This is a genomic window from Gilliamella sp. B2911, from assembly GCF_026536965.1.
In the GTDB taxonomy this organism is placed as follows: domain Bacteria; phylum Pseudomonadota; class Gammaproteobacteria; order Enterobacterales; family Orbaceae; genus Gilliamella; species Gilliamella apicola_E.
The window spans coordinates 57,672-173,014 of record NZ_JAFNNA010000001.1 but is presented as its reverse complement, the minus strand read 5'-3'; the positions used below and the strand labels follow the sequence as shown (position 1 = coordinate 173,014).

Sequence of the window (115,343 nt, the reverse complement as noted above, 5' to 3'; positions counted from 1 at the left end):
ATAATGATGCTTTGTTATACCTATAATCTGATAATCTTCATGTCCTTTCCCAGCTATTAGAATAACATCATCAGGTTTGGCTTGAGCTAGGGTCTTTGTGATAGCTTCAACTCTATCAGTAATAACTTGTGTATTTTTAACGTCAGTTAGCCCTTCTTGTATATCATGAATAATTTTTATTTCATCTTCAGTACGAGGATTATCATTAGTTAATACAATTTTATCGGCAAACTGTTCAGCAACTTCCCCCATTAATGGTCTTTTACCTGTATCTCTATCGCCTCCACAGCCAAAAATCACCCATAATTTACCTTTGCAATGAATGCGGCTTGCTTGTAATGCTTTTTGTAGAGCGTCAGGTGTATGGGCATAATCAATGATTACCGTTGGGCTATTTTTCACGTGTATCACTTCCATGCGACCACATATTGGCTTAAGGTACGATGCCATATTGACTACTGCAAAAAATGGATAATCAAGTGTTAGTAATGTTGCGATTGCTAATAGTAAATTTGATACATTAAATTCACCTAGTAATCGGCTATGAATAATGGCATTACCCCAGCTTGATTCCATGTGAATTTCGGCACCTTTATCATGATATTCAATCATTGACACACCAACAAAAGGGTTGTCCATCATCTTCAAGCGTCGCAAGGACTTAGGTTGGCATGATACTGCAGTCGCTTTTGATAATTTATCAATCCAACGTCGTCCATAAGCATCATCATAATTAATAATGGGTTTTCCTGAACTAGCTACCTGCTTTTCTTTTTCATCAGAACTAAATAGCGACCATTTTGCCTTAGCATATCTATTCATCGTTTTATGATAGTCAAGATGATCTCGGCTTAGATTAATAAATACTGTCGCTGCACAATGTAATTCTTTTACCCGATTCATCGATAACCCATGGGAAGAAATTTCCATTGCCACAACTTGAACACGTTTTGCTACAAAATCAGCTAGATAAGACTGAACTTCTACAGCAGATAAAGTTGTGTTTGGCGAGGGTTCGAGATGATTGTAAACACCATTACCAATCGTGCCTAACAATGCGGATTTTTTATTTAATAAAGTTGCACATTGTGCAATCAACTGCGTAATTGTCGTTTTACCGTTTGTCCCCGTTACTCCAATTACAGATAAATGTTTAGAAGGTGAATGATAAAAATCAGCTGCAATTTTTGATAATTTTTGAGAAAGTTGAAACACACTTATTTGTGGAATAACTTTCTCGTCTTTTTGATTTAGGTAATCAATTTTCAAATCATTTGATTTTCTGTTTGTTTCAGTTAGAACAAGAACAGCACCTGATGAAATTGCTTGAGGAATAAAATCTTTACCATTAACGGTATACCCTTTAATAGCTACAAACACATCTCCTTTTTGCACTTTCCGACTATCAATTACTAATTGATTAAGCGGGAAATCATCTACTGGTAGTTGATTCCCACCTAATAAGTTATATAAAGTTTTAAATGTGCTTGTTGCCATTATTTATTACCTATTAATATACAATCATTTGACCATCAACTTGACGATCTGGTTTTACATTCATTGTTCTAAGAACTCCCCCCATAATACGGCTAAAAACAGGGGCTGAAACAGAACCACCATAATATTGCCCAGCTTTTGGATTATCGATAACAACAACCAGTGAATATTTAGGTCCTGTTGCTGGTGCAATACCAGCGGTATAAGCTAAATATTGATTAACATATCGTCCACCAGATAGTTTTTTAGCTGTACCCGTTTTAACACCTACACTATATCCAGGGACAGAAGCTTTGGTACCACCGCCAGTCACAGCAACCGCTTCCATTAATTGCACTACTGTTTTAGCTGTTTTTTCAGCTACAACACGTTTACCTTCTACTGGCTCGTTAATTTTTAATATTGAAACAGGTCGATAAACACCATAGCTACCGATAGTTGCATAAGCCCTAGCTAGCTGTAGTGGGGTAACACTTAATCCATAACCAAAAGAAAACGTCGCTCTTTCTATATCAGCCCATTTTCTTGTTCTATCAGCAGCAATTGAACCACTCACTTCTCCACCTAAACCGAGTTCAGTTGGTTGTCCTAACCCAAAACGGCTATAAAACTCAACAAGGTCACCTGATTGCATTTGTAAAGCTAACTTACTCACACCGACGTTACTTGATTTTTCAAGGATACCAGCCAAATTTAGGGCTTTTTGATAAGACACATCTTTGATTTCATAACGATTTACCAAAAAAGGTCTAGTATCAATAACCGTGTTTAAATCAGCTATTTTTTTCTCTAATGCAGCCATAACAACTAAAGGTTTAACTGTTGAACCTGGCTCAAATGCATCTGTTATCGCTCGATTTCGTAATAAACTATAATCAATTGAAGATCGATTATTCGGGTTATAGGATGGACTGGTTGCCATGGCCAATATTTCACCCGTGTGAACATCAATTAAAACAGCTGTGCCACTATCAGCTTTGTTAAATTCCACAGCTTGACTAAGTTCACTGTAAACGAGCGATTGTAAACGTTCATCAATACTTAATGTCAAATCAGAAGCAACTTCACTTTCAGTCCTTTCTAATTCTTCTATAACTCTACCAACACGATCTCGCCTAACAACACGTTGTCCTGATTCACCAATCAGCCATTTATTAAAGCTTTTTTCAATTCCTTCTGAACCTTTTTCCGTTCCATTTTCATCAATGTCAGTTAAACCGATTAATTGTGCTATATTTTCAGCTGCTGGATAATAACGTTTAGATGTTTTGGCAAACGAAATACCAGGTAATTTTAATTGTTTTAAATAATCCGATATTGTTGGTGTAATTTGTTTAGACAAATAAACAAAACGCATCGATGGATTACTCAATTTTTGCTCTAGTGTCGACATTGGAATATTCAATGTCTTTGCTAATCCTTGCCAACGGATATCATTAGGATCAACTCCGCCTTTTTGTACAACAATTTTCGGATCAGCCCAAACATCATACATAGGTACACTAACAGCCAATGCTCTGCCATTACGATCCGTAATCATTGCTCGAGGTGCGCTCATTTCTTGATGACGAATTGAGCGTTTATTGGCTTCAGCAATTAACTTATCAGGTTCTATTATTTGTAAAATTGCCAATCGGACAAGTAAACCAATAATTGCTAAAATAATAAAACCATAAACAATATAAAATCGAGTGAGGGTAAAAATTTGTTTTTTACTATTTAATTTATTCCCTTTATTCGACTTTGTAGTATGTTTTACATTATCTCTTTTATTAGCAAACTTCATTATTTACTCTTTATCACAATAACGGTTTCATTTTGCGGTGTCACATATGACATACCCAATTGATTTTTAGCTTTATCTTCAACACGTTTTGGATCAGCAAGTACATTTTCCTCAATAACTAAATTACGCCATTCACTTTCTAAAACATCTTGTTCGAGTAATAATTGTTCACGTTCAAATAATTGTTTACGGACTTGCTGGGTTATAACTAATACAGCTCCAGCAGAAATAATAATAAACACCAATAACAATAATGAAATTTTTTGATGGCCGAGCAAATCACTAAGGATTAATCCAAATAAACTTTTGCTGGGTCTTTTTTGATTGTGTATATCTACACTTGTTCTTTGATAAATTTCATTGTTACTATTCATTTTTCCTTTCTGCTATCCTTAATATCGCGCTTCGAGAACGCGGGTTACCATATATTTCATTATTGCTTGGCTTAATTTTGCCAAGTGATTTTAATTTAGCATCACCATATTGTTTAATTTGTTGTTCTGTTAATGGTAAGCCAGCTGGTAAATTAGGACCTTTACTCTGTTTATTTATAAATTGTTTAACAATTCTATCTTCTAATGAATGAAAACTAATAACTGCAAGTCTTCCTTGAGCAGCAAGCACTGACAAACTGCTATTTAAGGCTTGCTCAACTTCTTCCAATTCACTATTTATATAAATGCGAATAGCTTGGAACGAGCGTGTTGCTGGGTGTTTATTTTTGTCTTTTTTCGGTGTTGCTTTTTCAATTAGATTTGCTAATTCTAATGTACGAGTAATTGGTGAAACTTTATTCTGTTCCACAATTGCACGTGCAATCCTTTTGGCAAACTTTTCTTCCCCAAAAGTTTTTAAAACCCATGCGATATCATTTTCATCACTATTTAGTAACCACTCACTTGCAGTTACACCTTTGCGGTTATTCATCCGCATATCAAGTGGTCCATCTCGCATAAAAGAAAATCCTCTTTCAGGATCATCTAATTGTGGAGATGAAACCCCCAGATCTAATAAAAAGCCATCAATATTACCTAACAACCCTAAATCATTGATATATTGATGTACATTCGAAAACTCTCCTCGAATAAAAGTAAACCTAGGATCGGTTATATTAAGTGCGGCTTGTTCAGCATGCTCATCTCGGTCAATTGCAATTAGTTTCCCTTGTTCGCCCAATTGTTCAAGAATTAACCTAGAATGACCACCACGCCCAAAAGTACCATCAATATAAATACCGTTTTTTTTTATATTTAATGCAGCCACAGCTTCATTTAACAAAACAGTTTTATGTTGATAATCCATCTTTATTTACTCTTATTAAATTGTTAGACTTTTTAAATTTTCTGATAAGTTTTCAACATCTGTTGATAATGTGGCAATGTCATCACTAATTTGTTGATACCAAATTGCTTCATCCCATATCTCAAATTTATTAGATTGGCCAACAAACATGGTATGTTTTTCTAGTTTTGCATAAGTACGTAAAGTTGGTGGAAGTAAAATACGTCCTGCATTATCTAAATTACATTCCGTTGCATAACCTAATAATAGTCTTTTAATTCTTCGTTCTGCTTCAACAACTGTTGATAATGTTGATAGCTGTAATTCAATTTTTTGCCATTCAGTCATTGAATAAAGTGTCAAACAGGGGTGATATAAACCAATGGTACAAACTAAACCATCAGGCAAAAATTCACGATAACGAGTAGGGATTGCTATTCGCCCTTTGCTATCTAAATTGACTGAAATTGCACCACTAAACATGAAAGCACCGTAATTGTTAATTTTTATTGTTTTTAAATTATTAAAAAATCAATATGTTAATTAAAAACCTATTTTTTACCACTTAACCCCACTTTTTACCACAAAAGTTACAAAAATAATAGATATTTAATCAATTAATTTCTAACAATTTAAGAAATTAATAAGATAATAAGTGAGCACTAACAAATTAAGTGAAGTGCTTAGAAATGGTAAGACGAAATTATTAACAGTGTTTATTAATATCCGAAACAAACTAATAAATAAAAAAGCCACAAATAATCAATTTATTAATAATTAAAAATAGCTCTATAGGTGTTTTAATATAAGACCAGAAATGAAAGCTTTGCCAGTAAAACTGGCAAAGTTGATTGTTCAGTTAAGATGCTGTCCAAAAACCAATTACATTGACTTTGTTTTGTTGCAGTATTGCTCGAATTGGCATTTGATTAATATCATCTCCCTTTTCTGCTTGTTGTAATACCTGCATTTTGCTTTCTCCAACTAAATGCAGATAGATATTTTGACTATCTAAAATAGTTGGTAATGTTAAAGTAATACGGTCTAATGGAGCCGTCAATGGAGTCATTCCAACAACTTTGCGACCTGATTTCATATCCAAACCAGCCCGCAAATTTGCCGCACCCGGGAAAAGTGAGGCAGTATGACCATCTTCTCCCATTCCTAAGATTAAAACATCTAAAGGCATAGGAATTTTATTTAAAATTTTGTCTGTAATTTCTGCACCATCAAATGGATTATCACAACTATTTTTTAAACCTACAAAATTGGCCAATTTAGCTTTATTTTGTAATAAGTAAGTTAACACTAATTTTTCATTACTAGCGTCATCGGTATCATCTACCCATCTATCATCTACTAATGTAATAAAAACATTGTGCCAATCTAAATCTTGTTGGCTTAATAGTTTAAATAATGGAATAGGTGTTTTACCACCTGATACAGCAATAGAAGCATGTCCCTTTTTATCAATAGCTTGTTTCAAATCTTTGACAATATAAGCAGCTAAATCTTCAATTAATAATTGACTATTTGGATATTTTTTTAATGTAAACATATTGTTAAATTCCTCTATTCAAACTCATGCCATGAATGACCATCTTTAGTTATCAAAGCAACCGAAGCGACAGGCCCCCAAGTACCAGCAGGATAAGTTTTAGGTGGTTCATTATCTAATTTCCAGGCACTAATAATTGAATCAACCCATTTCCAAGCTGCCTCTACTTCATCTCGATGAACAAATAATGCTTGTCTTCCTCGCATCACTTCAAGTAACAACCGCTCATAAGCATCAGCACTTTGTTGATGAAAAGTTTCACTAAAACTTAAATCTAACTTAGTCGTTTGTAAATTATGTGTACTGTCTAATCCTGGCACCTTATTTAAAATCTCAATATCCATACCTTCATCTGGCTGTAGACGAATTGTTAGTTTATTCTGCGGTAGTTCAGAATAAGACTCACTAAATAAATTAAGGGGTAAAGATTTAAAATAAACTACTACTTCAGAACACTTGCTTGGTAAACGTTTGCCGGTTCGTAAATAAAAAGGCACACCCGCCCAACGCCAATTATCAATATCAACTCGAATAGCAACAAATGTTTCCGTATTACTTTGTTTGTTTGCACCATCTTCTTCTAAATAACCAGGAACATTGATACCATTAACAAACCCTGCAGTATATTGTCCTCTAACAACTTTTTCACGGATATTTGCTTTATTAATTGGACGTAATGCATTAAGTACAGCAATCTTTTCTCTACGCAAGCTATTATCTTCAAGATTTGCAGGTGGAGACATGGCAATCATCGTCAGAATTTGTAATAAATGGTTTTGCACCATATCACGCATTTGACCCGCTTTATCAAAATAACCCCAGCGACCTTCAATTCCTACTTGTTCTGCAACAGTGATTTCAACATGATCAATAGAATTTCTATCCCAAAGCGAAGCAAATACAGGATTAGCGAAACGAAGTGCGAGTAAATTTAAAACTGACTCTTTTCCTAAGTAATGGTCGATACGATAAACTTGTGATTCACTGAAAAATTTTGCAACTGAATCATTAATTTCCTTTGATGATTGCAGATCAAAACCTAGTGGTTTTTCCATTACAATTCTATTTTGAGCCTGATTTAAACCTGCTTCAGCTAACCCTTGGCAAATCGTACCAAAGGCATTGGGATGCATCGCAAAATAGAAAATAGCAGGATGTGACTTTTCAAGCTTATCTTTTAATAAATTAAAACCGGCAATGTCATTAACATCTAACTTATGAAAGTTAAGGCGTTGGCTAAAACGTTGCCAAATACTTTCATCTAGTGGTTCAGTCATAAATGTGGTTAACGCATCTTTTGCAACCTCAGTGTAAGCGGCTTGATCCCAATCAGCTCGACCTACACCTAAAATTTTTGTCTGCTTTGGCAACTTTCCATATTTTTCTAATTGATATAGAGACGGTAAGAGTTTGCGCCTTGTTAAATCCCCTTTAGCGCCAAAAATTACCAAATCGCAAGCTGGGATATCAGACATGAGTTTCTCCTAAAATGGTGTAATCTACAATTTATTTTATTATGTTTAATACCAATATACATCAAGTTAATAGAATAAATTATAACAATAGGTATTTGTCGTTTTAAGACTATAGTAAAAAATAAAAGGTCACCATTTAGGTGACCTTTTATTTAAAGATATTGTTGAATGATTTTTCAACAAACATATGATTATGCGCGTACAAAATCCATGTGAACTAATTTTGGTTTAAATGGATGACGTTGTACTGCTTGCACTTTAGCTTTAACTGCTTTACCGTCAATTTCAATAGTTAGTACTTCAGAATAAAACTCTGGTTTTTCTTGCATATTGAAAATTTGATTGTGATCTAACACAATAGAAATTGCAGGTTCTGTTCCACCATAAACAATTGCTGGGAACTGACCAGCGTGACGCAGGCGGCGGCTCGCACCCTTACCATGCTCTTTTCTAACTTCTGCTTTAAATTTAAACATATTGATTTCTCTTGTTTATTCTAAATAAAAAACCAATTACAGGCGACCCAGTAGTTGGCTATAAAATTGATGCTCTAAAAAGCGCTAAGGATTATAAAGTGTTATGATTGTAAACGCAATCAAATAATCAGTTTAATAAAGATATAGTCTTATATTGATTGCGTTTGCAATATCAAAATCTAATGATTAAATAACTTCAATCTTAAATCCATATGTTGATTTCTGTATTGGCGATAATTTTAACGCCTTATTAATACGACACGTTTCAACACATACCATAGATTGATATTCTTCATCAGCAAAATCCGCCATTGCTTTAGCTTTATCTATCCAAGGATTCCAAGTAACAACATCAGTTGCATTAACATTAGTTAATTTAATTGTTCGTTTACCATCGGTAATAAGGATTGAGTCATCCGCATGGGTATAAATGCGATCAACCTCTTGATTAAAGGTAAGTTGCCCTGAAATTGATGGTTTATTTTCAACTGCTAAGCGTTCTTGATAAGAATCGCCTAAACCTTTAACAGTGACATCATTAATATTATTAACTTCAAAATAAGTATGTAATGCACTTGTTGCTTCGAAATCCCCAGTGCAAGATAAATTCACTTCACACGTTTGTCCAACATGAATGGTTAACCAAGCTTGGAAAGGTTTTGTGAAAAACTGTTCTGTTTGCTGATTATTAGTTAATGATAAAGTTAAATTCACTCCATTATTATCTTCTTTGCAAGAATCTAATTTCCATTCAACCAGACGCGCAAAACCATGCATAGGATCACCCAATTTACCAAACCATGGCCAACAAATTGGTACTCCCCCTCTAATTGCAACTTCCTTTTTAAAGTTAGCTTTTTGACTTAACCAAATAACCGGTGTCGGTTCTGTTGAAGGTTGCCAAAATAAAAGATGAGCACCTTGTAACGATACTGCTGCTGAACACGTTTTATGTTTAATCACTATGACAGGCAATTCACCAAATGTACATTGATTAACTGATGCACTCACTGATGTACTTGATAAATCACTATCTAAAATCTGCTTAATAATACTCATATTTACTCCTAACTATCTAATTTGCTTGGCGAACATCGTCTTTAGTCATTAATTGTACGCGCATTATTCGAATTATAAAAACGGAATAAAAGCTTTTTTTACTAAATTGGAGTAATATAGCCAGCTATTTATTATCAGTTGCTGACACTTTTTTAAAAATTTGAGGAAAGGTATATGGTTCAATATAAAATCCCGTTGAGTTTATATATACATATGCCATGGTGTGTACAAAAGTGTCCATATTGTGATTTTAATTCACATAACATGAAGAAAACGCCCGATTATTCAGCATATATAAATCATTTAATTAATGATTTAAAACAAGACGTCATGCTTTCAAATGATCGTTCTATTGACTCTATTTTTATTGGTGGAGGTACACCCAGTCTTTTCTCCGCGGAGTTAATTAATAAATTATTAATGAGTATAAATAAAATTATACCAATTAATCACGACGCAGAAATAACAATTGAAGCCAATCCTAATTCAGTTGATGTAGAAAGATTTAAGGGATATCAACAAGCTGGAATTAATCGAATATCAATTGGTGTACAAAGCTTTCAAGCAGATAAGCTTGCAAAATTAGGACGAGTTCATAATCCGCAAGAAGCAATAGATGCTGGAAAATTAGCACAAAATTTAAAGTTAAAAAGCTTTAATATAGATTTAATGCATGGCTTACCTAATCAAACAGTATGTGATGCATTGAGTGATCTAAAACAGGCAATAGAAATTGCACCGCCACATTTATCTTGGTATCAACTTACAATAGAACCTAACACTTTATTTGGTTCTAAACCGCCTGTTTTACCTGATGATGATATGTTATGGGATATTTATCAACAAGGCCATCAATTATTAACTAAGCATGGTTACCTACAATATGAAACATCTGCTTATGCAAAGGCCAATTATCAATGCCAACATAATTTAAATTATTGGCGGTTTGGTGATTATATCGGTGTTGGTTGTGGTGCTCATGGAAAATTAACCCAAAATGATGGCACAATTATTCGCACCGTAAAAACAAAACATCCTAAAGGATATTTAGAAGGACGCTATTTGGAACAATCTTATACTGTCCCTAAAGATGAGTTAGCATTTGAATTTTTTATGAATAGATTTAGATTATTTGAAGCCACACCTAAATCCGAATTTGAACAACGAACTTTTTTACCTTTACACTCTATTGATAAGCAGATATCGACTGCTGTTGAAAAAAAATATTTGATTGATAACAACCAATGCTGGCAAATCACAGAGCATGGGAAATTATTTTTAAATTCATTACTTGAAATATTCTTATAACGAAATCAGTTAAAAGATTTACTATTTATTAACAAAACAAATACTAACAATTTAACTAAACCTACGCATATCTTAACTAAAATACATCTGAAAAGAGTGCATAATATGTACAACAATGCATTTATTTCATTGTTTTCCTATTCCTTATGTTTTCCCAATAACATTGTTATTGGGATTTTTTTAGGGTTTGAAATAAGATTAATTATTTATATTTTCCGATAAGAATTTTTCAATCGCGATAAGGGATGATGTTCCTTCCATTGGTCCTTTATAAGATGAAGACAATGCATAACAAGCATTTGCATACATTAAAGCCTGTTCAGCACTAAATCCTGACAGTAGTAAACTCACAAAAGTTGCATCAAAGCAGTAATCAGCACCCGAATGGTCAATCGCATCAATACTAAAACCCTTAGAATAAATTGTATTAATATTATTTTTATCATCGCAACAATAATAATTCGCACCATCACTGCCTTTCTTCACCACGAGATGTTTGATACCCTTCTCCAATAAAGCTTTAATCGTTTCTTCATCACTTTCATTATTTTCAGAAAAATACCTAACTTGTGTTTCATTAATCAACATGATATCGGTAAATTCTAATATATAACTAAAAGACTGTTCTATCTCACGAATCTCAGACATTTCTTTATGGAAATTAGGATCAAAAGAAACAGTTCCACCATGGCTTTTAATAAAATTTATTACTTTGCACATTGCATCAATGGCTCGAAATGAATAAAGTGATGATCCCATAATATGTAAATGATTGCAGTCTTTTAATAAAGCTTCATTCACATGATCAAATGAAATTAAGCCACAGGCACTATTTAAAACGTTATAAATTAAACTTCGCTCTTTTGGACCAATTTGCGTTGAAAATGCGCTAGCTGTTTTTACTTTATTGTGAGAAGTGATCCCATTAACATTAACCCCATCTTGTTTAAGTCGGTTAATGCACATTTTTCCAAAAGGATCTTTTCCTACACAACTTAAAAAGATAACTGGAAAACCTAATTTGGCAACTTGATTTGCAAAGATAGCCGGAGCTCCACTAGGGTATGGTCCAATATATTCATTTGTATAATCAAACCGTTGATTGAATTCCTTAGCAACAAATTCAACAAACAATTCGCCCATTGTACAAATTTTAACATCCATGTTAATTAGGCCTCCAATGCATTATGGTAAGTCACAGAATATTTACTTGTTGTATGTTGTTTAAAATTAGAATTAAGCAATAGTTGATGATATTCATTAACAGCGGAGCGGGATAAAATAATAACATCCATGTTTTTTAATTTACCAATAGTATGATTATCATTACTGCTGATTCTTGGTGGTAAAATACCGATAGAATGATCTGAACTTTTTAATATCTGTTGATAAAGTTCTTGATGTTCAATATCTTGAATAGCTAAATAATTATTAGTATTAATAGCTGCGAATTCGAATATAAAATGTGATATTGGGAATTGCGTTAATATAGATGATGAAAAGTTAGGATGCTGTAGTACATTACCATTTATTAAAAAACCACCAACAAGAATCACTTCTGCATCTGAGAATTCTCTAACCAGTTTCGCGTTATTAATATCATTTAAAATAACTGTTAATGATTTTTTATTATGCAGAAAAGGAATCAATTTTCGAATCAAATGACCATGACTTAAAAAAATTGTATCACCATCTTCAATATAATTTAGACAAGTTTTTACTAAATTAACATCACTATTATCAGTATTAAGATATGATGCCAAACGACTTGGATACACACTATTTGAATTGCTAATAAAATCTTCAGGCGAAATATAGATTGCTCGCCCAAAAAAACGTTTTAAATACCCTTGATGTTCTAAATATGTTAAATCCTGACGAATAGTTACATGAGAAACTTGTAGCATGTCAGATAACTCATCAACTTTTATTTCTCCATTTTTGCGCACAATCGCAGCAATTTCCAATCGCCGCTTTAATTGTGCCGAAGATACTTTAGCCATTTCACATCCTATGTTAAAAGATAAATACCTAACTCAAAAACAGATAAAATTTATCATACAAGTTGTAAACGATAAACCCTAGAAAGAAACTGAACCGATTAAGTAGTGTAAAAATATACTCAGTTTGTACTTTATTTTTAAATTACAGAGATATAGTTAATCGTTAAAATAGAATATTAACAACTCAAAAATTGTTAAATAGCACAATATATTTAAATAAAAGTTATCAAAAAACCCCGTTCCTCAACATTATTTTCAGATCATCACCCACCATTTCAACAGATTCAAATCGGAACTGAGGTGCTAACGAAAGTTTTTGTAAGTGAGGTAATACAAACATATCTTGTGCATTATGACCAAGCAATTTAGGTGCATAATAGATGATTAACTCATCCACGAGATTTTGCTCAATTAGCGCACCGGCTAAATGAGATCCAGCTTCGACCCATACAGAATTTATTTGCTGCTTGGCTAATATGGATAATAATTCTAATAAGTCGACTTGATGACTGTTTGATGATTCAATGATAAGTTTTGTATTTGGTGATGATATTAGAACATTTTGCTTTCTAACCAACCAAGTTTCACCAGGCTGATTAAAGATATTTTCATCACCCGTCATTTGATTTTTGCTATCGATTATCACTCGTATAGGTTGACGAATTTCGGTAGAAGGGTAAATTTCTTTAATTGAATCAGGTAATTCATTATATCTAACCGTTAAACTCGCATTATCTTCCTGAACTGTTTTTCTGGTACTTAAGATACAACTTGCCTGAGCTCTATATTGCTGAACATCTTGTCTTGCCGCAACGGAGGTTATCCATTTACTTTCGCCTGATGCCATAGCTATTTTACCATCTAAAGAAACTGCCATTTTTAGTTGTACAAATGGCAAACCTGTTCGCATCCGTTTTAAAAAGCCTTTATTAATGGCTTCGGCTTGATCAGCTAACACGCCAACACAAACTTCAATGCCTGCATCAGTTAATCTCTTTATACCTTGTCCTGCGACATTGGGATTAGGATCCTGCATAGCAATAACAACTCGTTTAATTCCCGATTTAACCAGTGCATCTGCGCAAGGAGGCGTTCTTCCATAATGGCTGCAAGGCTCTAGCGTTACATAAGCCGTAGCATCTTTAGCTTCATCACCAGCCATTTTTAGTGCATAGACTTCTGCATGTGGTAAACCAGCTTTCATATGAAAACCTTTACCAATGATGTGATCATTTTTAACAATGATACAACCGACATTAGGATTAGGGGTAGTAGTGAAGCGACCAAGTTTAGCAAGCTCAATAGCTTGCTGCATATAAAATTGATCTTTATTCATAGTCATAATGAGGATTACTTTTGTTGTAACTTAGCAATTTCATTACTGAATTGTTCAATATCATCAAAGCTAAAATAGACAGATGCGAAACGAATATAGGCAACTTTATCGAGATTTTTAAGCTCTTCAATAACAAAATTACCAATTAATTTGGCCGGTACTTCCCTTTCTCCTGTTGCTCTCAGTTTCGATTTAATTCGAGTAATTGCATCTTCAATTGCATCAAAACTAACAGGGCGTTTTTCTAGTGCTCGTTTTATACCATTGCGGAGTTTATCTTCATTGAAAGGTTCGCGAACTTTATTGCTTTTAATAACATTAGGCATAATTAATTCAGCCACTTCAAATGTCGTAAAACGTTCATTACATTCGACACATTGTCGACGACGACGAACCTGAAACCCTTCACCAACTAAACGAGAATCAATAACTTTTGTATCATCTGCATTACAAAACGGACAGTGCATAAATATATCCTGATAACGTTTTAACTTACATTACAATAGCCGAAATTAGCCATTTAAACAAGTTATCAACAAAGTAATATAAACTAGCTCTATTAATTAACTTGTAATTCAAAAAAGCTAAAAACCGTCACCAATCTGGTGACGGGAATTGAATTTACCATGTCAATGAGATTAAGAAATCACGTAATTTATTAAAATCATCAGGCATATGGTGAGAAAGTAAAGGCATATCAGCTCGTTCAGCCAGAGGTTGTGGTAGTGAGATTGATCGGCCAAGGATATCCTCAACTACTTCTTTAAACTTAGCTGGATGAGCTGTACCCAAAAATAAACCATACTCCCCTTCTTGCAACTGGTCTCGTAATGCACGATAAGCAATAGCACCATGAGGCTCGGATAAATATCCTATTTTATCTAATTCCTTGACCGTTTCTACGGAAACTGCATCAGAAACAGCAGCATGCCCTAATGATTTCAGTACCCAACCTTCTCGTTTATAAATTTCTTCGATTCTTGGCCAGTTGTTTGGCTGACTAACATCCATAGCATTTGATAATGTTGCCACAGTTTTATGGGGTTCCCATTTTCCTGTTTCTAAATAACGTGGAACCGTATCATTAGCATTAGTAGCAGCAATAAAGCGTTTAATTGGTAACCCCATCGTTTTTGCTAATAAACCAGCAGTTAAATCACCAAAATTACCACTTGGTACTGAAATAACTAATTGTTCGCGTTGTTTTGGCGTAAGCTGTGCATAAGCCTCAAAATAATAGCAAATTTGAGCTAAAAGCCGACTGATATTAATCGAGTTAGCTGAGTTTAAACCAATTGTAGTTTTTAGCTCTTCATCATCAAACGCTTTTTTAACTAAAGCTTGGCAGGCATCAAAATCACTTTGAATAGCAATTGTGTGAATGTTATCGCCTAAAGTACAAAATAGTTTTTCTTGTAACGGACTAATTTTTCCTTCCGGATATAAAATCACTACACGAATATTGGGTAAGTGATAAAACGCATGGGCAACAGCAGCACCAGTATCACCAGAGGTTGCTGTTAAGATAGTAATCTTTTTATCTGCTGCCACCTGGACTAAAGCCTGAGCCATAAAGCGTCCACCAAAGTCTTTGAATGCTAATGTTGGGCCATGATAAAGTTCTAATGTTCCAATATCATCCTCTACTGATTTAACTGGAGCTGGAAATTGGAATGCGTTTTGCACTAATCGATGCATATCATTATCGCTAATTTCATTGCCAATAAACGCCGATAAGATTTTGGCACTACGTGTGATAAAGTCCATTTTTAAAAGTGCTTCTATTTCTGCAGATGAAAATTTTGGCAATTGTTCTGGAAAAAATAGACCTTGTTCTTTCCCTAAACCTTGTTGTACCGCCTGCGCGAAACTAACTTGCTCTGAATGATCTTTTAAGTTATACAGTTTCATAATGTGTTCCAATTCTTTTATGCTTTAATTGTTTTCTTATTGATTTAATATTATTGTTTTGTTTAATAACTTAAATCTCTCTTGCACCTTGTGGATCTATTTTACAAATATGAGTAAAACCTTCTTCATTTTGTAGATAAGAACTTTTTAACAACGACTCAATCTGCTGTGCAGTTTCAAGGTTGTCTGCCACCACAAACATCGTCGGCCCTGAGCCTGATATACCCGATGCTAGTGCACCAAGTTGTTTGACCTTTCTTTGTGTTTCATCGAAATTAGGTAGCAATTGTTTACGATAAGGTTCTGCAATATTATCAATTAACATTGCTGCTGCAAGTTTTGGTTGTTTAGTATAACAAGCATGTAAAAAACCACCTACGTAACGACCGTGCGCGACACAATCGGCTTTTTGATATTGAGCTGGTAATATTGCTCGAGCTTCAGCTGTAGAAACTTTAATACCAGGATAAGCCATCACCCAATACCAATTTTCAAAATGAGGTATTGACTCACTTATAATGCCCATTTCGTCGAGAATAAGTTGCATTCCACCTAAATAGCAAGGAGCAACATTATCATAATGCACACTACCAGAAATGCAGCCTTCAAGTTCGCCCATCATGGAGAGCAATTCAAATTTATTAAATGGTTCATTAAAAAACTTATTTAACGCAACAAAAGCACCAACAACAGAGCAAGCGCTTGAACCTAATCCAGAACCAATAGGCATGTTTTTTTCAAGCGTCATTTTTATCGGTAATGTTTTCCCCATGGCTTTACAAAAACGCTGCCAACATTGATAAACAATATTTAATTTGGGATCCTTTGGTAAATTTTTAACAAATTGACCTTGACTGGTAAAGCTAAACTCAGTTGCAGACTCGATAGTAATACAGTCGCCCAACATCGCACCACTAATTGGATTGATTGCTGCACCTAAAATATCAAAGCCAACACTAATATTTGCCATTGATGCAGGTGCATACACAGTTAATGATTTTTGACTCATTTAGCCTCCAATTTTTCCAGATGTGGTTCGTAAAATATCGGCAAACACACCCGCAGCTGTAACGTCATTACCAGCACCATAACCACGTAATACTAATGGAATTGGTTGATAGTACCTAGTATAAAATGCTAAAGCATTTTCACCATTTTTAACTTTATAAAGTGGATCATCATTATCAACAGATTCTATCTTAACGCTACATTGGTTTCCATCAATACTACCAACATAACGTAACACTTTTCCTTCTTTAGCTGCCTTTTCTGATTTTTCTTTAAATTGAGCGTCTAATTGTGGTAGTTTTGCCATAAATTCATCGATACTACCTTTAGAATATTCAGCTGGTAATACTGACTCCACTTTAATTTGATCAAGTTCTAGTTGTAATCCCGCCTCCCGAGCTAAAATTAATAACTTTCTTGCGACATCTGTTCCTGATAAGTCATCTCTAGGATCAGGCTCGGTAAAACCTTTTTCTTTCGCTAATTTAGTTGCTTCTGACAATGACATACCTTCGTCTAACTTACCAAAAATGAAAGACAATGATCCAGATAAAATCCCTGAAAACTTGATTAATTCATCACCCGCGTTCAGTAGATTTTGTAAATTTTCTATCACAGGTAAACCTGCACCAACGTTAGTATCATATTGAAATTTTCGCTTACTATTAGCTGCTTCTTGCCGTAAACGATGGTAATAAGCCATCGAACTTGTATTGGCTTTCTTATTTGGCGTTACAACATGAAAACCATTAGCTAAAAAATCAACATATTTATCTGATACATCACTACTTGAAGTACAATCGACTAAAATTGGATTGAGGAGACGGTTATTTTTAGCAAAATCAATAATGCTATTTAGAGTATAATTGGTCTCGCTTTGTTTTATTTGATCGCGCCAATTTGTTAAATCAATACCATCCCGATTAAGTACAGCGTGTTTGGAATTAAATAAACCACAAACACGTAAATCGATTTGTTTGTTTTTAAGCCATTTTTGTTGCCGACCAATTTGATCAACCAATGCACCACCAACACCACCAACACCAATAACAAACACATCTAACATTTTGTCAGTACCAAATAGCATTTGATGCGTCACACGTACACCCATTACGGCAACATCATTATCAACTACGACCGAGATTGAGCGTTCCGAAGAGCCTTGAGCAATGGCTACGATATTAATATTGGCACGGGCTAATGCAGTAAAGAAATTAGCCGATAAACCACGTAAAGTACGCATACCATCACCAACAACTGAGATAATTGCTAATTTTTCGATAACTTCAATTGGTTCAAGTAAGCCATCCTTTAACTCTAAGTAAAATTCTTCACTTAGTGCCTCTTCAGCTCGGTAGAGTTCAGTTTGAGGCACACAAAAACTAATACTATATTCAGATGATGATTGCGTAATAAGTACCACAGAAATACCAGCATAAGACATAGCGGAAAAAACACGCGCTGACATACCTACCATGCCTTTTAATCCTGGACCTGATACATTAATCATAGCCATGTTATTTAAATTAGTGATACCTTTTACTGGTGTTGAGCTATCAACAACATTAGCGCCGATTAACGTGCCTGCTGCATCTGGATTATTAGTATTTTTAATTAAACATGGAATTTGAAATTGAGCGATAGGTAAAATTGTTCTTGGATGAAGCACTTTTGCACCAAAATACGATAGTTCCATAGCTTCTTGATAAGACATCGTTTTTAGTAATTTAGCATCAGGGACAATTCGAGGATCACAAGTATAAACTCCGTCAACATCAGTCCAAATTTCGCAACTGTTGGCACGTAAACACGCTGCTAATACTGAAGCTGAATAATCAGAGCCATTACGTCCAAGAACAACTAATTCTCCTTTTTCATTACCAGCGGTAAACCCTGGCATCAAAATTATATTTTCTGGAGGTATATGCATTTCACTGATTCGATGCGATGACTCGACAATATCAACTGTAGACTCTAGATAGTCCCCCTCAGCAATCAGCATTGCCACAGGGTTAATAACTGTTACAGCATGACCTTTCGCTTTAAGCAATTCTTGCATAATTGCAATCGAAAGTTTTTCACCTCTACAAATGATACTTGCATTAATACTATCCGGACATTGACCTAATAGCCGAATACCTTCTAATAGTTGTTTAACGTTATTTAACTCACCTAGAGCAAACTTTTTCATTTCTTCATAGGCAAAATTAGGTACCGCTTTCGAAATACCTTCTAGTAAGTCTGCAAAGATTTTTTCAGCATCGTAGATATTAGTTTGGATATCTTGTTTTGCAATGGTTTTTTCAACCATTGCCACTAGATGATTAGTAATTTTAGCTGGTGCAGATAAAACCGTTGCCGTTTGTTCTTGTTTAGCATTATTTTCAATAATCTCTGCTACACGCAAAAAACGTTCTGCGTTGGCAACAGATGTTCCTCCAAATTTTAAAACTTTCATATCACACCTTACTTATTTTTCTAACTTATGCCAATGATAATTCAAAATGCAATTTTTAAAAAATACTGATAAAACTAATATTTTGAATTCTTTTTACTTTAATTTCTATTTAAGAACTTTTTTATTTCACAAAGTAAAAAACCCGCCTTTTGGGGCGGGTTTTTCGATATTTTTAAGGAAAAATCAACCCGCCCTATATTTCATAATAGTGCCGGTGGTACCAATAATGCCTGAAATCATCATTACCATTTTCATTAATTTTCCTTAACTAAACCCTAAACAAAACAGCCCGACATTTTCATGTCAGGCTGTAAATAATTAAAATACCTTTTTGCTGTTTTCGTATTCATTCACTACCTTATTTAAGGCTTGATAGATACTTTCGGCATTTTGTTTTTGTAATGCCTCATCAAGTATGTTGAGATACGATAACATTAATTTTTGATTGTCTTCAGCAAATTGTGGTGAAACTTCCTGATCTTCATATAACATCACATAAGTGCGAGCAAATCCAAAGATTAAAAAGTAAACCGATGCGTTATTCGGATCTTCTTGGATTAATGACCTCATAGCCTTACGTAGTTTTACATACGAATCGGTACCAGGTAAGCTTGTCGCAAATGTTTTTGTTACTTCTGAAAATGTCATTGCTAAAACCTCAATCAAAATCACAAATAAGAAGAATAGCAATCCATTAACATAAGTGCAAGTCTATTTTGTTTTTCAATTCACTTTTTTGTTATTTTTTTAAAACCTCGGTATCATATAATGGTAATTTAATTTCACCTTAAACTTCTTTGCAAACTGATAACCCTGCCGAAGCTTGTGCGACCGGCATAATTTCAATTGAATTCACATTAAAATGATTTGGTGTATTAACTAACCATGAGACGGTATTGGAAATATCTTCTGGTGTAATAAAATCCACATCTTTATAAACCGCAGCAGCTTTTTCGTCATTACCATGGAATCGGACATTGGAAAACTCTGTTCCTCCACATAATCCGGGTTCGATATTTGTTACTCTGATTTTTTTACCCAATAAATCTGTTCTTAAATTAGCACTAAACTGCTTAACAAATGCTTTTGTTGCACCGTAAACATTTCCACCTTTATACGGATATGTACCGGCAACTGATCCAAGATTAATAATATAACCATAGTTACGCTCTACCATGCCAGGTAATATTTGATATGTTAAATGCACTAATCCAATAACATTGGTTTCAATCATTGTTTCCCAATCATTGTAATCAGCTTCATATGCGGGTGCTAAACCTAAAGCTAATCCTGCATTGTTAATTAATATATCGATAGGCTGAAACTCTTTAGGCAGCTGTAACAAAATTGTTTCAACAGAGTCTTTTTTTGTCACATCAAGAGTTAGCGGTAAAAAATTATCACCTAATTCTTGTGCAAGTTTTTGTAATTTATCAAGTCGTCTGGCTGCACCAATTACTTTATAACCATCAGTAATAAGTTTTCGGCAAATTGCTTTACCAAAGCCAGAAGAAGCACCAGTAACTAAAGCAATATTCATATCCAATCTCCTTCATAATAATTACAAGTGTATAACGATATTGAATTAAAAGAAAAATAGGTGCCAAAATAGATACAACTTGTTTGAAAATATAATTATCTAAATTTTAGATAAAAATATATAAAAAAACCCGCTACAAGGCGGGTTCATATCGTATGTTTCATTTAGATAGTTCTTCGGATGGCTCATCATCTTTCAAAGGAACAATCAATGTATCGATATGGGTATTATTAATTAGCTGGCGTGCTGAAGACATTAATTTACTCCAAAAATCTTGGTGATGACCACAAACAACTAGATCTGCCCCATATTCGTGGATAGCTTCAATTAATACTTGTCCAAATTCACCATTACCAGAAAGAGTATGTGCAATTGGATAACCTGCATCATCAGCTAATTTATTTAATGCAATATGGGCATCTTCAGTGATACGATCTTTCATATCATTCATATTAATATCAACTAGGCCTGTATAAAGGTCAGAGTAATTGATGCCCACATGAATGAGTGATATTTGAGCATTATATGGTCTAGCCATTGAGACTGCTTTTTCAACAAGAACTTCACTTTCAGGTGATAAATCCACTGCGACTAAAATGTGTTTATAAGCCATAATATTCACTCCTTCCTATTTTGACACTCTAATTAAATTAAGATTTTATACTTCCTTTTTACTACTAAATTAATTTTTGAGCAAGCCAAAAAAGTGACCCAGATAACAAAATTGAAATAGGTAAAGTAAGAACCCAGGTTAATGCAATATTTTTAATCGTTTTACTTTGCACTCCTCCACCATCGACAATCATCGTACCGGCAACAGATGAAGAAAGGACTTGTGTTGTCGATACAGGCATTCCTGTATAGCTTGCTATACCAATTGATAACGCTGTAGTAATTTGAGCTGAAACCCCTTGTGCATAAGTCATTCCCTTTTTACCAATCTTTTCACCAATAGTAATAGCTACTCGCCGCCAACCAATCATTGTGCCAACTGCAAGTGCTGAAGCTACTCCTATAATTATCCAAATTGGTGCATATTCAATTGTTTTTAATAAATCATTATTTAATGATTTTAGGTACTGTTTATCTTCTGCTGATACATTTGGTTGTTTAGCAACATGAGATACCGTATCAGATAAACATAATAAAATACGTCTAGTTTGAGAACGTTGATCTACATTAAGCGAACCATAATCGTTAATTTTATTGAACAAATTGTTAGCAATACTTAATGTAGTGAAGGATCGAGAATAATCACAATGATATTTATTTAAATCATTTTCAGGAGTTGCAGTATCAACTGCTGACTGTTTACCAATTACTGTATTGAGATCATCATTATGAGTGATAAAGTACTCTTCAATATTATGAATCGCATTTCTGGTATTGGTAATTTCATAGGTTGATGCCCCCATGTTAACAATAAAACCAGCGGGTGCAATGCCCATCAATACTAACATCAATAAACCAATACCTTTTTGCCCATCATTTGCGCCATGCGAGAAACTTACACCAGCGGCTGAAATAATAAGCATAATACGAATCCAAAATGGCGGTTTCTTTTTACCATATAGCTTTTCACGCTGTTCTGGTGTCATAAAAATTCGTTCTCTTTTTTTACTACGTTTTTTACCTTGACCTTTACGGGTCCAATATTTTCGTAATAAAAAAATCATTAATCCAGCGATAACAAGACCAACAATTGGTGAAATGATTAATGATAGAAAGATTTGTATCATTTTTGGAATATTAAGTGCATCAATGATTGATGTATCCATAATAAATGCATTGGCCAATGCAACACCAATAATTGCACCAATTAAAGTATGAGAACTAGAAGCAGGAATACCTACATACCAAGTACCCAAATTCCAAATGATAGCAGCAAATAAAATTGAAAAGACCATTGCAAGTCCATGAGAAGAACTTACATTAAGTAATAAATCAGTAGGTAAAAGGTGAACGATTGCATAAGCAACACTAAGCCCGCCAAGTAATACCCCAAAAAAGTTAAACATACCAGCCATAAAAACAGCGAGCTGTTCTTTTAATGCTCTAGTATATATTACTGTCGCAACAGCATTTGCGGTATCATGAAATCCATTAATCGCCTCATAAAAAAGAACAAAAAATAGCGCTAAAACTAGTAATATAATCGTAGAAAATTCTAAATCAGCAAATAGATGAAACATAATATATCTTTCTGTTGTTAATAGCGCTTCTATTATCCTTGAGAATAACCCAATGAGCAAAACAATTTTTATATTTTTCTTTTCGCGTAATGAGAAGCTAAAACAGCGCAGATCATTAATTGTACTTGATGGAAAATCATTAGCGGTAAAATTATTATGCCTGTTATAGACATAGGAAAAATTACACTAGCCATTGGAATACCACTCGCTAAACTTTTTTTAGAGCCACAAAATACAATAGTAATTTCATCCTCTTTGTTAAAACCCAAGAATCTCGAGCTATAAGTCGTAATTAATAACACAATAGTTAATAAGATGATTGAATACACAATGATTTCTAAAAGAGATAAAAAGCTGACTTTCGACCAAATACCATTAACCACTGCATCACTAAAAGCCACATAAACAACTAATAATATTGATATACGATCGGTCTTAGAAATTACACCTTTATATTTATCAACCCATTTACCAATAAAACGTCTTGATAAATGACCGACAATAAATGGCACCATCAGTTTAAGCATAATAGATTCAATGGCATCTAATATATTCATTGAAGCAGCAGCTTGAGTATGAATTAATAATCCAACTAATACCGGTGTGATAAAGACACCTAATAGGGTCGATGCAGAAGCACTACAGATTGCAGCAGCAACATTGCCTTTTGCAATTGATGTAAAGGCAATGGCTGACTGAACGGTAGCTGGTAGGACACAAAGATATACAAAGCCTAAATAAAGATCTTCTGATAAAAAAGTTGGAACCAGTACCTGCATCATCACCCCTAAAATAGGGAATACTACAAAGGTAGTAGTAAATATCAACAGATGCAATCGCCAATTTTTTATACCAACAATTATCGCATCAAACGACAGTTTTGCACCATGCATAAAAAACAATAGACCAATAGCAAAAGTTGTAAGATTTTCAAATAACACTTTTGCTTGTCCTTTACATGGAAAAATACTTGCTGTAGTCACAACGCAAATCAAAGTCAGCAAGAATGGATCAATTTTAAATCGTTGAAGTATATTCATGATATTAGCTTGATAAGTTAAAAAAATCGCCACATAAGTGGCGATTTAGCTAAAGTTATAATTTATTCCAAGAAACTTCTAAGAACATCAGATCGGCTAGGATGACGTAATTTACGTAATGCTTTAGCCTCAATTTGACGGATACGTTCACGCGTTACATCAAATTGTTTACCTACTTCTTCAAGAGTATGGTCTGTATTCATATCAATACCAAATCGCATACGTAAGACTTTTGCTTCACGTGGTGTTAGACCAGATAAAATATCACGTGTTGCACTACGTAAACTTTCCGATGTAGCTGCATCTAGTGGTTGCTCAAGTGCAGTATCCTCAATAAAATCACCTAAGTGTGAATCTTCATCATCACCGACTGGTGTTTCCATTGAAATTGGTTCTTTTGCAATTTTTAGTACTTTACGAATTTTTTCTTCAGGCATTTGCATGCGGTCAGATAACTCTTCTGGTGTTGGTTCACGCCCAATTTCCTGAAGCATTTGACGAGAAATGCGATTTAGTTTATTAATTGTCTCAATCATATGCACAGGGATACGAATTGTTCTTGCTTGGTCAGCAATTGAACGAGTGATAGCTTGTCTAATCCACCACGTTGCATAGGTTGAGAATTTATACCCTCGGCGATATTCAAACTTATCAACCGCTTTCATCAATCCAATATTACCTTCTTGAATAAGGTCCAGGAACTGTAAACCACGATTAGTATACTTTTTAGCAATAGAGATAACTAAACGTAAGTTTGCTTCAACCATCTCTTTCTTGGCTCGACGAGCTTTAGCTTCTCCAATAGACATTCTTCTATTAATATCTTTGATTTGTTCGATAGAAAGATTAGTTTCTGTTTCAATTTGCTGTAAAGCTTTAATTTGCTCTTCAATTGATGATTCAAATTCTTTTAATTTAGCAGCAAATGCACCTTTACCTGTACTCGCTTTTTTATACCAGTCCATGCTATTTTCATTGCCAGTAAAATGAGTCATAAACTGTTTTTTCGGCATTTTACATTGTTCAACACAAATTCGCATAATAATACGCTCATGAGATCTTACTCGATCCATCATGCTTCTCATATTATTAACAAGAATATCAAACTGCTTGCCAACTAATCGGAATTGTTTGAAAACTTCAGATAGATTTTCAATTTCTTGTTGTGCTTTTTTATGAGCACGTCCATATTTTTTAATTGCAGCAGAAGTTTTATCATGTTGCTCTTGTAATTCAGCAAATTTCGCTTTTGCTACTTCTGGATCGATAGAGACATCATCATCAGCTGAAGAATCGCTTTCTTCTTCACTTTCATCATCACTATCGTCAATATCAATCTCTTCTTCACCGTCTTCCAATTCTTCAGGAAGTTCTTCTTCTGACTCTTCAGCATTCGGATCGACAAAACCAGTAATAAGGTCGGACAAGCGAACTTCGCCGCTTTCGATTAAATTATATTGTTCTAAGAGATAAGTAATGGCTTCTGGATATTCAGATACTGAGGTTTGAACTTGGTTAATCCCATCTTCAATACGTTTTGCGATATCAATTTCGCCTTCACGGGTTAATAGTTCAACCGCACCCATTTCACGCATATACATACGTACTGGGTCAGTAGTTCGACCTATTTCTGATTCTACATTAGATAAAACTAATGCTGTTGCTGCTTCAACTGCCTCTTCATCTGGAACATTATCTGAAAGTAATAATTCATCTGAGTCTGGAGCTTCTTCAAGTACTTGAATCCCCATATCATTGATCATTTGGATAATATCTTCAATCTGATCTGAATCAATGATTTCTTCAGGCAAGTGATCATTGACGTCAGCATAGGTCAGGTATCCCAGCTCCTTACCCCGTATAATTAGGAGTTTTAACTGTGATTGAGAATTTTGCTCCATAAAGTATCACCATTTAGTTATTCGGTCATGTGTATTATATGTGCAGAATAAAAAGTATTTTTCTACACATACCCTATATATTTAGTCTTTTTTTGATAAAACAAGTATTAGTGTCGCTAATTCTTTTTTCTCTGCGGTACTTAATCCGGAGACTCTCTCTTTTGCGATCAGTTCATCTTGCCTTTGGGCGAGTATATTATCATATAACTCTTTTAAAGTATTAGAAAAAATTGATTCTATTTCATCATCTTGGTAATGGTACTCCCAGGTTGCTAAACGACTTAGCTGTTTATAATATGGTCGATTAATACATTCAGTTAATATTTGTGCTGTAGTTATATTTGGATATTGTTGGCATAATTCAAGTAGTTCAATAAATATATCAATTCCCGCTAAGTTAACTTGCCTCATAACGTTAATATCAGATACCATCTTAGCTAGATTTGGATATTGAAGTAACAAACCAATTAAAATCCGCATAGTGGTCAATTTCATTTTTGGCACAGGTGCTGAATCAATAGTTCTATTTTCGCTTATATTATTATTCGCGATTAATTGTTCAATTTGGGATAGATCCAATAGACCCAAATAACGCCCTAATTTTTGAAGTAAATTAAGTCTAAATACTTTTGCTTTTACCTGTTCAAGTAAAGGAATAGCAAGTGAACTCAATTTAGCTTTACCTTCAGCTGATTTTAAATCGACCTGTTTTAATAACTCATCGAACAAAAATTCAGATAAGTTAGGCGCCTTTTTTATGTAATCTTCAAAGCCATCTTTTCCGACTTTACGCACGTAACTATCTGGATCTTCATCTTGTGGTAAAAAAGCAAAAGTTATATCTTTACCATCAATCAAACAAGGTAGTAATACATTAAGCGCTCGCCATGCAGCATTTCGCCCGGCTTTATCACCATCGTAACAAAATATTACGGAATCTGTTGCTCTAAATAGAAGCTTAATATGCTCTTCTGATGTTGCTGTTCCTAAAGCAGCTACAGCGTAATCAATACCGTACTGTGCAAGAGAAACAACATCCATATAACCTTCAACAATTATTAATTGCTTTAAATTACGATTAGTTTCTTGAGCTTCATAAAGTCCATATAATTGAAAACCTTTATGAAAAATAGGAGTTTCAGGTGAATTTAGATATTTCGCCGACTCATTGAAGATAGTCCTTCCACCAAAAGCGATAACATTACCTTGTCTATCGCGAATCGGGAACATGATACGCCCACGAAAGCGATCATATCGATTACCTATATCGTTATTGACAGACATCCCTGCCTTGTCATATAGCACCACTTCATTTTCAGTCTTAACTATATTTTGAAAAGTTAGTTGTTTTGAATTAGGTGCATAACCGATTTTATACCTAGCTATAATCTCTGCGTTTAATCCACGTTGTTCAAGATACTTTTGAGCATCTACCGAAGTCGATAATGCTAATTGCTGCTGGTAGAAATCAGTTATTTTAGACATCAATGAATAAAGATCTCGACGAACATTACGAGATTCAATTTGCTTTGATGCATCAGCTTGATTATTTTCGTTATCCGTGTATGGAACACGGATTCCTTGCATACTAGCTATCTCTTCAATTGCCTCAGGAAAAGACAATCGCTCATATTGCATCAAAAAATTTACTGCAGATCCAGTAGCGCCACATCCAAAACAATAGTAAATCTGCTTTTTTTCGCTTAATGAGAAAGAAGCGGTTTTCTCATCATGAAAAGGACAACAACCAAAATAGTTATTTCCTTTTTTTTTCATTTTAACGCGCTTACCTATCACATCAAGGATATTTGTGCGGGCAAGCAAATCTAAAATAAAATCGCGAGGAATAAGACCTTTCATGATAAAATTCAACCATTTATGGCATTACACAAAGACAACAAGCCGTAGTAAAAGTACGGCTTGTTAAAATTTTTATATTAAAAAAATAAATAAATTAAATTTTCAGTATAAATATTAATATAGACGAGTGCGACGAGCGTTTTCTCTTTCTAATTTCTTAGCGTGGCGTTTAACAGCAGCTGCTTTTGCGCGTTTACGAATAGTTGTTGGTTTTTCGTAAAATTCACGGTTACGAACTTCAGCTAAAACTCCTGCTTTTTCGCAAGAACGTTTAAAACGACGTAATGCTACATCGAAAGGTTCATTTTCACGTACTTTAATTACTGGCATGTGCCTCTCACCTCAAATTTGGTTAATATCACAAGGGACTAAAAATTAGTGCGCAATTTTACCTCTAAATCATATAAGTTGTAAAGTAAAATATCGTATAATTACGACATAACAAATTATTTGCTAATCTTACTTTTGAGTCAGATAATAAGACCGTTTAATCAAAAATATAGGTATTTATATGTCATCAGTCTTTACCGGTCAATATCCCCAAAGACGATTACGTCGTAATCGTGCTCATGATTTTAGTCGTCGCCTAGTTGCAGAAAATCGTTTAACAGTTGATGATTTGATTTATCCAGTATTTATCGTTGAAGGGAAAAATATTATTCAATCTGTATCATCAATGCCCAATGTTAAAAGAATGAGCGTTGATGTATTAGTGAAAGAGGCAGAGCAAGTTGCCAAATTAGGCATTCCTATATTGTCTTTGTTTCCTGCTATTGAGCCTTCTCAAAAATCACTGTTAGCTGAAGAAGCTTATAACGAAAATGGATTAGTTCCTAAAGCAATTAGGGCACTAAAAAAAGAGTTACCAGAACTCGGAATTTTAAGTGATGTTGCACTCGATCCTTATACCACTCATGGCCAAGACGGTATTATTGATGATAGTGGTTATGTTTTAAATGATACATCTGTTAGTACTTTGGTTAAACAAGCATTAGTTCAAGCTCAAGCAGGTTCTGATATTATTGCACCCAGTGACATGATGGATGGTCGAATTGGCGCAATTCGTAATGGGCTAGAATCACATGATTTTATTAATACGCAAATAATGGCTTATTCAGCAAAATATGCCTCTAGCTTTTATGGACCATTTCGTGATGCTGTAGGTTCAGCAAAAAACATTAAAGGTGGTAATAAAAAAACCTATCAACTTGATCCGGCCAACGCTAATGAAGCATTACAAGAAATTTACCAAGATTTAAGTGAAGGTGCTGACATGGTAATGGTTAAGCCTGGGTTGCCTTACCTAGATATTGTTCGTAAAGTAAAAGACACTTTTGCGGTACCAACCTTTGCCTATCAAGTATCTGGAGAATATGCAATGTTGATGGCCGCAATTGGAAACGGTTGGTTAGATGAAAAATCTGTCATCATGGAATCATTACTCTGTTTTAAACGCGCAGGTGCAGATGGGGTTTTAACCTATTTTGCCAAACAAATAGCTCAATGGCTCAATAACCCAGAGCATTGATGGTTTTATCTGATTCATATCAATCGGCAACTTATCGCAGATTGATATGATCAATATTTAAATTTTCTTACCTCATCATTTTTTTCGAAGTAATCTGTTAATTTAAAAATAAAAATTCTGACGAAAACTATATCTTTGACCTCCAATTTGCTAATATTTGTAAAGCTTATCTATAAGAAACGAATACAAATGAAATTCAAATTTATGCTCTAAACAGACTAAGATTGCAATAAAATACTGAAGTTGATTAAGCTTTTTTATTAGATATAAATAAAACTCTAACTCTAACATTAAGAGACTAATATTATGAAAAATTATATCTATCTATTCTTTTTGACTATTTTTTTATTAACGGGATGTGATAATCAAAAAAAGGCAGAAACAAATGCCGCCTCTAGTACAAGCAAAAATCAAGAGGCCCAAACTGAGAATAATGCTGTAAACAAAAATATAAATAATGAATTTAAATCCCAATCATCAATATTGGTAAGTAATAGTTATCTTTTTCATACCGAACCAGAACTCCTACCTCATAAAAAACTGATCAAACACCAAAAAATCCAAGGACCGACAGAAAAAACGATCAATTATAATGCTCAAGGTTATGTACAGAATTATGATCTTGAAGGTTTATATGGCGAAATAAACTATGATACAGCCAAATATATTTATGGCATGAAAGATGTTAGGAATAATTACGATGTTTCTTTTGACGATTCAAAAAATATTATTGGTATGAAAGATGATAATGGTGACATTGTTGCCATTAATGAATTTGATGAACAAGGTCATTTAGTTGAAACAACCTTATCCAACTTTGCCGATAATAATATTGTTTTTAATAGTAAAATTATTTATAACGGCGATCTGGTTGAACAAGTTTTATATAATGCTTATATAAAATCAGATGAACGAACTAAACTGCCCGTGTTAGTGAGAGAAAAAGATATAGTTTATAACACTAATAATCAGCTCGAAAAAACAATTACTAGAACATATAAATTATCAGCAAAAGGTAATGTAATCATTAATGATAAAAATGAACAAGAGTTAGAATCAACTGAGACTTGTACCTATTTCGCTTATAACGAAAATAATGACTGGACTAAAGCTGTTTGTGAAACAGTAGGAGAAGGTTCAAGTAAAATTGATTTAACCAGAACCATTGAATATTTATAAATTGTTAATTAAGTGAATATGATGAATTTTACTCACCAAACTCATCATATTCACGACAAAGTATAATTGTATCTTCAATCAAACGTCTTGCTATCGTGCCATATTCGGGTATTTTAGGTAATTGAGAATAATGATACCAATTTGCCTCGACTAACTCATTTTTATCGATAGTAATTTCACCACTCTCATAATCAGCTAAATAGGCCATCATCATGGAGTTAGGAAACGGCCAAGGTTGTGAACCAATATAACGAATATTTTTAATTTTTATTTTTGACTCTTCGTACACTTCTCGGGCAACCGTCATTTCCATTGTTTCACCAATCTCTGTAAAACCAGCTAAAACGGTATATAAATTTTCTTGATTATGCCTAACATGCTTTGCCAATAAAATTTTATTTTTATCTCGAATAGCAACGATAATTGAAGGGGAAATTTGTGGGTAATAACGTTGGTGACAATTACTGCATAAACAACACCACTCTGTTTTACTAATATGCATCTCATGACCACAATAACCACAATATTTATGAGAACGATAAAACTCAGACAATTGTACCGCCCTGCCAGCCATATTAAATAATGATTGATCAGCATTATTAAGTAAGGGGCGAATCGTTGACATAGAGTTTTTCATTTCTTGGCAAATCAACCAAGCGGTTTGCCCATTCCACTCACCAATTGGTTGAGCTAGTTTGTTGGTGAAACCTAATTCACTAGCAATACCATGAGGAACTTCGCCATTTGGCAACCATAATCGCCCATTTTGACTAACAAACCAATAACCTTTTTCGTTACCAATTAAATTAAATTGTTGTTGTATATTCATCACATCAATACCAAAAAATAACTATTAAAAAGGAGGATCTTAATCCTCCTTTTTGGCAATACTATTTCTTTTTCTTTTCGTGTAGACCTTTTTTCTCAAGCTCCCAGTAAATTATACGTTGCTGAGCAATCGTAAATAAATTACTTACAATATAGTATAAAACTAAACCTGATGGGAACCATAAGAAGAATACCGTAAAGATTAATGGCATATAAGTCATTAATTTTTGTTGTAAAGGATCGGTAACCGGTGTTGGTGACATCTTCTGAATTAAGAACATAGTTGCACCCATTAACAATGGGAAAACATAATATGGATCTTGTGCAGATAAGTCATGGATCCAAAGAGCGAATGGAGCATGACGTAGCTCAACCGTATTACCTAACATGTAAAATAATGACAAGAAGATAGGCATTTGAATCAATAATGGTAAACAACCACCAAGAGGATTAACTTTCTCTTGTTTATAAAGTGCCATTGTTTCCATACTCATTTTTTGTCTATCATCACCATAACGCTCTTTTAATGCTTGTAAACGAGGTTGCAATAACTTCATTTTAGCCATTGAACGATATTGTGCTCGTGTTAATGGGAATAAAATACCACGCACAATAAAAGTGATCACAATGATCGAAAAGCCCCAGTTTCCAATAAAACTATGGATAAATTTCAATAAGTAAAAGAGTGGTTGAGATAAGAACCATAACCAACCATAGTCAACGATTAAATCAAGATGATTAGCTGTTTCTTTTAATTCACTTTGAATTTCAGGACCTAACCATAATTTGGCATTAATTAATTTCGTTTCACCTGGTTGAATAACTGTTGTTTCACCTTTAAAACCAATTGTTGCTTGTGAATTGTTAGCTGTTGCACGTGAATAGAATAAATTATTTTGTTCCTGCGTAGGAATCCAAGCTGAAGCAAAATAGTGTTGCAACATAGCAATCCAGCCAGTTTCAGTTTTGACTTCTAACGCATCATCTTTGATATCACTGAAACTATATTTACTATAATTAGTGTTGGCACTGGAATAAGCTGTACCGCGAAATGCGCTTAGTCCTAATCCGCCACCGCCTTCAGTAACGGCATCTTTAGGGAGTTCAATAGTCTGCTTCAACTGACCATACATTGATACTTCTAACGGACTTTGGGTTTGATTGTTCACGTCATACTGTACATCAACAGCATAATTACCACGATGTAAGATGTAATATTTAGTATAAGTTACACCATTAACTTGATAGGTAAATGGAACCTTCAACTCATCTTGACCATCAGCTAAAACATATTCAGATTGATCAGTTTGATATAATGGTCTTTTTGAGCCTTGAGTTGCATTGTCTGGGCCATCTTTACCTGTTAACCCACTTTCAGCAATGTAAATAAAATCAGGTTTAGAAGTAAGTAGTTGGAAAGGTGTACCTGAATGAAGAGACTGCTCATATTTCAACAATTGAGCAGATTGCACATCGCCACCATAGGTATTAACCGTTAATGACAATACATCAGATTTTATTGTGATAGTTTTACCTTGCACTGAATCCGCTGTTGAACTATCTTCACCTATTTGTTGTGTCAATTGGTTAGCAACTGGGGGTTTTGGTGCATGATCATCTACCCACGCTTTCCAAATCAGGAAAGAAACGAAAAGTAAAGCAATGACTAATATATTACGTTGAGATCCCATTAGTGTTTTTCTCTATTGGTTTTAGTTTTCTTAGGAGGAACAAAATCTTCACCTCCTTCATGTAAAGGGTGACATTTTAATACACGTTTGACCGTTAGCCAACCACCTTTTATCAATCCGAATCGCCTTAATGCGATTATGGCATACTGTGAACAGCTGGGAGTAAAGCGACATTTAGGACCAAATAACGGACTAATGATACGTTGATATAAACTAATAATAAAAATAAAAACATTAATAATCAAAGCTTTAACCGCATAAACATGCTGTTTGATAATCAATATTAATTTACTTAGTTTTTTTTGATGATTTGCTGACATAGTTTATCTAATGTCTCAACTAATTGTTGATTATTCAATTGTATAACAGGCTGTTTAGCCATCAAAATAAAATCGATATTAGGAAACTGATGTTGGTGGTGACGAAAATATTCTTTGACTAACCGTTTAATACGATTACGCTCATGGGCTCTTTTAACCTGTTTTTTAGCTATAGCAAAGCCTAATCTGGGATGACTTAGATTATTTTTACGTGTAACTAGAGTCAGGAAAGGCGAACCTGCACGAATAGATTCTTGAAATACATGATTAAAATCAAAGGGAGTTAACAAGCGTAACTCCCGAGGAAAAGTGAGTTTAGTCACTCAACTTTAAATTAGCTAGCAACAGTTAAACGAACACGGCCTTTAGCGCGACGGCGAGCAAGAACTTGACGACCGTTTTTAGTAGCCATACGAGCACGGAAACCGTGAGTTCTATTGCGTTTTAATACTGATGGTTGAAATGTGCGTTTCATGACGATTTATATCCAAATCTAATTTATCAACAAGTTGTAGAGTATAAACTCCACAGCATTAATTAAAGAGGTCCGAATTATAGAGTCTATTTTATTTTTCGTCAACGGGATTTTGAAACATAAATTGTAAGGACCTTTTCAAATTTCATTAATCACTAATAGCTAAAACTCGCTTACTTGCTTCACCACCAACTTCACGCGCTAATTTTGGAACTAAATAACCTGATAGTTTTTTAGTCAATTGCCGCATGATTTTTTTGGCCTCATCATCATCGACTAAAAAATGAGCCGCACCTTGTACTTTATCTAATAAATGGATGTAATAAGGTAAAATACCAATTGAAAATAACTTATTACTTAACTTCGCTAGCACATCAGCATCATCATTAATATTTTTTAATAAAACACTCTGATTTAGTACTGTTACCTCACTTTTCTTTAAATCTTTGATGGCATGAGCTACATTATTATCAATTTCATTCGGATGATTAATATGGGTAACTAACACAACTTGTAAACGTGTTTTTGCAAATAATCGACACAGCTCAGAAGTAATACGATTAGGTATCACCACCGCTAAACGACTATGAATACGTAAACGCTTAATATGACGAAATTTCTCTAATTCAGCTATTAAAAAAGCTATTTCATGATCTTTTGCCATTAAAGGATCGCCCCCCGAAAGAATAATTTCATCAAGTTCGGTATGCTGTGCAATATACTCTAATGCGATACTAATATTCTTTTTGTTACTTTGATTATCATGATAAGGAAAATGTCGCCTAAAACAATAACGGCAATTAATCGCACAAGCAGTTTTAGTCATTAATAATGCGCGATTATGATATTTATGTAGTAATCCTGGAATATTGTTATGTTGCTCATCAAGAGGATCTTTAGTAAAACCCTGTACGTTTATTAATTCCTGTTCATCACAAAGTACTTGAAGCAGTAAAGGATCTTGAGGATCACCTTTTTTCATTCGATTTATAAAAGCCATAGGCACACGAAGTGGAAATTGTTTTCTTGCCTGTAACATGGGTAAAGAAATTTCCTCAGAATCTAAATCCAGACAATGATAAAGCTTTTTGATATCTGTCACTACATTAGCGAGATCAAAAATCCACTCATCTTTATTTGGTTGTTCAACATTTTGCTGTATAATATGGCTCATTTTTGTAATTCAGAATGATAGTTGGAGCTTTTATGGCATCTTATAGTACTAATGAGTTTAAAGCTGGTCTTAAAATAATGCAAGATGGCGAGCCGTGTGTAATTGTTGAAAATGAATTTTACAAGCCAGGTAAAGGACAAGCAATTAACCGTGTAAAAATTAAAAAATTACTTTCTGGTAAAACTGTTGATAAAACATTTAAATCAGGAGAATCTGTTGAAGCGGCTGATGTCGTTGATATGAACTTAACTTATCTTTATACCGATGGTGAGTTTTGGCATTTTATGAATAATGATACATTTGAACAACTTTCTGCTGATGCAAAAGCTGTAGGTGACAATGCTAAATGGTTAGTCGATCAAGCGGAATGTATTTTAACCTTATGGAATGGTCAACCAATTGCTGTTACTCCACCAAACTTTGTTGAATTAGAAGTTATTGAAACTGATCCAGGATTAAAAGGTGATACAGCGGGAACGGGTGGTAAACCAGCTACATTATCAACTGGTGCAGTTGTACGTGTTCCTTTATTTGTGCAAATTGGTGAAGTACTTAAAGTTGATACACGTTCAGGTGAATACGTTTCTCGCGTTAAATAGTAATTCATCAAAATAATTATTTAAATAATGAGGTCGATATGACCTCTTTTTTTTAAGTAAAGAAATTTAAGTTAAATTTTTGAGTTGAGGAACGGGGTTTTTGAGTTAAACATCTGCAAAAATTTTTCATTTATTTGGTAATTAAAAATCAAAATTTAAATTTATTTAGCCCCGATATAATTAAGCTGTCGCCATGACTCATAAACAACTACTGCAACTGAATTAGACAGATTCATACTTCGGCTATTAGCAACCATTGGAATCCGAATTTTTCTATCTTGCGGCAATGCATCAAGAATTTTTGCTGGTAAACCTCTCGTTTCTGGGCCAAACATCAAAAAGTCAGCTGATTTATAATTTACTTCACTGTGTGGTTTTTGACCTTTTGTCGTTAAGGCATAAACTTGAGAAGCTAAATCAAGTTGGTTCTCATCTAAAAAGCACTCAATATTTTTATAACGTTTTACATCAACAAATTCTTGATAATCTAATCCTGCTCGTCTCAATTTTTTATCATCCCAATAAAATCCCATTGGCTCAATAATATGTAAATTAAAACCAGTGTTAGCACACAAACGAATGATATTACCAGTATTAGCAGGAATTTCAGGTTCAAATAAAACAATATTTAAAGATGCATCTGACACAATTATTTCTCTTAGCTGTTAATATTTTTGAAGAGGTAATACTATCACAATTCTAAGTCCACCTAAGTGGCTTTTCTCTGCTTTAACAGTGCCATTATCTCGAGTAATAGCGTTAGAAACAATGGCTAAACCTAAACCTGTGCCACCTGACTCACGATCACGAGCTTCATTAGTACGATAAAACGGCCTGAATATTTGCTCTAACTCACTATCAGCAACACCTGGCCCATCATCATCAATAGTGATAATTGCAGTTTGTTGTTGAATAACAAAATTAACATCAATTCGCTGATTTGAATAACGAAATGCATTCCTTACTACATTTTCAAGCGCGCTACATAACGCCGTTGGATAACACAAAATTGTATTATTAGTTGGGGGAGTAAGAATTGAAAATTGTTTTGAAATTTGATTAGCTTCAAAAGTCGCATTATCTAAAACATTTTTAAATAATTCGTCTAACTGTTTATATTCACGAACTTCGTTATTATCATGCTGATTCCTTGCTAATGACAATAAATCACCAATCATTGAATCAAGCTTTATCGCTTCATCACTTATTCGTAAAACTTCGTTACTTTCACCTTGTTTACGACGTAGCAGTGAAGTTGCTAATTGCAATCGAGTTAATGGTGTCCGCAATTCGTGAGAAATATCAGAAAACAATTGTTGCTGTAACTCTTGCATCCTTTTCAACTCTCTAAGCATGCGGTTAAAACTTGCCCCCACTGCTTTATATTCATACGATCCAACTTTTTCGAGTTCAGGCCACTGTTGTAGATTACCTTTAGCTACTTGCTCAGCAGCCAACCGCAATCCACGTGCTGGCCTAGCAATACTCCAAGATAGCCACAACAAGAATGGCGTACTTGCCAACATGGTTAATGTCAAAAGCAAGAAAGGATGATCAAATATTAAATTAACAAATTGAGACTGAATATCCGATGCAGGTTGTAATAAAAATAATTGATAGTCTTCATTAGCATAATGAAGCAAGAAAGGACCAATAATTTCTTGGTTATCATAGATTTTCTTAGCTGGATCATCAACATCGTGGGATTTTTCACTAAAACTTTTTACTAAATCAATATTATTAGTATCTGTTGTGATAATTTGTTGATTGGGTGTAACAATAAATAATAGTTGCCCAGCCTTTTGATGATTATCCATTACAACAATGAATCTCATCCACCAACGGAAACTATCTTTAGGTATCTTGGTTAAATCTTTTTCGATTTCTTTAGCCAGTAGATTGCCACTTTCTTTATCTTTATTGGCTAAATAGGTTAAATTTCGGGAGTCTAGCTTTGGCAAGGCCATTACCAGAATAAGAAAGAAAGCAATAGTAAGTAAGAATATTGTGAAAATTCTAATTGTTAGGCGATCAAAGATCCACATATACTCTTACCATATGAAGAAATAGCTAGTTTTGTAATACATCATCATTTTGATCTACAACAAACAGATACCCTTTTGAACGTAATGTTTTAATCCATGGTAAACCATCGCTACGAGGAGGAAGTTTTTTACGCAAATTAGAAACATGAACATCAATTGAACGAGCTAAAGGTAAAAATTCTTTACCTAATACGTTTTCGCTTAAATCATCCCTTGAGATGATTTTCCCAGCATTTTCAAGAAGTTGCAATAATATTTGGAATTCAGTACCCGTTAATTCAATATATTTATCATCAAATGAAACAGATTGCTGTTTTCGATTAACGGTAAGTTTATCAATGGTATATTGAACTGACTTCTCACCAGAAGTTACAGCCATATTATCCCAACGTTTCCTACGTAATAATGCGTTGATACGAGCAATAAGCTCCCGATCATTAAACGGCTTTAAGATATAATCATCAGCACCAAGCTCAAGCCCAATAATTTTATCAAATTCGTTATCTTTAGCTGTTAAGAAAATTACTGGAACGGTATATTTATTTCTCAGTTGAGATAATACACTTAGCCCATTCATTTCTGGCATCATAATATCAAGTAATATTAGGTCAATGCTACTATCAAATTTATCTAAAGCCTGAACACCATTATTAGCTATTACGACTTCAAATCCTTCTAATTCTAATAATTCACATAACATTGAGGCAATTTCTGGATCATCATCAACTACGAGCAATTTGTTCATTACTACCCTCATTAATTAAGAAATTTATAACTTTTATATTGGTTTTTGATTATTGTAAATTTATTTTATATTTTTAAAAATATTATATAGATAAAATGAAAGAATGTCGTAAATAATTGTTAAGATTTATAGTTTAAACACTTTTATATTACTAAATCCTTGTTCAATAAGATAAAGTGCTTGTAATTTACTCATAATACCTTTAGCACAATACAATAAATATTGTTTTGATTGATCTAGATCGCCAAATTGCGTCGCCAATTTATAAAAAGGGATGAGCTTAATATCGACATTTTCAATTTCTAATGGGTTATCCTCTTGTTCCTCAGGTGAACGAATATCAATTATAATTTGATTCTCTTCTAATGTTGAAACCATATCGACTTGTGTAATTGTGTTGTCAGTCTGTTTAGCAATTTCACGAATATCAATATTTTCGGCTTCTTCAACTGCTTTATCCAATATAGAGAAATCAAAATGTTGTTCTTCCTCTTCTATTTTCTCTTTCACCGCTTTTACAGTAGGATTTTTTGATATCACACCACAAAATTCTGGCATTGTCTTAGCGATATCTTCAGTACCGATTTGACGAGCAAGATTAATTATAGTTTCTTTATCATACGTTATTAATGGACGTAAAACTAAAGTATCACTCACATTATCGATCAAACGTAAATTAGTTAAAGTTTGGCTTGATACTTGCCCCAATGCCTCGCCAGTAATCAACGCTTCAACATTATAACGTCGAGCAACCATTGAAGCAGCACGAATCATCATCCGTTTTAAAATAACGCCCATTTGCCCATCGTCAATTTTCTCAAGAATCTCACCTACTACATTCGAAAAATCAATGGCGATAAAACGAACTTTATGAGAAGAACCAAATCTCTTCCACAAATAATGAGCCATTTGTTTAACGCCAATTTCATGAGTTTTTCCACCTAAATTAAAGAAGCAATAGTGGACTCGGCAACCTCGTCTAATAAACATATAGCTCGACACACCAGAATCAAATCCGCCAGAAATAAGAGAAATAACATCTTCTTGAGTTCCTGTCGGAAAACCACCAATTCCTGCATGGCGCTCTTTAACTAATAATAGCTTATCTTTATCTATCTCAAGATTAACTGTTACATCCGGACGGGTTAATTTTACTTTAGCTGTCGAAACATGTTGATTTAGCCCACCACCAACATAACGCTCTACATCAATTGAAGTAAACTCATGCTTACCACGACGTTTTACTCTGACACAAAATGTTTTATTCTCAATTAAAGGGGCAAAATGATTAAACGCTTTTTCATATATATCATGCAGATCGACAAAACTAAGCTCCTCAACTACTAATATATGGTGAATACCAGGAATTCGAGTTAATAGTTCTAAGATTTGACTTTCACTATTTACAACTTTAGGGCGAACTTCAATAAAATCCCAATGACGAATAACTGCAACATCATCAATTGAATGTTTTAAAATATTACGGATGTTGCTCGTTAATATTTTAATAAAACGTAAACGAACAGATTCACTTTTGATCGTGATTTCAGGAAAAAGTTTAACTATAAATTTCATACAACAGAATTTGCGAGACTAAAAATGGCGACATTATACTTATTTTTCCCTAAAAACGTACAATTGATTATGATAAATACAGAAAATAACAAAATATACTTGCTTGTTGCTCACTCTTTCGCTAATATTTCGCATCAATAAATTCTGTTCTATAACATAAAATTGACAGGTTGAAATGTACGAACTATTAATTATAGGTTATTTAATTATCGCACTTGCGATAATCGTTTTAGTGTTAATACAGCGCGGAAAAGGTGCTGACATGGGCTCATCTTTTGGTGCGGGTGCATCTGCGACTCTATTTGGCTCATCAGGTAGTGGAAACTTCCTTACACGTACAACGACAATATTAGGTGTATTATTCTTTGCATTAAGTATTATTTTGTCTAATATTGGTAGCTCAAAAACAACTAATATCAGCGATGATTTCAAAAATGTTGGCGATAATACAACTACACAGCAAAGTACAGAAGACTCGAACAGTAATAGGCAAGTAATTCCAACTACTGATCCAGTTATACAGCCACAGAGTATTAATCCGACTTCAGATATTCCAGAATAAAAACGGCGCCGTGGTGGTGAAATTGGTAGACACGCTATCTTGAGGGGGTAGTGCTCTAAGGGCATGCGGGTTCAAGTCCCGCCCACGGCACCAAATCAATAATCAATAACATTCTTTAAAACTCTTTAAAGCACATCAAAACCTGAATAAACAAGGCTCAAAGCCTGTTTTACTATTCTGCAAGTATCAGTAAGTTACATTTATAACCACTTTTTAATTATATGTTTATTTATGTAAATCTTGTATAACTAAAAATTTTATAACGACAGAAAAACCGTCAAAAAAATAGTAATAAATAAAATAATTAGAAATACCCTTTGACTGAAATTGAAAGTCTACATATTGATAAGGTTTGATAGAAAATGAAAATTTCATTAATGCAAAGTTTAACATCTAGTTGATATTGAAGAATAATTCTCATATTATTATTCAAAAACAAAGGAATGTTATGAAAAATTTTATTCTTATAAGCATGGTTAGTCTAATTCTATTCGGTTGTGGTGAGAGTGATAATAAAGTTCTCAAAGAATATCTTGTGGGCGATTGGCAATGCACTGCGATATATGGTATAGGGCTAAATGTATCCCCAGAAGAAGAGCTTAAACATACCACTGAGCCTGAAGATTTTACAATGAAATTTAGAATATTAGATGATAAGTTTTACGAAATTAAAAATGATGGAACAAAACAAACTATCGATGTCAACGGCTTTAACAGTACAGTAAATGAAATATGTTATGAATCAAATTGCACTCTGAAACAATCTTTAGAAATCAAGGATAACGACTCATTTAACATCATAATAACGAAACGCATAAAAAAACTCAATAATCACACAGATACTATTGATTTTAGATCTAAAATCGAATCAGTTTGTAATAGAATAAAATAAGTATCAGGAATAACACTTTAATTTGCTTATAGATACTTTAATATTTATTAGTAACAAATTTTGAGCAACTATTATTAATAGATAGGATACATACATTAGTGAAAAATTTGGCCATTGGCTAATTATGCTGCATATGTTATTGTTCTGAAGTATTCATGAGGTTTAAAAGAGCCGCCACCCATTCACCAATTCAATATTCAGCAGGATTCTTTAAAATCCTGTAAAGCACATCAAAAAGAGTATAAATAGTTTGTAGCCTATTTTGTTATTTTAAACGAGGCAAATACCAATCATACTTTTTGATTAGATTGAACGCTACCATATATCGCCGACATAAAGTCGGCGAATTAGTTTGTTAAATTAAATTATGCAAAGCCTTTTAAACCAACCACATGAACATGTTCTTGGTTATTAATGACTTTACGTACTAATTTATACGTTGTGCCTTTTTCCGGACTGATATTTTCTGGCGCTGCAATAATAAGTTGCATTTCCAATCTTTCGCAAAGTTCAAAGAGCGTTGCAATTGATTTAGCATCAAGTCGGGCTGCTTCATCTAGGAATAATAAACGACAAGGTGATATGTCTTTATTACGCAAGCGTTTAGATTCTTCTTCCCAACTTTGAATCACCATCAATAGGATCGACATACCTGTACCGATTGCTTCACCTGTTGATAATGCACCACTTTCAGCACGTAACCAGCCATCAGCGCCACGATTAACTTCAACATCCATTTCCAGATAGTTTCGATAATCAAGCAATTCTTCACCTATATTTTGCGCAGTTCGCTGCCCCATATCAATATGAGGATTCAAGCGTTGATAAAGTTTAGCTAATGCTTCTGAGAAAGTAATACGATTATTACTAAACAGATCTTGATGCTCGTTTTGATCATCAGCTAATGCTGCTAATAACGAAGAGTGAGCTTCCCGGATACTAACATTAAGACGTACACCATTTACCTGACCAAATGCCACCGCTTGCAGACCTTGATTAAGCATACGAATACGGTTTTGCTCTCGTTGAATAGTTTTACGAATAATATTAGCCACACTTTTTGAGCTAATTGCCAATTGCTGTTCACGTGAGGTAAGTTCTTCAGTTAATCGTGATAACTCAATTTCCATTTGCTCAATAGCTTCAATTGGGTCATCCGTTTTAACAATATCTTGACGAATTCGTTCACGAAGATGTTTATAAACCGCAATATAAAATTGTATTTTACGCTCTGGTCGTTTTGGATCTTCGGATAATCTTAATACATCACGTAAATGTTCATTATCATTTACTGCTAGACGCAATGAACCGAGTGCCTTATCTGACATAGAGCGCAATTCATCAGCACTTAGATAAGCTAATTCTCGACGATGTAACCTTCGTTCAACGCTATTTTCTTTAACTAATCGTAAAACTAAACACCACCCTGCTTTCGCTTCCACAACTTGTTCACGTAATTGTTTATAATCACGTAGTGTTTGTGCTAAACGTTTTTGCATTTGTGTCATTTCGCTTTCGCACATAATAAGTTGTTTTTCAAGCGATGAGCATTGTTGGCGATTACTGTTAAGTTTTTGATGAATTTCATCACGACGAATACGTGCTCGTTCTTCGGTTGCTGCATCCGCTTTAACACCTATTTGTTCAACCTCTTTATGCAACTCATAGAGCATGTCACGTTTAGTTTCAAATGCACTTTTTAAAGAAGCAAGAGTTTGATTATATTGATTGTATTTATCTTGGTACTGTTGCATCTGGCTACGTGCTTCAGTACGCTGTGCTTCAACCACCTCAAGTCGAGAACGTAGTTTTTCATTCAAATCACTATTTTCATTTAGCATTCCAGCCGAATCTTCATAGCTAAAATGCGCACGGCGTTGCATGACTTCGGTTAAGGCAAAAACTTGTTGACGAATAGTTTGTTGCTGAGCTTTGATAGTATTATATTGCTCACGTAGTGATTCATTCTGTTCAGGATCACTTTGTAACACAGCAATAATTGGTTCTAATTCCGAAACAGTATGACGATGACGACTCACATATTGCGCAGCTTCTTGCGCTTCAGCCACTTGTTCACGTAAATCATCAACTCGATCGGCTAAATCATCATCAGCCAATAAATGCATCTGAGCAACTAATCGATTAACTGTAGCTAGCTGCTCTTTACAAATTGCCACTTGCTGTTGGTTTTCTTTATCAATGCTTTCTTGTGCTAATAATTGGCGTTCAATTTCATTGCGTCGTGTTGTTAGTTTTTGTACTTCGGCTTCTGGATCGATATCAAAAGCTACAGATAAATATTCACCAATAAACTGCCCAACATTTTGCTCAATACGTTGCAATTTTTGAAGGTCAAACGAAATTGTTGCATAAAGTTCATGTAGCTCATCACGTTCAGCTGATAATTTCTCAAGATGTATTTCACGTGCAGCTCGACCAAACAAAGGAACTTTAGGAAAACTTGAGAAACGCCATTGACGATCACCTGTTTTAACAAGAACCGATTTATTCATCTCTTCACAATCAAATACGCTATCATCAAATGATGATGGATCACCTTCGATAAAATAGATATCTTCTGGATAATCTTCTTCACTGCTAGTAAGGCTTTCGAGTTGTGCTTTGACTAATGATAAATCCGGTACCACAATGGCTTGCCTTGACGGACCATACAATGCTGAAAAATAAGGTGCATCATCAATTGTTACATCTTCATAAATTTCAGAAAGTAAAACACCATTGAATCGTTCAGCTAAAACAGATAAACGTCCGTCATCAACACCACTTGGTTGATTAAGTTGTTCTATTTGCGTATCAAGTTGATTTCGTTTGAAGTTTATTTGATCACGCTGAGTAACTAAAGCTCGTTCCTGTTCAAGCAGTTGTTGCATATGCTGAGTAACTGATTGACTATTAGTAAAAGTTTGTTGTGTTTGTTCTTGCAATGCAATAAGTGCATCTTGAGCTTTTAACCATAATGGGGCTTTTTGACGATAGTCACTTATTTTTGTTTGTATTTGCTCAAATTCTTGCCTAAATTCAATTCGTTTTTCACTTGATTCGTTAGCAAGCTCGGCATTTTGATCCAATTGAACTTCAAGTTCTTGTTTAAATTCATCAAGTTCATCATAATTGATTTGACGACCAAAACGCTTACAGAATTGAGTTAGTAATGATTCAGCTTCTTTTTGTTCAAAAAAGCGTTGTTCTAATTCATCTAATTGTAGCTGTAAATGTTCTGCTTGCTCAGCTTGATAACATTGTGAAGGCCATTGTTTTAATGCTTCTCTAGCAGCACTCCATGCTTCATTTCGTACTACATCGCCAACCAATTTAACAACTAGTTGATACGCTCTATCAAATTGACTTATTGCAGCATCAGAAACACTAACTCTCTGTTCCAATTCTAATAATTTTTCAGTAACTTCTTTTTGTTTTTCTTGAAAAACTTCATAGTGATTTTCAACATTGCTTATACCTAATTTAGGCAATTGGCATAGTTGTTGGGCATTTTTCAGTGCTTGAATTGCTTGCTGATATTGAATAGCTCGAGTTTGTTGTACATCCAAAGCTTGTTGATAATCTGCCAATTGAGTTTTAATCTCATCAACTTCTTGTTCTGTCTGTTCAACTTGATCTCGGTAAGTTTGATACTGTTCATTTGCTTCAAATACAACTTCATTTTGCTCTTCAAGTTTTATATTAAGATCATCTAAATCTGCTTGATAGCGGTCAATTTTTTCTTGTTGACGCAAAGCAGTTTGTGCAAGATTAAGATGATCATTTGCTGCCTGAAGGTCGGTCTCTAAATCGCCTTGAGCATCTTGATATTCTTTAAGCTCTTTTGCCATCTCAACTTGTCGATACTGATTACTGATAAGCAGATCTTGCGTTTTGAACATATCTCGACGTAGTCCTAAAACGGACTCGATATGAACTCTACGCTCATTAGCATGACGCATATAATCAGCAGCCACATAATTTGTAGATTCAGTAATGAGATGTTTGAATAAATCACGATCTGATTGTGTAACTCGAATAGCTTCAAGTGTCATCCGATTTTCACGAAGTGCTGCTTCCATATCTTGGAATGCTTTTCTAACACCACTATTTTCTGGTAATAAATAATCACGTAATGATCGGGTGATAGCACTAGAAATCCCACCATAAAGAGAAGCTTCAATTAAACGATAATATTTACTTCGATCAGATGAAGAACGTAACCTTTTAGGTAAAATACCAAAATCAAACATGACTGAATGATAATCAGTAATGGAATTAAATTGCTTAAAGATAACCCCTTCCATTGATTCAATCTTATCTTTTAATTCTGGTAAAGATAAAATTCTAGCCTGTTTTTCATTTAAGCGCTCTGTTACTAATTCTGTTGGAGTAATATTGACAGGCAAACCTTGTATTAAAAAAGGTTTAATATCAACTTTTTTATCACGACCAGCAACCTGCTGCAAACGCACACCACAGATAATCCGTTGATTACGAGAATTAATTACATCCAGCATCGAGTAACACACGCCTGGCTTTAATTTACCATGTAAACCTTTATCTCTAGAACCCGAAGTTGCTCCAGCTTCAGTTGTATTTCTAAAATGTAATAAGGTTAAATCTGGGATTAATGCAGTGACAAATGCTGCCATAGTGGTTGATTTACCAGCACCATTACCACCAGAAAGTGTGGTGACAAGCTGATCAAGCTCAAACGTTCGAGCAAAAAAACCGTTCCAATTAATTAAGGTTAATGAGTGAAATTTACCGTGTCCCATTATCATTATTCAATCTCCTCATTAACATCTTCATCATCACTATTATCATCATCTAATATAAGTGATGATTCAATTTTAATCGCTTCACCATCGCGAATCAGGCGTAATTGTGCTTCTTGAGCATCATCACTGCTACGCACATCAGCTCCGAATCGGAATATAGATTCATTAATACGAAAACGGCTACTATCATTACCTACAATAAAGAAGATCATACCAAGCCGACGTAATCGATTTAATGCAGTTTTTACTTTATCAAATAATTTTTGGCGATCTAAATCCGAGCCTGTAGAACGCTGATTGACTAGTTTCAATAATTTACTTTCATCCGCTAATGAAACAAGCTCATCAAAAAGTTCTTGTAAGGTAAAAATGCCTTCATGTGCTAATCGCTCTGGACTTAAATAGAGATAACAAAGCACTTTACCGACTAACATATCAAGTTCAGATAATACTGAACGTGGAATCAGAGTAGTTGAACGAGGACGAAGATAGAAAAATCCTTCCGGTGCGCGAATAAGCTCAACATTATAACGCTGATAAAACTGTTCAAGCTCAAGTTGGAAATCCATTAAAAAAGCATGATTATCAAGCTCATCGATACCAATATGACGACCTGACCTTAATAGACTGTCAAGTTCCGGAAATATTGGATTGGCAATAGCTTGAGCTAATTTTACCGGCATAAACTTATCTATCGACGCTTGAGAGCTTGCTGCAATACGCCCCATAACCTCATCAAGATGATGGGAAGTTTGTTCTATTTCTAAATCATTAATATCTGTTGATGACATGTGCTTGTACCTTAGCTCCATAATCGTTAATAGGTTTCCATTCGGCTGGGATACCGAGTAAATCGCCTTCGGCAACACCTAATCGAATAGCCTGATCAATAAACAATCTTGCAATATCAAAATGTTGTTCACGTGGGAACTGTGCTAAATAGCTATGAATTGCATTACTCATATCAAGTGGTTTATTTTCTTGTTTAAAGATCAATAAATTTTGTTCTATATGCGAAATAATATGTTCTTGAATTTCTTCAATCATTTCAAACTCAAGCTCGGATGGTAATTCACCCGTCACTTCTGCTTCATGCAGTGCTAATTCTTCATCACGCATATCAAGTAAACGCTCAGCATTAGCAAAAGTGAGTGACCATGGTAAATCAAAATAGCTTTGAATCGATTTACGTAATCGCTGAGAAAAAACTCGATTCTTATCTAAATCGATTGCAGTACGAATAAATTTATGAACGTGTCTATCATAACCAATCCATAGGTCTATTGCTTTTTGCCCCCAGCCAATAATTCGGTCTAGTTTTCCTTGCAAATCCATAACAACATTGTTAATTTTATCAAGATCTGGATTATCTAATGTGGCATCTTGTATCAGAAGCAAACTGGCTTGTAGCTTATCACCTGCAGCTGCCAACGTATCTTGCAGCTCACGCAATGTTTGTGATGTTTCGGTAAGTAAACCTTCACAACTACTGATGGCTGCTTGCCAATCTTGGCTTAACAATGCTGAAATATTTTGTTTAACTTCAGCTTGTTGTTCATCCATTACTCTCTGAGTGATATCAATACTGTCAAAAATTTCTGCAACAGAATATTTCAATGGAGCAAAAACATTTCGATGCCAATGTAAATCATCGCCACCTTCAAGAGCCGCATCTGCTGCACGCTTTAATTCTTGTGCAACAATAGAAAGCTGAATAGATAAGCGTAAAGTCGAAAATTCTCGTTGGCGTATATAGTAATCAGAAATGCCGATTCCTAGTGGAGTCAAACGATAAATAGAATAACCATCGGTCATTTCGCTAGCAAAGCGAGTAATTAAACGTTGGCGCACTAGATCATTAATGGCATTGTTAGCTCGAACAGTAATAGTATCTTCACTTTGCTCAAAGATCTGAGAGACATGTCTGAATCCGTCAATTAATTCAGATTCAGTCATTTCGCCATCAAAGCGCTCACTGTTTAATACAGCAATTGCTAATAAAAAGGCTAATCGCTCAACAGGTAGAGCAATCGAAAAATCATTCTTTTTTGCCCAAGAGACCAGTTCTGGCACTGATTGGGAAAAATCCATCATAGTGATTCCTTAATTAAAGATGCATAACATCGCGACATCTTAAAATAATATGAGAAACACAATATATTGTGTTATGGACAAAATTTTATCGATTATATAACAAATTGTAGTAGTTAAAAATAGCTAAGTTTAGGATTTATTATTAGATGTGATAACCAATATTTAATTTTCTTAAATAAACTTGTTACCAAGACAAAAAAGACCATTTTATTAGCCAATTAACTTTATATTTAAATTGACTTATATAAATATAAAAATGATAATAATTATCGTTTTCATTTAAAATATTGAGGTTTCTATGCGTAAAGTATTATTATCAGTTTTATTGGGGACTTTAATGGGTTTAATTTCACAATCCGTGACAGCTCATGGTATATGGATTACTGATCGAGTCGATCAAAAGCAGATTATTTTAGGTGAAGGACCTTTAGATAATGGCTATCAACCTGAAATGGTGAAAAAAGTTAAAGCTTATAATAGTGATTGGTCGGTACTACCCGTTTCAAAAACAGCACATAATAACTTTGTGACTATCGAACCTGCAAAAAATACAGCTGTAGTAACAGTTGATTTTGATTATGGTTATTGGACCAAAAATTCGGATGGTAAATACGTTAATTTGCCAATGAATCAAGTTAAAGGTGCAGATAAGGGCACTCATGCCATAAAATATAGTGTCAACTATTTATCATCCGTTAACAAACCCCAAATAATAGAAGATATTCCACTACAAATTGTTCCTTCTATTGACCCAACAAAATTAAAACGAGGCGACAATTTACCTATAACCGTTTTCAAAGATGGTAAACCACTAACCAATACACCTGTCATCATCGATGTTGTAAATAATTTAGACAAAACAGTGAAAACTGATGATAAAGGCCAGGCTACTATTATTGTACCAAATCAAGGTTTAAACGTTATAGGTGTTGAAATTGGTTTCCCGCTTAAAGATAGTCAATTAGCTACCCAAGACAAATTTTTTACTACATTAGTTTTTACATTAATTCCTGAAGAAGATTAATTTATATATAAAAAACGGGATCATTATCCCGTTTTTTATAATTATCTTTTTAAACTTCAGCACTAATCGGACGAGGTATAAGAAAACTACAAAATAGAGCTAACACCGTAATGATTAAACCTAACAGCATACCATTAAAGTAACCATCAATTGTGTTTCCATTTATCATCTGAATTGCTGGCAATAAAGCAAAACTCAAACCAGCACCTAAATTAAATGCCCCTGCATTCATACCAGGTAAAAATCCTGGATTATCAGTAGGAGATAAGACGATACCTAATCCATTTAAAATGATATTAGCCATTCCAGCATAAAAAATACCTAAAACAATCACGCCAACCGATAAAATAGGTAAAGAATGAATGCCATAAAACATAATAACCAAAATACCAATAATACAACCCACTAAACCTAATTTGAGCACTTTATTATAGCCCATTATTGGTGCCAATCTTCCTGAAAATGGCCCAACAAACCAACCAATTAAAGCATAAGGCGTGAGAAAAATTAATGATGCCCAATCTGCGTCTAACCCAAAACCTATTTCATGATTTTGGGCAATTGACATCACTAAACCATTAACGATGGCAAAAATCCCAGTCATGGTTAATGTGGTTGTTAATAACAACGCCCAGGTGGCACGCTTTTTCAAATGATTGATTGTGACTAAAGGTTGCTTACTTCTTTTTTCTACATTCCAAAATAAAATAAAACATAAAAAAGCCAATAAACTTAAACCACTAACAATCAGCCAATTAGCATTGCCAAGTTTACCGGCTTCATTAAGTGCAAGTAATAACGCAGCTATTGTTAAAACAATTAACAAAACGCCTAACCAATCCATCTTGGTACCTTTAGAGGGCTGAGATTCTGACGCAAAACGATGAACAAAAAAAGTCGAAATTGCTGCAACAATAGCTATAATCCAAAATACAGACCTGAAGCCAAAATGCGTAGCAAGTAAACCTCCCGCAATAGCATCAACACCAGCAATACCACCATTTACTGCTGTTATGATACCCATTAACATACCATATTGCTTAACGTCTTTTACTTCAAAACTTAACATTAACAAACATAATGGAACCACTGGCCCTGATACACCTTGAATAATGCGAGCAACATACAAAACTTCAATATTCGGCGCAATAGCAGCAATGACTGTACCTAAAGTCATTATAATCAACATGGCTGTTAATACTTTTTTTCGCCCTTTTATATCACTTAATCGGGGCAAGAATAGTGAAAATAGTGCAGCTGCTGTAAAAAAAGAAGTTTGAGATAGTCCGACAGCTGCATCATTAGTTCCTAATTCTTTCGCTATAGTAACTAACACTGGGCTTAACATACTTGCATTAAGTTGGAAAGCAACACATGCAGCAAGCAAAGCAACCATTAAAGCCAAGATATTATTTTTTTTCTGGCTTAGATCTGCCATATATTTACCTCATTAAATGTTTAAATTGATCGGCATTTGAATATCATTAATAACTATACTCAAATGAGATGATTCTTTATTTGTATCTATTTGATATATAATTAAATATCAATAATTTTATTTTCTCACGTATAAAACCAATAAAAGGTTATTATCAGAGATAGTGCTGTCGTTGATGTTTTCAGCTGACTATGAAATATTAATTAAAGTTCAAATTAACCTTGTTGAATTATCAGATAATTGCAAAACTTAGTCTGATAACTCACTCACCAATTGAAATATCTAATTAATATTTAACCATAGGTAGAAAAAACAATTTTTTTTGGCAAACAGAGGTGTTCTTAATGGCGATTAAGATAGTTCACTTTTAAAACAAACTATTCACACTGATTACAAGAGAAATATTCTAATTTCAATTCTCAGATTTAAAATCCACTTATTATTAAATTTAATATTAAGATTTCGATAATAAAAAATAAATTACCTACTCGCACTGTCGCTAATTTGTGCTAAAATCGGGAGACATGAATAATCTTTTTTAACATAAGGATGTAACGTAATGCATATCGGTATACCAAAAGAACGGTTAGCCAATGAAGCTAGGGTTGCAGCAACACCTCAAACTGTTGGACAACTATTAAAACTTGGATTTACAGTTTCAGTAGAACAAGGTGCTGGACACGCTGCTCATTTTGAAGACCAAGCTTTTATTGATGCTGGGGCCACTATTCAAAACACAAAGGATATTTGGCAAAATGATCTTATTTTAAAATTTCACGCGCCAACTGATGATGAAATCGCTCTGATGAAAGAGGGATTAACACTCATTAGTTATATTTATCCAGCTCAACATAAAGAGCTTTTAGAAAAACTTGCCACTAAAAATATTACTGTAATGGCAATGGATTGTGTGCCTCGTATTTCACGAGCTCAATCACTAGATGCATTAAGTTCTATGTCTAACATTGCAGGTTATCGCTCTGTTATTGAAGCTGCGAACCAATTTGGTCGATTTTTTACCGGTCAAGTCACTGCTGCAGGTAAAGTACCACCAGCAAAAGTATTGGTAATCGGTGCTGGTGTTGCTGGTCTTGCAGCAATTGGTGCAGCAGTTAGTTTAGGTGCTATTGTTCGTGCATTTGATACACGTCCAGAAGTTGCTGAACAAATCAATAGTATGGGTGCTGACTTTTTAGAATTAGATTTCGAAGAGGAAGCTGGTTCTGGAGATGGCTACGCAAAACAAATGTCTGCAGCCTTTATTGAAGCTGAAATGGCTTTATTTGCTGAACAAGCAAAAGATGTTGATATTATTATCACTACAGCATTAATTCCAGGTAAACCTGCGCCAAAACTTATCTCTAAAGAGATGGTTGAGTCAATGAAACCAGGTAGTGTTATTGTTGATTTAGCAGCCTTAACTGGTGGCAACTGCGAATTAACCAAACCGGGTGAAGTATTCGAAACAGATAATAATGTTAAAATAGTTGGTTACACAGATTTAGCTAACCGAATGCCGGCACAAGCATCACAACTATATGGAACTAACATTGTTAACTTATTAAAATTACTCGCCAAAGAAAAAGATGGTAACATCGACATTAATTTTGACGATGTTGTGATTCGTGGCGTAACTGTCGTTAAAGATAAAGAAATAACATGGCCAGCTCCACCAATTCAAGTTTCTGCACAACCACAGAAAAAAGCGGTTGAACCTATCGCCAAACCAGAACCAACACCAATGCAACCTGCAAAAAAATTTGGCATTTTAGCTTTATTGATTATTGCTTATTTCTGGTTAGCTAATGTGGTTCCTGAAACCTTTTTAGGACACTTCACTGTATTTGCTTTGTCTTGTGTAGTAGGGTATTACGTAGTATGGAATGTAACTCATTCATTACATACACCATTAATGTCAGTTACTAATGCTATCTCTGGTATCATATTAGTAGGTGCAATACTGCAAGTCGGTGATGATAATGGCTTAACTACGGCAATTGCCTTTGTTGCTATTTTAATTGCTAGTATCAATATTTTTGGTGGATTTTTTGTTACACAAAGAATGCTAAAAATGTTTCAACGTGGCAAGTAAAGGAGATTATTGATAATGTTTAGTCATGGAATAATTCAAGCAGCCTATGTTCTTGCTGCATTACTTTTTATATTTAGTTTACGAGGACTATCAAATCAAGAATCAGCCAAATCTGGAAACATTTATGGCATGGTTGGTATGGTAATTGCACTTATTGCTGCTATTGCAAGTATTAAAGGCGGACTACACTGGATCATTATTGCTATGGTCATTGGTGCAGCTATTGGTCTTTATCTTGCTAAAAAAGTAGAAATGACACAAATGCCAGAGCTTGTTGCACTACTCCACAGTTTCGTTGGTATGGCCGCAGTTCTCGTTGGTTTCAATAGCTTCTTAGATTCTAATATTATGGTTTTCACTGGCAGTGAACTTACTGTACATTTAGTAGAAATTTTTATTGGTATCTTTATTGGTGCAGTTACTTTTTCTGGCTCAGTCGTTGCATTTGGAAAACTAAATGGACGCATTAGCTCTAAACCACTTTCTATTCCTTATAAACACTACTGGAACTTAGCGGCAATCGTTGTTTCAGTAATTTTGATGTTTACTTTTATTGGTGTGAAAAGTGGCGCAGGCGCACTTGTTAGTCTACTTGTTATGACTATCATCGCATTAGTATTTGGCTTCCATCTTGTGGCATCAATTGGTGGTGCAGACATGCCAGTAGTTATTTCAATGCTTAACTCATATTCTGGATGGGCAGCAGCTGCAGCAGGATTTATGTTAGGTAATGATTTACTTATTGTAACCGGTGCTTTAGTTGGTTCTTCAGGGGCAATTCTTTCTTACATCATGTGTAAAGCAATGAATCGCTCATTCATCAGCGTCATTGCCGGTGGTTTTGGTAGCGATGGTAGCGCATCAAGCTCTTCAGAAGAAGAACAAGGTGAATACCGTGAAATGCAGCCAGCAGAAGTTGCTCAAACATTAAAAGAAGCACGTTCAGTTATTATCGTACCAGGTTATGGTATGGCGGTTGCTCAAGCACAAGGTGCTGTAAGCAATATTACTGAAAAGCTTCGTGGTATGGGTATAGAAGTCCGTTTTGGTATTCACCCAGTTGCAGGGCGTTTACCTGGTCATATGAATGTATTATTAGCCGAAGCAAAAGTACCTTACGATATTGTATTAGAAATGGATGAAATCAATGATGACTTCCCTGATACAGATGTTGTTTGGGTAATCGGTGCAAATGATACAGTTAACCCGGCAGCGGAAGAAGATCCAAACAGCCCTATCGCAGGTATGCCTGTTCTTGAAGTTTGGAAAGCAAAAACGGTTATTATATCCAAACGCTCAATGAATACCGGATATGCAGGCGTTCAAAATCCACTATTCTTTAAAGAAAATAGTTATATGCTATTTGGTGATGCCAAAGATAGTGTTGAAAAAGTTTTACAAAATCTTTAATGACGATTAGTCTTTAGTAGATACAAAATATTACTGCGGCTTTAGCCGCAGTATTTTTATAAGATGTTAAGGGTTTAAATTTTTTTGATCTAAAAAAGTAGTAATTTGATTAATTATTTCATCATGAATTTCGGTTCTGGTTCGTTCCCCGCCATCTTTACAAATGATACTTTCGCCTTTAGCTCCTTGCTCTAATATTTCTATCGCCTGTGGTTTACAAACTTGTATAAAACTAAAATGCATCGCATCTGGTATAACAGTATAAGTAGATAATGATTTTAAAAGAAACCGTCTTAAATAGCCTGATTCAAGTTCTACATTCATATCACCAACATCAACACCAGCTCCAATAATCAAAGAGGGAATATTAATATTTTTCAGACTTTCGGGAGTAAAACCTCTGACTAACCCTGCATCTAAAGAGATAAATGATTTTATTCTTGAATCTAACATACTTTGAGTTAATTTTGGGTTATCAAGACCTAGTTCATTTACTAATTGGCAAGCTTTCAATTGTGAATTTTCAGTACAATCTTCTTTAAATAGATCAATATCAAATCTTGCACCAGCAAGCACTATTACGGTCCAACCGCCAAGGGAATGCCCAATGGCTGATATTTTATTCATATCAATATGGTTAGCTAATAGCTTATCTTCTTTTAAAATATCAATAGTTTTACTTAGGTCTTCAGGACGTAGCCATAATTTTCTTGATTGATTAATATCTTTATTAAAAAAAGTTGTTCCTGGATGATTTGGCGCAGCAATAATATATCCCTTACCTGCAAGTTCATAGGCAAGCCAACTTAAATTTTGCCAGCTACCACCGTAACCATGAGAAACAACGATTAACGGAAGTTTCCTTGAATCATTGATAGGTATTGCGTTAGGGACAACTTCAGAACCATAAAAAACTACATTATCGCCTATAAATACTGTTTTCTGTTGATTAGTAGTTGGATACCATATTGCAATGTTAAGAGGTCTACCATCTTCTTCTCCATAATGGATTTCCCTAAATCCAACATTTGAATCTGCATAACCAAAAAATGAAATTGAATATATGAAAAAAAACAGATAGTACACTTTAGCCATTAACTTATTCCCTATATAACTGCATCATATAAATAATATTAATCAATAAGATAGGTTTTGATAATAGTGAGTTAAAATAACGATTTCAACTTACAATAATTATTCATTATTATTTTTGATTTTTTCTTTATGATAAAGGTAATAAGCGCCACGAGAAACCATACGAAGTTGAAATATAAGATCTTCAATTAGTTCTTGGCGTTGTACTATGTCGAAATCAATTGCTTCCGCGCCAGCATTAAATGCGATAGTCACCATTGCTTCGGCTTGAGCTTCATTATAATGATGTGGCATTTGGTTGGCATTGTCTAAATAATCAACAAGCTCCACAATAAAGTGCTGAATTTCGCGTGCAATTGCCGATCTGAATGCTGAAGAAGTCCCGGCTTTTTCTCTGAGCAACAATAAAAATACTTTAGGGTTTTTATCAATAAATTCAATAAAGGTGGTTACCGAAGTTCGAAGAACACTCCCCCCCTTTTCAATACGTTTTCGAGCTTGGCGCAATAATTGACGAAGAGTTAAACCGCTCTCATCAACCATCGCTAAACCTAACTCATCCATATCACGAAAATGGCGATAAAATGATGTAGCAGCTATACCTGCCTCACGGGAAACTTCGCGCAGACTTAAACTTGCAAAACCTTGTTCCGCGTTGAGTTGATGAAACGCAGCATCAATTAAACTTCGACGAGTTCTCTCCTTTTGCTGCGCTCTAACTCCACAGGTTTTAACATTTTTCATTTTTTAAATTCTGCGCTATAAGAAATATAAATTATTTCTGGCCTAACAGTCGTTCTTTTTCAGCAAAGACTTTTGGCATATGGTCACGAATAGTTTTAGCGATAGTTTCATAACGAGAACGTAATGGAGAACCAGGTCGATAAATTAAAGCGATGCTTCGTGTTGGGACAGGATCAGTACATGGAATATAGCAAATATTATCACGAGTACGTTCATTTGGAGCAGCTAACTCTGGAAATAAAGTAATTCCACGTCCTGCTGATATCATACTACGCAATGTTTCTAAACTCGTCGCTTTAAATTGTTTATCTTCATCAATTCCTACCTGAAAACAATACCCCATAGCATGTTCGCGTAGACAATGACCATCCTCCAACATTAAAAATTTCTTCCCTTTCAGACTAGAAAGCTTAACTGTCTGTTTACTAGCTAATTCATCATTTGCAGGAACGGCTAAAAACATAGGTTCATTGAATAAAGGTAGTTCAATAAATTGTGCGGTTTCTTTTACTTGAGCGATAATAGCACAATCCAATTTTCCACTTTCAAGTTGAGCAACAATATTGGCAGTTTGCGCTTCATGTAAATAAAGTTCTAGTTGAGGAAAGGATTCATGTAATACGGTAATCACATGTGGTAATAAATATGGAGCGATAGTCGGAATTAATCCAATATGCATAGGACCCGCCATCTCTTCCCCTTGACGACTAGCCATCTCTTTTAAAATCTGTATATTACGTAAAATTTCTTTAGCTTGCTCAACAAGCATCATGCCAGTTTGAGTAAATAATACTTTACGACTAGTACGTTCAAGTAACATTACGCCTAGTTCGTCTTCAAGTTTTCTGATTTGACCACTTAGTGTTGGTTGACTAACATTACAAGCATCAGCTGCTTTACGAAAATGCCGGAATTCAGCTAATGATACAAAATATTCCAAATCTCGAATATTCATAGAGTCCCCAATAAGTTATCAGTTAATATTTTTATACTCTTAATTGTAAACCAAATTAATAATTATTTTTATCAAAAATCTTTTTTTAAAAGAGTATAAGTTTAATTAAATCAATTAGTCATTAATAAAATAAATAAGATAATCTATTTTGAATTAATTTTTATAAAGTTAAAAAATAATCTAACTAATTGTACTATATAAATTACTATTGTTGATAATTATGTTCAAAAAATCAAATAAAATATTTAATTAATATAAAGAAATTTCCTTTATTTTACTCGGTATAACTATTTCAAGAAAAATGGAAAGTTAGATTTAATTGCGATATAATCGCGCGCTATATTTCAGTATAGACCATTATTAATTCGAGGTGCGCTATTTTTAAACAAGTTTCTCGCTTTTATCGTAAAATGTTCCATCACAAAGAGCGACAAGAGTCGCATTATATTTCCATCTCACGTAATGAGCATAATATTTCTCGTAAGAATATAAGCGAAAATGCGTTGAAAGTACTTTATCGATTGAATAAACAAGGATATGAAGCCTATCTCGTAGGTGGTTGTATTCGCGACCTTCTATTAGGTAAAAAACCTAAAGATTTCGATATTGCGACAAATGCTACACCAGAACAAATTCAAAAGATTTTTCGAAATTGCCGCTTGATAGGTAAACGCTTTCGTTTAGCTCATATTATGTTTGGAAAAGAGATAATTGAGGTTGCAACGTTCCGAGGTGATCATGATGTTCAGAGTGAACAAAAGAACATATCAAAACGATCACAAGCAGGTATGTTATTACGAGATAATGTCTATGGAACGATAGAGCAAGATGCCGTTCGTCGTGATTTCACAATGAATGCGCTTTATTATAGCGTCAAAGATTATACAATTCGTGATTATTGTGGTGGACTAAAAGATTTACAAAATGGCATTATTCGATTAATTGGTGATCCACAAACAAGATATCGTGAAGATCCAGTCAGAATGTTAAGGACAATCCGTTTTGCAGCAAAACTTAACATGAAAATTGACCCAGCTACTGCTGAACCAATAAAAAAACTGGCTCCATTATTAAATAATATTCCTTCAGCCCGTCTTTTTGATGAATCGTTGAAATTACTACAATCAGGATATGGTTACGATACTTATATATTATTAAAGCAGTATCATTTATTTAAACAATTGTTTCCAGTGGTTGAACGTTTATTTACACATGACCATGAAGGAAATATGGAAAAAATGATTGCTCAAGTGTTAAAAAATACTGATTACCGTATAGCAAATGAGCAACGCATTAACCCTGCTTTTTTATATGCAGCATTTTTTTGGTATCCAATTATAGAACAAACTCAATTAAACTGCATTGAGAGCGGTTTGCAATATTACGATTCTTTTTCTATGGCAATTAATGATGTACTAAATGAGCAATGCCGTATTATCGCTATACCAAGACGTTTTACAGCGGTTATGGGTGATATGTGGCGATTACAATTAAGAATGAAAAAACGAGAAGGAAAGCGTGCATTTGTCATTTTAGAGCATCAGAAGTTCCGAGCAGCTTATGATTTATTAGAAATGCGAGCTTCAATCGAAAAAGGTGAGCTTTTAGATTTAGCTAAGTGGTGGGATGAATTTCAACAAGTATCGGCTGAAAAGAAAATAGCCATGGTAAGACAACTTGGTAAAACGAATAAACGACGGACTAAACGTTAATTTTCATTCGCACTTTTATAAATAACCGCTATAATGTTTCAATTAAAATAATCATAATCATATTCTAATCATTAATGAAAAAATTATCGCTTTCTCGTATTGCTATAGCTGTAACATTTTCTTTGTACAATTATAGCAGTTATGCAATAGATTTACCCCAAAATGACACTACTAATCCGCAGTGTCTTGTTGGTGTACCTAAATTTGAGCGACCAATTGTTAATGGAGATATAAATACATTACCTATTAATGCAGAGGCAGATGAGTTTGAAGGACTTTATCCTAATTTAGCTATTTACAAAGGTCGTGTTTATGTAGAGCAAGGCAATCGTACAGTTTTAGCTGATAAAGTGACGATTGACTCAAAAGATGCAAATAATCGGATGGTTACACTCGATGGTGATATCACTTATCAAGATAATATGATACAAACCAAAGGTAACCACGCATCGATGAATCTAAACAACAATGATGCCAATATGAATCCAAGTGAGTATCAATTAGTTAATAGACTTGGACGAGGTGAAGCCGATGAGATCAAACTTGATAAGAATCGCTATGTAATTCTTAAAAATGGTAGTTTTACCTCCTGTCCTGTAGGAGATAGTGCTTGGAATATTACAGGTTCAACAATTATTCACGATAATGAAGAACAGTTGTTAGAAGTTTGGAATGCGGTATTTAGAATAGAGAAAGTACCTGTTCTTTACTCACCTTATTTACAATTGCCTACAGGCAATAAAAGACGATCAGGGTTGTTAATTCCTAGTTTTGGTTACGATAGTATTGATGGTATCGATTTTTCATTACCGTATTATTGGAACATTGCTCCAAATTATGATGCGACTATAACACCGCGAATACTACAACACCGTGGTGTACAGTTACAAACTGAGTTTCGCTACTTAAATCAATTAGGATTAGGGACTTTCGCTTTTGACTGGTTACAGCATGATAATCAATACAGTGACGATAGAAAAAAATCAACAAATGGCAACAGATACGATAACAATCGTAATCGATGGTTATTCTATTGGAAAAACGACGAATTAATTAACTACAATTGGCGTTTTATAGCTGATACTACACGAGTCAGTGACAATCAATATTTAACAGATCTCAGTTCTAAATATGCGTCTCAAACAGCTGGATATCTGACTCAGTTTTATAAATTAGCATACAATGATGAAAATTGGGATGTTGCTTTAGGTTACAAACACTTCCAACCATTCCACTATGATATTCTTTACCAAACTCAGCCTCAATTAGATATCAACTATTATAACTACGAGCTGGGACCATTAAAATTTAAGACTTTTTCACAACTTTCTCATTTTATAAATTCAACAGATAATGAACCCGAAGCTTGGCGAGTCCATATAGAACCAACTATCAATTATACAGTTACAAATTCTTGGGCAAATTTATCTGCAGAAACTGGTTTTATGGCAACTCATTACAACCAGAAAAACATATTTAAATATAATAATAATCTTGAACACATAAAAGAAGGGATAAAGTTAGATCGCACTGTAAATCGTTTTATACCGAAATTTAGTATTGATGGTAAAGTAATTTTTGAAAGAGACTTTGATCTAATCGATGGGTATAGCCAAACACTCGAACCTAGAGTGAAATATACTTATAACCCTTATCGTAACCAATCAAATATTGGAAATTACGATTCCACACTCTTACAAGCTGATTATATTGGTTTATTTAGAGATCAAACATATAGTGGTTTAGACCGTATTGCATCAACAAATAAACTTTCAACGGGTGTAACTACACGTTTTTATGATAGTAACAAAGTTGAAAAATTTAATATGTCCTTAGGGCAAATTACCTATTTTACAAAATCTAAAACCGGTGATCACAATAATGAATTAGATAAAAATTCTGATACGGGTAGTGTCACTTGGGCAACAGATAATTTCTGGCGAATTAGTGACGATATTATTTTCCGAAGCGGGATTCAATACGACACCCGTATCGATACTATTTCGCTAGCCAATACAACGTTTGAATATCGACCATCGGGTGACAAATTAATTCAATTATCTTATCGTTATGCCAATCGTAACTATATTGACACTGTAGATGACAGGTATAAGTATTCCGCATATAAAGGTTACAAACAAGATCTTTCTCAAGCCGGCATTATGGTTAGTTGGCCACTATCTGAAAAAGTGAGTGCTGTGGGATCTTATTATTATGATATTAAGCAAAAACAGATTTCAGACAGTTTTATTGGGGTAAATTATAGCGATTGCTGTTGGGGAGTAACCGTACAATATGGACGCAAATTAACCGACTGGGATAACACAGAACATATAAGTAAATACAAAAACAAACTGTCAATTAACTTTGAACTTAAAGGTTTAGGAAGTAATCGTGACACGCAAGCCAAAATGTTAAACTTTGGTAAATTACCTTATACAACAACATTTGAATAAACATACTAATAAATTTATTGTGGTAAATTTAATACCGCAACAACATAATGAGTTGAGTAAATATGAAATTATTAAAACTTTTTATTGCATTAAACTTGAGTGTTAATTTAGTACTCTTTACACCTTTTTCAGCAAATGCTGCTCCAAAAGTGGTTGAACAGGTTGCAGCTGTTGTGAATAACAACGTCATTTTAGAAAGTGATGTTAGTGACATGCTCAAAACGATTAAAGCGAGCGCCGATCCTAAATCTTTACCTAATGATAAAATACTTAGAAAACAAATTATTGATCGCCTTGTTGTTGAAAAATTAATTTTACAAAGAGCGGCAAAAGCAAAAATTACTATTAGTGATGATGAAGTTACCGCCGCAATCGATAGAATAGCAGCTGAAAATGGTATGACAATAGATCAACTAAGAAGCAGATTATCAACTATGGGCATGAGCTATAGCACTTATCGTGATCGTATTCATACTGATATGCTAATAGAACAAGCACGCCTGCATGAAGTTCGACCTAGAATCAAAGTCTCTAACAGAGAAGTAGAACATTTAACCAAAACAATAGCTAACCAACCAACTAACAATATTGATGTTAAAATTAGTCATATTCTAATTACTATTCCAGAAAAAGCGTCTAAACAACAAGTTGATAGTGCTACCAATAAAGCGATGGACATCATCAATCGAGCAAAAAAAGGGGAAAATTTTGCTAAATTAGCCGCGTCATACTCAAATGATGATCTTGCTTTAAAAGGTGGATCAATGGGCTGGAAAAAGTTAAATGAGTTACCTACTATTTTTGAGGAACGACTAATTCGAGCGCCAAAAGGAAGTATTATAGGACCAATTCGCTCTGGAGTTGGGATTCACATATTAAAAGTTGACGATAACCGTTCTGAAACACCACAAAAAATTACACTTCAAGAAGTTAATGCTCGTCATATTTTAATTAAAACCAACGTATTAGTTACCGATCAGGTGGCTAAACAAAAATTAATTAACATTCGCAAAGCCATTACCAGCGGAGCAACAACTTTTGCTGCAGCAGCAAAAGCTAACTCAGAAGACACAGGTTCAAAAGATAGTGGTGGTAATTTAGGATGGAATAGGCCAGAAGTTTATGATGAAGGTTTCAGGACTGCATTATCACAATTGAAAAAGGGTGAAATCAGTCAACCAATAAAATCATCTTATGGTTGGCATATAATCCAACTAATTGATACCAGACAAACTGACGGTACAAACTTAGTTAAAAAAGATCAAGCTTATCGGATGATTTTCAATAGAAAATTTGCTGAAGAAGCACAAGTTTGGATTCAAGAGTTAAAAGGTGATGCATATATCAAAATTACAGGTGAAGGTAAGAATGAATAATCGTGTTCATCAAGGTCATTTTGCCCGTAAACGATTTGGTCAAAACTTTCTACATGATAATTATATTATTGAAAGTATTGTGGCAGCCATACAACCTAAGAAAGAAGAAGCACTAGTTGAAATAGGACCAGGGCTTGCCGCATTGACAGTACCTGTAAGTAAATTGGTAGATCATTTAACTGTTATTGAGATTGATAGAGATTTAGCTAGCCGATTAGTTGAAAATCCTTTTTTACAAAATAAAATCAGTGTGATTGAACAAGACGCACTAAATTTTGATTTCAACAAATTGTCCGATACATTAGGTCAACCTCTGAGAGTTTTTGGTAATTTACCTTATAATATTTCAACACCATTGATGTTTCACTTATTCGAATATGCACCAATCATTACTGATATGCATTTTATGCTGCAAAAAGAGGTTGTTACTCGTTTAGTTGCTGCACCTAACAGCAAAAGTTATGGTCGATTGAGTGTTATGGCACAATACTACTGCCAAATCATCCCTGTTTTAGAAGTACCACCTACAGCTTTTAAACCAGCACCTAAAGTTGATTCAGCTGTAGTTAAACTAATACCTTACAAAGAAAAGCCCTATTTAGTTAATGATATTAAAGTACTATCACGTATTACTACCGAAGCTTTTAACCAAAGACGTAAAACAATTCGTAATAGCTTAAGTAATTTATTTAACAGTGAGCAAATAGCTGAATTAGGTATTGACCCGAATTTACGTGCGGAAAATTTGACAGTACAACAATATTGTCTATTAGCAAACGCTTGGAAATAACCTTATGGCAAATCTAATAATTGGTGATATTCACGGCTGTTATGATGAGTTTATGCGACTATTAGAGAAAGCTGATATTTCATCATCAGATACCTTATGGCTTACTGGAGATTTAGTTGCTAGAGGACCAAAATCACTTGAAGTTCTTAGATTTGTAAAACAAAACAGCGAACAAATAAGATTAGTTTTAGGTAACCACGACTTACATTTACTCTCAATTTACGCCAATGTAACACCATCAAAAAAGAAGGATAATCTTGACGAACTTATCCACGCTGATGATTTCGATGAACTAATGAATTGGTTGCGTAAACAACCATTAATTCAAATAGATGAAAAATTAAAACTTATTATGACTCATGCCGGAATATCTCCACAATGGGATCTTGAAACATTGAAAAAATGTGCTAATGATCTTCATCAGGTTTTAAGTAGTGACTCATATCCCCTCTTTCTTGACAAAATGTATGGTAACTTTCCTGATGAATGGTCATATGAATTACAAGGGTTAGATCGATTACGCTTTATTGCGAATGCTTTAACAAGAATGCGTTACTGTTACGAAGATGGACGGCTTGATTTTTATTGTAAAGATCAACCAGATGAGGCCCCATCGAAACTTAAACCATGGTTTTCATTACCAAGTAAAATTCCGTCAGAATATAGTATTGCTTTTGGTCATTGGGCAGCATTGAATGGAAAAGGAACACCTGAAAATATTTACGCACTCGATACAGGGTGCTGTTGGGGTGGCAAATTAACATGTTTACGATTTGAAGATAAAAAATATTTCAAAAAGAAAAACATGAAAAATTAAAAATAAAAGAATAATTAAAGGGTTATTTTATTATGTCTGTACTAACTGTTATAAAATCAATTTGGAAAGGTATCAATTTAATTAGAGAAATATTTCTTAACCTAATTTTCTTAATCATAATCCTATTGATCTTGAGTGGTATTGCATTATTTAAAGAATCACAAAAGCAAGACATCATTCCTCAATATGGCACATTAGTTATAAATCTTGAAGGCGTTATTGTCGACAATTCACTTTATAGTGATGAATTGTATGAAATACAAAATAAATTATATGGTAAAAGAGTAAATCTATCACGTGAAAATAGTTTATTCGATTTAGTGCAAAAAATATCACAAGCTACATCAGATCCTAATATAAATAGCATAGTCCTAAAATTGGATAACTTTGTCGGAGCAGACTTGAGTTCTTTGCAATATATTGGTAAATATTTAAACAGATTCAAAGAGGCAAATAAGCCTATTTACGCTATTGGTTCAAGCTTCAATCAAAGCCAATATTATTTGGCGAGTTATGCTAATAAAATCTATTTAACCCCATTAGGTGCAGTTAATGTTTTTGGATTATCCGCCAATAATTTGTACTACAAAACATTATTAGACAACTTAAAGATTAATACTCATGTTTTCCGTGTAGGAACTTATAAATCAGCTATTGAGCCATTTATCAGAGATAATATGTCAGAAGAAGCAAGAAGTAACACTTCTCGTTGGTTAAATTTAATGTGGAATAACTACCTTAATGACATTTCTGCAGAACGCAAAAAAGCACCTACACAACTAGTTCCTTCAGCCGATAAAATGTTATCAGAACTAAAATCTGTTAATGGTAATATGGCCCAATACGCTTTAGCAAACGGTTTAATTGATGCGATAAGTGATGAATTTGATTTTGAACTTGAACATAAAATAAAACAAAAAGTCAGTATCTATGATTATAGACTTAAGGAAAATGCTGAAGAATCAAACAAAGAACCAAAAATAGCTGTCATTTTTGTGAATGGAACTATTACTAACGGCGCAAATAGCAGTAATGTAGCTGGTAGCCAAGATATTGTTAAACAATTAAGAGATATTCGTAATAAATTACAAAGTAATAACATACAGGCTGTCGTACTCAGAGTAAATAGTCCAGGAGGAAGTGTCGAAGCTTCAGAAGCAATTCGCAGTGAACTAGAAACTTTACGTCGTTACCAAATCCCGGTTGTTGTTTCTATGGGCGGAATGGCTGCTTCCGGAGGATACTGGATATCAACAGCTTCTGATTATATTGTCGCTAGTCCGAATACGATTACAGGTTCAATAGGTATTTTTGGCATTGTACCAACTTTTGAAAATTCACTTTCTCATATTGGTGTTTATAACGATGGGGTTTCAACCTCACCATTGGCAAATAACAGCTTAACTCAAAATTTATCCGATGAAATGAATCAATTTATTCAAATGAATATTGATAATGGTTACTTTAATTTCATCTCTTTAGTAGCAAAAGCTCGTAATATGACCTCAGAACAAGTAGATCATATAGCTCAAGGGCAAGTTTGGCTCGGCTCCGAAGGAAGTAAAAATGGCTTAGTGGATAAATTAGGGGATTTTGACGATGCGGTTGATATGGCTGCAACATTAGCCAATATTTCTAATTATAAAATAGATTGGCAAAAGCCTGAAGGCAGTTGGTTCAATGCACTTTACTCAGATATGTTTGCTATGATGCCAAAATCAACAGCAGAGGTATTTTTTGAGCATATCCCAGAAGTAAAACAAATTAAGCAACAAGTTTCACTATGGGATAAGTTCCAAGATTCACAAAACCGTTATATTTACTGTCTAAACTGTGCTGATGTTCGATAATAAAAATCCACCTTACGGTGGATTTTTTTATTTTTGTGTCTGGAAAAAATAACGCATATCATTCATTGCCGCTTGGATTGTTTTATAATCAGGTGTTTTATCGACCTGATTATTATGACAATCAAAATAGTGGCTTATACCAAGACGATTAACAAAATAGATGTTGTCTCTAGTCCGAACGGCATAAGAACTATAATTTGACATTAATAGCCAATCTCGATCGATTATTGGGCTAAATAAATCATAACCTGTCGAATAATCTGAAATATCATTTTCCACATGCAAATAATGTCGCATTATTGTTGGAACGACATCTTCATGGCTGGTAAATTTATTTATATTATCTGTGATATATTTAAGATCTTTTGCTCCAACTATGATAAAAGGTACTTTAGTTTGAGCATCAGTATAGTTACCATTATGCCCCCAAAAACCCAGATTATTGTCATTCATTTCTTGTGAATGATCACCTGTTATAAAGATTAACGTATTATCTAGCGAGCCTGATCGTTCAAGTTCATCATAGACCTTTTTAAGCAAATAATCATCATAGTAGACACTTTGTTTATAACGATTAAAAATGGGAACAGGATCTGTATCATTGCTTAATGTCATATAATTCAGCTCGCCAATTGGATTGAATTTAACTTCAAAATAATTGGGAAAATCATAAGCATGTGGTGCATCAAAAAATAAAAATGAAAAACTTGGTTTAGATGTATCTCTACTCTTATACCAGTTTAGCCAATCATCAGTTAACTGTTTATCTCGACTCGATGCAGATCCATCTTTACTACTAATTCTTAAGTTTTTAATGGTTAAAAATGCCGTACGATCGAATTCTGGCGCAGTAACTTTGGCTGAAGTAAATATACCTATATTATAATTTTCTTTTTGCAATGTTGTTATGAATAACGAGGGAATTCTATTTCTTAAAAAAGCATCCCAATACGTGCCGGGGATACCATAAAAAAGTCCAAAAATACCAGTTCGAGTTGCATTCCCTGTTGAGTAATGATTATTAAAAATTATTCCATTATTCTGTTTCACAAAATGGTAAGTATTGGGTGAAATTTCTTGACTAAAAGTATCATAACGCCAAGAATCTAAGACAATAAACATAATATTGGGTGTTGTAGTATTATGAGGGTTAATCATCAGCTCATTTTTAGGATAATAGATAGTTGCGTGCTCCTTTTCTATAAGTGTCTTACGTTGCCCTGATTTATCAAACAATCCCATTATCTTTTTCGAGGTAAATGGACGATATAATGGAATATATTCTTTAACAATCATGATCGGGGAATAGGCATAATAAAACGCAACCATATGGATTAAATGACTAATAAAAAAACAACCGAAAAGAAATACTGTCGATACGATTAATATTCTTGAACGTTTTTGGCTAAATTTTTTATCTAACAAATAAAGAATTAAATATTCTGCTCCAAAAGATACTAATATTAACAAAAACATCAAAACATAAGTGATCGTTGAAAAATCGACAACTTGCCCCGAGAAAACCATTGATAGCACAGATTCATTGATATGAAATCGATACTGCTGAAAAACAATAGTATCAACATACAGCACAATCTGTAACAAACTAAATAAAGCAGCTAAACAAATATTACTTAACGTTCTCTTCACCCAAATAAACGGAAAACATAAAATAAAAAGTAATAAATAAACAGAGAAAAAATGGCCTAACACGGCAAATAGAGAAAAAAAGCTTCCATCCCAACTAAACGATGAACCAGGCACCCAAAAATATCGGATAGTAATGATAGACGAAATAAAAATATTTATTAATACGAACGAATAGAGTTTTTTCATATAGCTCCACGAGCAATAGGATTAAAAATTTTTAATAATAGCGATTTTTCTACTTAAAATTAGTACTTTCCTCAAAATTTTTAACAAAAAAAGATAAATATGAAGAGATTAATATAAGCTTAACAAAAAAGGCTCTTTTTTGAGCCTCTGAAGACATTTTGATGATGAAATCTATTATAGACTAAATAAATATTAATACCATTTCTTCAATGCATTTATATCCGATTGCTTGGCTTCTACCCAATTTTCGCCACTAGAAGTCTGTTCCTTCTTCCAAAATGGAGCCTCATTTTTTAGTACATCCATAATAAACTCCGCAGAAGCAAAAGCATCACTGCGGTGTGCTGCACTAACACCAACAAAAACAATACTTTCATTTGCATAAATTTGACCGACACGATGGACTATTGCAACACGATTAATCGACCATCTATCTCTGGCTTGATTAATAATATTGCACAGCACCTTTTCAGTCATTTCTGCATAATGCTCTAACGTTAAACTTATAACTTGGTTTTCAAAACTACGCACCTTACCCATAAAAGTCACTACAGCACCATCTATAGGCGATTGATAAAGCCAAGTTATTAATGAATTCACATCAATGGGAGATTGGTTAACTTGAATAATGTTCACGCTGTTAACCACCTGTAACTGGAGGGAAAAAAGCAATTTCATCACCCTTTTTAATGACATAGTCATAGTCAACTAAAGTCTGATTAACTGCACATAATACTGTTTTTTCTTTTAAAGCTAATACCCACTTATCACCACGCAAACTAAGGTGATCTAAAAGTTGATTTATTGACATTTGCTCTACCGATAATTCAAGTTTTTCAACCCCAATTGATTCTCTAATTTGTGCAAAAAAAATAATTTTGTTCATAGTATCACTGCTCTGCCGCATTAAATTCGCCCGATTTACCACCAATTTTATTCAGTAACCGAACTTGATTAATAACCATATCTTTTTGATTAGCTTTACACATATCATATATCGTTAATGCAGCAACTGAAGCAGCAACTAAGGCCTCCATTTCGACACCTGTTTGGCCCCTTAGCCGACAAATTGTTTCAATCCTAATGCTGTGATTTTCAAATACAGGTTCGATATTGACTTCAATTTTACTTAGAAGTAGTGGATGACAAAGTGGAATCAAATCCCATGTTCGTTTAGCCGCTTGAATACCAGCAATTCTTGCAGTTGCAAAAACATCACCTTTATGATGTTTCCCTTCAATAATTAGGTTAAATGTTTCAGCATTCATTAATACTATTGACTCGGCTCGAGCTTCTCGTAAAGTTAACTTTTTTTCAGAAACATCAACCATATGTGCATCACCATGTTGATTAATGTGTGAAAATGATGCTGACATTTTTAACTACCTTTAAATATTATGCTTTAACTTGCCGTTCAAGATAACAAATTTTGTTTATGGATACTACTATCATATAAATAAAGTTTTTAGATAGTTAACTCAAAAATAATTAATTTCTCTATGTAACTTTTGCGAGTTAAATAAAATCTGCGTACAATATCAATTTTTAATAATAGTGATTGTTAATGCTGATTGCCCATGTAGCCTTACCGGTACCCCTTTATCGACTGTTTGATTACAAACTAACAGTACCTGCTGAAATTGGTGCGCGGGTTAGAGTGCCTTTTGGTAAAAGGGAAATGATTGGAATAATCATTAAAATTGATCAGCAATCGACCTTTGATAGCGAAAATTTAAAATCAATTACCGCAATTATTGATACCAAAAACCCCTTTCCTCAACCAATTTGGCAGTTATTGAATTGGGCAACAAGTTATTATCACTTTCCAATTGGCGAAGTCATATTTCATGCCATGCCAGTTCTATTAAGGCAAGGTCGTCAAGCTATCAAGGATGATATAAAACAGTGGCAATTAACACCTCTAGGGCAACAAATTGATTTAAGCTTATTATCACGTGCACCAAAACAAAAGTTATTATTATCTTCACTTAGAAACAACTGTTTAAATGAAGACGAATTTAGTTCAAATTTATATCAAGAATTACAAAAAAAACAGCTTATAGAATTAGTTTATCAACAACCTGACAATATTTGCTGGCAATACTCGACCAACCCAACATCGATCCAATTAAATGATGAACAATCTAATGCCATAAAGACTATTAATAAACAGAATAAACAATTTGGTGTATTTTTGCTTGATGGTATAACTGGTTCAGGAAAGACTGAAGTTTATTTAAATATAATTGCAGATGTGTTATCACAAGGTAAGCAAGCATTAATTTTAGTTCCTGAAATTGGTTTAACACCTCAAACAATAAAGCGTTTTAAACAGCGCTTTAATGCCCCGATTGATATTTTACATTCAGGCTTAACAGACAAGGAACGTTTAGATGTTTGGTTAAGAAGTAAAGAGGGTGAAAATGCCATTGTCGTAGGTACTCGTTCTTCGCTTTTTACTCCCTTTAAAGATTTAGGTATCATTATTATCGACGAAGAGCATGATAGTTCTTACAAACAACAGGAAGGATGGCGTTATAATGCTAGAGATCTAGCTATTATCCGAGCTAGAATTGAAAATATACCTATAGTTTTAGGTTCCGCAACGCCTTCTCTTGAATCGATTAATAATGCACAAACTCATAAGTACCAGCATCTCAAACTTACTCAAAGAGCGGGTAATGCCCAATTAGCCAAACAATCTATTTTAGATATTCGCGGCATGGCTTTAGCTTCAGGTTTATCTCAACCACTTATAGAAAAAATAAAAACGCATTTAAATAACAATAACCAAGTGATGTTATTTCTTAACCGTAGAGGGTTCGCACCATTAATAATTTGCCATGATTGTGGTTGGATAGCGGAATGCCCACGTTGTGATCGCCCTTATACTTATCATAAAAAGCAGCATAAACTGATTTGTCATTATTGTGATACGCCAAGGGAAGTGCCAAAACAGTGCCCTAAGTGTGGTTCGACCCAGTTACTACCAATTGGATTTGGAACGGAGCAACTTGAAAAACAACTTAATATTTTGTTCCCAAATATAAAAGTTACTCGTATTGATCGCGACACGATAACTAAAAAAGAAGCATTGAATACCTATTTGAATGATATTCATAAAGGCGGAGCCCATATTTTAGTCGGTACACAAATTTTGGCTAAAGGTCATCACTTTCCTGATGTAACGTTAGTTGGCATAATTGATGTTGATGGCGCCTTATTTTCAAGTGATTTCAGAGCAACGGAAAGATTTGCTCAGATTTATACTCAAGTATCAGGCCGAGCTGGTCGTGAAACAAAAGCTGGCGAAGTGATTCTACAAACCTATCATCCAGAGCACCCTTTATTAAATACTTTATTAAATGAAGGTTATCAGGCATTTGCAAAACAAACATTAATTGAACGTCAACAAACTTTACTGCCACCATTTAGCTATCAGGTGTTAATTCGTGCTGCTGACCGTAATAATTTACAGGCACCAAAATTTTTACAGCGTATCCATGATTGGTTAAAGTCCAATTATGACCATAATTTATGGCAACTTGGTCCAATGCCTGCTAGTCAACCTAAAAAAGCGGGTTATAATCGTTGGCAATTATTGTTACAACATACGAACAGACAATTATTACAACAAATATTAGATAATCTTATAACTGAACAGTGGAGTGAAGCATCAAACGTAAGATGGAGTATTGACGTTGATCCAATTGATAATTAAAAATATCTTCCAACAGATAGATTATCTCTTGGAAGATAGGATATTTATAAAGAGATTTTTCCTATATTTTTATCCAGCGTTGCTTGACCAATACCAGAAACTTCCTTTAATTGTTCTATAGAAACAAAAGGACCAAATTTTTCTCGATACTCAATAATTTTCTTAGCTTTACTCATCCCAATACCAGTTAATACTTTACTTAGCTCTTCAGCTGTTGCCGTATTAATATTGACTTGTACAATTTGCTCATCTTTTATAGTGACATCTGCTTTCGAATCAGCAAAACTAACTGTTGAAAAAAGTAAAGATGAAAATAAAAGGCATAATAGTGTAAAAATTTTCATGTAAATTAACTCCAATATAATTATGCAACTAAATTTGCTTCATAACTATCTCATGGAATTAATTTGCTAAATTTTAATATTCATAAAAATGCGAAAAGCCACCAAAGTGGCTTCTCTTTTTTTGATTTATCACCAAAATTTTTCGATCTTTATCACAAATTTGCATCAGGCATGATTTCAATCTTCGCTTTAGAACGAATATCATTTGCAAGATAATGAAAAGTGTTAGACATAGATAATGGTAATAATTCTGGTGAAATATCTTGATACTCCTTAGGCGTATCAACGTCAATTAAGGTGAAAATATAAGCAGTATTATTTTCTAAATATTCCACATTAAACTCATCAGATTTAACACCTGAAATTGGTGGTTCTAAACTAAAAACCATATCAACTACTTTTTTGTCTAAATCTTTCGAATCTCTGTGCAAAACATATTTCTTACTAAAGCTTACTTTATCTGAATTTCCAGTAGTATTTAACTCATTTAAAAGGCTTTCAACATTAGCTTTAAAACGACTCTCGGAGATATTTTTAGATAGTTTTTTATTAATTTCATCTTTAACCTCATCAAACGGAGCTATCCCCTCTGGGTGATAGTCAGTAACTTGAATAATAAAATCATAGCTACCATGAGATCTTTCAACTGGAATTAAGTCTGATAATTTAAGAGTCGGTTGCCCATTAGCGATCATTTCTTCGCTAAAGACTAAATCACTAATTTCAGGATGAATCATGATTGTAGACATATCTTTATAAGTTGTCCAATCAGTTGTTTGAACTTCAAGACCCGTTTTTTCAGATAACTCTTCAATTGATTTAGGTGATTGAGATAAGGCATTTTTCATTTTATCTTCAACAGCATTAAATCCATTTTGTAATTTTTGTTTAGTTAAATTCTCGTAAATTAAAATTGAAGCATAATCAAAATCCATAGCCTTTGGTGGTAACTCAGCATCAAGTTTAATTATGATAAAGCCATCATCAGTCGGAATTGGATTTGAAATTTGATTAACTTTTTTCAAGTTTGCTTTTTTAAAGAACTCAGGCAGAGAATCATCATCAGCAAACCAACCTAAAGAACCATTCTTACCATAAGCTGAAATATTATTATTATTTTGATTTAGACTTTCAGCTATATTTTGAAAATTTGCGCCTGAAGATAACTCTTTAACGATCTTGTCTGCTTGCGCTTTGTCTGTAACAAAAATAGCACTAAACTCTTTTTTTGCTGGGTAGGTATATTTTTTTAAATTTTGTTCATATTCTTTTTTTACATCATCATCAGTAACCTTAATGGTTTTAGCGATGTCATCTTTTGAATTATAAATAAATTTTAATTTTACTCGCTCTTTCCTCATAAAATCATTTTTATGCTCTTCATAATATTTTTTCTCATCTTCTTCGGTAATATTAATGTCTTTCATATCATCTATTGAAGAATCAATCTTAGTAGCATAGATAGTTCTTGTCTGATCTTTTAACAAGGAAATTTCAGATTCAGAAGGTAAAACAAAGCTAGTTGTGACTAATGCACCAATAACTTGTTCTTGTTGTAACGATGTTTTTAATGAGCTTGCATAACTTTCTGGAGTAAAACCATTTTCAGCAAGTAAATTTAAATAATTTTGATTATCAAATTTTCCATTTATAAAGAAAACTTTCTGATTTTTAATAAAATCTTTTACGCGCTCGTTACTGATTGCTGCATGAATATTTTTTGAAAATTGATAAGCTAAATAATTATCTATTTGCTCAGATAACACTTTTCTTCGGATTACTTTGGTAAGCGAAGCATCACCACCTGTAATTTTACTTAATTCATACTTTACTTGAGACTCAAATTGAGTTCGACTGATCCCTTCTCCGTCGACTTTAGCAACGTACAATTGCTCATCATTTGCACCACTGCCACCACCAAAGCCTAAAAATCCAACACCAGTAAAAATAAAACATAAAATAATAATAGCAAAGATTATTTTAACAACAAGACTGTTTGCAGCTGTTCTTATTTTTTCCATCATAGCTTGTCATTCTCCATATACCTGAATTTTAATTTCGCAAGTATATCATATTTGCCAAAATTGGCTATTATCTAATTAAAGGTCGAAAAAAAAGCCAACATAAGGTTGGCTTTTTGATTGGTTTATTTTAGTTCAATCGAGTTGAAATATTTGCTGTATTTTTAATTTTTTTAACAGATTTTTTAACTGGCGACTTTATTTGAACTTTTTCCTTAACCGGCTCAATACCAAATGGATTATTTTGCAATGCAATCGTCAATACATCATCTATCCATTTAACAGGTTTTATATCAATTTCAGCTTTAACATTTGCTGGAATTTCTTCGAGATCTTTAACATTATCAATAGGAATTATAGCTGTTTTTATGCCACCTCGGTGAGCAGCCAATAATTTCTCTTTTAATCCACCAATTGGTAATACTTCACCTCGTAGAGTAATTTCACCAGTCATGGCAACATCAGCACGAACAGGGTTACCCGTTAAAGTAGATACTAATGACGTACACATTGCAATACCTGCACTCGGACCATCTTTAGGTGTAGCACCATCAGGAACATGCACATGTATATCACGCTTTTCATAGAAATCGCTATTAATACCCAATTTTTCAGCGCGCGAACGAACAACCGTAAGTGCCGTTTGAATAGATTCTTGCATAACGTCACCAAGTGAGCCGGTATAAGTTAATTTTCCTTTACCAACAACACTCATTGATTCAATGGTTAGCAAATCACCACCGACTTCTGTCCATGCCAAACCATTCACTTGACCGATCCGGTTTTCACTTTCGGATTTACCATAATCAAAACGCTGTACACCCAAGTAATCTTTTAAGTTAGTTTGAGTTACACTTACTTTACGCAAACGCTTGTTTAAAGCCAATTGTTTAACAACTTTACGGCAAATTTTAGCAATTTCTCTTTCTAAGCTTCGGACCCCTGCTTCACGAGTGTAATAGCGAATAATGCCAATTACAGCTGAATCATCAATATCAATTTCATTTGCTTTTAGGCCATTATTAGCAATCTGTTTAGCGATTAAATGTTGTTTAGCAATGTTCAATTTTTCATCTTCGGTATAACCAGATAGCCGAATAACTTCCATTCTATCAAGTAGTGGTGCTGGAATATTCATTGAATTAGCTGTCGCAACAAACATGACATCAGATAGATCATAATCCACTTCTAAATAATGGTCATTAAATGCATTATTTTGTTCAGGATCCAGAACTTCTAGTAATGCCGATGCAGGATCACCACGCATATCAGAAGCCATCTTGTCAATTTCATCTAATAAAAATAGCGGGTTTTTTACACCAACCTTTACCATACGCTGAATTAATTTACCTGGCATTGAACCAATGTAGGTTCTTCGGTGTCCACGTATTTCCGCTTCATCGCGCACACCACCTAAAGCCATACGAACATATTGTCTACCCGTAGCTTTAGCAATGGATTGACCTAATGATGTTTTACCAACGCCTGGAGGCCCGACTAAGCATAAAATTGGACCTTTAACTTTATTTACTCGACTTTGTACAGCCAAATACTCTAAAATTCGGTCTTTTACACGATCCAGCCCATAATGATCTTTATCTAAAACTTTTTGTGCAGCATTAATATCTTTTTTTACTTTACTGCGTTTATTCCAAGGAACTTGTAACATCCAATCAATATATCCGCGAACAACAGTTGCTTCGGCAGACATAGCAGGCATCATCTTAAGCTTATTAAGCTCAGATAGTGTTTTTTCCTTTGCCTCTTTTGGCATTTTTGCTTTAGTAATTTTTGAGTTTAACTCTTCAAATTCATCAGGTTTATTATCTATATCACCTAACTCTTTATGAATTGCTTTAATCTGTTCATTTAGATAATATTCCTTTTGCGCTTTTTCCATTTGTTGTTTGACGCGTTGACGGATATTTTTTTCAACTTGCAACAAGTCAATTTCTGATTCCATTAATGAAATAAGCAACTCGAAACGTTTTTCTAAATCAGCAGTAACTAAAATCTCTTGTTTTTGTTCAACTTTTATATATAAGGTAGCAGCTATGGAATCTGCTAATTGAGATGATTCTTTAATTAAATGAATTGAATCAACAACCTCTTGAGTGACTTTTTTATTAAGTTTCGCATAATCATCAAAATTTGATAATAAGACTCTTATCATCGCTTGACTAATATTATCAGCTTTCTTAGCTTCTTTTAGCGGTTTAATATTTGCAATTAAAAAATCATCATCTTTTCGTTCAATAATATCAACAATTTTAGCTCGCGCGACACCCTCAACCAGAACTTTAACTGTACCGTCAGGTAATTGAAGTAATTGTAAAACATTGGCTATAGTACCGACTTCATACAAGTCCTCTACATCAGGTTCATCTTGTGAAGGATATTTTTGTGTTACAAGAAAAACTTGTTTATCCATCTCCATTGCACTTTCCAAACAACGGATTGATTTATTACGACCAACGAAGAGAGGAATTACCATATGTGGAAATACAACAACATCACGCAATGGTAAAATAGGCATAATCATTTGTTTAGTTTGTTTTGTCTTCATTTTATTCTCTCGGTAGTACAAACTTATCTGTCTTATATTGGGGTGATTTTAAGATATTCAAGCTTATCCTGTTTTAAATACGTAGTACAATAAATGTACATACGTATTTCACTTTTTACATAAATGCTGCTTACCAGTTTGAATAGGATAATTGCTTATCTATTATGCAGATAGTTCTGTATCTTCACGAAAAATCAATTTAGGTGATTGCAAATGATTTACCGTATCTTTCTCAACAAGTACTTTTTTTACGTTTTGCATTGATGGTAAGTCATACATTGTATCTAACAGTATATTTTCGACAATTGAACGTAATCCTCGAGCACCTGTTTTACGTTTCATCGCATTAATTGCAATGGCATCTAAAGCTTCTTTAGTAAATTCCAGTTCTACACCATCCAACTCTAATAAAGCATTAAATTGTTTGGTTAAAGCATTTTTAGGTTCGGTTAATATATTAACTAAAGCATCTTTATCAAGTTCTGATAACGTTCCAATAACAGGTAATCGACCAATAAATTCAGGTATAAGACCAAATTTAACCAAATCTTCTGCCTCTATCTGAGCTAATAACTCAGATTCTGTCGCTTTATTCTTAGTGCTTTTTACATCAGCACCAAAACCAATACCTGTGTTGGTAGAGACTCGATTTTCAATAACTTTATCTAATCCACTAAATGCGCCCCCACAAATAAAGAGGATTTTAGAAGTATCAACTTGTAAAAACTCTTGTTGTGGATGCTTACGTCCGCCTTTAGGAGGAACAGATGCAACAGTACCTTCAATAATTTTTAATAAAGCTTGCTGAACACCTTCACCAGAAACATCTCGAGTAATAGATGGATTATCTGATTTTCTAGAAATTTTATCAATTTCATCAACATAAATAATCCCACGTTGCGCTTTTTCTACATCATAATCACAACTTTGTAATAATTTCTGAATAATATTTTCTACATCTTCACCAACATATCCAGCCTCAGTCAATGTAGTTGCATCAGCCATGGCAAAAGGGACATCAAGAAAACGTGCTAATGTTTCAGCTAATAATGTTTTACCACTACCCGTAGGACCAATTAATAAAATATTGCTTTTACCTAACTCAACATCACTACGGTTAGAATAGCTACGTAAACGTTTATAATGATTATAAACAGCAACTGATAATACTTTTTTAGCCCGTTCCTGACCAATAACATATTCATCAAGATGAGCTCGTATTTCGTGCGGTGTCGGTAATGGTTTACTAATAAATTCTTCATGTGAAAGAAAACTTTTTGTTTCTTCTTTTAGAATATCATTACATAGTCCAATACATTCATTACAAATATAAATAGATGATGGCCCAGCAATTAGCTTACGGACTTCATGTTCACTTTTGCCACAAAAAGTACAATAGAGTAATTTTTCTGAGTTTTCTTTATCCACTTTCTTTACCTATTTATTATTAAGATCGTTTACTGTATATGGCGTCAACTAATCCATATTCAACTGCTTTCTCGGCTGACATAAAGTTATCACGATCTGTATCTTTTTCAATTACACTAATATCCTGACCAGTATGCATTGATAAAATATTATTTAATCGGCTTTTAACCTGTAATATTTCTTGAGCATGAATTTGAATATCTGACGCTTGTCCTTGAAAACCACCTAATGGTTGGTGGATCATGACGCGTGCATTAGGCAGGCAAAAACGTTTACCTTTAGTACCAGCAGTTAAAAGTAATGAGCCCATTGAACATGCTTGTCCAAGACAAATAGTACTCACATCTGGTTTAATAAATTGCATCGTGTCATAAATAGCCATACCAGCAGTCACTACGCCACCAGGGGAATTGATATATAAATGGATATCTTTTTCAGGATTCTCAGCTTCAAGAAAAAGCATCTGAGCAATAATCAAATTTGCCATATTGTCTTCAACTTGCCCAGTTAAAAATATAATTCTTTCTTTTAATAATCGTGAGTAAATATCATAAGCTCTCTCGCCACGAGAACTTTGCTCAACAACCATTGGAATCACACTCATGTATGGTTCTAAAGGCATTTTCATCTCCTAATTAAACAAAATAGCCCAAACAATTGATCCTTATTTGGGCTTATAATGAATTTTAATTAAATAAAGTGACAAGCTGCTTAAGCAACTTGTTGATTCATTAATTCTGAGAATGAATAAGTCTTATCTGTCACTTTTGCGCTAGCTAATAATAAATCAACTACTTGATCTTCTAGTGCAACAGAACGGATATTATCCATTGCTTTCTTATCTTTACGATAATAATCAACCACTTCTTTAGGATCTTCATAAGCAGTTGCAATTTCATCAATTAAAGATTGTACTTTTGCTTCGTCAGCCTTTAACTTGTTACTTTCAATGATTTCGCTAAATAATAATCCAACTAACACACGGCGTTTAGCTTCTGCTTCGAATAACTCTTTAGGTAGATCCATTGATTGTTTAACATTACCACCAAAACGAGTTAAGGCTTGTTGACGTAAGACATCAATTTCGCGATCAATTAAAGCAGATGGAACTTCAATATCATTATTTTTTACTAAACCATCAATGACTTGTGTTTTGATTTTATTGCGAATTGTTGCATTAAGTTCACGTTGCATATTTTTACGGACTTCTGCTCGTAAACTTTCAACTGTGCCATCTGCAATACCAAATCTTTTCACTACTTCTTCAGTTAGTTCAGGTAACTCAAGTTCTTCAACTTTTTTAAGTGAAGCTGAAAATACTGCTGGTTTACCTTTTAAATTCTCAGCATGATAATCTTCTGGGAATGTCACATTAATATCAAATTCATCTCCAGCTTTGTGACCGATGATTGCATCTTCAAAACCAGGGATCATTCGACCTTGTCCTAATACAAGTGCAAAATCATCAGCTTTACCGCCTTCAAATTCAGCACCATCAACTTTACCTAAAAAGTCAAGCGTGACACGATTTTGTTCTTTTGCTGTCTTTTTAACAACTTTCCAAGTACCTTGTTGTTTACGTAAGGTTTCAATCATTGTTTCCACATCAGCATCAACAACTTCAGCTACTGGTTTTTCAACTTCGATTTTATCTAAATCTTTGATTTTAATTTCCGGATAAACTTCAAATTCAACAGTGAAAGTATAATCTTCACCATTTTTATATTCTGTTGGAATATATGTTGGCGCACCAGCTGGATTTAATTTTTCTTGGATAATAGCATCGATAAAATTACGTTGCATCAAATCACTTAAAGCGTCTTGTAAAATAGAAGCACCATAGCGTTGTTCAACAATTTTTAAAGGTACTTTTCCTTTACGGAAACCATCAATACGGACTTTTTTTGCTGTATTGATAAGTTCTTTATCAACTGCTTTGGTAATATCTTCTGATTTAATTGTAATTGATAAACGACGGCCTAAACCTTCTGTTGTTTCTACCGAAACTTGCATCTTTATACCTCGGAATTATTGAATATATTTGCTCATAATTATAAATTGATTAATTGAGCTAATTAAATTTATAAAATAGGGAAGCATTATACCGACCGTAATCGTCTACGTCGAGACATTTAATAGCTTCTTCTCAAGTGCTTTCAAACGTTTATTCATTTCATCAATATGTAAAACTAATGAAGCTGTTTTACGCCATACTTTATTTTGTTGTAATGGAATACCCGATGAATATACACCCGGCTCAGTAATTGGTCTCATAACCATACCCATTCCAGTCACAGTTACTTGATCACAAATTTCCATATGGCCGTTAATAACACTCGCACCACCAATTAGGCAATGGCGTCCAATCTTTAAACTACCCGCCATAATAACACCACCAGCGACAGCAGTATGATCACCAATAATATCGTTGTGCGCAATTTGACATTGATTATCAATAATGACGCCATTACCGATGACAGTATCATCTAAAGCACCACGATCGATTGTTGTTGATGAGCCGATTTCAACGTTATTACCAATTACTACTCGACCAAGCTGAGGAATTTTTATCCATTTACCTTTGTCATTTGCATAACCAAATCCATCTGCACCTATTACTGTTCCTGATTGGATCAAACAGTTTTCACCAATAATACAGTTATGGTATATAGATACATTAGACCATATTTTTGTGCCTGCACCGATTTGAGTATCTTTCCCAATAAAACAGCCAGCACCAATACAACAGTTATCACCTAGATTTACACCACTTTCTATAACAGCATTTGGACCAATTGATACATTTTGTCCAAGCTTAGCAGTAGGATCAATCACCGCTGATTGTGCGATACCTTTAGCTGGTAACGGTGTCGTATCTAAAAGTTGTGCTAATTTTGCATAAGTAAGATAAGGATCTTTAACAATCAAAGCAGCCCCATTCCAATATTTAAGGCTATCTTCTGTCATAACAACTGCTGAAGCGTTACAAGTTAATAAATTGTTTTGGAATTTTTTATCCGACAAAAAAGTGATTTGACCTTTTGTGGCACTTTTCATTGATGCTACACCGGTGATAGTTAATTCACCATCACCATATAATGTAGCATCAAGCTTGTCAGCTAATTGCTCTAAACGAAAAGCAAACATTATTTTTTAACCTTCTCCAAAACTTTGTCAGTAATATCAACAGCGTCAGAGGCATATAAAACCGTATCTGCTCTTAAAATAAGATCATATTTTTCTTCAGCAACAATGGTTTTGACTGCTTCTTGAATTTTGGTTAGTAATTTACCAGCTTCTTTTGTTTCGCTATCACGATATTCATTTGCGAAAGCTGTGGCTTTATTCTGAAAATCTGCAATAGTTTTATTTAATTTAGTTTTTTCTGAAGATGACAAAGTTAGCCCTTCTTTCTTTAAACGTGCAGCTGCTGCATCAGCAAGCTTTTCTTCTTTTTCTAATGCTTTAGCTCTCGCTTCAAATTTTTGGTTCAATTCTTTACCGATTGCTTCTCGTTCTGGCATACGATCCATTACAGATTTAATATCGATAACACCAATTTTAGTTTCAGCGTTTGCAAAGCCTGTAAAAAGTAGAGCAATACTGATGCCAACAACAGATATAATTTTTTTCACTTTATTCACCTATGTGTATTTTAGTTATTAACAACATGGCATTACCATGTTGAACCTATATTAAATTGGAATTGCTGAGCTGAATCACCATGATATTTCTTTAACGGCTGTGCATAAGAAAATACCAATGGTCCTAATGGCGACATCCATTGAACAGCAAGACCAGCAGACATTCTAATATCAGATGGGGAACTATAATCAGGAATATTTTTGCCTTTTAGATCCCATTCACTATCCCAAACCGTTCCTGCATCAAAAAATACTGATGTTCTAATACTATCTGTATATTTTTCACTTGCAAATGGTGTTGGAACTATTAGCTCCGTACTTCCGAATGCTAACGCATTACCACCTATTGCATCTTTAGAACTAGTACATTGAGCTGTATCACCTAAGGTTCTACATCCGGTTTTATTAAAATATACCGCTTTAGGGCCGACAGTATTTGCTTTAAAGCCACGCAATACAGTTGAGCCACCTGCATAGAAATTCTCATAGAACGGTAATTCTTTTCCACCTAATCCAGCACCATAACCTAATCGGCCACGAGCTAAGAATACCCATTTATGATCGGTATCAATTGGATAATAATAAGAAGCATCACTAACCATTTTATAGAATCTATTGTCAAATACTGGCACTGTCGCTTTTAAATTAGCGGTTAGTTTTAACCCATCTGTTGGGAAATAGCCGCGATTTAACGTGTTATATGTCCAATAGGCATTCAATAACAAATCATTGGTGTCATATGAATAAGACTTATCTTTATCTTTCATATTTTCACCCATAGACTCAAAATAGCGCCACATATTATACTGTGGTTGCATATCAGTTAATTTATGATTAGCGTATTCTGTACCAAAACGGACAAAGTTATTTTCACTAATCGGGAAGCCTAAGTCTAAATTAGCCCCCCAAGTTTTACTTGAATACTCAGATTCATCATCATCACTATCAGTTTTATAAGTATTGTAGTAAACGCTACCACCTAAACTGACACCATCAACAGTAAAATAAGGATTAACAATCGAAACAGATGCAGTTTTATCACTGCTGGTTGTATTAATATCAAATGAAACGCTATTACCCGTTCCTAACCAGTTATCTTGAGAAATTCCGGCATTAAAACTTAAACCACTGTCTGAGCCGATACCCACGCCAAATTTAATACTACCGGTATTACGTTCAGCTACTTTATAAATAATATCAACTTGATCATCAATGCCAGGAACTCGTTCAGTATTCGCTTCAACACTTTCAAAGAAACCTAATCGATTTAAACGTTCTTTACCAAGTTCAACCAAACCATTACTTAACCATGAGCCTTCCATTTGACGAAGTTCACGACGAACCACACTCTCACTTGTAATGGTATTGCCGACAATTTTAATATTGCGTACGTAAAAACGTTGCCCTACATCAACTAATACTACTAATTTAACAGTATGTGATGAGTCATCCATTTCAGGCTGAATAGCTACTTGAGGATAAGCATAGCCAAAATTAGCCAGCAATCGCTTAATATTATCCTCAATATCAGTTATTTTTTTACCATTATAAAGTTCACCTACAGTAAGCTTTTCTTTGGCTAGTTTTTGTATTGCCTCTTCATGTCCTGCAAAGTTACCTTTAAAATCAAAATCGGCTAACTTATATTGCTCACCTTCATGAATATTAATAGTGACATAAATCCCTTTTTTATCTGGCGTTAAGCTAACTTGTGTAGACTCAATATTAAATCGAGCATAACCTCGATTTAAATAAAAGCTTTGCAACTCATCTAAGTCCGATGCCAATTTTTGCTTTTGATATTTACGATCACCAAGCATATTCCACCAAGGCACTTCATCACGTAATGAAAAACGTGAAATAAGCTCTTCAGATGAAAAAGCTTTTGCACCCACGATATTGATTTGATCTATTAAAGCAGATTTACCTTCAGCAATAACTAATTTTAAATCAACACGATTTCGAGATAATGGTGTTACGACGGCTTTGATTTGAGCATTATATTTACCAACACTATAGTAAAAATCTTCTAGACCTTTCTCAATTCCCGAAAGCATTGTACGATCTAATGCATCGCCTTCACGAATACCGGTACTATCTAAATTCTTTTTCAACATGTCATCTTTGACAGATTTATTTCCGGAAAAGGTAATACTTGCTATAGTTGGGCGTTCTTGGACATGAATAATTAATCTGTCGCCATCACGAGAAACAGTAATATCATCGAAATTACCGCTGGCGTAAAGTGATTTAATAATGCGGCCTAAATCAGATTCATTCACATAGTCACCGACTTGAACAGGCATTTCAAGCATTGCAGCACCGATTGTGACTCGCTGCAAACCTTCAAACTTGATATCCTTAACCACAAAATCATCAACACAAAATGCATTGGAACTATATACTGCTGTGGTACTAAACAGCAAAGATGCTATAAGTAATTTATTTATTTTCATCGTATATATTTATAACCTCATCCCATTACAATCGTAAAATATCATTAAATAGTGCAATTCCCATTATTACCATTAATAAAACAAATCCGATACGAAAAAAACGCTCTTGTGCTTTATTTGATAAGGCATTTCCTTTTATTTTCTCAAAAAATAAAAAAAGCAACTGCCCGCCATCTAACATAGGTAATGGAACAAGATTGATAACTCCTAAACTTATACTAATAAAGGCTAGAAAATATAAGTAAGGGGTAAATCCATAACTTGCTGTTTGCCCTGCGCTTTTTGCTATTGTAATTGGTCCTGATAAATGTTTTAGACCAATCACTCCTGTTACTAATTGATAAAGAGAACGAACCGTTAACTTAGTCGTTAACATTGTTTGTTTCATCGCTTTATCGAATCCATTAAAAAAATCATATTTTTTAATTACTGCATCAGATGTCGGATAGAAACCTGCAACACCTTCCCCATTTCTATTTCTTTTTGGCTCAAGTGTAAGATCGACGTCTTTATTGTTCCTACTTACCTTCAGTTTTATAATTCCAGCTTTTTTTATAGTATCAGTAAAATCATTCCAATTTTGATAAAGGTGCTCATTATAACTGATTATTTTATCACCTACTTTTAAACCAGCTTGAGCTGCTGCTGAATCGGGTACAATTTTACTCACAATTGGATAAATTTCCAATTGTTTAGGTATAAATCCAAATGCTGCGATTGCAGATTCCTTTTCAATATCAAAAGACCAATTACTAATATTAACATCCCGACTAACTTCTTGTTGCTCAATATCAGTACGATAGGTAACATTAATATTGCTTTTACCTAAAGCAGAAATCAATGCTGCATTTACATCATTCCAAGTGTCTATTTTAGCATTATCAATCATTCTTAACTCTGCATCTGCTGGCATATTTATAGATGCAGCTGGTGTTGAAGGTATAATACTTTTTATTTTAACAGGATAATCAACCACACCCGTCAAAAAAATAACCCAATAAATAATTAATGCTAAAACAAAATTAGCAAATGGCCCTGCAAAAATAATTGCAGCCCGTTGCAAAATACTTTTTTTATCAAAAGCGCGTTTTTCTAAATTGGGGGATAATTCACTCGTTTTGCTATCGAGCATTCTAACATATCCGCCAAGTGGAATCATAGCGATAACTAATTCAGTTCCGTTTGAAAATCTATGCGACCATATTTTTTTTCCAAACCCGATTGAAAAACACTCTACATGCACTTTACATAGCCGAGCAACAAAAAAATGCCCAAACTCATGAACTGTAACTAATATACTGATAGTAATAATAAATAACAACAGTGACCAAAGCAAAATCAGTAACCCTTTAGAATAAATGCAAAGATAATACAGTAAATACAGGAACTGCCGACGTTAAACTATCAATACGATCTAAAATACCACCATGTCCTGGGATAAGATTTCCACTATCTTTAATTCCTGCTTCACGCTTAAACATGCTTTCAGTCAGGTCACCTAATACCGAAGCCAAAATAGCCAATAGGGAGCTAAATAAAAATTGAGTAAAATTAATATTAAAATAACCAGTTAAGTAAGCGATCACACAAACTAAAGTTGCTAAACTGACACCACCGATAAAACCTTCTACCGTCTTTCCTGGTGAGACTTTGACAGCTAATTTCCGTTTACCAATCGCTCTTCCAGCAAAATAAGCACCTGTATCGGTTGCCCATACTAACACAAATACATAGAGCAACCAAATAGCCCCAGTATAACTATTAACACTGTAATTAATAGTTCGTAATTCAAGCATTCCTATAAAAAAAGGGACTAAGGTAAAAAAAGCAAACAACAGCTTAATTAATGATGATTTAGACCAGTATTTTGCTGAGTTAGGATAACCTACAACTAATAACAAAGCGGTTAACCACCAAATAACTGATAAGCAAATTATTAAAGCAAATAACTGACTTTTTAGTGTTGACTCAATGGGGATGAAGTAAAGCAAAACTATTGAAAAAACAATAAAAAACAAAAGAACTGTTTTCTCGGTTCTTTTTGCTAAAAAATTACGCCATTCCCATGCTGCTAATGCACAAACAGCGATGATTAAATAAGAAAATATCGATAAAGGTGCAAAAAATAGTGCAATAATAACAAGGGGAATAAGTACGATGGCAGTTAAAATACGCTGGATTAGCATGAAAGGTCCTCATTTAGAACGCCACCAAAACGCCGTTCTCTAGTGTTAAAAATATTTATCGCTTCATCAAATGATGCCTGATTGAAATCAGGCCACAATGTGTCAGTAAAATACAATTCTGCGTATGCACATTGCCATAATAAAAAATTACTAATTCGGTATTCGCCACCGGTGCGAATAACTAAATCAACTTCAGGTAAATCATTCATACAAATAATCGAGCCAAAATATTCCTCATTGATATCCTGTGGCGTTATTTTACCATCTAAAGCTTGTGAAGCTATTTTTTTAGCTGATTCAACAATATCCCAACGACCCCCATAATTAGCTGCAATATTCAAGGTAAGGCCAGTATTATCTTTGGTTAAAAGCTGAGCATTAATAATAAGGTTTTGAAGATTTTGATTAAATTTTGATATATCACCAATGATATTTAATCGAACATTATTTTTATTTAAATTTTTAATTTCGCGATTTAACGCATAAATAAACAGTGAAATTAAAGCAGTAACTTCATTAGCTGGACGTTTCCAATTTTCACTACTAAAAGCATATAACGTAAGCACTTTTACATCTAATTTTGCTGCATATGTGACAATTTTACGCACCGCTTTTAAACCAGCTCGATGGCCTTTAGCGCGTAATTGATTTCTTTGCTTAGCCCATCGACCATTACCATCCATAATAATCGCCACATGGTTGGGAATATATTGTGTCATGTATAATCTCGTTATATATCTATCATATTAATGATAATTTCGATAAATCAACGGGTGCCATAAACAACTATCGTCTTACCATGTGCTGAAATTAGGTGTTGATCTTCAAGCATTTTTAAAATTCTTCCAACGGTTTCACGTGAACAGCCGACAATTTGCCCAATCTCTTGGCGGGTTATTTTTATTTGCATACCATCTGGGTGAGTCATCGCATCAGGCTGTTTAGTTAAGTTTAATAGTGTTTGTGCAATTCGTCCCGCGACATCCAAGAAAGCTAGATTACTGACTTTTTCTGATGTAACTTGTAACCGGCTTGCCATTTGACTAGCTAATCGCATTAATATATCTGGGTTAACTTGCACTAGCTGTTTAAATTTTTTATAGGATATTTCGGCCACTTCACAACTTGTTTTCGCTTTAACCCAAGCACTACGTTCTGTACCTTCTTCAAAAAGACCTAATTCACCTAAGAATTGATTTTGGTTTAAATACGACAAAATCATTTCATTACCTTCATCATCTTTAATCAATACCGCTACAGATCCTTTTAAAATATAATAGAGAGTTTCGGCTTTTTCACCTTGATGAATAAGGGTACTTTTAGCTGGATATTTATGAATATGGCAATGAGATAAAAACCATTCCAATGTTGTATCTGATTGCTGTTTACCAATCATTATTCCTTCCTCTCTATTCAAATTACTACAGTAACACTATAACAAAGTTACAGAATAAATCATATACTCACTAAAATGATTTTAATCATTATTTAATAAATTTAATATCTACTGTTTCATGTAATTCAGACCAAAAAATTGCAGCTGAACCATTAATTAAATGAAGTTTTACATCATTCACTTTATCTTCAAGTGATTTTTCTTGCTCACCATAATCAGTCCCTTCACGTAAAACAAAGTATTCTATTAGATTGTTTAGAGTAGTTGAATCAAGAGATTGCCAAGGAATTATCATAATTATATTAGCTGAGTTAACTTACATTAATTTATTTTAACAAGTTAATTATAAGAAGTGCATACGGAATATTAAATAAAAAAACCACTCAGTTGAGTGGTTTTAATTAGTTTCATTAAATAATGATTAGTTTGCATTAACTGTAAGATTGAAGCCTTGAATACCTGCATTATAGCCTGTGCCACTATTTAAGCTACGGTACACTACATTATGTTTTCCACCAGCAGGGTCACCTAACACAATCACGCCATAACCTTCTGTATCTCTAGGGGCTGCAGTTAGAGTCTCACTTGCTACAGCAGGTTGAGATCCATTTGCAGCACTATTAGTACCCTCTAGACTCCATGTAAATGTGTAAGATGCTGATTGGTTTGTATCTCCTCCAGTAGCGAAGTTAGGCGTTGTGCTAGTACTCGTTGGACTTGCTTTCAACCATACAACAGCCGCTAGTTTATCACCATATTTTGGTATTTCAGTAGAAGAACTATCAGCAAGGTTGTCCGTAAAATCTACACTACCTGAAGAAGTATATTTAAATATACCTAACGTTGTAGCACCAGGATATTCAATAGGACCCTCAGGGATATCTGGATCTTTATCACCAGGACCGTGTTGAACTGTACCTGGATCTGTAGGATTAGAACCATGACCTGGAGTAGTAGTAGCATCCCAAATATCACTTACCCATAACCATTCATTTTCTCTTGGAGCACCATAAGGAGTAATTTCTTCAAGTTTGAAACCGACTTTTGTAGCACCGGCCATAGAAGGAGTAATTTTGAAATAAAGATGACCTGCTTCATCAGAGTTATCAGCTTTTGGATCAAGATCTCTAATTTCAGTCCAAGCAGCAGTACTGCCAGTTTTAATCCAAACTGTAAGTGTATCTAGTACTGCATGGTTCTCAGTTTTATCTATATCTCCATCTTCATCTTTTAAGTCATAAAAGATATGAATGTAATCACCAACTTTAGCTTTTACACCATTACCAAGAGATGTTGTACCTGCTGTAGTATCTGAAATACGAACAGTCAAAGATCTTTCAGCTGGGGCGCTAGTATGTGCACCTTTTGACCAAATTATTGGTTTACTACCTTCTATCGAATTTTGAGTTGTTGCTGAATTTAATGCATAAGCACTGCTAGCAGCATAACCTGCTAAAAACAAACTTAATGCAATTTTTTTAATTGCTAATTTTTTCATGTTTAACTTCCTATTTTCTCTAATAAATTAACATGTTATATTTATATAAATACACCGTTTTTATTGGTGTTGCCTTTTAAATCACCTTCGATAATTCGAAGATGATTAAAAACTTTTTTAATTAACTGAAACTTGTAATTTAAATCCTTGATCTCCAGCACATGCTACTGGTGATGCTGTTACCTGATTTAGATCTAAATATGTAGGAGCTCCAGCCACAGCAGGAATACTTGTACCTGTTGTTGCATAACTAGTCATATTAGTTCTAATAGTGTAAGGTGCATTTGGTCCCATACTTACATTAAACCAAGGGCCATTAGGACTATCAACATAACTTGGTAATGTTGTCATTGCACTTCCAGGACACGCCGGGCTATTTGAACCAACAAGTGACCAGATAACAAATGGGTTGGTAATTTCTACAGCTTCAGTATCATCGACATAAGCTTTTACGGTATATTCAGTACCTACATACCATCCAGTAATACCTGGTTCAAAATCAAGTACGTTTCCATTTTGTCTAGCAACTAAAGTGCCATCACTACGATATACTTTAATGTAGCCCGCTCTACCACCACCAAAATTAACCGTAGCTTTGTTGAAAGACTGACCATAACCATCTAATTTGATAGAAAAATCAACTGCTCCATCAAAGTTTGACGCAACGTCGATGGTATAAGTATCACCAATAGCTGTTGTGCCTGCTGCGGTAGAAGCATTTGCTGAAATGCTGTCACCCATTTTGACTTTTTCAAAAGATTTAACAATGACACAACGTTCTGAGGTAGGGCAACTTCTTACCGTACCAGAAGTACCATCAATCAAAGTGACTTTTGTACCATTACTGGTTGCTGTCCATAAATCAACTACTGAGGATTTGAATGTATTGCCTACTTTAGACATCAATGATTGGTCACTAAAACCATCATAACCATCCCCAAAGCTTCCACTTCCAGTAGGTGTTCCAGGGGTAACCAAACTAGCTAATAGCGTTACTGAAGTTGTACCATCAGCTGTATTTTGCACAGAAGTTGCTGGATCTCCTGAGCTATCAACCGCCCAAACACCTATTTTACGAATACTTAAATTAGGAAGAACTTCAAACGAAACTGAATTAGATGTTGCTGATTTTCCTTTGCTATCAGTAACCGTTACTGCTAGGCTATAAACGCCATTTGTACTAATTGGCAATCTGTTCCCATTTCGATCTACATAACTAGGTGCAACAATCTTCCAATTCTTAACATCAGCAGGAGGTGTTAACCATGAAGAGCTAGTACATACTCCCGCAGCAGAACACAAGAAACCACCACCATTATCAATATCTTGCATATTGCCTGACCAAGCTAAGCTTGATATACCTTTGGCGTTATGAACACCTATAACTAGATCATGAGTAGTACCTTCGAGTAATTGAAGAGAATCTAACCCTAAATCAACAGTCATTTTCTTTTCTTTATATTCAAGAACGATATAGTTATTACGATCAACTAAATCATATCGACTGCCTTTTAAAGAACGAGCCGCTTGAACCATATCCGGATCTAGCTGATCTTTTAACGGTGTACCAATACGATAATTCATGGTTAATTCAGCAGATGTGACTTTTTTACTATCCTGTCCGCGCTTATGTTGAGCTTTAACGGTAAATAAAGGAACCGGGGTATAATCCAATCCGACTGTGATCGCTCTTGGATCTTTTTGTAAATTATCCTTACCAAATAAAGCAACCTTATCACCATAGTATTGTTCATACATAAGTGATCCGCCTAAATGAGGATATTGAGGTAAATAGCCCTGAAAGCGAATATCAAAACCTCTAGCAGCTCGTTCTAAATAGTCATCAAAGTCTCTTGAATCTTTCCAATCAGACAGTGGATGATAATAGTTAGCTGCGAACTTCATATAATCAGTCCAAGCTTCAGCACCTAGGCCTAAACGATTGTGTGAACGTTGGAAATCATGATCAAGAAAGGCGTTATATCCTAATAACCATGTATTATCAGCAACATCCCAACGTTGACCAATACCAAAGTTACCAATATGACGATTATGTTCATATTCTTGGAATGATAACTGACTAAAAATCAATGTGCTGTCAGTATCAATCAATGGGCTAAATAATTTAACATTGATATTATTGAATTCACCCTTATCGCCTAAATCGAACTGTAATTGAGCAGTACCAAAACGCCCTAAAAAATTTTGAGCAGCGCTACGAAGAGGATCGACTACTTGTGAATGAATACCATTGCGAACATAGTTTTCAGCATAATCTTTACCTTTGTTTTTCAAATGGCCAGAGATACCGCCATTATCTGCTGAAGTAATATTTTTCCAATCTTGAGTTGCAAGAGTTTGCAAGGTGGTAGCTACTTGGCTTGATAGTGCATCTTTGTCTTTTTTTACATCGTAACTATCATCAGAGCCTAGCGAAGGTAAATTTGAGTATTTATCTTTTTTATTATTATTATTTATTGCAGGTAATAAAGGAGAATTTTCAGGTAAAACTAGTCGTTCATCGACTTCAACCATATCTTTTTTATCGAAACGACCTGCATTCATAGCTCGTAATTCAGAAATTGAAATATTGCTTAATAATGCAATTTGGTACAAACTGCGTTTTTGATTATTAATCATTTCTCGAGCTTTAGTACCATTTTTTAATTCAATGATTTTATTGCTATCAACCTCATTCGACGATAGCTGAGTATCAATAGCATAAGCATAATTCCAACTTAACGTAGCTATTACAAATGCTGAGATAACTCTTAATCTAAGATTCTTTCTCACCGTAGTCATTCCTTATATCTCACTAACTTTACAAATGCATCGTATTTATTTACGTTGTAAGTAAAGTTTTTATTATTTAATGTGTTGTTTTTAATATGCGATTTTAAAACTAAATAATATTCGCCTAAAAACTAAAACTTCTTTACAAAACAGCTAAGTTCAGGAGGATTTTATTACATAAATGTAATTTATAAAACTATTTTGTAACTTTTTTTGACATCTTTTTGTAAAGACGTTTTTTTGATATATTAATCAACAAGTTAATTAATTATATTTTTGTTTAAAACTTACTATTTTTATTAATTAATCAATTTTATATTACTTTTTAGTAATAGAAATCAAACAACAATATGTCAATTGTAAAGAAGAAAGGCTAATTTTGGGGATGAAAATAAGCTTGAACTGTTCACTTCAAGCTTATTTATGACTTTAGGTTATATTTTAGAAAATTAAATGACTAGTATTGACCTTCATTATAAATTTCAAGATTTTCAGATTCTGGCGTGATTGATTTGTTTTCAGCTCTGTGATGCTCTAGCGTATCAAAATAATTATCATCAATTCCTTCAGTAACATATTTTCCATCAAAAACAGAACATTCTAGATGATGAATATTAGGATTTTGCTCTTTAATACAATCAATTAAATCCGAAAGATCTTGAAATATTAATTTATCTGCTCCAATTTCTTTGGCAATTTGACCAACAGAGCGGTTATAAGCTATAAGTTCACTAGCAACTGGCATATCAATACCATAAACATTAGGATGTCTAATTTCAGGCGCTGCCGAAGCGAGATAAACTTTTTTAGCACCAACTGAACGCACCATCTCAAGTATTTTTTCCGATGTCGTTCCTCGAACAATAGAATCATCAACTAGAAGAACATTCTTACCTTCAAATTCAATACGATTAGCATTTAGCTTTCTTCTTACTGAAAGTTTTCGTTCCGCTTGACCTGGCATGATAAAAGTACGTCCAACATAGCGGTTTTTAACAAATCCTTGTCGATAGGGTTTATTCAGAATTCTGGCAATTTCAAGCGCGGCATCACATGATGTTTCAGGAATAGGAATTACTACATCAATATCAATGTCTTTCCATTCTCTAGCAATTTTTTGACCTAGTTTCTGTCCCATTAATATACGGGATTGATATACTGAAACACCATTCATCAATGAGTCTGGGCGGGCAAAATAAACATATTCAAAAATACATGGATAATATTGAGGATTATTTGCACATTGTTTGGAATGAAGTTGTCCATCTTGAGTAATATAGATAGCTTCACCTGGTTCAACATCACGCATAAATTCAAAATCGAGAATATCTAAAGCAACACTTTCCGATGCAACCATATATTCTGTCTTTTGATTATCAAGCACTTTTCTACCTATCACCAAAGGACGAATACCATATGGGTCACGAAATGCGACTAATCCATGTCCAATAATCATTGCAACACATGCATAAGCACCTTTAATGATTTGATGTACCCGATTGATAGCGGTGAAAATATTTTCTGCAGTTAATGGATAGGTAGGGAATTTATCAAGTTCGCTAGCAAAAATATTAAGTAATACTTCTGAATCAGAACTTGTATTAATGTGGCGTCTTGCTAATTCAAATACTTTATTTCTTAATTGGTCAGTATTAGTTAAATTACCATTGTGTGCAAGTGCAATACCATAAGGTGAATTGACATAAAATGGTTGCGCTTCTGAAGGACTTGAGCTGCCCGCAGTGGGATAGCGAATATGCCCTATTCCTAAATTACCTTGTAAACGCAACATATGATGTTCTTGAAATACATCTTTAACTAAACCATTTGCTTTACGTAAGCGAAAACGATTTTGCTCGTCGATAGTTACAATCCCCGCAGCATCTTGTCCTCGATGCTGCAAAACAGTTAAAGCGTCATAAATAGATTGATTAACTGTACTGCATCCTACAATACCAACAACACCACACATACAATGATTACCTCAAAGTTATTGAACTAAAAATGAAGACGACTGCTGTATAAAATCAAAAAACCAACGAATAATAAAATGAAAATGCGGAATTAGCTGCGATTGCTCCCATTCAGGAGATTGGGATAACGGTGTGAAAGTATCGACAAAAAAGAGCACTGCCGCCACAACTAAAATACCCCTTAATACACCAAAACAAATACCTAATACGCGATCTGTACCTGATAGTCCTGTTTTTTGAACCAATTGCCCAATAATATAAGAAACAATGGCACACACAATTAGTGTAGCAATAAATAAAATAGCGATAGCTACAGCAATACGAATTACATCACTATCAAAATAAGTTAAGTAACTAGTGATATGCATGTAAAAACGACTTGCTATAAAAAAAGCCAGAACCCAACTTATTAGGGATAACGCTTCTTTAACAAAACCTCTAATAATACTAATTAGTGCAGATAAAATAATCACACCAATAATCGTATAATCAACCCAATTCATCATAATAACTCACAATTTTATATTAATATTTTTATTTAATGTTTGTACTCATTAAAGAGTAAAATAATTTTTAATTTGTAACAATAACACCTTTTAATTTTGTTAAATTGTTTAGGTTACTAAGCAACTGCTCTGCTTGCTCTTTTTTTGCATAAGGACCGACCTGTAATTTTATTAATTGATTAGGTCCTGGATTACTTGGAATGATTCTAACGTCATAATTGTTAAGCCTTAATAATGCCACTAATTCCTCAATTTTTTTCTTATTTTTCAATGCGCCAAGTTGAATCATGTAGGGCTTATCTGTTTGTTCAGAAATAGATGAAGCATCGCTATTATCATTATCAGGTGATGCTAAAGGGCTAGTATATTGATCAGAATCAGGTGTATAAGATTGTTCAAATCCTGAACCACCATTAATAGTTGACTCATTTTGTGATGTAATCACTTGATTTTGTTCATTTACTACTTCTGGTTGTAAAATAGGAATTGTAGGCGTATGTAAATTAGATTTATCTGTAATGATATTAGGTGCAATTATAGCAATAGTTAGCAATAATGTAGCAAAACCAACTAGTTGATTCCTAATTTTATTTGAAGTAGTTTTCTCTTGATTAGTATCCATGATTACATTTGCCTAATTTATCTAAAACGGCAGATACAGTATAAAATGAACCACAGACGACAATAATATCATCTTCTTTTGAATCTTGCATGGCCTTTTGATATGCATTATCAACTGATTCAAACGTAGTTATATTTTCTACTTTATTATCTTGCAAATACTGCTTTAATACCTCAGCATTACATCCACGCTCACCGTAAAGTGAAGCACAATACCATTGATCAGCATTTAATAAAGATAGAGTGCTTTTAATATCTTTATCTTTCAACATACCAATGACAAACCTAATCTTACCAATAGTAGGTTGTTTCTTTACCAATAACTTAATTTGGTTAGCTAAATAGTTAGCAGCATGAGGATTATGTGCAACATCAACAATTACAATTGGTGATGTCTGTATTATTTGAAATCTTCCAACTAAATTTGTTTTTTCAAGACCCTCGATTATTTGATTCTGGTCAATTGAAAGCGAAGAATAAGTTAGTGCAGCTATTGCAGTAGCAGCATTAGCTAAAGGCACATTGGGAATAGGCAATTGATCATACTGTTTTAACGGTGAAATGAATTGCCATAATGAATCATCAATTTGTTGATATGACCAATCTTTATTGACTACATAAATAGGACAATTCACCGTTTTAGAAACATCTATAATAGATGATGGTATCTCTGGCTCACCAACAATAGCAATACTATTGGGTTTAAAAATACCTGCTTTTTCTCTACCAATACTTTCTCGAGTATTGCCTAAATATTCTACATGGTCGATACCGATTGTAGTAATAATTGCTATATCAGCATCGATAATATTGGTGGCATCAAGTCTTCCACCTAAGCCTACTTCTAGAATAACTACATCCAATTGAGCCTGTTTAAATTGATATAATGCAGCTAACGTTGCATATTCAAAATAAGTTAAGGAAATATTTCCTCTCGCTTTTTCAATTTCAACAAATGCATCAACTGTGTCTTGTTCTTTTGACTCTTGATTATCTATTCTAACCCTTTCAGTAAAACGCACTAAATGGGGAGAGCTGTAAACTCCAACACGCTTATTTGCAGCAAGTAATATCATCTCAAGCGTGCGGCAAGTCGTTCCTTTGCCATTAGTCCCTGCCACCGTAAAAATATAAGGGGCTGGCTGCAAAAGATCTAGACGCTCTGCAACTGTTCTAACACGCTCAAGTCCTAAATCAATGGTCGTTGGATGTAATTGTTCCAAATAAGAAAGCCATGTTTCAAGATTAGACATGGCATCAGGAATTTCAGGTCGCATGATTAATTAAATAGTCTCATCATTAACGATAGAATCAAAAGGAACTGGGAGTTTCATTAATTTAGCTAACAGACCTGCAATTTTAGGGCGCATATCACGACGATCAATAATCATATCAATTGCACCTTTTTCTAATAAGAACTCGCTACGTTGGAATCCTTCTGGCAGTGTTTCACGCACTGTTTGTTGAATTACTCGAGGCCCCGCAAAACCAATTAACGCTTTAGGTTCAGCAATATTAATATCACCTAGCATCGCTAGACTAGCAGATACACCACCCATTGTTGGATCGGTCATCACAGAAATATAGGGTAAACCTTCATCTTGCATTTTTGCTAAGATGGCACTCGTTTTTGCCATTTGCATTAATGAAAATAATGCTTCTTGCATTCGAGCGCCACCACTGGTAGAAAAACAGATTAATGGGCACTTATCTTCAATTGCCTTTTCTGCGGCTCGAGTAAATAAAGCACCAACCACAGACGACATTGAACCACCAATAAAAGCAAATTCAAAGCAGGCAACAACGACTGGAATGCCCAGTAATGTGCCTTTCATTACTACCATCGCCTCTTTTTCATGCGTTTCTTTTTGAGCGGCAGTTAAACGATCTTTATATTTTTTGGTATCTTTAAACCTCAAAATATCTTTAGGAGCAAGTTCTGAACCAATCTCTACATCAGAACCTTCATCTAAAAAACGATATAAGCGAACTCGGGCAGGAATATGCATGTGATGATCGCATTTTGGGCAAACTTCTAAATTACGATCAAGTTCAGCTTGATAGATAACCTGCTCACAATTACTACATTTGGTCCAAACACCACCTGGAATATTTGCCTTTTTATGATCTGACGATATATTATTTTTACTCAGAATTTTTTCAATCCAGCTCATTATGATTCTCTCATTTGGTACTCTTTTCAATTAACAACACATTGTATAATACTTTGCAATAATTCTTAATAGTTGTTTTTATTTTTATCGCAATTAGAAGGAAAATCGATAAATTTATCGACAATTTTATAAAAATATTATTATTTCATACTTCAAAAAATTTGATTTAAAACAAAACTCAGCAAGCTTGATTGATATTTAAATTTAACATTTTTCAATAAAAGTATATTTAGTATGACCTTAAAAAATTATTGGTATATAATTAACTCAGAATCGTTTTCCATTTTTTAGAAATAAGGGGTTATAGATGGACAAGGAAAAATCAGCCGCACCATCATTTCAAGATGTACTTGAATATATTCGTTTATCACGTCGTTTAAATAAATTAAAACGTGAAATTTCAGATAACGAGAAAAAAATTCGTGATAACCAAAAACGTGTGCTATTACTTGAAAATTTAAGTGATTACATTAAACCTGATATGACTTACGAAGAACTTCAAGCTATTATTGCTAATATGAAGAGTGATTATGATGATCGTGTTGATGATTATATAATCAAGAATGCTGAAATTTCTAAAGAAAGACGTGAAATCAGCAAAAAAATGCGTAGTTACCGTTCTAATTAATGTTTTTATGAATAACAACGCCCTTTTTCTCAATAGGGCGTTATTACTTTATTTTTAATCAATTAACCGCCAGCAAATTTGACTTTAAAACCTTTATCTTCTAATAATGATTTTAATAGTTCACGTTTGTCGCCTTGAATTTCAATTTTCCCGTCTTTAACTGAACCACCGCAACCACAACGCTTTTTCAGCTCAGCTGCTAATTGCATCAACTGAGAATCCTCTAAATCGAATCCCTCAATAACACAAACTCCTTTACCTTTACGCCCTGATGTCTGGCGTGAAATACGGATAAAACCATCGCCTTTGATACGAGGTTTAGCAGCCTGCTTTGGCGTAATTCGACCATGTTCAGTTGAATAAACAATAGCGTTATCAGACATAATTATTAACTCTTTGATAAATCTAGTGTTGTTAAAATAGCATGTAATGCTTTGGTTGGGTCTTCCGCTTGAGTAATAGGACGCCCAATAACTAAATAATCTGAACCAGCAGCTTGTGCGCGTTGAGGTGTCATAATACGGCGTTGATCATCAGGTGTTGATCCTGCTGGACGAATTCCTGGAGTAACTAATTTAAAATCACTTCCTAGTCTAGTTCTAAAACTTTGTACTTCTTTAGCAGAACATACAACTCCATCGAGTCCGCAATTCTTTGCCAGTAATGCCAGCTTTGTTGCTTGCTCTAATGGTGAAACGTTAATACCTATTTCTTTAAGATCAGAAGACTCCATACTCGTTAATACAGTCACTGCAATTAACATTGGTGCATCCTTACCGTATGAATAAAGCGCATCTTTTGCAGCTTCCATCATACGAGCGCCACCACTAGCGTGAACATTTGTCATCCAAACACCTAAATCGGCAGCTGCAGCTACTGCTTTAGCAACAGTGTTAGGAATATCATGGAATTTAAGATCCAAAAAGATATCAAATCCTTTTTGTTTTATTTGCCTAATAAAGTCAGGACCTGCATGAGTAAATAATTCTTTGCCTATTTTAAGACGACAATCTTTTGGATCAACTTGGTCTATAAAGTCCCATGCTGACTTAGTATCTGAAAAATCAACAGCAACAATGATTGGAGATGACATAACTTATTTGTTCCTTTTTAATTATATATTCTATCTTTTCTTCTTAATAAACTCATTAAAACCAGTATAGAAAATTTTAGCACTTTCTTTGTAGCCTTGTAAGGTTTGATGTACTAAATCTGGTCGAGTCAGTCCACGTTTTTGCCAAACTTTAACTGAACCAGCTCCCCCCATAGCTGCTTGCCAATTCCAATATAGTGTCCTTTCAGATTTAGCTACTTGCTTTTGAATACTCATAATTGCTAAAAATGATTTAGGGATACTATTTTCATTTACCATTGTATCTGGAGGTGTCATCAATAAAATGGCTGCATTAGGTAATGCTCTACGAATTTGGCGAATATTATTCACTAAGTTTTTGCGGTAATCATTAACATCTAAAGTTTCATCAAAACTTTCATTTGTTCCGTATTCAAGAATAACTAAATCACTTTTTGAAGCAGATAATTCTTTCAACCAACTTGAACCCCATTTTTGCCATATGCTCTGTTTAGCGCCATTAGTTGCAATTGAAGATACAATAACCCCTGATTTTTTTGAGCGATTTAACCAAATTCCTCCAATTTCAACATCGCGGTTTCCTTTAATCGTAAAAGGGTTTTTAGTCACAAATGACACCGTTTGCCAAACACTACTTTTGGGTAAATAACTTATATTTATTTTTTTACCGTCAGCATCATAAATACTCAATAAATTAGGGGTATTCTTCAATGCTCTGAAGGTTAATTTTACTTGCCAATTTTTGTTATCTAAACTTTTTGGTATTATTTGTATAGTGGCTGAATCGTTAGTCGCTTTTGCAATAAATCCACCCATTGGAAAATCTACGTCACTTACTGTACGGCTACTTATTACACGCCAATCTTTTACTTTCCAACCAACTGCTGTATGATTTTGACCTTTAATGGCAACAGGTGTAATCCAACCAATTCCGGCATCACCGTATTTTTGTTGCATTAATGTTCGAAATTCACCAGTAAAAAAATCTGCTGCTGAATGCGAATCTCCAAATTGTGTAATATTAACGACTTGGTTACCATTTCTATTTCTAGCTAAGGAATTTAAACGTTGAGCAAATTGCTTTGCATTTGGGTCACCAAAGTCAACAACAGTCGATTGTGCACCAGTTTTACTTTCTGCTACACTGCATCCTACTGAAACAGTGATAGTCACTATAGTAATAATATACTTTAAAAGTTTAATCACTATCGTCATCCTCAAATTGTTTAAAAATGATTTTATCCATAATTGCTTTAGCTAAAATTTTTTGGCCTATAGGTGTAAAATGGATTCCATCATCAACTCTAACTTTTATTTTATCTTTATTCGATTCAATAAAACTATTAAATGTTTCATAAGTACAACCTAATAATTGATTGGTTGTTAAAAAGTGTTGTTGTCTCTTTTCTACTTCAGACTGATACAGCGTATTTAAATAAACCATCCCTAAATTTAGTTGCGGTTTGCGCATACAAGGAGCAGCAAGCCAAAGCACTTGAACATTATGTTCACTAGCACTATTTAAAATTGTGGCGATACGTAAACGGTATTGTTCTTCCCACAACTCGGATTTAAATTTAACGTATTTAGCATAACCTTTTACAGGAAAGTCCCAAGGATCATTAGGTCCTAAAAAAACAACAAGTAACTTGATAGAAGGATCGGCAATTAAAATATCATTGATTGTTTTTGGCCAATTGAAAGCCTTTGGATAAGCGAGCCCAGTACTTTGTTTGCTTAGATTCACACTTTCTATTTTATATTGTTTAAATAACATTTTTTTAACATATGGTGCAACGCCTTGCATCAAAGAGTCGCCAACAAACAATACTTTGTCATTTTGAGTTAATACAATCGGTAAGGGCTCATGAATTAATGGAATATTTTGAATTTTAGGTGCTTCATCTTTAGCTTCGGTATCTATCTGTTCAGTTACTGGCGTTCCATCAAACCTAGTTTTGCTTAATTTAGTATTTTCTTGCTTAATTGATATTGGTTGAACATGAATTTTTTGCCTTTTTTTATCTTTTTTAATATTAACCATTTCGGATGGTGAAATAACTAACACATTTTTTACTGGTTGGTTTAAATGTGACTCATCATCAATGGAGCTAATGACATTATTTTGATCAATAACTACATCTTTCGAATATTCTTCTACTCGACCATCAGAATCGTCTAGATCCATTTTTTGGGTCATACTTCCTGAATTAAATAGATCATGATGATACGTTTGTTGCCAATAAATTAACACCGATTTGTGATAAATTGCTATTAATGCTATTGCGGTAATCAATAGCATAATAAAAACATATTTAGGTGAAAGTGATTCTTTTTGAGTTATTGCAGCTTCTGATACTTTAGTCTTAGCATTATGCTTTCTTGATTGCTCATGTAAGCCATTTTCGAACAAATCAATTTGTTGTCTATTTTTTGATAATGTTTTTTTATATTTCATTTTTATTGTTCTTCATAATCAAAAATTAGCATAAATAAAATTTGGCACTCCAGATGGTGCAAAATAGATAGTTAGCCATAATATAAATATAAAAATGATAGGCAAATAAATCCTATTTATTTTGCTAAGTTGTAAAGCGCACCAATCAGGAATATTTTTAAATAATGGGTATAACAAAAATATGACACATATACTTAGAAATACCTCAATATAATGTGACTCAATTAAAAAGTTATGGCCTAGAGCCGTTAAATAATCTAATGCGTCAGGTAAGCTTGCACAATAAAAAAATAACCAAGTAAAACAGATATAATGCCAAGTAATTAATCTAGCAATAATTGGGGAACGTTGAGTAATCCAACCTCTTCCCATATAACAATCTAATATATTAAGAACAATAATCCCCAAACCATGACATCCCCCCCAAATAACAAAATTAATCCCAGCTCCATGCCATAAACCTGACAATAACATAGCTGACATAACATTAATTTGAGTGCGAATAAAACCACGACGATTGCCACCAAGAGGGATATAAATATAATCACGGATCCAATGAGATAAACTAATATGCCAACGTTCCCAAAATTCGCGGACATTACAGGCTAAATAAGGAAAGTTAAAGTTGATAGGAAGTCGAAAACCTAATAATAAAGCAATACCTGTAACAAGGTCGGTATAACCAGAAAAATTCAGGTAAATTTGTATAGCATAACCGTATAAGCCTACCAATAAATCAAGAGTACTGTATTCTAATGGATTTGAAAAAATCGGAGTTATCCAGTTTTCGTTAATTAATCCACCTAAACAATAAACTTTTATCACGGCCAGAATAATTAACGTAAATGCCCGAAAGGGTTCTAAAATCTCTCTAGGTTGACTCACCACAATTTGTGGAATAAATGTTTTTGCTCGATTAATTGGACCCGCAATTATACAAGGAAAAAAGGATAAAAATAAGGCAAAATCCGAGAATTTAGCAACAGGTAATTCTTTCTTTTTTATCGAAACTAAATAGCTTACCGAGTGGAACGTATAAAAGGAGATGCCTATTGGAATAAAAATGGTTATTGCTGGCAATAAAATAGATAAATTTAGATAGTTAAGCAATGATTGTAATTCATATCGAAAAAAATCAAAATATTTGAACAATGCTAAATTGATTATTGCGGCACTTAATCCTAGAACCAGCCATCTTTTTGCGTGTTTTTTAGACGTTGCAATCATTATTGAAAAGAAATATATCACGCTAGTGTAGCTAAAAAGGATAACAGCAAATTGAACACTATAACTAGCAACAATAAGGTAACTTGAAATCAAAAGTAAATTATTTTGGAATTTTGGTAATAATCTAAAAGACCAATATAAAGCAAAGAGAACTACAAAAATTAGACCAAATTCAATTGATAAATAACTCACTGCAATCCTTTCATATGTAAATCTACTATTGACCTAAAATTTTATTATTCTATAAAGTCTATTTCTGATACCCAATTAATTGTGATTGAGCAAGAACATTATAAACAATCAACTCCCTATTTAACCCATTTATCGATAACAAGTTTTTTGCCTTTAACCACAGTTGATAAAGCGAAATAATTTCATCATTACTTTTTGTGGCAAGTAGCCTAACTAACGGAACCTGATCACGATTCACAATATATCGACCAACTTTCTGTTTAGCTTTTAACGCATCACCTAGCAATGCACAAAACCAAGTGATACGCTCAAAAAAGTCCTCATGATTAAATGTCTTTGCTAATTGCCAAAAATTGTTTTGTGGCAAGACATTTAACAAGTTTTCACAAAATAATTTTCGTTGTTGCCAATTTTCGGGTTGCAACAGAAGAGCTGCATTTAGTGGCGCATTTTCACTCAATAACAGAGCAGTGGCAAGCTCATTATCACTGTATAAATCATTATGTATCTTTTTTAACCAATTAATAGATTCTTCTATTTTTGGTATTTTTAAAAAATAACAAAAACAACGGCTATGAATTGTAGGTAAAAATTGACTATTATGGTTATCACTTAAAATAAAATAGGTATTTTCTGGAGGTTCTTCTAACGTTTTAAGCAACGCATTTGCAGCGGCTTCTGTCATAAAAGCAGCATGTCTAATCCAGATGACCTTATTACCTCCCTGTTGGGATTTTTCATAGATTTTTGTAGAAATATTCCGTATTTGATCAATACCAATCGATTGTTTTCCCTGTTCATTTGTTATTTGGTAATAATCAGGATGATGTTGAGATAAAAATAACTGACAACTATGACATTTACCGCATGGTTCCAACTGTTTTGAAGATTGACAGAGTAATCGATTAGCTATTAAGTTGATTAATTCTTCTTCACCACTACCTTGAATATAATTGATTAACAAAGCATGATGAGCACGATGATTAACAATCGTTTCTGCTAACTGTTCAAAAGGTAATTTAAGCCATGGATATTCGTTGAAAATCATAAAATCGAAACCTAATTTGTTAACCATGAATTTAATGTTGTTTCAATTTGAGCTGTCACTTCTGTAATTGATTTTGATGCATCAATAGTAATGATAGTGTTATCATTTTCAGCTAACTCTAAATAACGCTGACGAATTCGCTCAAAAAAAGGCAGTGATTGTTGTTCAATACGATCAAGTTGCCCTCGAGATCTTGCCCTCATCAATCCAAGTTCTGGAGAAATATCTAAATACAACGTTAAGTCTGGTTTAAAATTACCTAAAACCTGAGAGTGTAGTGTTTCGATAAAAACTCTGTCTAACTCTCGTCCGCCACCTTGATAAGCTTGAGTAGATAAATCATGTCGATCACCAATGACCCATTTCCCCATTTTCAGTGCAGGCTTAATCACGTTATCGACTAATTGAATACGCGCAGCATATAACATAAGTAATTCAGCTTTATCAGTTAATGGCTCATTATCTAAACCATTTTTAATAATATTACGCAATGCTTCAGCAATCGGTGTACCACCCGGTTCACGAGTAAATTGCAGATCGCAAATATGATGTTGATTCAAAACACGCGCAACAGTATTTATGGCAGTCGTTTTACCGGCGCCTTCCAAACCTTCGATGACAATAAATTTGCCTGTCATACTTATTTCCTAAACTAATTAAGCTGATGAACGAGTAAACATTGCGCTATTGTACGCTATTTTTACCAATTATTTTAGTTCGTATCGTAAATACCTTGTTAATACTTATCAAATATGAGTACTTTTTAATATACCGACATAGTAAAACTATCCTGTTTAATTATTAGCGATTCGTCTATAAGATCAAAATAAAAATAGTTTGAAGTTGTTCATTAATAGGAAAATCATTGAGTATATGAACTTTGTATTTATTACCTTCTAGAAAAGAGATATCGATTGATATTTTTCACTCACTTATCATTTGTTTAGTAAACAATTCATAGTATTATGAATTAGTATTTAACACTGTGTTGCTAGAGAAAATAAAGTTTTTAGATTATAAAATCATTAGGCGGATTTCCAACCATACCTGAACAAGAATATAAAACAAAATTAATCTGGAATGCCAAAGAATGAAAAAAATACTCCTACTATTAGTCGCATTTATGTCAATAGTAACATTAACCAGTTGCAACAAAACACCTTTAGAAAAGGTTTTAAAAGATGTAAAAAACAATCATCCTAAAACCATAACCTTATCTGATTATACCAATTTTAAATGGGATGAAGTTTGGATAATCAGTGGCAGTATTAGTGGACGGTATATCATATTAATGCGAGAACATAATATTGATGTCAAAAAAGTAGAAAAACCTAAAAGGAAATATGGAAAATATCAAGAGCTTTCTAAGACTGTAGTGTATGTATATAATAAAAAAGTTGTCTATTACGAATTTCCTCCGGATAACAGGGACAGGGAGTTTTCTCTTTTAGGTTTTGTAGAACCATATGCACTTTTAGATTTTAACTTAGAAAGAGGACAGATAATGGTTGTTTCCAGTAATAATTCTGAGTTTGAAGTAAAAGGCAAAACATTAATTCCCATTAAGCCAGTTAAGATCTATGACAACATGGATAAAAAATTGAAATGATCCCTAATGCATAAACAATTCTAGATATTCTGAAAAGTTCAAATCCCACGATTTTTATATATTGAGTTTTTATGATATAGATAATGGTTATACCTGTGTATACAAGGAACTCGCCGTGCATACGACATCTACCATTTGTCATTGTGGTTTATCCCTGTGTATACAGGGAACTCGGAAGAGCAAAAAGCTGAACCGACGCCGGAAGCGGTTTATCCCTGTGTATACAGGGAACTCCGCGATTGTCAGTAATTTGCATTGACATCAGTCGGTTTATCCCTGTGTATACAGGGAACTCGTAAAAATGCGATAGCAGTTTTACAGCTATCACGGTTTATCCCTGTGTATACAGGGAACTCTCACTTAGGGTGTCTTTGTGTTCTTCATACTGCGGTTTATCCCTGTGTATACAGGGAACTCCATGGGGTAAATTAATCCTGCTGCGAGTTTAACGGTTTATCCCTGTGTATACAGGGAACTCCCCAAATGAGCTAACTGCTCGGCGGATGGCCTCGGTTTATCCCTGTGTATACAGGGAACTCTTATGTAATATTAATGACGATGATGTTATTTACGGTTTATCCCTGTGTATACAGGGAACTCGTGAATTTGGCTTTATATCGGCAGTATTAATATCGGTTTATCCCTGTGTATACAGGGAACTCAATTTGCGACAGAATTACCATTTGACATGATCCGGTTTATCCCTGTGTATACAGGGAACTCTTGTAAGTGCTTCTTAAAGTTTTAATTTTGCTCGGTTTATCCCTGTGTATACAGGGAACTCGTTCTTTACCTTCTCGATTTTCGAACTAATTTCGGTTTATCCCTGTGTATACAGGGAACTCCGGTAAAATTATCGACAAGCGGATCGCCCAAGCGGTTTATCCCTGTGTATACAGGGAACTCCACCACCCGAACCCCAAGGGTTTCCCCCTCCACGGTTTATCCCTGTGTATACAGGGAACTCTCCTGTGTTCCATGCATCAAGAAGATCCAATGCGGTTTATCCCTGTGTATACAGGGAACTCTCTAAACATAGCTATTTGTTTTATTTAAACTTATAGCAACCATAAAATTCCACCAGATTTTTTAAATTTTTAAAGAGCGTTAACTTATTGATTTTCTACAGGTAAAAAAGAGACCAACCTAATTCCATCGAGTTCTACCGGCACTCTTCTATTGGTACCATAAGTTTGGAAGTCAAATCCTGATTCAGTATTGGTTGCCCAAGCAAGTACAACATTACCTTCTTCAGCGAGTTCAATGATTTGTTGCCAAATCATCTCTCTTATTGGTCTGGAAATATCGCCTATGTAAACACCGGCTCTGATTTCTAATAACCATATAGCTAAGCGTCCTCTTAATCTAGGTGGTACATTTTCTGTAACGACAACACTCATACTCATGATTAATGGCTCCTAAAGCCACTATCGGCAAGTGATTGTGGTTCTGGTATCGCAGGTGGTGGTACATCATCTGGAGGTGGTGGAGGCTCAATCTCTCCAGCGGATAATACCTCTTCAATAAGTGGAATTAATGTCGCTAATGTTTTTTGACTTCTAAAAATTTCACGACAAGCAATACGCACTTCACGGTCGGGATCAGCTCTATTTTGGGCAGCAATTTCAAACGCTTTCGGAACTACCGTATCAAATTTTATAATATCAGCAATATCATAAACAAAAGATAGCGGTTTTCCACTATGCACAAAACCGATAGCAGGAGCATAACCAGCTGCCAAAACTGCTGCTTCAGTAATACCATAGAGACAAGAAGTGGCAGCACTGATACATTGATTGACAGTATCTCCTTTTTGCCAATCTTTAGGATCATATTTACGTCCATGCCACTTAACACGATACTTTTTAGCTAATAATGCATAAGTTGCACGTACACGAGCACCTTCAACTCCTCGTAGTTGTTCAACAGAACGTCGACTAGGAGCCGGTTCACCAAATCGTAGTTCAAACATCTTTTTAACAACTTTTAAACGAAGTTCATCATCCAGGGCTAATTTGGCTTGATAAAGTAGTTTATCCGATCGAGCACCGCCTGGTTGACCTGACGAATACATTCTGACACCAGCCTCACCCACCCATACTAACAGAGTTCCCACGGTAGCAGCTAATCTAACCGCAGCATGCGATACTCGTGTACCAGGTTCAAGCATAATACAAGCGATAGAGCCAACTGGAATGTGGGTTCTAATGCCTGTTTTATCTATTAATACAAAAGCACCATCTAAAACATCAATTTGTCCATATTGGAGAAAGATCATTGATGTTCTATTTTTTAAAGGAATAGGATTCAGTGGAACATACACCATATCAAATATCCTATTGGAAGTGTTTAATTAAAAATAGTCCACAGCCAAATCCTTTGCTTTTACCAATACCTTGATAAAGTGTAGCTAAAAATAGTTTTGGATCAGTAACAGTCAAAACCCCCTCGAAATCAACACTACTATAACTAATCGGTTTAAGTTCTGACTTTTTATTAAGCAGATGTTGGTTGTAACTGATAACATTACAGCAAACTGCCGAATGCTCATTTTGTTTTAATGAGAATCCACGTTTTTCACTTTGCTTAATCAACCAATCTATAGCTGCTTGATATTGCTGAGCTTTGATCTCATTAGATGATAAACCCTTCTGTTTAGCCAGATATTTAGCATTCATCATCACATCACAACGTTTCCCTTGTTTCATTACAACAGGATTGGCACGTAATAAAAAACTTAACTTCATACCTGTTGTTAATTGCGGCGCATAAAGTTTTGTGTCAATTTTAAATAACTCATGATTAGCCAGTGGTGCAAATTCAGATAAAAGATAAAACTGAGTTTTTTTAGCATTAAGATCTTCATGAAATAAAAAAGAACGTTTATTTTCATCAGGAAACAGCTGCCATAACCATTGATGTATTGCATACTCACCTGCATAAAGTCTTTTTTGTTGCATCACATAAGGAAGCCGTTCAAGTTTTAGCTCCACTTTTGAAAAAAACATCTATTCGCTCCTTTTTAAATGTCCTGCATATTGATGGCGATTGATAAATTGCCAACGCTTCCTGTTAATGGGCTGATCTTGTCGAAGTTGTATTTTAATCACGTCAAAATACGCATCTTGATCAGGATGATCCCAGTAATATTCGTTAGCATCACTATCAATTAAATCTTTAAGGATAGAATCACACTGGTGATATTTACGATAATGGTCATTAGCGAAGATAAAAGCATCACTAAGTTCACCATCATAAATTACCGGCGCTAATGGCAATGACAATGGCGAGTTTTTCCTGCCCACATACAGAGGAAATACAGGCGTTAATAATGCCTGCTGTATCTGTTTTACAGAATAAGGAGCTCCATTCGTTTCTGTAATAACAATTTGATAATAAACGTCATTGTAATATTCACGCTTAGTAAGTAAAGTTTCAAGATCCTGAGGATTACGACGTATTTCATCAAAACGAGTGTAAAATACTTCTTTTTTATTCGCTTTTGGCATCTGAACGGTATGAAAATCAGAAAACCAACTACTCTTAGAAATAAAAGGGCGAACTGCAACATGATAATGTTGATTGAAAACTTCAATATGATCATCATCTCGCTGAATACCTAGTGCAGCAGCTAAAAAACCCAATAAAGCTGAACGGGAAGGAATAATATTACTATGACGAATTTCCCCAACAGCTGGTTCTCCCCACGATGTTAGCGGTGCATAGATCTGAAAAATAAGGTGTTTTTTCATCTTGACCGCTCCTTATTTTTGCGCAACAAACTCTAATGCAGTTGCAAGTTTTCCTTCTCCAGTTTCAATATTAAGTTTGTAGCGATTATCGGCACATTGACCATAAACTTGATCAAACTTATCCAATTGTTGTTCTAATCGAGTAATGGCATCATTCACCATATCTTGACTACGGATTGGATTAAAATAAGCAACAGCTAGTGAACGTGGTTGCTGAGTACCTTTTTCTATTAATAAATAAGAGGTATAAGCTCGTGATGCAAAGCTATTCTGCATGCCTGATGGTGCTACTTTGGCAGCAGATTCAGTTAATGCTTTTAGTGTCTTTTCAACCAATGCTTCATCACCATTTAAATTATCAAGGAGTAAATCACGGCTAATACAGATATAAGTATAAAACAGCGCAGAGGCAAATCCACGTTCGCCTAAATGGGCTGAACCAGCATCTTGCTCTTTATTGTTTAAATCATCAACAGCAGTAAAAAAATCATCTTCGATTGTGACTGAACTAACCCCTAAAGCATGAGAAACTTGACATGCAGCATCAACATTAAATGCAGGACTATCCGCTAACATTCGACCAAACAGTGCTATATCAACACTACTATTTTGTTTACGTAACAGTTTAACTTCGTCATCTGTTGGAACCCTTTTTTCGCTAATTAACAGCTTAACCAACGAGGCTATTGCTTGTTGCTCATCGTTACTAATATGGACTAACTGTTCAATATCTATGTTAGCAAGCGGATCTTTTGGTGCTTTTTCATTTTTAACTTTGCCAAATTGTCCTGCAATTTTAATAGCGCTTTCTTTGGCTATTTTTTCAGAAACTCCCTGTTCAACCATCGGTACATAAATCCAATCTCTTGCAAACCGACGAGAACGAACACCTATATGATCGTTCAAAGATTGATAAAAACAATCTGATGTACGCCATGCTCTTTTTAAACTCTGAGATGAAATACGTAGACGATCGCTGTTACCCATCACAGCGGTTTTTGGACGCCCAAGATCATCTCGATTCAAATTAGAAGGGGCATAAGCCGTTAATAAATGTAATTGAATAAATGTGCTCATATTAATTATTCCTTAGATATTTTTTTAGTTGAGTTATAATCCATTGCCCAACGAACAGAAAGACGTTTAAATGGATCAGAATTAAAAGATAAATTTTGTTGACGTTCATGCCACTCTTCTACCCATAAAAATATACCATCAGCCAGAGAAAAAATATTCACACCATTTTCTCCACGCATTTTTACGGCACGAATTAAAAGACGACAAAACTCTTCATTCGTTTCACTAGCTAAAAGCTGTTCAAAGCGTAATCGGGATAGAAAGTTACGCTCTCCCCCTTTAACTTTTTCACTTAGTTGTGTAGCAAAAGGCGCATTGCCATTATTGGCACTGGCAAATGAGGCAACCCACGTAAAACAAGCTAATGCTTGCAGATGGATCGGATTATTACTGGATAAAGTACTATTTTTATCAAATAGAGCATCCTTTAAAATAACATAACCTTCTTGTAAAATTATCTCATGAAGCAACGTTGTACGACGCAGCTCTGCACGTAATTGCCGACCGTTATAAGTACCTCCATTAAATCCACATAGTCGTTGTTGCAGCATCGAAAACCAATCATCAATAATTTTTTTGTGGTTTTCTTTAAGTATAATCGACTTTTTTATAAAACTTTCCGACATCTTGTTCTCCCTTTTTCAAGCAAGGTTATTTGCTATTTTTTATTTTCTTAAAATATGTAAGTTTATTAAAATCAGAAAGCAACTTTTCTCTAGCATTAATCTGAATACAGACTTCTTGATTCGTTTTATTATCCTTGATGTATTTAAACGGCTGATTAGGATCATCAAAAGCAGCTTTATCATAAATTAGGGTAATATAATTTAATAATGTCTTAGTCCAATCAGCTAATAATGGTTGCCGACCACTAGGATTATCTTTTTGTGATATTAGTTGTTTTACAAATTGGTAAAATGGCAGCTCTGTCTCTTTCCAAAAGGCCATATCTATTGCCGTTGACTGCTTATTGATTGCCGTCATCGCTTTACGCAAAATCGGTAAGGTATCTTTGCTAAGAGCTAAAGCTTGTGCAATTATCTCTTTTAAATCACTGTTAGGATCCGCCAAATCGCGGTAGACAGGAAATGTGTGTTCATACCAACAACGAGCTTTCATATTTTCAAAATCGTAACCAAAACACCATAAATGATAGTGTTGTTTATCTTTAAAGTTTCGATCAAGATGAGTTGTAACAACTCTAGCCGACTGTGTATCATCATTGGCGCTTACCATACCCAACCAATCTCGATAAATTAATCCACCTGGTTGCCCTTTAATGGCAAGTTGCTCGCCTGTTTTTTTATCTGTGCGATATGGCGTTAGCGGATGTTGCCAATGTTGATATTGGATGCCATAATTTTTGGTTTGATATTGGGTAATTAGTTGTTTTGAATCTTCACCACAAATGTCACATTGCCCCTGCTCAGTTTGGTGAAAATCTAACTCAATTCGCCTAGGCATTCCCCAAAAAGCTTGGCAGTAATTAGCTTGCTCAGGAAATAGACTTAAATTTTTTGGTGGTTCACTGGTCTTCGTTGGGGCTAACCAAGGAAAGACTAATGCATCAAACTGCTGTGGTTTTTCTTCTTCATCTAAAGGAATTACATTCAACCACAATTTTTTCCATAATGGAGTCTGTATATTCAGTTGAGGCATGATTAAAGTCGTGATAGGTCCTCCACCACGCAGGCTCACCCGATGTCCTTGACCACCCGAAGGGGCATTAGTTTGTAACGTAAACAGCGCCATAACAGCACAGTGTGGGCATATAGCCTTGACGAAATCTCGTTTAATAAAGTGATCGGTATTTCGTTTTAATGCATTCTCGCCTGGGGCTTCAACTAATAAACCCGATATAGGTACTTTATTCCCATCTAACGCTGCAAAGTCTTGCATAAAAGAGGGTTTAGTAGCACCAAATTGCATGGCGGATCTGACTTGTTCAAACGCTTCGATTAGTTGCTGTGATGAAAAACCATTATTCCAATATTCTCGCCATTCAGAATTATCTTCTGGCGATAGAGTAGTTTGTAATAAACCAATAAGAAACTGGTAAGCCGCACCTTGAAAATCGGGTCTAAAATAAGCTAAATCTGAAATTGTTTCATCAACCAATTGACTAGGTTGAATTTTACTAAGATGACCATCGAAATGAACAACGGGTATCCATTTTTCGTCTAATAAAGATAAGATAGACAAATTTTACTCCTTTATTTCCTATATAGGCGATATCATAAATCGATACCGCTTATCGTTTTTTTAATGGTAAAAAATTAATAAATCACAGAATAATGGATTTGTTAATTTCAAAAGTGAATATAAAACTATATTCACCATTTTCATCTATTTTCTTTCTAAATTTAAAAATCCAAGATATTCTCTTAAATCGAACGTTAATAGGTAATCTAAAGATTTTATGTAAAATTGATGTAAATGTTTTCAATGAAATAACCTCATAGCTGAATTAATGATTGAAAATATCAGCAATGCATGTATACTCAAGGAACGCTAATCCATGGAGGTTACATGCAATGCTGGACTTGGGCTAGTTTGTAACCAACCATGATCAATTTAACACAATAAAAAAACATTGCAACAAAAATAAAAGGCGGATGATAATAATATTTCTTAGATTACTGTCTAAGTATTTTTATGATATAATATTGATTGTTCCTTATATTAATAGGGTTAAACCAGCGGAAGATAAAAATTATAATCTGTTCCCCACCATCGTGGGGATTTTCACATCAAGAGTATTTAACCAGATAATTACAAATTTTGCGATGAATTAATAATAAAAATTTGATTTACAAGAAATTTTCTAATAAATCTAATCTAAACTGCTTTTATTATTTGTTAATTTAACTTTTTACATAGATATATGTTAAAAAATTAAAATCTCGCACATTATGAGTAACTTCAAAATAATAAATCCATTATTATTCAATTTTTATTAAATTAGCGACATCAAGTTGGTTTGCTAATATAATTGCTAGCTAAAAGCCAATATAGAAAAGATAAAAATTTAATAGTAGATAGATAAATTTAATATTGAGAGAGTTATGAATCCCCCAAATAACACTAAATATCCACTAAATAATCATAAAAATCTAATAGATAATCCTCATCAACTTGACAATGGACTAGTAAAATCAAAGATGTTTTTGATTCTTTCGGTCATTAGTAAAATTACCCCTTTTTCCATGATTTGGGTAAGTATAATATTGATGTATGGGGTTATTTGTATGTACACAAACGCAATGGGGCAAGACGAGTTTTATCGTTTTATCTTTTTCTTGCAAAAGCCTTTAGTTGTTGTCATCAATTCTATTGCTTTATTACTTGCTTTATTTCATTCAATTAATTGGTTTAGATTAATACCGAAAGTTATTTTTAAGCAAGATTCGCATAAAAAGGGTAAAGTATATTTACTTATTATTGGCTTTTGGTGTGTAACACTTTTACTTTCATATTACTTACTATTATTGATTATTAAATAAGTGGTGTTTGATTAATGAAAAAACAAGAAAATCAACCAATACGCTCTGATTCAACAGTGGCAAAAGGACTATTTGCTTTAGGTGGACTTTGGGCTGCTATTTTTGCTCCCGTGGTATTGGGTATCATTGCATTTATTATCCCTTTTGGTGATGCAATAACGCGTTCATCAATTCTTAAATTAGCCAACACTGAATTAGGCAAACTATTTTTATGCTTAATGATTTCGCTACCAATTTGGTGTGGATTACAACAGATTCTAACTTTGCTGCATCATTTCAACATACATCCCAAACGAGAAAAGCTACTAACTTTCTGTTTAGCATTCGCATGGACTGCTCATGCAATTTATATTTTATTTGTCAGAGTCTAAAGCTACTTTGATATTAATTTATTGGCGCTATCGATTACTTTTGATAACGCCATTTAAATTGGATTAATAATAGGTAATTTGTCGAACAATATTAGTCTGTTTGTTTTTTCTATTTTGTTTAGACTGACTTGCACTAAGCCAATCATTTTTTTCATTAAAAGTTAAGAAATCGGTTATATAATTTGTTGTATCTTTACCCACCATTGAATAAGCTGAATGAATGGCAATTAATCGGTTAATTTCATCAAATTGGTAAGAAAAATTACTTTCATTTTGGGTTTTATTGCTATATTGCGCTGACACTTTTGCTAATTGATGGTTTTGGTAAGTAAATGAATATACCGAGGCACCTTTTTGAACAGTTCCAACTACATCTCCATTAGCATTCAACTCTTTTAGCTGCCATTGAACATTTTTATTAACTAAACAATTGTTATTATCAAACTGATAATTGTCATTCTCAATAAATGTAAAATCAGGAGCCTTCTTTATTTGTTCCGACGCAATAATACGGCCTTTTTCATCTGTTTTGAATTGAATCGTACTGTTAGTTTTATCTTCAATATCTTGAATAACATTTTGCCAACCAAATTCTGTTTTTTGTAGATGCTCAGAATAAAGTTTTTCATTTTTATCAGAATAAAGGTCGTAATGACTTTCAGTAATTAAGCCATTGGAATCATAATTTAAACTATGTTTCGCAATTGAACGGATCGCACCTGTATCTGATGTGATTGTTGAAGTTCTAACTTCTTGTTTTATACCTTTAGCTTTAGAATCAATAAAATCTAATATTTTGAAGATATAATTATTTGCCTCAACTTTATTTTGCTCAACATCATCAGAACACGTTAATGCCATGACATTTATTGAGACAAATGATAAACATGAAGCAGTTAAAAATCGGAATACTCGTTTTTGCATAATTAACCTGTTTAATCTTTTTTACTAAATTAAATTTTTAATTATGGCCTATACCTAAGCCGTATAAATTTATTTTTTGCGCATTAACAATGCATCTTCCCAATTGACCTTTTTTTCTTCTTCACCATCATGCTTTTCAACCTTTTCTATATTTTCTTCTGTTTCAGCTTTCTGCGTTTTTTCCAGAATATCAGCATGAATTAGGGTTTTAGTCGCTTTTCTAGGTGGTTTATCTAAAAATGAAAGCAAATCTTTTGTATAGTCAGTTTCAGGCGTATAGAAGATTTGTTCACGAGAGCCTTGTTCAATAATTTTTCCCTCTTTCATCACAACAATTTGGTGACAGAAAGAATAAACTA

General features: G+C 34.1%; 102 protein-coding genes, 1 tRNA gene and 1 CRISPR repeat array (2 of these 104 cut by a window edge). Of the genes, 21 read left to right on the top strand and 82 right to left on the bottom strand.

Going from position 1 to position 115,343, the window contains the following annotated elements; translation table 11 throughout:
* From murE to J3U27_RS00725, 9 genes are all read right to left on the bottom strand, one after another.
* A protein-coding gene (murE, locus tag J3U27_RS00765; RefSeq protein WP_220225122.1) for a UDP-N-acetylmuramoyl-L-alanyl-D-glutamate--2,6-diaminopimelate ligase crosses the window boundary here: on the bottom strand, positions 1 to 1,497 show its 5' portion. Its footprint begins 51 nt before the window's first position; the window shows 1,497 of its 1,548 coding nt (coding positions 1–1,497); it begins with the start codon at positions 1,495 to 1,497; the stop codon falls past the left edge of the window.
* 13 nt (positions 1,498 to 1,510) lie between these two features.
* Entirely contained in the window at positions 1,511 to 3,283 is a 1,773-nt protein-coding gene (gene ftsI, locus J3U27_RS00760) for a peptidoglycan glycosyltransferase FtsI (RefSeq protein ID WP_081299465.1), read from the bottom strand.
* Positions 3,283 to 3,657: a cell division protein FtsL gene (gene ftsL, locus J3U27_RS00755; RefSeq protein ID WP_065562329.1), complete on the bottom strand. Its 375-nt coding sequence runs from the start codon at positions 3,655 to 3,657 to the stop codon at positions 3,283 to 3,285. Before ftsL ends, ftsI begins: the two co-directional genes overlap by 1 nt.
* Positions 3,650 to 4,591: a 16S rRNA (cytosine(1402)-N(4))-methyltransferase RsmH gene (rsmH, locus tag J3U27_RS00750; RefSeq protein WP_416380523.1), complete on the bottom strand. Its 942-nt coding sequence runs from the start codon at positions 4,589 to 4,591 to the stop codon at positions 3,650 to 3,652. The genes ftsL and rsmH overlap by 8 nt, the downstream gene beginning before the upstream one ends.
* Before the next feature lie 9 nt (positions 4,592 to 4,600).
* Complete coding sequence (gene mraZ, locus J3U27_RS00745; RefSeq protein ID WP_065562331.1) at positions 4,601 to 5,047, bottom strand: division/cell wall cluster transcriptional repressor MraZ; 447 nt, start codon at positions 5,045 to 5,047, stop codon at positions 4,601 to 4,603.
* 376 nt (positions 5,048 to 5,423) lie between these two features.
* Complete coding sequence (gene pgl / locus J3U27_RS00740) at positions 5,424 to 6,122, bottom strand: 6-phosphogluconolactonase (protein ID WP_065734809.1); 699 nt, start codon at positions 6,120 to 6,122, stop codon at positions 5,424 to 5,426.
* A gap of 14 nt (positions 6,123 to 6,136) precedes the next feature.
* Positions 6,137 to 7,597 (bottom strand): glucose-6-phosphate dehydrogenase, encoded by a 1,461-nt coding sequence (gene zwf / locus J3U27_RS00735; protein WP_065562333.1) that lies wholly within the window; start codon positions 7,595 to 7,597, stop codon positions 6,137 to 6,139.
* 191 nt (positions 7,598 to 7,788) lie between these two features.
* Positions 7,789 to 8,073, bottom strand: a complete 285-nt coding sequence (gene rplY, locus J3U27_RS00730) for a 50S ribosomal protein L25 (RefSeq protein WP_065562334.1) — start codon at positions 8,071 to 8,073, stop codon at positions 7,789 to 7,791.
* A 186-nt stretch (positions 8,074 to 8,259) separates the two neighbouring features.
* Positions 8,260 to 9,132 carry a D-hexose-6-phosphate mutarotase gene (locus J3U27_RS00725; RefSeq protein ID WP_267376560.1) on the bottom strand — a complete coding sequence of 291 codons (873 nt, stop codon included), beginning with the start codon at positions 9,130 to 9,132 and terminating at the stop codon, positions 8,260 to 8,262.
* Positions 9,133 to 9,306: 174 nt separating this feature from the next.
* On the opposite strand from J3U27_RS00725, the gene hemW reads away from it, so the two are divergent.
* Positions 9,307 to 10,440 (top strand): radical SAM family heme chaperone HemW, encoded by a 1,134-nt coding sequence (hemW, locus tag J3U27_RS00720; protein WP_267376558.1) that lies wholly within the window; start codon positions 9,307 to 9,309, stop codon positions 10,438 to 10,440.
* A 198-nt stretch (positions 10,441 to 10,638) separates the two neighbouring features.
* Here hemW and J3U27_RS00715 read toward each other — a convergent pair whose 3' ends face one another.
* From J3U27_RS00715 to rpsU, 15 genes are all read right to left on the bottom strand, one after another.
* Positions 10,639 to 11,604 carry a sugar kinase gene (locus J3U27_RS00715; RefSeq protein WP_065734806.1) on the bottom strand — a complete coding sequence of 322 codons (966 nt, stop codon included), beginning with the start codon at positions 11,602 to 11,604 and terminating at the stop codon, positions 10,639 to 10,641.
* A 5-nt stretch (positions 11,605 to 11,609) separates the two neighbouring features.
* Positions 11,610 to 12,443, bottom strand: coding sequence for a DeoR/GlpR family DNA-binding transcription regulator (locus J3U27_RS00710; protein ID WP_267376556.1), 834 nt, complete (start codon positions 12,441 to 12,443; stop codon positions 11,610 to 11,612).
* Between the two features lie 226 nt (positions 12,444 to 12,669).
* Entirely contained in the window at positions 12,670 to 13,779 is a 1,110-nt protein-coding gene (gene ribD, locus J3U27_RS00705; RefSeq protein ID WP_065734832.1) for a bifunctional diaminohydroxyphosphoribosylaminopyrimidine deaminase/5-amino-6-(5-phosphoribosylamino)uracil reductase RibD, read from the bottom strand.
* Positions 13,780 to 13,793: 14 nt separating this feature from the next.
* Positions 13,794 to 14,246: a transcriptional regulator NrdR gene (gene nrdR, locus J3U27_RS00700; RefSeq protein WP_034882816.1), complete on the bottom strand. Its 453-nt coding sequence runs from the start codon at positions 14,244 to 14,246 to the stop codon at positions 13,794 to 13,796.
* A gap of 154 nt (positions 14,247 to 14,400) precedes the next feature.
* The gene (thrC, locus tag J3U27_RS00695) at positions 14,401 to 15,690 is read right to left on the bottom strand and encodes a threonine synthase (RefSeq protein WP_267376554.1); all 1,290 of its coding nucleotides are present in this window, start codon (positions 15,688 to 15,690) and stop codon (positions 14,401 to 14,403) included.
* 70 nt (positions 15,691 to 15,760) lie between these two features.
* On the bottom strand, positions 15,761 to 16,699 hold the full coding sequence (gene thrB / locus J3U27_RS00690) for a homoserine kinase (RefSeq protein ID WP_065734803.1): 939 nt from the start codon (positions 16,697 to 16,699) through the stop codon (positions 15,761 to 15,763).
* The gene (gene thrA, locus J3U27_RS00685) at positions 16,700 to 19,156 is read right to left on the bottom strand and encodes a bifunctional aspartate kinase/homoserine dehydrogenase I (RefSeq protein WP_267330041.1); all 2,457 of its coding nucleotides are present in this window, start codon (positions 19,154 to 19,156) and stop codon (positions 16,700 to 16,702) included.
* A gap of 318 nt (positions 19,157 to 19,474) precedes the next feature.
* Complete coding sequence (locus tag J3U27_RS00680; protein ID WP_065562343.1) at positions 19,475 to 19,804, bottom strand: hypothetical protein; 330 nt, start codon at positions 19,802 to 19,804, stop codon at positions 19,475 to 19,477.
* A 139-nt stretch (positions 19,805 to 19,943) separates the two neighbouring features.
* Positions 19,944 to 20,696, bottom strand: a complete 753-nt coding sequence (locus tag J3U27_RS00675; RefSeq protein WP_267376552.1) for an SDR family oxidoreductase — start codon at positions 20,694 to 20,696, stop codon at positions 19,944 to 19,946.
* 160 nt (positions 20,697 to 20,856) lie between these two features.
* The gene (gene uspA / locus J3U27_RS00670) at positions 20,857 to 21,309 is read right to left on the bottom strand and encodes a universal stress protein UspA (RefSeq protein WP_267376550.1); all 453 of its coding nucleotides are present in this window, start codon (positions 21,307 to 21,309) and stop codon (positions 20,857 to 20,859) included.
* A gap of 64 nt (positions 21,310 to 21,373) precedes the next feature.
* The gene (pitA, locus tag J3U27_RS00665; protein ID WP_065562346.1) at positions 21,374 to 22,888 is read right to left on the bottom strand and encodes an inorganic phosphate transporter PitA; all 1,515 of its coding nucleotides are present in this window, start codon (positions 22,886 to 22,888) and stop codon (positions 21,374 to 21,376) included.
* Between the two features lie 68 nt (positions 22,889 to 22,956).
* Complete coding sequence (locus J3U27_RS00660) at positions 22,957 to 23,928, bottom strand: bile acid:sodium symporter family protein (protein ID WP_065562471.1); 972 nt, start codon at positions 23,926 to 23,928, stop codon at positions 22,957 to 22,959.
* A 62-nt stretch (positions 23,929 to 23,990) separates the two neighbouring features.
* Positions 23,991 to 25,829, bottom strand: coding sequence for an RNA polymerase sigma factor RpoD (gene rpoD / locus J3U27_RS00655; protein ID WP_065562347.1), 1,839 nt, complete (start codon positions 25,827 to 25,829; stop codon positions 23,991 to 23,993).
* 81 nt (positions 25,830 to 25,910) lie between these two features.
* Complete coding sequence (gene dnaG, locus J3U27_RS00650) at positions 25,911 to 27,689, bottom strand: DNA primase (RefSeq protein WP_065734800.1); 1,779 nt, start codon at positions 27,687 to 27,689, stop codon at positions 25,911 to 25,913.
* Positions 27,690 to 27,803: 114 nt separating this feature from the next.
* Positions 27,804 to 28,019, bottom strand: a complete 216-nt coding sequence (rpsU, locus tag J3U27_RS00645; protein WP_034882800.1) for a 30S ribosomal protein S21 — start codon at positions 28,017 to 28,019, stop codon at positions 27,804 to 27,806.
* 181 nt (positions 28,020 to 28,200) lie between these two features.
* Between rpsU and hemB the strand changes: the two genes are divergently transcribed.
* Together hemB and J3U27_RS00635 are read left to right on the top strand one after the other, a co-directional pair.
* Positions 28,201 to 29,217, top strand: a complete 1,017-nt coding sequence (gene hemB / locus J3U27_RS00640) for a porphobilinogen synthase (protein ID WP_065734799.1) — start codon at positions 28,201 to 28,203, stop codon at positions 29,215 to 29,217.
* A 306-nt stretch (positions 29,218 to 29,523) separates the two neighbouring features.
* Positions 29,524 to 30,396 (top strand): hypothetical protein, encoded by an 873-nt coding sequence (locus tag J3U27_RS00635; RefSeq protein WP_065562350.1) that lies wholly within the window; start codon positions 29,524 to 29,526, stop codon positions 30,394 to 30,396.
* A 28-nt stretch (positions 30,397 to 30,424) separates the two neighbouring features.
* Here the strand turns inward: J3U27_RS00635 and nudC are convergent, their stop codons facing one another.
* The 6 genes from nudC to epmB form a co-directional block, all read right to left on the bottom strand.
* Complete coding sequence (nudC, locus tag J3U27_RS00630) at positions 30,425 to 31,225, bottom strand: NAD(+) diphosphatase (RefSeq protein WP_065562351.1); 801 nt, start codon at positions 31,223 to 31,225, stop codon at positions 30,425 to 30,427.
* 61 nt (positions 31,226 to 31,286) lie between these two features.
* On the bottom strand, positions 31,287 to 32,915 hold the full coding sequence (yidC, locus tag J3U27_RS00625; protein WP_220225138.1) for a membrane protein insertase YidC: 1,629 nt from the start codon (positions 32,913 to 32,915) through the stop codon (positions 31,287 to 31,289).
* Positions 32,915 to 33,235, bottom strand: coding sequence for a membrane protein insertion efficiency factor YidD (gene yidD, locus J3U27_RS00620; protein WP_416379867.1), 321 nt, complete (start codon positions 33,233 to 33,235; stop codon positions 32,915 to 32,917). The genes yidC and yidD overlap by 1 nt, the downstream gene beginning before the upstream one ends.
* A complete protein-coding gene (rnpA, locus tag J3U27_RS00615; protein WP_267338196.1) occupies positions 33,208 to 33,558 on the bottom strand; it encodes a ribonuclease P protein component in 351 nt (116 codons plus the stop codon). The genes yidD and rnpA overlap by 28 nt, the downstream gene beginning before the upstream one ends.
* Before the next feature lie 11 nt (positions 33,559 to 33,569).
* Entirely contained in the window at positions 33,570 to 33,710 is a 141-nt protein-coding gene (gene rpmH, locus J3U27_RS00610) for a 50S ribosomal protein L34 (protein WP_025314679.1), read from the bottom strand.
* A 148-nt stretch (positions 33,711 to 33,858) separates the two neighbouring features.
* Positions 33,859 to 34,884 (bottom strand): EF-P beta-lysylation protein EpmB, encoded by a 1,026-nt coding sequence (gene epmB, locus J3U27_RS00605; RefSeq protein WP_065562354.1) that lies wholly within the window; start codon positions 34,882 to 34,884, stop codon positions 33,859 to 33,861.
* 32 nt (positions 34,885 to 34,916) lie between these two features.
* Between epmB and efp the strand changes: the two genes are divergently transcribed.
* Complete coding sequence (efp, locus tag J3U27_RS00600) at positions 34,917 to 35,483, top strand: elongation factor P (protein WP_034882790.1); 567 nt, start codon at positions 34,917 to 34,919, stop codon at positions 35,481 to 35,483.
* 161 nt (positions 35,484 to 35,644) lie between these two features.
* Here efp and trmL read toward each other — a convergent pair whose 3' ends face one another.
* From trmL to thiI, 4 genes are all read right to left on the bottom strand, one after another.
* On the bottom strand, positions 35,645 to 36,130 hold the full coding sequence (gene trmL, locus J3U27_RS00595; RefSeq protein WP_141673912.1) for a tRNA (uridine(34)/cytosine(34)/5-carboxymethylaminomethyluridine(34)-2'-O)-methyltransferase TrmL: 486 nt from the start codon (positions 36,128 to 36,130) through the stop codon (positions 35,645 to 35,647).
* A gap of 18 nt (positions 36,131 to 36,148) precedes the next feature.
* Positions 36,149 to 37,522 (bottom strand): envelope stress sensor histidine kinase CpxA, encoded by a 1,374-nt coding sequence (gene cpxA, locus J3U27_RS00590; RefSeq protein WP_267376707.1) that lies wholly within the window; start codon positions 37,520 to 37,522, stop codon positions 36,149 to 36,151.
* A 31-nt stretch (positions 37,523 to 37,553) separates the two neighbouring features.
* Entirely contained in the window at positions 37,554 to 38,273 is a 720-nt protein-coding gene (locus J3U27_RS00585; protein ID WP_065734796.1) for a response regulator, read from the bottom strand.
* A gap of 126 nt (positions 38,274 to 38,399) precedes the next feature.
* On the bottom strand, positions 38,400 to 39,848 hold the full coding sequence (gene thiI / locus J3U27_RS00580; protein WP_267338195.1) for a tRNA uracil 4-sulfurtransferase ThiI: 1,449 nt from the start codon (positions 39,846 to 39,848) through the stop codon (positions 38,400 to 38,402).
* A gap of 175 nt (positions 39,849 to 40,023) precedes the next feature.
* Between thiI and secG the strand changes: the two genes are divergently transcribed.
* The 3 genes from secG to J3U27_RS00565 all read left to right on the top strand — a co-directional run bounded on the left by secG (position 40,024) and on the right by J3U27_RS00565 (position 41,302).
* Positions 40,024 to 40,410 (top strand): preprotein translocase subunit SecG, encoded by a 387-nt coding sequence (gene secG, locus J3U27_RS11570; protein WP_065734794.1) that lies wholly within the window; start codon positions 40,024 to 40,026, stop codon positions 40,408 to 40,410.
* 7 nt (positions 40,411 to 40,417) lie between these two features.
* Positions 40,418 to 40,503 (top strand) — tRNA-Leu (locus J3U27_RS00570).
* Between the two features lie 355 nt (positions 40,504 to 40,858).
* Complete coding sequence (locus tag J3U27_RS00565; protein ID WP_065734785.1) at positions 40,859 to 41,302, top strand: hypothetical protein; 444 nt, start codon at positions 40,859 to 40,861, stop codon at positions 41,300 to 41,302.
* Positions 41,303 to 41,667: 365 nt separating this feature from the next.
* Here the strand turns inward: J3U27_RS00565 and mukB are convergent, their stop codons facing one another.
* The 3 genes from mukB to mukF are packed head-to-tail and all read right to left on the bottom strand — an operon-like array spanning position 41,668 to position 48,180.
* The gene (mukB, locus tag J3U27_RS00560) at positions 41,668 to 46,086 is read right to left on the bottom strand and encodes a chromosome partition protein MukB (protein ID WP_416380522.1); all 4,419 of its coding nucleotides are present in this window, start codon (positions 46,084 to 46,086) and stop codon (positions 41,668 to 41,670) included.
* Between the two features lie 2 nt (positions 46,087 to 46,088).
* Positions 46,089 to 46,814: a chromosome partition protein MukE gene (gene mukE / locus J3U27_RS00555; protein WP_065562474.1), complete on the bottom strand. Its 726-nt coding sequence runs from the start codon at positions 46,812 to 46,814 to the stop codon at positions 46,089 to 46,091.
* Between the two features lie 43 nt (positions 46,815 to 46,857).
* Positions 46,858 to 48,180, bottom strand: a complete 1,323-nt coding sequence (gene mukF / locus J3U27_RS00550; protein ID WP_065562362.1) for a chromosome partition protein MukF — start codon at positions 48,178 to 48,180, stop codon at positions 46,858 to 46,860.
* 298 nt (positions 48,181 to 48,478) lie between these two features.
* Between mukF and J3U27_RS00545 the strand changes: the two genes are divergently transcribed.
* Positions 48,479 to 49,204 (top strand): DUF4198 domain-containing protein, encoded by a 726-nt coding sequence (locus tag J3U27_RS00545; protein ID WP_267376547.1) that lies wholly within the window; start codon positions 48,479 to 48,481, stop codon positions 49,202 to 49,204.
* Positions 49,205 to 49,253: 49 nt separating this feature from the next.
* Here J3U27_RS00545 and J3U27_RS00540 read toward each other — a convergent pair whose 3' ends face one another.
* On the bottom strand, positions 49,254 to 50,642 hold the full coding sequence (locus J3U27_RS00540; protein ID WP_267376546.1) for an MFS transporter: 1,389 nt from the start codon (positions 50,640 to 50,642) through the stop codon (positions 49,254 to 49,256).
* A 559-nt stretch (positions 50,643 to 51,201) separates the two neighbouring features.
* On the opposite strand from J3U27_RS00540, the gene pntA reads away from it, so the two are divergent.
* Positions 51,202 to 52,734: a Re/Si-specific NAD(P)(+) transhydrogenase subunit alpha gene (pntA, locus tag J3U27_RS00535; protein WP_065734782.1), complete on the top strand. Its 1,533-nt coding sequence runs from the start codon at positions 51,202 to 51,204 to the stop codon at positions 52,732 to 52,734.
* A 15-nt stretch (positions 52,735 to 52,749) separates the two neighbouring features.
* Entirely contained in the window at positions 52,750 to 54,144 is a 1,395-nt protein-coding gene (pntB, locus tag J3U27_RS00530; protein ID WP_065562366.1) for a Re/Si-specific NAD(P)(+) transhydrogenase subunit beta, read from the top strand.
* Positions 54,145 to 54,210: 66 nt separating this feature from the next.
* Here pntB and J3U27_RS00525 read toward each other — a convergent pair whose 3' ends face one another.
* The 3 genes from J3U27_RS00525 to oxyR all read right to left on the bottom strand — a co-directional run bounded on the left by J3U27_RS00525 (position 54,211) and on the right by oxyR (position 56,938).
* Positions 54,211 to 55,239 carry an alpha/beta hydrolase family protein gene (locus J3U27_RS00525; RefSeq protein ID WP_267376545.1) on the bottom strand — a complete coding sequence of 343 codons (1,029 nt, stop codon included), beginning with the start codon at positions 55,237 to 55,239 and terminating at the stop codon, positions 54,211 to 54,213.
* 99 nt (positions 55,240 to 55,338) lie between these two features.
* Positions 55,339 to 55,983 (bottom strand): HTH-type transcriptional repressor FabR, encoded by a 645-nt coding sequence (gene fabR, locus J3U27_RS00520; RefSeq protein ID WP_065562367.1) that lies wholly within the window; start codon positions 55,981 to 55,983, stop codon positions 55,339 to 55,341.
* Positions 55,984 to 56,014: 31 nt separating this feature from the next.
* On the bottom strand, positions 56,015 to 56,938 hold the full coding sequence (gene oxyR, locus J3U27_RS00515) for a DNA-binding transcriptional regulator OxyR (RefSeq protein WP_065562368.1): 924 nt from the start codon (positions 56,936 to 56,938) through the stop codon (positions 56,015 to 56,017).
* Positions 56,939 to 57,348: 410 nt separating this feature from the next.
* On the opposite strand from oxyR, the gene pcnB reads away from it, so the two are divergent.
* The 6 genes from pcnB (at position 57,349) to sppA (ending at position 65,939) form a co-directional block, all read left to right on the top strand.
* Positions 57,349 to 58,650, top strand: a complete 1,302-nt coding sequence (gene pcnB / locus J3U27_RS00510; RefSeq protein WP_267376544.1) for a polynucleotide adenylyltransferase PcnB — start codon at positions 57,349 to 57,351, stop codon at positions 58,648 to 58,650.
* Positions 58,651 to 58,724: 74 nt separating this feature from the next.
* Positions 58,725 to 61,106, top strand: coding sequence for an LPS assembly protein LptD (gene lptD, locus J3U27_RS00505; protein ID WP_267376543.1), 2,382 nt, complete (start codon positions 58,725 to 58,727; stop codon positions 61,104 to 61,106).
* Between the two features lie 62 nt (positions 61,107 to 61,168).
* A complete protein-coding gene (gene surA / locus J3U27_RS00500; protein ID WP_065562371.1) occupies positions 61,169 to 62,482 on the top strand; it encodes a peptidylprolyl isomerase SurA in 1,314 nt (437 codons plus the stop codon).
* Positions 62,475 to 63,272, top strand: a complete 798-nt coding sequence (rsmA, locus tag J3U27_RS00495; protein ID WP_065734777.1) for a 16S rRNA (adenine(1518)-N(6)/adenine(1519)-N(6))-dimethyltransferase RsmA — start codon at positions 62,475 to 62,477, stop codon at positions 63,270 to 63,272. The genes surA and rsmA overlap by 8 nt, the downstream gene beginning before the upstream one ends.
* Before the next feature lie 4 nt (positions 63,273 to 63,276).
* Complete coding sequence (apaH, locus tag J3U27_RS00490) at positions 63,277 to 64,089, top strand: bis(5'-nucleosyl)-tetraphosphatase (symmetrical) ApaH (RefSeq protein ID WP_267376542.1); 813 nt, start codon at positions 63,277 to 63,279, stop codon at positions 64,087 to 64,089.
* 32 nt (positions 64,090 to 64,121) lie between these two features.
* Positions 64,122 to 65,939 (top strand): signal peptide peptidase SppA, encoded by a 1,818-nt coding sequence (sppA, locus tag J3U27_RS00485; RefSeq protein WP_267330032.1) that lies wholly within the window; start codon positions 64,122 to 64,124, stop codon positions 65,937 to 65,939.
* A 27-nt stretch (positions 65,940 to 65,966) separates the two neighbouring features.
* On the opposite strand, the gene J3U27_RS00480 is transcribed toward sppA, so the two are convergent.
* The 4 genes from J3U27_RS00480 to moaC all read right to left on the bottom strand — a co-directional run bounded on the left by J3U27_RS00480 (position 65,967) and on the right by moaC (position 69,151).
* Positions 65,967 to 67,775, bottom strand: a complete 1,809-nt coding sequence (locus J3U27_RS00480) for a sulfatase-like hydrolase/transferase (RefSeq protein WP_267376541.1) — start codon at positions 67,773 to 67,775, stop codon at positions 65,967 to 65,969.
* Between the two features lie 192 nt (positions 67,776 to 67,967).
* Entirely contained in the window at positions 67,968 to 68,411 is a 444-nt protein-coding gene (gene moaE / locus J3U27_RS00475) for a molybdopterin synthase catalytic subunit MoaE (protein ID WP_255305717.1), read from the bottom strand.
* Positions 68,412 to 68,415: 4 nt separating this feature from the next.
* Complete coding sequence (moaD, locus tag J3U27_RS00470; protein ID WP_267376540.1) at positions 68,416 to 68,661, bottom strand: molybdopterin synthase sulfur carrier subunit; 246 nt, start codon at positions 68,659 to 68,661, stop codon at positions 68,416 to 68,418.
* Positions 68,662 to 68,665: 4 nt separating this feature from the next.
* Entirely contained in the window at positions 68,666 to 69,151 is a 486-nt protein-coding gene (gene moaC / locus J3U27_RS00465; protein WP_065562378.1) for a cyclic pyranopterin monophosphate synthase MoaC, read from the bottom strand.
* Between the two features lie 188 nt (positions 69,152 to 69,339).
* Here moaC and priA point away from each other — a divergent pair, with 188 nt between their 5' ends.
* Positions 69,340 to 71,496, top strand: a complete 2,157-nt coding sequence (gene priA / locus J3U27_RS00460; protein WP_267330029.1) for a primosomal protein N' — start codon at positions 69,340 to 69,342, stop codon at positions 71,494 to 71,496.
* A 44-nt stretch (positions 71,497 to 71,540) separates the two neighbouring features.
* Here priA and J3U27_RS00455 read toward each other — a convergent pair whose 3' ends face one another.
* The 21 genes from J3U27_RS00455 to accD all read right to left on the bottom strand — a co-directional run bounded on the left by J3U27_RS00455 (position 71,541) and on the right by accD (position 97,102).
* Entirely contained in the window at positions 71,541 to 71,840 is a 300-nt protein-coding gene (locus J3U27_RS00455; RefSeq protein ID WP_267330028.1) for a ComEA family DNA-binding protein, read from the bottom strand.
* Between the two features lie 152 nt (positions 71,841 to 71,992).
* Positions 71,993 to 73,864 carry a SurA N-terminal domain-containing protein gene (locus tag J3U27_RS00450; RefSeq protein WP_267376539.1) on the bottom strand — a complete coding sequence of 624 codons (1,872 nt, stop codon included), beginning with the start codon at positions 73,862 to 73,864 and terminating at the stop codon, positions 71,993 to 71,995.
* 127 nt (positions 73,865 to 73,991) lie between these two features.
* Positions 73,992 to 76,427, bottom strand: a complete 2,436-nt coding sequence (lon, locus tag J3U27_RS00445; protein WP_267330026.1) for an endopeptidase La — start codon at positions 76,425 to 76,427, stop codon at positions 73,992 to 73,994.
* Positions 76,428 to 76,589: 162 nt separating this feature from the next.
* Positions 76,590 to 77,855 carry an ATP-dependent protease ATP-binding subunit ClpX gene (clpX, locus tag J3U27_RS00440; protein WP_065734766.1) on the bottom strand — a complete coding sequence of 422 codons (1,266 nt, stop codon included), beginning with the start codon at positions 77,853 to 77,855 and terminating at the stop codon, positions 76,590 to 76,592.
* A 19-nt stretch (positions 77,856 to 77,874) separates the two neighbouring features.
* Entirely contained in the window at positions 77,875 to 78,477 is a 603-nt protein-coding gene (clpP, locus tag J3U27_RS00435) for an ATP-dependent Clp endopeptidase proteolytic subunit ClpP (RefSeq protein ID WP_305054763.1), read from the bottom strand.
* 89 nt (positions 78,478 to 78,566) lie between these two features.
* Positions 78,567 to 79,868, bottom strand: a complete 1,302-nt coding sequence (gene tig / locus J3U27_RS00430) for a trigger factor (protein WP_065734764.1) — start codon at positions 79,866 to 79,868, stop codon at positions 78,567 to 78,569.
* Between the two features lie 105 nt (positions 79,869 to 79,973).
* Positions 79,974 to 81,002: a UDP-3-O-(3-hydroxymyristoyl)glucosamine N-acyltransferase gene (gene lpxD / locus J3U27_RS00425; protein WP_267330025.1), complete on the bottom strand. Its 1,029-nt coding sequence runs from the start codon at positions 81,000 to 81,002 to the stop codon at positions 79,974 to 79,976.
* The gene (locus tag J3U27_RS00420; RefSeq protein WP_267330024.1) at positions 81,002 to 81,490 is read right to left on the bottom strand and encodes an OmpH family outer membrane protein; all 489 of its coding nucleotides are present in this window, start codon (positions 81,488 to 81,490) and stop codon (positions 81,002 to 81,004) included. The genes lpxD and J3U27_RS00420 overlap by 1 nt, the downstream gene beginning before the upstream one ends.
* A gap of 41 nt (positions 81,491 to 81,531) precedes the next feature.
* A complete protein-coding gene (bamA, locus tag J3U27_RS00415) occupies positions 81,532 to 83,955 on the bottom strand; it encodes an outer membrane protein assembly factor BamA (RefSeq protein ID WP_267330023.1) in 2,424 nt (807 codons plus the stop codon).
* A gap of 25 nt (positions 83,956 to 83,980) precedes the next feature.
* Positions 83,981 to 85,291, bottom strand: coding sequence for an RIP metalloprotease RseP (gene rseP / locus J3U27_RS00410; RefSeq protein WP_267342441.1), 1,311 nt, complete (start codon positions 85,289 to 85,291; stop codon positions 83,981 to 83,983).
* A gap of 13 nt (positions 85,292 to 85,304) precedes the next feature.
* Positions 85,305 to 86,141, bottom strand: coding sequence for a phosphatidate cytidylyltransferase (locus tag J3U27_RS00405; RefSeq protein WP_267330021.1), 837 nt, complete (start codon positions 86,139 to 86,141; stop codon positions 85,305 to 85,307).
* Complete coding sequence (locus J3U27_RS00400; protein ID WP_065734759.1) at positions 86,135 to 86,860, bottom strand: isoprenyl transferase; 726 nt, start codon at positions 86,858 to 86,860, stop codon at positions 86,135 to 86,137. Before J3U27_RS00400 ends, J3U27_RS00405 begins: the two co-directional genes overlap by 7 nt.
* A 47-nt stretch (positions 86,861 to 86,907) precedes the next feature.
* A complete protein-coding gene (gene crp, locus J3U27_RS00395; protein ID WP_034903327.1) occupies positions 86,908 to 87,540 on the bottom strand; it encodes a cAMP-activated global transcriptional regulator CRP in 633 nt (210 codons plus the stop codon).
* Between the two features lie 85 nt (positions 87,541 to 87,625).
* The gene (locus J3U27_RS00390; RefSeq protein ID WP_065734758.1) at positions 87,626 to 87,832 is read right to left on the bottom strand and encodes a YheU family protein; all 207 of its coding nucleotides are present in this window, start codon (positions 87,830 to 87,832) and stop codon (positions 87,626 to 87,628) included.
* Positions 87,833 to 87,958: 126 nt separating this feature from the next.
* Positions 87,959 to 89,035, bottom strand: coding sequence for a hypothetical protein (locus tag J3U27_RS00385; protein ID WP_267376538.1), 1,077 nt, complete (start codon positions 89,033 to 89,035; stop codon positions 87,959 to 87,961).
* A 117-nt stretch (positions 89,036 to 89,152) separates the two neighbouring features.
* On the bottom strand, positions 89,153 to 91,828 hold the full coding sequence (locus J3U27_RS00380; RefSeq protein WP_267336685.1) for an inverse autotransporter beta domain-containing protein: 2,676 nt from the start codon (positions 91,826 to 91,828) through the stop codon (positions 89,153 to 89,155).
* A 457-nt stretch (positions 91,829 to 92,285) separates the two neighbouring features.
* Entirely contained in the window at positions 92,286 to 93,800 is a 1,515-nt protein-coding gene (gene purF, locus J3U27_RS00375; protein ID WP_267376536.1) for an amidophosphoribosyltransferase, read from the bottom strand.
* An 18-nt stretch (positions 93,801 to 93,818) separates the two neighbouring features.
* Positions 93,819 to 94,304: a CvpA family protein gene (locus J3U27_RS00370; protein WP_065562475.1), complete on the bottom strand. Its 486-nt coding sequence runs from the start codon at positions 94,302 to 94,304 to the stop codon at positions 93,819 to 93,821.
* A gap of 70 nt (positions 94,305 to 94,374) precedes the next feature.
* On the bottom strand, positions 94,375 to 94,929 hold the full coding sequence (locus tag J3U27_RS00365; RefSeq protein WP_065734754.1) for an SPOR domain-containing protein: 555 nt from the start codon (positions 94,927 to 94,929) through the stop codon (positions 94,375 to 94,377).
* Complete coding sequence (gene folC / locus J3U27_RS00360) at positions 94,919 to 96,208, bottom strand: bifunctional tetrahydrofolate synthase/dihydrofolate synthase (protein WP_416380521.1); 1,290 nt, start codon at positions 96,206 to 96,208, stop codon at positions 94,919 to 94,921. Before folC ends, J3U27_RS00365 begins: the two co-directional genes overlap by 11 nt.
* Before the next feature lie 3 nt (positions 96,209 to 96,211).
* Complete coding sequence (accD, locus tag J3U27_RS00355) at positions 96,212 to 97,102, bottom strand: acetyl-CoA carboxylase, carboxyltransferase subunit beta (RefSeq protein WP_267376534.1); 891 nt, start codon at positions 97,100 to 97,102, stop codon at positions 96,212 to 96,214.
* Positions 97,103 to 97,409: 307 nt separating this feature from the next.
* Between accD and tmaR the strand changes: the two genes are divergently transcribed.
* Positions 97,410 to 97,730: a PTS system regulator TmaR gene (tmaR, locus tag J3U27_RS00350; RefSeq protein ID WP_065562399.1), complete on the top strand. Its 321-nt coding sequence runs from the start codon at positions 97,410 to 97,412 to the stop codon at positions 97,728 to 97,730.
* Between the two features lie 62 nt (positions 97,731 to 97,792).
* On the opposite strand, the gene yciH is transcribed toward tmaR, so the two are convergent.
* The 7 genes from yciH to tmk are packed head-to-tail and all read right to left on the bottom strand — an operon-like array spanning position 97,793 to position 104,386.
* Entirely contained in the window at positions 97,793 to 98,113 is a 321-nt protein-coding gene (gene yciH / locus J3U27_RS00345; protein WP_065562400.1) for a stress response translation initiation inhibitor YciH, read from the bottom strand.
* 5 nt (positions 98,114 to 98,118) lie between these two features.
* Positions 98,119 to 98,823: an orotidine-5'-phosphate decarboxylase gene (pyrF, locus tag J3U27_RS00340; protein ID WP_267376533.1), complete on the bottom strand. Its 705-nt coding sequence runs from the start codon at positions 98,821 to 98,823 to the stop codon at positions 98,119 to 98,121.
* A gap of 30 nt (positions 98,824 to 98,853) precedes the next feature.
* On the bottom strand, positions 98,854 to 100,029 hold the full coding sequence (locus J3U27_RS00335) for a hypothetical protein (RefSeq protein WP_267376531.1): 1,176 nt from the start codon (positions 100,027 to 100,029) through the stop codon (positions 98,854 to 98,856).
* Positions 100,022 to 101,281 carry a DUF459 domain-containing protein gene (locus J3U27_RS00330; protein WP_267376528.1) on the bottom strand — a complete coding sequence of 420 codons (1,260 nt, stop codon included), beginning with the start codon at positions 101,279 to 101,281 and terminating at the stop codon, positions 100,022 to 100,024. Before J3U27_RS00330 ends, J3U27_RS00335 begins: the two co-directional genes overlap by 8 nt.
* An 18-nt stretch (positions 101,282 to 101,299) precedes the next feature.
* Positions 101,300 to 102,700 carry an MBOAT family O-acyltransferase gene (locus tag J3U27_RS00325; protein WP_267376526.1) on the bottom strand — a complete coding sequence of 467 codons (1,401 nt, stop codon included), beginning with the start codon at positions 102,698 to 102,700 and terminating at the stop codon, positions 101,300 to 101,302.
* 58 nt (positions 102,701 to 102,758) lie between these two features.
* Positions 102,759 to 103,748, bottom strand: coding sequence for a DNA polymerase III subunit delta' (gene holB, locus J3U27_RS00320; protein ID WP_267330013.1), 990 nt, complete (start codon positions 103,746 to 103,748; stop codon positions 102,759 to 102,761).
* An 11-nt stretch (positions 103,749 to 103,759) separates the two neighbouring features.
* Positions 103,760 to 104,386, bottom strand: a complete 627-nt coding sequence (gene tmk, locus J3U27_RS00315; RefSeq protein ID WP_065562405.1) for a dTMP kinase — start codon at positions 104,384 to 104,386, stop codon at positions 103,760 to 103,762.
* A gap of 452 nt (positions 104,387 to 104,838) precedes the next feature.
* Between tmk and J3U27_RS00310 the strand changes: the two genes are divergently transcribed.
* Entirely contained in the window at positions 104,839 to 105,357 is a 519-nt protein-coding gene (locus tag J3U27_RS00310; RefSeq protein ID WP_267330012.1) for a hypothetical protein, read from the top strand.
* Positions 105,358 to 105,440: 83 nt separating this feature from the next.
* Positions 105,441 to 106,385: a CRISPR direct-repeat array (repeat unit 29 nt; unit sequence CGGTTTATCCCTGTGTATACAGGGAACTC).
* 84 nt (positions 106,386 to 106,469) lie between these two features.
* Here the strand turns inward: J3U27_RS00310 and cas2e are convergent.
* The 7 genes from cas2e to casA are packed head-to-tail and all read right to left on the bottom strand — an operon-like array spanning position 106,470 to position 112,388.
* Complete coding sequence (cas2e, locus tag J3U27_RS00305) at positions 106,470 to 106,763, bottom strand: type I-E CRISPR-associated endoribonuclease Cas2e (RefSeq protein WP_267338168.1); 294 nt, start codon at positions 106,761 to 106,763, stop codon at positions 106,470 to 106,472.
* A 2-nt stretch (positions 106,764 to 106,765) separates the two neighbouring features.
* Positions 106,766 to 107,683 carry a type I-E CRISPR-associated endonuclease Cas1e gene (cas1e, locus tag J3U27_RS00300; RefSeq protein ID WP_267376524.1) on the bottom strand — a complete coding sequence of 306 codons (918 nt, stop codon included), beginning with the start codon at positions 107,681 to 107,683 and terminating at the stop codon, positions 106,766 to 106,768.
* Between the two features lie 10 nt (positions 107,684 to 107,693).
* On the bottom strand, positions 107,694 to 108,365 hold the full coding sequence (cas6e, locus tag J3U27_RS00295; protein WP_267376521.1) for a type I-E CRISPR-associated protein Cas6/Cse3/CasE: 672 nt from the start codon (positions 108,363 to 108,365) through the stop codon (positions 107,694 to 107,696).
* The gene (cas5e, locus tag J3U27_RS00290; protein ID WP_267338165.1) at positions 108,366 to 109,109 is read right to left on the bottom strand and encodes a type I-E CRISPR-associated protein Cas5/CasD; all 744 of its coding nucleotides are present in this window, start codon (positions 109,107 to 109,109) and stop codon (positions 108,366 to 108,368) included.
* A 12-nt stretch (positions 109,110 to 109,121) separates the two neighbouring features.
* A complete protein-coding gene (cas7e, locus tag J3U27_RS00285; protein WP_267338164.1) occupies positions 109,122 to 110,186 on the bottom strand; it encodes a type I-E CRISPR-associated protein Cas7/Cse4/CasC in 1,065 nt (354 codons plus the stop codon).
* Positions 110,187 to 110,191: 5 nt separating this feature from the next.
* Positions 110,192 to 110,812 (bottom strand): type I-E CRISPR-associated protein Cse2/CasB, encoded by a 621-nt coding sequence (casB, locus tag J3U27_RS00280; protein ID WP_267376518.1) that lies wholly within the window; start codon positions 110,810 to 110,812, stop codon positions 110,192 to 110,194.
* A 25-nt stretch (positions 110,813 to 110,837) separates the two neighbouring features.
* Entirely contained in the window at positions 110,838 to 112,388 is a 1,551-nt protein-coding gene (gene casA, locus J3U27_RS00275; RefSeq protein WP_267376514.1) for a type I-E CRISPR-associated protein Cse1/CasA, read from the bottom strand.
* A gap of 863 nt (positions 112,389 to 113,251) precedes the next feature.
* Here casA and J3U27_RS00270 point away from each other — a divergent pair.
* Complete coding sequence (locus J3U27_RS00270) at positions 113,252 to 113,689, top strand: hypothetical protein (protein WP_324169942.1); 438 nt, start codon at positions 113,252 to 113,254, stop codon at positions 113,687 to 113,689.
* A 14-nt stretch (positions 113,690 to 113,703) separates the two neighbouring features.
* A complete protein-coding gene (gene frdD / locus J3U27_RS00265; protein WP_065562411.1) occupies positions 113,704 to 114,060 on the top strand; it encodes a fumarate reductase subunit FrdD in 357 nt (118 codons plus the stop codon).
* 63 nt (positions 114,061 to 114,123) lie between these two features.
* On the opposite strand, the gene J3U27_RS00260 is transcribed toward frdD, so the two are convergent.
* Together J3U27_RS00260 and yejF are read right to left on the bottom strand one after the other, a co-directional pair.
* Complete coding sequence (locus J3U27_RS00260; RefSeq protein WP_267330011.1) at positions 114,124 to 114,984, bottom strand: hypothetical protein; 861 nt, start codon at positions 114,982 to 114,984, stop codon at positions 114,124 to 114,126.
* Between the two features lie 69 nt (positions 114,985 to 115,053).
* A protein-coding gene (gene yejF / locus J3U27_RS00255; RefSeq protein ID WP_065735186.1) for a microcin C ABC transporter ATP-binding protein YejF crosses the window boundary here: on the bottom strand, positions 115,054 to 115,343 show its end. Its footprint extends 1,456 nt past the window's final position; the window shows 290 of its 1,746 coding nt (coding positions 1,457–1,746); the start codon falls outside the window, past its right edge; the stop codon is at positions 115,054 to 115,056.

Excerpts from the sequence above, each read along its gene's own strand:
- ftsI (WP_081299465.1), bottom strand. The coding sequence starts at position 3,283 with ATGAAGTTTGCTAATAAAAGAGATAATGTAAAACATACTACAAAGTCG.
- ftsL (WP_065562329.1), bottom strand. The coding sequence starts at position 3,657 with ATGAATAGTAACAATGAAATTTATCAAAGAACAAGTGTAGATATACAC.
- mraZ (WP_065562331.1), bottom strand. The coding sequence starts at position 5,047 with ATGTTTAGTGGTGCAATTTCAGTCAATTTAGATAGCAAAGGGCGAATA.
- pgl (WP_065734809.1), bottom strand. The coding sequence starts at position 6,122 with ATGTTTACATTAAAAAAATATCCAAATAGTCAATTATTAATTGAAGAT.
- zwf (WP_065562333.1), bottom strand. The coding sequence starts at position 7,597 with ATGTCTGATATCCCAGCTTGCGATTTGGTAATTTTTGGCGCTAAAGGG.
- rplY (WP_065562334.1), bottom strand. The coding sequence starts at position 8,073 with ATGTTTAAATTTAAAGCAGAAGTTAGAAAAGAGCATGGTAAGGGTGCG.
- J3U27_RS00725 (WP_267376560.1), bottom strand. The coding sequence starts at position 9,132 with ATGAGTATTATTAAGCAGATTTTAGATAGTGATTTATCAAGTACATCA.
- hemW (WP_267376558.1), top strand. The coding sequence starts at position 9,307 with ATGGTTCAATATAAAATCCCGTTGAGTTTATATATACATATGCCATGG.
- J3U27_RS00715 (WP_065734806.1), bottom strand. The coding sequence starts at position 11,604 with ATGGATGTTAAAATTTGTACAATGGGCGAATTGTTTGTTGAATTTGTT.
- J3U27_RS00710 (WP_267376556.1), bottom strand. The coding sequence starts at position 12,443 with ATGGCTAAAGTATCTTCGGCACAATTAAAGCGGCGATTGGAAATTGCT.
- ribD (WP_065734832.1), bottom strand. The coding sequence starts at position 13,779 with ATGAATAAAGATCAATTTTATATGCAGCAAGCTATTGAGCTTGCTAAA.
- nrdR (WP_034882816.1), bottom strand. The coding sequence starts at position 14,246 with ATGCACTGTCCGTTTTGTAATGCAGATGATACAAAAGTTATTGATTCT.
- thrC (WP_267376554.1), bottom strand. The coding sequence starts at position 15,690 with ATGAAACTGTATAACTTAAAAGATCATTCAGAGCAAGTTAGTTTCGCG.
- thrB (WP_065734803.1), bottom strand. The coding sequence starts at position 16,699 with ATGAGTCAAAAATCATTAACTGTGTATGCACCTGCATCAATGGCAAAT.
- thrA (WP_267330041.1), bottom strand. The coding sequence starts at position 19,156 with ATGAAAGTTTTAAAATTTGGAGGAACATCTGTTGCCAACGCAGAACGT.
- J3U27_RS00680 (WP_065562343.1), bottom strand. The coding sequence starts at position 19,804 with ATGACATTTTCAGAAGTAACAAAAACATTTGCGACAAGCTTACCTGGT.
- J3U27_RS00675 (WP_267376552.1), bottom strand. The coding sequence starts at position 20,696 with ATGAATATTGCTTTAGTTACTGGTGCTTCTTCTGGCTTTGGTAAAGCA.
- uspA (WP_267376550.1), bottom strand. The coding sequence starts at position 21,309 with ATGGCTTATAAACACATTTTAGTCGCAGTGGATTTATCACCTGAAAGT.
- pitA (WP_065562346.1), bottom strand. The coding sequence starts at position 22,888 with ATGTTTCATCTATTTGCTGATTTAGAATTTTCTACGATTATATTACTA.
- J3U27_RS00660 (WP_065562471.1), bottom strand. The coding sequence starts at position 23,928 with ATGAATATACTTCAACGATTTAAAATTGATCCATTCTTGCTGACTTTG.
- rpoD (WP_065562347.1), bottom strand. The coding sequence starts at position 25,829 with ATGGAGCAAAATTCTCAATCACAGTTAAAACTCCTAATTATACGGGGT.
- dnaG (WP_065734800.1), bottom strand. The coding sequence starts at position 27,689 with ATGAAAGGTCTTATTCCTCGCGATTTTATTTTAGATTTGCTTGCCCGC.
- rpsU (WP_034882800.1), bottom strand. The coding sequence starts at position 28,019 with ATGCCAGTAATTAAAGTACGTGAAAATGAACCTTTCGATGTAGCATTA.
- hemB (WP_065734799.1), top strand. The coding sequence starts at position 28,201 with ATGTCATCAGTCTTTACCGGTCAATATCCCCAAAGACGATTACGTCGT.
- J3U27_RS00635 (WP_065562350.1), top strand. The coding sequence starts at position 29,524 with ATGAAAAATTATATCTATCTATTCTTTTTGACTATTTTTTTATTAACG.
- nudC (WP_065562351.1), bottom strand. The coding sequence starts at position 31,225 with ATGAATATACAACAACAATTTAATTTAATTGGTAACGAAAAAGGTTAT.
- yidC (WP_220225138.1), bottom strand. The coding sequence starts at position 32,915 with ATGGGATCTCAACGTAATATATTAGTCATTGCTTTACTTTTCGTTTCT.
- yidD (WP_416379867.1), bottom strand. The coding sequence starts at position 33,235 with ATGTCAGCAAATCATCAAAAAAAACTAAGTAAATTAATATTGATTATC.
- rpmH (WP_025314679.1), bottom strand. The coding sequence starts at position 33,710 with ATGAAACGCACATTTCAACCATCAGTATTAAAACGCAATAGAACTCAC.
- epmB (WP_065562354.1), bottom strand. The coding sequence starts at position 34,884 with ATGAGCCATATTATACAGCAAAATGTTGAACAACCAAATAAAGATGAG.
- efp (WP_034882790.1), top strand. The coding sequence starts at position 34,917 with ATGGCATCTTATAGTACTAATGAGTTTAAAGCTGGTCTTAAAATAATG.
- J3U27_RS00585 (WP_065734796.1), bottom strand. The coding sequence starts at position 38,273 with ATGAACAAATTGCTCGTAGTTGATGATGATCCAGAAATTGCCTCAATG.
- thiI (WP_267338195.1), bottom strand. The coding sequence starts at position 39,848 with ATGAAATTTATAGTTAAACTTTTTCCTGAAATCACGATCAAAAGTGAA.
- secG (WP_065734794.1), top strand. The coding sequence starts at position 40,024 with ATGTACGAACTATTAATTATAGGTTATTTAATTATCGCACTTGCGATA.
- J3U27_RS00565 (WP_065734785.1), top strand. The coding sequence starts at position 40,859 with ATGAAAAATTTTATTCTTATAAGCATGGTTAGTCTAATTCTATTCGGT.
- mukE (WP_065562474.1), bottom strand. The coding sequence starts at position 46,814 with ATGGGGCGTATTGCAGCAAGCTCTCAAGCGTCGATAGATAAGTTTATG.
- mukF (WP_065562362.1), bottom strand. The coding sequence starts at position 48,180 with ATGATGGATTTTTCCCAATCAGTGCCAGAACTGGTCTCTTGGGCAAAA.
- J3U27_RS00545 (WP_267376547.1), top strand. The coding sequence starts at position 48,479 with ATGCGTAAAGTATTATTATCAGTTTTATTGGGGACTTTAATGGGTTTA.
- J3U27_RS00540 (WP_267376546.1), bottom strand. The coding sequence starts at position 50,642 with ATGGCAGATCTAAGCCAGAAAAAAAATAATATCTTGGCTTTAATGGTT.
- pntA (WP_065734782.1), top strand. The coding sequence starts at position 51,202 with ATGCATATCGGTATACCAAAAGAACGGTTAGCCAATGAAGCTAGGGTT.
- pntB (WP_065562366.1), top strand. The coding sequence starts at position 52,750 with ATGTTTAGTCATGGAATAATTCAAGCAGCCTATGTTCTTGCTGCATTA.
- J3U27_RS00525 (WP_267376545.1), bottom strand. The coding sequence starts at position 55,239 with ATGGCTAAAGTGTACTATCTGTTTTTTTTCATATATTCAATTTCATTT.
- fabR (WP_065562367.1), bottom strand. The coding sequence starts at position 55,983 with ATGAAAAATGTTAAAACCTGTGGAGTTAGAGCGCAGCAAAAGGAGAGA.
- oxyR (WP_065562368.1), bottom strand. The coding sequence starts at position 56,938 with ATGAATATTCGAGATTTGGAATATTTTGTATCATTAGCTGAATTCCGG.
- pcnB (WP_267376544.1), top strand. The coding sequence starts at position 57,349 with ATGTTCCATCACAAAGAGCGACAAGAGTCGCATTATATTTCCATCTCA.
- lptD (WP_267376543.1), top strand. The coding sequence starts at position 58,725 with ATGAAAAAATTATCGCTTTCTCGTATTGCTATAGCTGTAACATTTTCT.
- surA (WP_065562371.1), top strand. The coding sequence starts at position 61,169 with ATGAAATTATTAAAACTTTTTATTGCATTAAACTTGAGTGTTAATTTA.
- rsmA (WP_065734777.1), top strand. The coding sequence starts at position 62,475 with ATGAATAATCGTGTTCATCAAGGTCATTTTGCCCGTAAACGATTTGGT.
- apaH (WP_267376542.1), top strand. The coding sequence starts at position 63,277 with ATGGCAAATCTAATAATTGGTGATATTCACGGCTGTTATGATGAGTTT.
- sppA (WP_267330032.1), top strand. The coding sequence starts at position 64,122 with ATGTCTGTACTAACTGTTATAAAATCAATTTGGAAAGGTATCAATTTA.
- J3U27_RS00480 (WP_267376541.1), bottom strand. The coding sequence starts at position 67,775 with ATGAAAAAACTCTATTCGTTCGTATTAATAAATATTTTTATTTCGTCT.
- moaD (WP_267376540.1), bottom strand. The coding sequence starts at position 68,661 with ATGAACAAAATTATTTTTTTTGCACAAATTAGAGAATCAATTGGGGTT.
- moaC (WP_065562378.1), bottom strand. The coding sequence starts at position 69,151 with ATGTCAGCATCATTTTCACACATTAATCAACATGGTGATGCACATATG.
- priA (WP_267330029.1), top strand. The coding sequence starts at position 69,340 with ATGCTGATTGCCCATGTAGCCTTACCGGTACCCCTTTATCGACTGTTT.
- J3U27_RS00455 (WP_267330028.1), bottom strand. The coding sequence starts at position 71,840 with ATGAAAATTTTTACACTATTATGCCTTTTATTTTCATCTTTACTTTTT.
- J3U27_RS00450 (WP_267376539.1), bottom strand. The coding sequence starts at position 73,864 with ATGATGGAAAAAATAAGAACAGCTGCAAACAGTCTTGTTGTTAAAATA.
- lon (WP_267330026.1), bottom strand. The coding sequence starts at position 76,427 with ATGAAGACAAAACAAACTAAACAAATGATTATGCCTATTTTACCATTG.
- clpP (WP_305054763.1), bottom strand. The coding sequence starts at position 78,477 with ATGCCTTTAGAACCATACATGAGTGTGATTCCAATGGTTGTTGAGCAA.
- tig (WP_065734764.1), bottom strand. The coding sequence starts at position 79,868 with ATGCAAGTTTCGGTAGAAACAACAGAAGGTTTAGGCCGTCGTTTATCA.
- lpxD (WP_267330025.1), bottom strand. The coding sequence starts at position 81,002 with ATGTTTGCTTTTCGTTTAGAGCAATTAGCTGACAAGCTTGATGCTACA.
- bamA (WP_267330023.1), bottom strand. The coding sequence starts at position 83,955 with ATGAAAATAAATAAATTACTTATAGCATCTTTGCTGTTTAGTACCACA.
- J3U27_RS00405 (WP_267330021.1), bottom strand. The coding sequence starts at position 86,141 with ATGCTAATCCAGCGTATTTTAACTGCCATCGTACTTATTCCCCTTGTT.
- J3U27_RS00400 (WP_065734759.1), bottom strand. The coding sequence starts at position 86,860 with ATGACACAATATATTCCCAACCATGTGGCGATTATTATGGATGGTAAT.
- J3U27_RS00390 (WP_065734758.1), bottom strand. The coding sequence starts at position 87,832 with ATGATAATTCCTTGGCAATCTCTTGATTCAACTACTCTAAACAATCTA.
- J3U27_RS00385 (WP_267376538.1), bottom strand. The coding sequence starts at position 89,035 with ATGAAAAAATTAGCAATTAAAAAAATTGCATTAAGTTTGTTTTTAGCA.
- purF (WP_267376536.1), bottom strand. The coding sequence starts at position 93,800 with ATGTGTGGTGTTGTTGGTATTGTAGGATGCAGTACAGTTAATCAATCT.
- J3U27_RS00370 (WP_065562475.1), bottom strand. The coding sequence starts at position 94,304 with ATGAATTGGGTTGATTATACGATTATTGGTGTGATTATTTTATCTGCA.
- J3U27_RS00365 (WP_065734754.1), bottom strand. The coding sequence starts at position 94,929 with ATGGATACTAATCAAGAGAAAACTACTTCAAATAAAATTAGGAATCAA.
- accD (WP_267376534.1), bottom strand. The coding sequence starts at position 97,102 with ATGAGCTGGATTGAAAAAATTCTGAGTAAAAATAATATATCGTCAGAT.
- tmaR (WP_065562399.1), top strand. The coding sequence starts at position 97,410 with ATGGACAAGGAAAAATCAGCCGCACCATCATTTCAAGATGTACTTGAA.
- yciH (WP_065562400.1), bottom strand. The coding sequence starts at position 98,113 with ATGTCTGATAACGCTATTGTTTATTCAACTGAACATGGTCGAATTACG.
- pyrF (WP_267376533.1), bottom strand. The coding sequence starts at position 98,823 with ATGTCATCTCCAATCATTGTTGCTGTTGATTTTTCAGATACTAAGTCA.
- J3U27_RS00330 (WP_267376528.1), bottom strand. The coding sequence starts at position 101,281 with ATGAAATATAAAAAAACATTATCAAAAAATAGACAACAAATTGATTTG.
- holB (WP_267330013.1), bottom strand. The coding sequence starts at position 103,748 with ATGATTTTCAACGAATATCCATGGCTTAAATTACCTTTTGAACAGTTA.
- tmk (WP_065562405.1), bottom strand. The coding sequence starts at position 104,386 with ATGACAGGCAAATTTATTGTCATCGAAGGTTTGGAAGGCGCCGGTAAA.
- J3U27_RS00310 (WP_267330012.1), top strand. The coding sequence starts at position 104,839 with ATGAAAAAAATACTCCTACTATTAGTCGCATTTATGTCAATAGTAACA.
- cas2e (WP_267338168.1), bottom strand. The coding sequence starts at position 106,763 with ATGAGTATGAGTGTTGTCGTTACAGAAAATGTACCACCTAGATTAAGA.
- cas1e (WP_267376524.1), bottom strand. The coding sequence starts at position 107,683 with ATGGTGTATGTTCCACTGAATCCTATTCCTTTAAAAAATAGAACATCA.
- cas6e (WP_267376521.1), bottom strand. The coding sequence starts at position 108,365 with ATGTTTTTTTCAAAAGTGGAGCTAAAACTTGAACGGCTTCCTTATGTG.
- cas5e (WP_267338165.1), bottom strand. The coding sequence starts at position 109,109 with ATGAAAAAACACCTTATTTTTCAGATCTATGCACCGCTAACATCGTGG.
- cas7e (WP_267338164.1), bottom strand. The coding sequence starts at position 110,186 with ATGAGCACATTTATTCAATTACATTTATTAACGGCTTATGCCCCTTCT.
- casB (WP_267376518.1), bottom strand. The coding sequence starts at position 110,812 with ATGTCGGAAAGTTTTATAAAAAAGTCGATTATACTTAAAGAAAACCAC.
- J3U27_RS00270 (WP_324169942.1), top strand. The coding sequence starts at position 113,252 with ATGAATCCCCCAAATAACACTAAATATCCACTAAATAATCATAAAAAT.
- frdD (WP_065562411.1), top strand. The coding sequence starts at position 113,704 with ATGAAAAAACAAGAAAATCAACCAATACGCTCTGATTCAACAGTGGCA.
- J3U27_RS00260 (WP_267330011.1), bottom strand. The coding sequence starts at position 114,984 with ATGCAAAAACGAGTATTCCGATTTTTAACTGCTTCATGTTTATCATTT.